113 protein-coding genes, 1 tRNA gene and 1 pseudogene (2 of these 115 running past the window's edge) are annotated in these 112,472 nt (G+C 69.7%); 31 read left to right on the top strand and 84 right to left on the bottom strand.

Features of this window, described 5'->3' with window-relative positions:
* The 4 genes from ASG91_RS17450 to ASG91_RS17465 form a co-directional block, all read left to right on the top strand.
* Positions 1-73, top strand: the end of a protein-coding gene (locus ASG91_RS17450; RefSeq protein WP_056923931.1) for a 4a-hydroxytetrahydrobiopterin dehydratase. The gene continues 236 nt to the left of window position 1, outside the view; the window shows 73 of its 309 coding nt (coding positions 237-309); its start codon lies off the left edge, out of view; the stop codon is at positions 71-73.
* Entirely contained in the window at positions 66-791 is a 726-nt protein-coding gene (locus ASG91_RS17455) for a VIT family protein (protein WP_056923932.1), read from the top strand. The genes ASG91_RS17450 and ASG91_RS17455 overlap by 8 nt, the downstream gene beginning before the upstream one ends.
* Before the next feature lie 146 nt (positions 792-937).
* Positions 938-2,287 (top strand): hemolysin family protein, encoded by a 1,350-nt coding sequence (locus ASG91_RS17460; RefSeq protein WP_056923933.1) that lies wholly within the window; start codon positions 938-940, stop codon positions 2,285-2,287.
* 75 nt (positions 2,288-2,362) lie between these two features.
* Entirely contained in the window at positions 2,363-3,217 is an 855-nt protein-coding gene (locus ASG91_RS17465; protein ID WP_082594288.1) for a trypsin-like serine protease, read from the top strand.
* Positions 3,218-3,450: 233 nt separating this feature from the next.
* Here ASG91_RS17465 and ASG91_RS17470 read toward each other — a convergent pair whose 3' ends face one another.
* The 3 genes from ASG91_RS17470 to ASG91_RS17485 all read right to left on the bottom strand — a co-directional run bounded on the left by ASG91_RS17470 (position 3,451) and on the right by ASG91_RS17485 (position 5,836).
* On the bottom strand, positions 3,451-4,110 hold the full coding sequence (locus ASG91_RS17470; RefSeq protein ID WP_056923934.1) for a TOPRIM nucleotidyl transferase/hydrolase domain-containing protein: 660 nt from the start codon (positions 4,108-4,110) through the stop codon (positions 3,451-3,453).
* 107 nt (positions 4,111-4,217) lie between these two features.
* Complete coding sequence (locus tag ASG91_RS20375; protein WP_082594289.1) at positions 4,218-5,075, bottom strand: HNH endonuclease family protein; 858 nt, start codon at positions 5,073-5,075, stop codon at positions 4,218-4,220.
* A gap of 224 nt (positions 5,076-5,299) precedes the next feature.
* Entirely contained in the window at positions 5,300-5,836 is a 537-nt protein-coding gene (locus tag ASG91_RS17485; protein WP_157606416.1) for a hypothetical protein, read from the bottom strand.
* A 271-nt stretch (positions 5,837-6,107) separates the two neighbouring features.
* Between ASG91_RS17485 and ASG91_RS17490 the strand changes: the two genes are divergently transcribed.
* From ASG91_RS17490 to ASG91_RS17505, 4 genes are all read left to right on the top strand, one after another.
* Entirely contained in the window at positions 6,108-6,659 is a 552-nt protein-coding gene (locus ASG91_RS17490; protein ID WP_056923937.1) for an RNA polymerase sigma factor, read from the top strand.
* Positions 6,660-6,685: 26 nt separating this feature from the next.
* Positions 6,686-7,471, top strand: a complete 786-nt coding sequence (locus ASG91_RS17495) for a hypothetical protein (protein ID WP_056923938.1) — start codon at positions 6,686-6,688, stop codon at positions 7,469-7,471.
* Positions 7,468-8,673 (top strand): pilus assembly protein TadG-related protein, encoded by a 1,206-nt coding sequence (locus ASG91_RS17500; protein ID WP_082594291.1) that lies wholly within the window; start codon positions 7,468-7,470, stop codon positions 8,671-8,673. The genes ASG91_RS17495 and ASG91_RS17500 overlap by 4 nt, the downstream gene beginning before the upstream one ends.
* 100 nt (positions 8,674-8,773) lie before the next feature.
* A complete protein-coding gene (locus ASG91_RS17505; protein WP_056923940.1) occupies positions 8,774-9,334 on the top strand; it encodes an MBL fold metallo-hydrolase in 561 nt (186 codons plus the stop codon).
* Positions 9,335-9,934: 600 nt separating this feature from the next.
* Here the strand turns inward: ASG91_RS17505 and ASG91_RS17510 are convergent.
* Positions 9,935-10,561 carry a hypothetical protein gene (locus tag ASG91_RS17510; protein ID WP_157582181.1) on the bottom strand — a complete coding sequence of 209 codons (627 nt, stop codon included), beginning with the start codon at positions 10,559-10,561 and terminating at the stop codon, positions 9,935-9,937.
* Between the two features lie 231 nt (positions 10,562-10,792).
* Between ASG91_RS17510 and ASG91_RS17515 the strand changes: the two genes are divergently transcribed.
* Positions 10,793-11,203 carry a VOC family protein gene (locus tag ASG91_RS17515; protein WP_056923942.1) on the top strand — a complete coding sequence of 137 codons (411 nt, stop codon included), beginning with the start codon at positions 10,793-10,795 and terminating at the stop codon, positions 11,201-11,203.
* 309 nt (positions 11,204-11,512) lie between these two features.
* Here ASG91_RS17515 and ASG91_RS17520 read toward each other — a convergent pair whose 3' ends face one another.
* Complete coding sequence (locus tag ASG91_RS17520; protein WP_157582184.1) at positions 11,513-12,148, bottom strand: hypothetical protein; 636 nt, start codon at positions 12,146-12,148, stop codon at positions 11,513-11,515.
* Positions 12,149-12,587: 439 nt separating this feature from the next.
* On the opposite strand from ASG91_RS17520, the gene ASG91_RS17525 reads away from it, so the two are divergent.
* Genes ASG91_RS17525 through ASG91_RS17535 form a run of 3 tightly spaced genes read left to right on the top strand, consistent with a single transcriptional unit; the run spans position 12,588 to position 15,463 of the window.
* Positions 12,588-14,156, top strand: coding sequence for a replication initiator (locus ASG91_RS17525; RefSeq protein ID WP_200961352.1), 1,569 nt, complete (start codon positions 12,588-12,590; stop codon positions 14,154-14,156).
* Complete coding sequence (locus tag ASG91_RS21385) at positions 14,125-14,352, top strand: helix-turn-helix domain-containing protein (protein WP_082592705.1); 228 nt, start codon at positions 14,125-14,127, stop codon at positions 14,350-14,352. Before ASG91_RS17525 ends, ASG91_RS21385 begins: the two co-directional genes overlap by 32 nt.
* Before the next feature lies 1 nt (position 14,353).
* Positions 14,354-15,463, top strand: a complete 1,110-nt coding sequence (locus ASG91_RS17535; RefSeq protein ID WP_056923946.1) for a site-specific integrase — start codon at positions 14,354-14,356, stop codon at positions 15,461-15,463.
* Positions 15,464-15,483: 20 nt separating this feature from the next.
* On the opposite strand, the gene ychF is transcribed toward ASG91_RS17535, so the two are convergent.
* The 5 genes from ychF to ASG91_RS21305 form a co-directional block, all read right to left on the bottom strand.
* The gene (gene ychF / locus ASG91_RS17540; RefSeq protein WP_056923947.1) at positions 15,484-16,569 is read right to left on the bottom strand and encodes a redox-regulated ATPase YchF; all 1,086 of its coding nucleotides are present in this window, start codon (positions 16,567-16,569) and stop codon (positions 15,484-15,486) included.
* A 12-nt stretch (positions 16,570-16,581) separates the two neighbouring features.
* Positions 16,582-17,454, bottom strand: coding sequence for a thioesterase family protein (locus tag ASG91_RS17545; RefSeq protein WP_235545744.1), 873 nt, complete (start codon positions 17,452-17,454; stop codon positions 16,582-16,584).
* A gap of 71 nt (positions 17,455-17,525) precedes the next feature.
* Positions 17,526-19,907 (bottom strand): hypothetical protein, encoded by a 2,382-nt coding sequence (locus ASG91_RS17550; protein ID WP_056923949.1) that lies wholly within the window; start codon positions 19,905-19,907, stop codon positions 17,526-17,528.
* A gap of 21 nt (positions 19,908-19,928) precedes the next feature.
* Positions 19,929-20,585 (bottom strand): hypothetical protein, encoded by a 657-nt coding sequence (locus tag ASG91_RS17555; RefSeq protein ID WP_056923950.1) that lies wholly within the window; start codon positions 20,583-20,585, stop codon positions 19,929-19,931.
* 193 nt (positions 20,586-20,778) lie between these two features.
* On the bottom strand, positions 20,779-21,696 hold the full coding sequence (locus tag ASG91_RS21305; protein ID WP_235545752.1) for an NUDIX hydrolase: 918 nt from the start codon (positions 21,694-21,696) through the stop codon (positions 20,779-20,781).
* Between the two features lie 123 nt (positions 21,697-21,819).
* On the opposite strand from ASG91_RS21305, the gene ASG91_RS17565 reads away from it, so the two are divergent.
* Entirely contained in the window at positions 21,820-22,014 is a 195-nt protein-coding gene (locus ASG91_RS17565; protein WP_056923951.1) for a hypothetical protein, read from the top strand.
* 41 nt (positions 22,015-22,055) lie between these two features.
* Here the strand turns inward: ASG91_RS17565 and ASG91_RS17570 are convergent, their stop codons facing one another.
* Positions 22,056-22,916, bottom strand: coding sequence for an aldo/keto reductase (locus ASG91_RS17570; protein WP_056923952.1), 861 nt, complete (start codon positions 22,914-22,916; stop codon positions 22,056-22,058).
* A 144-nt stretch (positions 22,917-23,060) separates the two neighbouring features.
* On the opposite strand from ASG91_RS17570, the gene ASG91_RS17575 reads away from it, so the two are divergent.
* Both ASG91_RS17575 and ASG91_RS17580 read left to right on the top strand, forming a co-directional pair.
* A complete protein-coding gene (locus ASG91_RS17575) occupies positions 23,061-23,942 on the top strand; it encodes a LysR family transcriptional regulator (protein WP_056923953.1) in 882 nt (293 codons plus the stop codon).
* Positions 23,943-24,035: 93 nt separating this feature from the next.
* Entirely contained in the window at positions 24,036-25,232 is a 1,197-nt protein-coding gene (locus ASG91_RS17580; RefSeq protein ID WP_082594294.1) for a DNA recombination protein RmuC, read from the top strand.
* On the opposite strand, the gene ASG91_RS17585 is transcribed toward ASG91_RS17580, so the two are convergent.
* From ASG91_RS17585 to ASG91_RS17595, 3 genes are all read right to left on the bottom strand, one after another.
* On the bottom strand, positions 25,169-26,455 hold the full coding sequence (locus tag ASG91_RS17585; RefSeq protein WP_056923955.1) for a cytochrome P450: 1,287 nt from the start codon (positions 26,453-26,455) through the stop codon (positions 25,169-25,171). The two genes, ASG91_RS17580 and ASG91_RS17585, sit on opposite strands and share 64 nt — an antisense overlap.
* 194 nt (positions 26,456-26,649) lie before the next feature.
* Positions 26,650-27,675: a 4-hydroxy-3-methylbut-2-enyl diphosphate reductase gene (locus tag ASG91_RS17590; protein ID WP_056923956.1), complete on the bottom strand. Its 1,026-nt coding sequence runs from the start codon at positions 27,673-27,675 to the stop codon at positions 26,650-26,652.
* 95 nt (positions 27,676-27,770) lie between these two features.
* Positions 27,771-28,151, bottom strand: coding sequence for a DoxX family protein (locus ASG91_RS17595; protein WP_235545754.1), 381 nt, complete (start codon positions 28,149-28,151; stop codon positions 27,771-27,773).
* Positions 28,152-28,250: 99 nt separating this feature from the next.
* On the opposite strand from ASG91_RS17595, the gene ASG91_RS17600 reads away from it, so the two are divergent.
* From ASG91_RS17600 to ASG91_RS17610, 3 genes are read left to right on the top strand one after another with little or no spacing between them, the layout of a single operon-like run.
* Positions 28,251-28,973, top strand: a complete 723-nt coding sequence (locus ASG91_RS17600; protein WP_056923958.1) for a TetR/AcrR family transcriptional regulator — start codon at positions 28,251-28,253, stop codon at positions 28,971-28,973.
* 9 nt (positions 28,974-28,982) lie between these two features.
* Positions 28,983-30,245, top strand: coding sequence for an exodeoxyribonuclease VII large subunit (xseA, locus tag ASG91_RS17605; protein ID WP_056923959.1), 1,263 nt, complete (start codon positions 28,983-28,985; stop codon positions 30,243-30,245).
* An 11-nt stretch (positions 30,246-30,256) separates the two neighbouring features.
* Entirely contained in the window at positions 30,257-30,523 is a 267-nt protein-coding gene (locus ASG91_RS17610) for an exodeoxyribonuclease VII small subunit (protein WP_056923960.1), read from the top strand.
* Positions 30,524-30,564: 41 nt separating this feature from the next.
* Here the strand turns inward: ASG91_RS17610 and ASG91_RS17615 are convergent, their stop codons facing one another.
* Positions 30,565-31,122, bottom strand: coding sequence for a DUF4245 domain-containing protein (locus tag ASG91_RS17615; RefSeq protein WP_235545756.1), 558 nt, complete (start codon positions 31,120-31,122; stop codon positions 30,565-30,567).
* A 97-nt stretch (positions 31,123-31,219) separates the two neighbouring features.
* Here ASG91_RS17615 and glpX point away from each other — a divergent pair, with 97 nt between their 5' ends.
* From glpX to ASG91_RS17635, 4 genes are read left to right on the top strand one after another with little or no spacing between them, the layout of a single operon-like run.
* Positions 31,220-32,266, top strand: a complete 1,047-nt coding sequence (gene glpX, locus ASG91_RS17620) for a class II fructose-bisphosphatase (protein ID WP_056923962.1) — start codon at positions 31,220-31,222, stop codon at positions 32,264-32,266.
* Complete coding sequence (locus ASG91_RS17625; RefSeq protein ID WP_056923963.1) at positions 32,263-33,177, top strand: carbohydrate kinase; 915 nt, start codon at positions 32,263-32,265, stop codon at positions 33,175-33,177. The genes glpX and ASG91_RS17625 overlap by 4 nt, the downstream gene beginning before the upstream one ends.
* A gap of 50 nt (positions 33,178-33,227) precedes the next feature.
* A complete protein-coding gene (locus ASG91_RS17630; RefSeq protein WP_056923964.1) occupies positions 33,228-34,907 on the top strand; it encodes a fumarate hydratase in 1,680 nt (559 codons plus the stop codon).
* Positions 34,908-34,921: 14 nt separating this feature from the next.
* Positions 34,922-35,440 (top strand): carbonic anhydrase, encoded by a 519-nt coding sequence (locus tag ASG91_RS17635; RefSeq protein ID WP_056923965.1) that lies wholly within the window; start codon positions 34,922-34,924, stop codon positions 35,438-35,440.
* Between the two features lie 94 nt (positions 35,441-35,534).
* Here the strand turns inward: ASG91_RS17635 and ASG91_RS17640 are convergent, their stop codons facing one another.
* The gene (locus tag ASG91_RS17640; protein ID WP_056924248.1) at positions 35,535-35,957 is read right to left on the bottom strand and encodes an Ohr family peroxiredoxin; all 423 of its coding nucleotides are present in this window, start codon (positions 35,955-35,957) and stop codon (positions 35,535-35,537) included.
* Positions 35,958-36,086: 129 nt separating this feature from the next.
* Here ASG91_RS17640 and lhgO point away from each other — a divergent pair, with 129 nt between their 5' ends.
* On the top strand, positions 36,087-37,319 hold the full coding sequence (gene lhgO, locus ASG91_RS17645; protein ID WP_056924249.1) for an L-2-hydroxyglutarate oxidase: 1,233 nt from the start codon (positions 36,087-36,089) through the stop codon (positions 37,317-37,319).
* A 177-nt stretch (positions 37,320-37,496) separates the two neighbouring features.
* On the opposite strand, the gene glmM is transcribed toward lhgO, so the two are convergent.
* The 3 genes from glmM to rplM form a co-directional block, all read right to left on the bottom strand.
* Entirely contained in the window at positions 37,497-38,852 is a 1,356-nt protein-coding gene (glmM, locus tag ASG91_RS17650; protein WP_056923966.1) for a phosphoglucosamine mutase, read from the bottom strand.
* A 150-nt stretch (positions 38,853-39,002) separates the two neighbouring features.
* On the bottom strand, positions 39,003-39,509 hold the full coding sequence (gene rpsI / locus ASG91_RS17655) for a 30S ribosomal protein S9 (protein WP_056923967.1): 507 nt from the start codon (positions 39,507-39,509) through the stop codon (positions 39,003-39,005).
* A gap of 9 nt (positions 39,510-39,518) precedes the next feature.
* Positions 39,519-39,962: a 50S ribosomal protein L13 gene (gene rplM / locus ASG91_RS17660; protein WP_056923968.1), complete on the bottom strand. Its 444-nt coding sequence runs from the start codon at positions 39,960-39,962 to the stop codon at positions 39,519-39,521.
* A 270-nt stretch (positions 39,963-40,232) separates the two neighbouring features.
* Here rplM and ASG91_RS17665 point away from each other — a divergent pair, with 270 nt between their 5' ends.
* Both ASG91_RS17665 and ASG91_RS17670 read left to right on the top strand, forming a co-directional pair.
* Entirely contained in the window at positions 40,233-40,844 is a 612-nt protein-coding gene (locus ASG91_RS17665; RefSeq protein WP_157606417.1) for a helix-turn-helix domain-containing protein, read from the top strand.
* On the top strand, positions 40,841-42,124 hold the full coding sequence (locus ASG91_RS17670) for an MFS transporter (protein ID WP_056923969.1): 1,284 nt from the start codon (positions 40,841-40,843) through the stop codon (positions 42,122-42,124). Before ASG91_RS17665 ends, ASG91_RS17670 begins: the two co-directional genes overlap by 4 nt.
* A 23-nt stretch (positions 42,125-42,147) precedes the next feature.
* Here the strand turns inward: ASG91_RS17670 and ASG91_RS17675 are convergent, their stop codons facing one another.
* Complete coding sequence (locus tag ASG91_RS17675; protein ID WP_056923970.1) at positions 42,148-43,380, bottom strand: MFS transporter; 1,233 nt, start codon at positions 43,378-43,380, stop codon at positions 42,148-42,150.
* 77 nt (positions 43,381-43,457) lie between these two features.
* Here ASG91_RS17675 and ASG91_RS17680 point away from each other — a divergent pair, with 77 nt between their 5' ends.
* Positions 43,458-43,961 (top strand): MarR family winged helix-turn-helix transcriptional regulator, encoded by a 504-nt coding sequence (locus ASG91_RS17680; RefSeq protein ID WP_056923971.1) that lies wholly within the window; start codon positions 43,458-43,460, stop codon positions 43,959-43,961.
* Between the two features lie 31 nt (positions 43,962-43,992).
* Here the strand turns inward: ASG91_RS17680 and pulA are convergent, their stop codons facing one another.
* Both pulA and ASG91_RS17690 read right to left on the bottom strand, forming a co-directional pair.
* Positions 43,993-49,785: a pullulanase-type alpha-1,6-glucosidase gene (pulA, locus tag ASG91_RS17685; protein WP_056923972.1), complete on the bottom strand. Its 5,793-nt coding sequence runs from the start codon at positions 49,783-49,785 to the stop codon at positions 43,993-43,995.
* A gap of 93 nt (positions 49,786-49,878) precedes the next feature.
* On the bottom strand, positions 49,879-51,603 hold the full coding sequence (locus ASG91_RS17690) for an ABC-F family ATP-binding cassette domain-containing protein (RefSeq protein ID WP_056923973.1): 1,725 nt from the start codon (positions 51,601-51,603) through the stop codon (positions 49,879-49,881).
* A gap of 190 nt (positions 51,604-51,793) precedes the next feature.
* Between ASG91_RS17690 and ASG91_RS17695 the strand changes: the two genes are divergently transcribed.
* On the top strand, positions 51,794-52,660 hold the full coding sequence (locus tag ASG91_RS17695) for a hypothetical protein (RefSeq protein WP_157606418.1): 867 nt from the start codon (positions 51,794-51,796) through the stop codon (positions 52,658-52,660).
* Positions 52,661-52,690: 30 nt separating this feature from the next.
* Here the strand turns inward: ASG91_RS17695 and ASG91_RS17700 are convergent, their stop codons facing one another.
* Entirely contained in the window at positions 52,691-53,344 is a 654-nt protein-coding gene (locus ASG91_RS17700; RefSeq protein ID WP_056923975.1) for a TetR/AcrR family transcriptional regulator, read from the bottom strand.
* A gap of 44 nt (positions 53,345-53,388) precedes the next feature.
* On the opposite strand from ASG91_RS17700, the gene ASG91_RS17705 reads away from it, so the two are divergent.
* A complete protein-coding gene (locus ASG91_RS17705; protein WP_056923976.1) occupies positions 53,389-53,988 on the top strand; it encodes a cupin domain-containing protein in 600 nt (199 codons plus the stop codon).
* On the opposite strand, the gene truA is transcribed toward ASG91_RS17705, so the two are convergent.
* A complete protein-coding gene (gene truA / locus ASG91_RS17710) occupies positions 53,985-54,866 on the bottom strand; it encodes a tRNA pseudouridine(38-40) synthase TruA (RefSeq protein ID WP_082594297.1) in 882 nt (293 codons plus the stop codon). The two genes, ASG91_RS17705 and truA, sit on opposite strands and share 4 nt — an antisense overlap.
* Positions 54,867-54,930: 64 nt before the next feature.
* Here truA and ASG91_RS17715 point away from each other — a divergent pair, with 64 nt between their 5' ends.
* Positions 54,931-56,124, top strand: a complete 1,194-nt coding sequence (locus ASG91_RS17715; RefSeq protein ID WP_235545758.1) for an MFS transporter — start codon at positions 54,931-54,933, stop codon at positions 56,122-56,124.
* Between the two features lie 134 nt (positions 56,125-56,258).
* Here ASG91_RS17715 and ASG91_RS17720 read toward each other — a convergent pair whose 3' ends face one another.
* The 33 genes and pseudogenes from ASG91_RS17720 to ASG91_RS17880 form a co-directional block, all read right to left on the bottom strand.
* The gene (locus tag ASG91_RS17720; RefSeq protein WP_235545760.1) at positions 56,259-58,325 is read right to left on the bottom strand and encodes an acyltransferase family protein; all 2,067 of its coding nucleotides are present in this window, start codon (positions 58,323-58,325) and stop codon (positions 56,259-56,261) included.
* 184 nt (positions 58,326-58,509) lie between these two features.
* Entirely contained in the window at positions 58,510-59,247 is a 738-nt protein-coding gene (gene rplQ, locus ASG91_RS17725) for a 50S ribosomal protein L17 (RefSeq protein WP_056923977.1), read from the bottom strand.
* 69 nt (positions 59,248-59,316) lie between these two features.
* Positions 59,317-60,351: a DNA-directed RNA polymerase subunit alpha gene (locus ASG91_RS17730; protein ID WP_056923978.1), complete on the bottom strand. Its 1,035-nt coding sequence runs from the start codon at positions 60,349-60,351 to the stop codon at positions 59,317-59,319.
* Positions 60,352-60,502: 151 nt separating this feature from the next.
* Entirely contained in the window at positions 60,503-61,111 is a 609-nt protein-coding gene (gene rpsD / locus ASG91_RS17735; RefSeq protein ID WP_056923979.1) for a 30S ribosomal protein S4, read from the bottom strand.
* 35 nt (positions 61,112-61,146) lie between these two features.
* Entirely contained in the window at positions 61,147-61,551 is a 405-nt protein-coding gene (gene rpsK, locus ASG91_RS17740) for a 30S ribosomal protein S11 (protein ID WP_056923980.1), read from the bottom strand.
* Positions 61,551-61,928: a 30S ribosomal protein S13 gene (gene rpsM, locus ASG91_RS17745; protein ID WP_056923981.1), complete on the bottom strand. Its 378-nt coding sequence runs from the start codon at positions 61,926-61,928 to the stop codon at positions 61,551-61,553. The genes rpsK and rpsM overlap by 1 nt, the downstream gene beginning before the upstream one ends.
* Before the next feature lie 236 nt (positions 61,929-62,164).
* A complete protein-coding gene (rpmJ, locus tag ASG91_RS17750) occupies positions 62,165-62,278 on the bottom strand; it encodes a 50S ribosomal protein L36 (RefSeq protein WP_010148647.1) in 114 nt (37 codons plus the stop codon).
* A 76-nt stretch (positions 62,279-62,354) separates the two neighbouring features.
* On the bottom strand, positions 62,355-62,576 hold the full coding sequence (gene infA, locus ASG91_RS17755; RefSeq protein ID WP_006946284.1) for a translation initiation factor IF-1: 222 nt from the start codon (positions 62,574-62,576) through the stop codon (positions 62,355-62,357).
* A 235-nt stretch (positions 62,577-62,811) separates the two neighbouring features.
* Positions 62,812-63,654: a type I methionyl aminopeptidase gene (map, locus tag ASG91_RS17760; RefSeq protein ID WP_056923982.1), complete on the bottom strand. Its 843-nt coding sequence runs from the start codon at positions 63,652-63,654 to the stop codon at positions 62,812-62,814.
* Entirely contained in the window at positions 63,654-64,229 is a 576-nt protein-coding gene (locus ASG91_RS17765) for an adenylate kinase (protein ID WP_056923983.1), read from the bottom strand. The genes map and ASG91_RS17765 overlap by 1 nt, the downstream gene beginning before the upstream one ends.
* Complete coding sequence (secY, locus tag ASG91_RS17770; protein WP_056923984.1) at positions 64,229-65,542, bottom strand: preprotein translocase subunit SecY; 1,314 nt, start codon at positions 65,540-65,542, stop codon at positions 64,229-64,231. Before secY ends, ASG91_RS17765 begins: the two co-directional genes overlap by 1 nt.
* 159 nt (positions 65,543-65,701) lie before the next feature.
* Positions 65,702-66,187: a 50S ribosomal protein L15 gene (gene rplO / locus ASG91_RS17775; protein WP_056923985.1), complete on the bottom strand. Its 486-nt coding sequence runs from the start codon at positions 66,185-66,187 to the stop codon at positions 65,702-65,704.
* A gap of 2 nt (positions 66,188-66,189) precedes the next feature.
* Positions 66,190-66,372, bottom strand: a complete 183-nt coding sequence (rpmD, locus tag ASG91_RS17780; protein WP_056924254.1) for a 50S ribosomal protein L30 — start codon at positions 66,370-66,372, stop codon at positions 66,190-66,192.
* Positions 66,369-67,025 (bottom strand): 30S ribosomal protein S5, encoded by a 657-nt coding sequence (gene rpsE, locus ASG91_RS17785; protein ID WP_056923986.1) that lies wholly within the window; start codon positions 67,023-67,025, stop codon positions 66,369-66,371. The genes rpmD and rpsE overlap by 4 nt, the downstream gene beginning before the upstream one ends.
* Before the next feature lie 40 nt (positions 67,026-67,065).
* On the bottom strand, positions 67,066-67,440 hold the full coding sequence (gene rplR, locus ASG91_RS17790) for a 50S ribosomal protein L18 (RefSeq protein WP_056923987.1): 375 nt from the start codon (positions 67,438-67,440) through the stop codon (positions 67,066-67,068).
* Between the two features lie 3 nt (positions 67,441-67,443).
* The gene (gene rplF, locus ASG91_RS17795) at positions 67,444-67,980 is read right to left on the bottom strand and encodes a 50S ribosomal protein L6 (protein ID WP_056923988.1); all 537 of its coding nucleotides are present in this window, start codon (positions 67,978-67,980) and stop codon (positions 67,444-67,446) included.
* Positions 67,981-67,991: 11 nt separating this feature from the next.
* Positions 67,992-68,390 carry a 30S ribosomal protein S8 gene (gene rpsH, locus ASG91_RS17800; protein WP_056923989.1) on the bottom strand — a complete coding sequence of 133 codons (399 nt, stop codon included), beginning with the start codon at positions 68,388-68,390 and terminating at the stop codon, positions 67,992-67,994.
* Between the two features lie 78 nt (positions 68,391-68,468).
* Positions 68,469-68,654, bottom strand: a complete 186-nt coding sequence (locus ASG91_RS17805) for a type Z 30S ribosomal protein S14 (protein WP_035902511.1) — start codon at positions 68,652-68,654, stop codon at positions 68,469-68,471.
* Position 68,655: 1 nt separating this feature from the next.
* Positions 68,656-69,255 (bottom strand): 50S ribosomal protein L5, encoded by a 600-nt coding sequence (gene rplE / locus ASG91_RS17810; RefSeq protein WP_056923990.1) that lies wholly within the window; start codon positions 69,253-69,255, stop codon positions 68,656-68,658.
* A gap of 5 nt (positions 69,256-69,260) precedes the next feature.
* Positions 69,261-69,620: a 50S ribosomal protein L24 gene (gene rplX / locus ASG91_RS17815; protein WP_056923991.1), complete on the bottom strand. Its 360-nt coding sequence runs from the start codon at positions 69,618-69,620 to the stop codon at positions 69,261-69,263.
* A 3-nt stretch (positions 69,621-69,623) separates the two neighbouring features.
* Positions 69,624-69,992, bottom strand: coding sequence for a 50S ribosomal protein L14 (gene rplN, locus ASG91_RS17820; RefSeq protein ID WP_056923992.1), 369 nt, complete (start codon positions 69,990-69,992; stop codon positions 69,624-69,626).
* Positions 69,993-70,092: 100 nt separating this feature from the next.
* Positions 70,093-70,383: a 30S ribosomal protein S17 gene (rpsQ, locus tag ASG91_RS17825; protein WP_056923993.1), complete on the bottom strand. Its 291-nt coding sequence runs from the start codon at positions 70,381-70,383 to the stop codon at positions 70,093-70,095.
* Complete coding sequence (rpmC, locus tag ASG91_RS17830; RefSeq protein ID WP_056923994.1) at positions 70,380-70,634, bottom strand: 50S ribosomal protein L29; 255 nt, start codon at positions 70,632-70,634, stop codon at positions 70,380-70,382. The genes rpsQ and rpmC overlap by 4 nt, the downstream gene beginning before the upstream one ends.
* Entirely contained in the window at positions 70,634-71,053 is a 420-nt protein-coding gene (gene rplP, locus ASG91_RS17835) for a 50S ribosomal protein L16 (RefSeq protein WP_056883301.1), read from the bottom strand. The genes rpmC and rplP overlap by 1 nt, the downstream gene beginning before the upstream one ends.
* 1 nt (position 71,054) lies before the next feature.
* Entirely contained in the window at positions 71,055-71,873 is an 819-nt protein-coding gene (gene rpsC, locus ASG91_RS17840) for a 30S ribosomal protein S3 (RefSeq protein WP_056923995.1), read from the bottom strand.
* Positions 71,873-72,241 (bottom strand): 50S ribosomal protein L22, encoded by a 369-nt coding sequence (rplV, locus tag ASG91_RS17845; protein WP_056924255.1) that lies wholly within the window; start codon positions 72,239-72,241, stop codon positions 71,873-71,875. Before rplV ends, rpsC begins: the two co-directional genes overlap by 1 nt.
* A gap of 32 nt (positions 72,242-72,273) precedes the next feature.
* Entirely contained in the window at positions 72,274-72,555 is a 282-nt protein-coding gene (gene rpsS / locus ASG91_RS17850) for a 30S ribosomal protein S19 (protein ID WP_056923996.1), read from the bottom strand.
* Between the two features lie 18 nt (positions 72,556-72,573).
* Positions 72,574-73,410, bottom strand: a complete 837-nt coding sequence (gene rplB, locus ASG91_RS17855; RefSeq protein ID WP_056923997.1) for a 50S ribosomal protein L2 — start codon at positions 73,408-73,410, stop codon at positions 72,574-72,576.
* Positions 73,411-73,445: 35 nt separating this feature from the next.
* A complete protein-coding gene (rplW, locus tag ASG91_RS17860) occupies positions 73,446-73,751 on the bottom strand; it encodes a 50S ribosomal protein L23 (RefSeq protein WP_056923998.1) in 306 nt (101 codons plus the stop codon).
* Positions 73,752-73,939: 188 nt separating this feature from the next.
* Positions 73,940-74,575: pseudogene (gene rplD / locus ASG91_RS17865) on the bottom strand (50S ribosomal protein L4); the annotation flags it as partial.
* Positions 74,576-74,580: 5 nt separating this feature from the next.
* Positions 74,581-75,237, bottom strand: a complete 657-nt coding sequence (rplC, locus tag ASG91_RS17870) for a 50S ribosomal protein L3 (RefSeq protein ID WP_056924000.1) — start codon at positions 75,235-75,237, stop codon at positions 74,581-74,583.
* 10 nt (positions 75,238-75,247) lie between these two features.
* Positions 75,248-75,556, bottom strand: coding sequence for a 30S ribosomal protein S10 (rpsJ, locus tag ASG91_RS17875; RefSeq protein WP_009775966.1), 309 nt, complete (start codon positions 75,554-75,556; stop codon positions 75,248-75,250).
* Between the two features lie 497 nt (positions 75,557-76,053).
* The gene (locus ASG91_RS17880) at positions 76,054-76,620 is read right to left on the bottom strand and encodes a hypothetical protein (RefSeq protein WP_056924001.1); all 567 of its coding nucleotides are present in this window, start codon (positions 76,618-76,620) and stop codon (positions 76,054-76,056) included.
* A 163-nt stretch (positions 76,621-76,783) separates the two neighbouring features.
* On the opposite strand from ASG91_RS17880, the gene ASG91_RS17885 reads away from it, so the two are divergent.
* Together ASG91_RS17885 and ASG91_RS17890 are read left to right on the top strand one after the other, a co-directional pair.
* Positions 76,784-78,094 (top strand): lactate 2-monooxygenase, encoded by a 1,311-nt coding sequence (locus tag ASG91_RS17885; protein WP_056924002.1) that lies wholly within the window; start codon positions 76,784-76,786, stop codon positions 78,092-78,094.
* Positions 78,094-78,693: a GNAT family N-acetyltransferase gene (locus ASG91_RS17890; protein WP_056924003.1), complete on the top strand. Its 600-nt coding sequence runs from the start codon at positions 78,094-78,096 to the stop codon at positions 78,691-78,693. The genes ASG91_RS17885 and ASG91_RS17890 overlap by 1 nt, the downstream gene beginning before the upstream one ends.
* Here the strand turns inward: ASG91_RS17890 and ASG91_RS17895 are convergent.
* From ASG91_RS17895 to ASG91_RS18025, 27 genes are all read right to left on the bottom strand, one after another.
* Complete coding sequence (locus ASG91_RS17895; protein WP_056924004.1) at positions 78,671-80,848, bottom strand: PKD domain-containing protein; 2,178 nt, start codon at positions 80,846-80,848, stop codon at positions 78,671-78,673. The genes ASG91_RS17890 and ASG91_RS17895 overlap by 23 nt on opposite strands.
* A 177-nt stretch (positions 80,849-81,025) precedes the next feature.
* A complete protein-coding gene (gene tuf, locus ASG91_RS17900; protein WP_056924005.1) occupies positions 81,026-82,222 on the bottom strand; it encodes an elongation factor Tu in 1,197 nt (398 codons plus the stop codon).
* A gap of 116 nt (positions 82,223-82,338) precedes the next feature.
* A complete protein-coding gene (fusA, locus tag ASG91_RS17905; RefSeq protein WP_056924006.1) occupies positions 82,339-84,456 on the bottom strand; it encodes an elongation factor G in 2,118 nt (705 codons plus the stop codon).
* A 120-nt stretch (positions 84,457-84,576) separates the two neighbouring features.
* Complete coding sequence (gene rpsG, locus ASG91_RS17910; protein WP_056915473.1) at positions 84,577-85,047, bottom strand: 30S ribosomal protein S7; 471 nt, start codon at positions 85,045-85,047, stop codon at positions 84,577-84,579.
* The gene (gene rpsL, locus ASG91_RS17915; protein ID WP_056883290.1) at positions 85,047-85,421 is read right to left on the bottom strand and encodes a 30S ribosomal protein S12; all 375 of its coding nucleotides are present in this window, start codon (positions 85,419-85,421) and stop codon (positions 85,047-85,049) included. The genes rpsG and rpsL overlap by 1 nt, the downstream gene beginning before the upstream one ends.
* Positions 85,422-85,962: 541 nt before the next feature.
* Positions 85,963-89,841 carry a DNA-directed RNA polymerase subunit beta' gene (locus ASG91_RS17920; RefSeq protein ID WP_056924007.1) on the bottom strand — a complete coding sequence of 1,293 codons (3,879 nt, stop codon included), beginning with the start codon at positions 89,839-89,841 and terminating at the stop codon, positions 85,963-85,965.
* A 99-nt stretch (positions 89,842-89,940) separates the two neighbouring features.
* Positions 89,941-93,417, bottom strand: coding sequence for a DNA-directed RNA polymerase subunit beta (gene rpoB, locus ASG91_RS17925; protein WP_056924008.1), 3,477 nt, complete (start codon positions 93,415-93,417; stop codon positions 89,941-89,943).
* Between the two features lie 387 nt (positions 93,418-93,804).
* Entirely contained in the window at positions 93,805-94,485 is a 681-nt protein-coding gene (locus tag ASG91_RS17930) for a hypothetical protein (RefSeq protein ID WP_157582193.1), read from the bottom strand.
* On the bottom strand, positions 94,469-95,023 hold the full coding sequence (locus ASG91_RS17935) for a hypothetical protein (protein ID WP_056924010.1): 555 nt from the start codon (positions 95,021-95,023) through the stop codon (positions 94,469-94,471). The genes ASG91_RS17930 and ASG91_RS17935 overlap by 17 nt, the downstream gene beginning before the upstream one ends.
* Positions 95,020-96,291, bottom strand: a complete 1,272-nt coding sequence (locus tag ASG91_RS17940; protein WP_056924011.1) for an MlaD family protein — start codon at positions 96,289-96,291, stop codon at positions 95,020-95,022. Before ASG91_RS17940 ends, ASG91_RS17935 begins: the two co-directional genes overlap by 4 nt.
* A complete protein-coding gene (locus tag ASG91_RS17945; RefSeq protein WP_235545762.1) occupies positions 96,288-97,583 on the bottom strand; it encodes an MCE family protein in 1,296 nt (431 codons plus the stop codon). The genes ASG91_RS17940 and ASG91_RS17945 overlap by 4 nt, the downstream gene beginning before the upstream one ends.
* The gene (locus ASG91_RS17950) at positions 97,580-98,857 is read right to left on the bottom strand and encodes an MCE family protein (protein ID WP_082592726.1); all 1,278 of its coding nucleotides are present in this window, start codon (positions 98,855-98,857) and stop codon (positions 97,580-97,582) included. Before ASG91_RS17950 ends, ASG91_RS17945 begins: the two co-directional genes overlap by 4 nt.
* Complete coding sequence (locus ASG91_RS17955; RefSeq protein ID WP_056924012.1) at positions 98,857-99,828, bottom strand: MCE family protein; 972 nt, start codon at positions 99,826-99,828, stop codon at positions 98,857-98,859. Before ASG91_RS17955 ends, ASG91_RS17950 begins: the two co-directional genes overlap by 1 nt.
* Positions 99,825-100,874 (bottom strand): MCE family protein, encoded by a 1,050-nt coding sequence (locus ASG91_RS17960; RefSeq protein WP_056924013.1) that lies wholly within the window; start codon positions 100,872-100,874, stop codon positions 99,825-99,827. The genes ASG91_RS17955 and ASG91_RS17960 overlap by 4 nt, the downstream gene beginning before the upstream one ends.
* Positions 100,871-102,181, bottom strand: coding sequence for an MCE family protein (locus ASG91_RS17965; protein ID WP_056924014.1), 1,311 nt, complete (start codon positions 102,179-102,181; stop codon positions 100,871-100,873). Before ASG91_RS17965 ends, ASG91_RS17960 begins: the two co-directional genes overlap by 4 nt.
* Positions 102,182-102,184: 3 nt before the next feature.
* On the bottom strand, positions 102,185-103,012 hold the full coding sequence (locus tag ASG91_RS17970) for an ABC transporter permease (RefSeq protein ID WP_056924015.1): 828 nt from the start codon (positions 103,010-103,012) through the stop codon (positions 102,185-102,187).
* Between the two features lie 16 nt (positions 103,013-103,028).
* Positions 103,029-103,799 (bottom strand): ABC transporter permease, encoded by a 771-nt coding sequence (locus ASG91_RS17975; RefSeq protein WP_056924016.1) that lies wholly within the window; start codon positions 103,797-103,799, stop codon positions 103,029-103,031.
* 76 nt (positions 103,800-103,875) lie between these two features.
* The gene (locus ASG91_RS17980) at positions 103,876-104,943 is read right to left on the bottom strand and encodes an ABC transporter ATP-binding protein (RefSeq protein ID WP_235545764.1); all 1,068 of its coding nucleotides are present in this window, start codon (positions 104,941-104,943) and stop codon (positions 103,876-103,878) included.
* A 285-nt stretch (positions 104,944-105,228) separates the two neighbouring features.
* A complete protein-coding gene (gene rplL, locus ASG91_RS17985) occupies positions 105,229-105,615 on the bottom strand; it encodes a 50S ribosomal protein L7/L12 (protein ID WP_056924017.1) in 387 nt (128 codons plus the stop codon).
* 72 nt (positions 105,616-105,687) lie between these two features.
* Positions 105,688-106,347, bottom strand: coding sequence for a 50S ribosomal protein L10 (gene rplJ / locus ASG91_RS17990; RefSeq protein WP_056924018.1), 660 nt, complete (start codon positions 106,345-106,347; stop codon positions 105,688-105,690).
* A 283-nt stretch (positions 106,348-106,630) separates the two neighbouring features.
* Positions 106,631-107,395 (bottom strand): hypothetical protein, encoded by a 765-nt coding sequence (locus ASG91_RS17995; RefSeq protein ID WP_056924019.1) that lies wholly within the window; start codon positions 107,393-107,395, stop codon positions 106,631-106,633.
* Between the two features lie 146 nt (positions 107,396-107,541).
* The gene (gene rplA / locus ASG91_RS18000; protein WP_056924020.1) at positions 107,542-108,261 is read right to left on the bottom strand and encodes a 50S ribosomal protein L1; all 720 of its coding nucleotides are present in this window, start codon (positions 108,259-108,261) and stop codon (positions 107,542-107,544) included.
* A gap of 107 nt (positions 108,262-108,368) precedes the next feature.
* Positions 108,369-108,803: a 50S ribosomal protein L11 gene (rplK, locus tag ASG91_RS18005; RefSeq protein ID WP_056924021.1), complete on the bottom strand. Its 435-nt coding sequence runs from the start codon at positions 108,801-108,803 to the stop codon at positions 108,369-108,371.
* A 91-nt stretch (positions 108,804-108,894) separates the two neighbouring features.
* On the bottom strand, positions 108,895-109,875 hold the full coding sequence (gene nusG, locus ASG91_RS18010; protein ID WP_082594298.1) for a transcription termination/antitermination protein NusG: 981 nt from the start codon (positions 109,873-109,875) through the stop codon (positions 108,895-108,897).
* A 65-nt stretch (positions 109,876-109,940) separates the two neighbouring features.
* A complete protein-coding gene (secE, locus tag ASG91_RS18015; protein WP_056924022.1) occupies positions 109,941-110,210 on the bottom strand; it encodes a preprotein translocase subunit SecE in 270 nt (89 codons plus the stop codon).
* Positions 110,211-110,269: 59 nt separating this feature from the next.
* Positions 110,270-110,342, bottom strand: a tRNA-Trp gene (locus ASG91_RS18020).
* Between the two features lie 140 nt (positions 110,343-110,482).
* On the bottom strand, positions 110,483-112,472 hold the 3' portion of the coding sequence (locus ASG91_RS18025) for a LuxR family transcriptional regulator (RefSeq protein WP_056924023.1). 674 nt of this gene lie beyond the right edge of the window; only the last 1,990 of its 2,664 coding nucleotides appear in the window; its start codon lies off the right edge, out of view — the gene reads right to left on this strand; its stop codon occupies positions 110,483-110,485.

A 112,472-nucleotide genomic window follows, 5' to 3' on the forward strand; every position in this document is an offset into this window, starting at 1 on the left:
CCAGCTCGATGTCGAGCTGGCCCACCGGGTCGCCCAGTCGGCCGCTCGTCTGGGGGCGACCGCCAGTGGCTGAGGCAGCGACGCAGGTCGAACCCCACGACGGCGAACAGCACGAGCAGGGCATCGGGGCCAAGCTGAACTGGCTGCGCGCCGGCGTGCTCGGCGCCAACGACGGCATCGTCTCCACGGCCGGCATCGTCATCGGCGTGGCGGCGGCGACCGTCGAGCGGTCGACCATCGCGACCGCGGGCATCGCGGGTCTCGCCGCCGGGGCGATGAGCATGGCCGCCGGCGAGTACGTGTCGGTGAGCACCCAGCGCGACACCGAGAGGGCGTTGCTGGCCAAGGAGAAGCGTGAGCTCCGCGAGATGCCCGACGAGGAGCTGGAGGAGCTGGCCCAGATCTACCAGGACAAGGGGCTGACCCCAGACCTCGCGGCCGAGGTCGCCCGCCAGCTGACCGAGCACGATGCACTGGGCGCGCACGCCGAGGCCGAGCTGGGCATCGACCCCGAGGAGCTCACCAACCCGTGGCACGCCGCCTGGGCCTCGATGTCGGCCTTCACGCTCGGTGCCCTCCTGCCGCTGCTCGCCATCCTGCTGTCCCCGGCCGGCGACCGGATCTGGGTCACCGCGGTGGCCGTGGTCGTCGCGCTCGCGTTCACCGGGTGGGGCAGCGCCCGCCTGGGGCAGGCGCCCGTACGGCCCGCGGTGCTGCGCAACATCGCGGGCGGCCTGGTCGCGATGCTGGTGACCTATGCGATCGGCGCCCTGGTCGGCACCCAGGTCTGACGCGTCCCGGACCCGTCGCGCGCCGCCGCGGCCGGGCCCGCCCCCCAGTCGGGGTCGCCCACGGCCGTGCTCGGGGAACTCGGTCCCGCGCCGGGACGTTCACCGGTCTCTCCCCCCATCTGCAAGGACCGGTGATCCACCCAGCCATGTCTGGCTATTGGCTCGACATCGCCCTCGTCGGAGCACTCGTGCTCCTCAACGCCGTCTTCGCGGGGAGTGAGATGGCCTTGGTCTCCCTGCGTGAGGGGCAGCTGCGCCAGCTGGAACGCAGCGGCGGTGCCCGTGGGGAGCGCCTCGTGCGCCTCGCCCGCGACCCCAACCGGTTCCTCGCGACGATCCAGATCGGCATCACGCTGGCCGGCTTCCTGGCCTCGGCCACGGCGGCGCTGTCGCTGGCCGAACCGCTCGTGCCCCACGTGACCTTCCTCGGCACGCTGGCCGAGCCCGTGGTCGTGGCCGGCGTGACGCTGGCGCTGGCGTTCGTCACCCTGGTGCTCGGCGAGCTCGCCCCGAAGCGGCTCGCGATGCAGCTGGCCCTCCCGTGGGCGCTCGTGGTGGCCCGGCCGCTCGACGTGCTCTCGACGCTGTCACGACCGGCGGTCGCCGTGCTGAGCGCTTCCACCGACCTCGTCGTCCGGCTGTTCGGCGGGCGGTCCGAGACGACCGCGGAAGAGATCTCGGCCGAGGAGCTGCGCGACCTGGTCACCAGCAACCCCGGGCTCGACGCCGAGCAGCGCGTCATCATCAGCGGGGCGCTCGACCTGCACGAGCGGCTGGTGCGCCACGTCCTGGTGCCCCGCGGCTCGGTGCTCTCGCTCGCCAGCGACCTGACCGTCGCGCAGGCCCGCGAGGCGATGGCTGCCGCGGGCCACTCCCGTGTCCCGGTGACGCTCGGCCACCACCTCGACCGGGTCCTCGGCATCGTCCACTGGGGCTCGGTCGTCGACGGCGACGACGACCTCGTCGGCTCCCGCGTGCAGCCCGCCCTGACGCTCCCCGACACGGTGCGCCTGTCGGACGCCCTGCGCCGGTTCCGTGAAGAGCGCCAACAGATGGCGATCGTCGTCGACGAGCACGGCTCCGTCGACGGCATCGTCACCCTGGAGGACCTGCTCGAGGAGGTGGTCGGCGAGATCTGGGACGAGAACGACCCTGACCTCGCCGCGGCCGACCGTGGCCCCGACGGGGTGCTGACCCTGCCGGGCACCTTCCCGGTCCACGACCTGCCCGACCTCGGTGTCGAGCTCGGCCTGCCTGCCTCCGCGGACTACTCGACCGTCGCCGGGCTCGTGCTCAAGGTGCTCGGGCGGGTGCCCGAGCGTCCCGGTGACGTCGTCGCCGTGGCCGACTGGACGGTGGAGGTCACCGGTGTCGCGCGGCGCGCGGTCACCGAGGTGCGGCTGCGCCCCGCCGAGACGACCCCGGGCAGCGACGGAACGGACTGGTCCGGAGCCCCGGCGAGCACGAGGCATACCGGCAGAAGATCCCCCCGATGACACTGGACAGGTGACACGCCAAGGGTTTGAATGCGCTGGTCGCCCACGGGGGTGACCAGACTGTAGGGAGTCCGCATGAAACTTCGTCGCGCGCTGGCCGTCTTCGGCATCAGCACCGCCATGGTCGGGGGCACCACCCTCGCCGCATCGGCCATCACCGGGGGCGACCTCGACGGCAACGGCCACCCGAACGTGGGCATGATCGCGTTCTACGACGGCACCGGCCGGTTCCGCTGCAGCGCCACCCTGGTGTCGCCGACCGTCCTGGTCACCGCAGCGCACTGCACCGACGGCACGGTCGGCAAGACCGCCGTGACCTTCAAGTCCGTGGTGGCGGAGGCCCCGCCGTCGCCACTGCCGGCGGCCGCCAACCCTGCCGCGGGCTACACGTCGGCAGAGCTGACCGCGGCCGGCTTCCTCAGCGGCACCGCGCACACCCACCCGGGCTACTCGGACTTCACCGACCTGCGGAACTGGAACGACGTGGGCGTCATCGTCCTCGACGCCCCGGTCACCACCATCGCCCCGGCGACCATCGCCCCGACGAACTACCTCGACAAGTACACGCCCAACGTCCTGAACAAGACGCTGTTCACGGCGGTCGGCTACGGCACCGAGGTGCGCCAGGCCGAGAGTGGTCCCCAGAAGCCCACGCCGATGTCCTACCCGATCGTGCGCCGGGTCACCGACGAGGTGGGGCAGAAGCTCACGCCGCAGATCCTCCAGGTCAACGGCAACGAGAACGACCCGCGCGGTGGCGGTGGCACCTGCTTCGGCGACTCCGGTGGCCCGTCGTTCAACGGTGGCTACCAGGTGACCGTGACGAGCTACGGCTACACGTCCAACTGCCGTTACCTCGGTGGTCTGCAGCGGATCGACATCCCGGTCGTCCAGAGCTGGCTCGCAGGGTTCGGCGTGGGCCACGCCTGACCCGGTCCGACTCGACGTGGCGGCGCCCCTCGTGGGCGTCGCCACGTTCGTCGACCGCGACGCTGGAACGGCGCGGGGCGGGCGGCGAGCGGAGCAGGACGGGTGGCGAGGGCGGCGGTGTTCATGGCTCCACCGTGCTGGGTCGCCGTCAAGCAGGGGTATGCGGTGCCTGTGGCCTCCCTGTGCGCGTCAGCCTCGCGGGTGGGCGCCCTCGCGGGTGGGCGCCCTCGGGGTCAGCCGCGCCCCTCGGCGGTGCGATCCGGTCCTGGAGCCGCGCCACGGAGCTCCTCGAAGGTCGGCCCGGACCGGGAGATCGCGTCGAGCAGCCCGGTCAGCGGCCGCGGCAGGGCGTCCAGGTCGAGCGCCCCGGCCAGCGCGCCGGCCATCAGCTCCTTGCGCCCCGACGCCGCCCCCGCGAACCGGTGGACCCGGTCGTGGAAGGAGCCCGAAACCCACGCCGGCTGCTGGGTCAGCATCGCGAACCGCTGGGTGAGTCCGAGCTCCTCCAGCACCGTCCGGGTGCCCGCCTCGCCCAGATGGCGCACCAGCTCGTCCTCAAGGTCCCGGTCGCAGACCTGGAAGCCCCACCAGGGCAGGTCGCCCGGCCCGTCCACGGCACAGCCGACCCGACGCAGGGCGCGGACGAAGAACGGCGCCTCCGGGGCGTCGCACATCCCCAGCACCCGCGGGCTGTCGGTCGCCTCCGTCGCGGCGAACAGGTGCCGACGGATGTTGGTGGCGCCGTGCATGTCGACCAGCTCGACCCCGCGCGCCTCCAGGGAGACCCCGGCGCGCTGCGCGACCACCCGCACGGCAGCGACGTCAGAGGCTCCCTCCAGCAGCACCCACACGGGCGCCGCTGGTCCGACCTGCGCGGGCACGGACACGGTCATACCGGTCAATCTGCCAGATCGACCCGCCCGGGCGCCGGGGCATTTCCGGCCGCAGTGGTCCCGCGACCGTGGCGTGGTCGGGCCGCCTCAGCGGGGTCGTCGCGGGGTCAGCGGGGCAGGGACTGCCCGGGGCAGGCGGTGAGCACCCGGACCATGGCGTCGCGCTCGGCGGCGGTGACGGCCAGCGCGTAGCGGTGCTTGACCGCGATCTGCCGTGCGACGTAGGCGCACCGGACCGCCTTGCGCGGCGGCAGCCAGGTGGCGGCGTCGCCGTCTCCCTTGCGCTGGTTGGTGGGCCCGTCGACGGCCAGGAGGTTGAGCGGGTCGTTGGCGAACGCCGTGCGGGTCTTCGTGGTCCACCGCTGGGCACCCTTCTGCCACGCGTCCGACAGGGCGACGACGTGGTCGACCTGGACGGCGTTGGACGTGCCCGGGCCACGGACGAACGCGATGCGCGTGCCCGTGTACGGGTCGGTCAAGGTGCCGGTGAGCACCAGGCAGCCGTGGGCGCCTGCCTTGAGGGTGGTGCCGGTGAGGTCGCGCCGCAGGATGTCGTTGCGGGTGTCGCAGCCGTTGCGGTCGACGTCGGCCCAGGCCTGCCCGAACAGGTCACGGTCGTAGCCGGTCCGCGGCGCCCGACCCTTCACCGTCAAGGTCGCCAAGGTCGTGACGGCCGTGCCCGGCCGCACCGTTGCCGTCTGGGCGGGCGCGGGCTGGTCCTGCGACGAGGTATGCCGCGTGCTCGGCGCTGCGACGGCGCTCGAGGTCGTGGCCGGGAGACCCGCCGTGACGACCGCGGCCGTGATGGAGGGCGACGCCGGGTTGGTGGTCCCGCTGCTCGACCCGGCGCGAGAGGTTGCGGACGCCGCCGAGTCGGCGCTGGCAGGCGCGCAGGCCGCGAGCGCGAGGACTGCGAGGATCGACCCAGCCAGAGCTGGCCGGTGGCGGTCGGATCGACGGATCATGAGGAGGGACAAGCACTTCCGGGCGTAGCAGGAAATGAGGAACGTTCACTCGGTGGCGGCCACGCTAGGCCGGCGCCGACCACGCCTGCGCCGAAACCGGACAACCCTGCCCGAACGGACGAGCAGCCACTCGTCCGAGCTGCCCGAGCCGGCAGCAGGCGGCTCCGGCGCGGAGCCCAATCGCGGGCCCCGCGCCGGAGCGGTCAACCATCTGGCGAGCCAGCTCAGAGGGTCGTGGTCGCCACGGTGAGGGTGAGCAGTCGGCTCTGACCGCCCCACAGCGCATAGAGGCCACCGGTGCCGGTGCCCGTCTGCGTCACGGAGGTGATGGCGCCCAGCCCGCTGTTACCCGGGCAACCGTCTCCGACAGCCGGGATGTTCGTGCCGGTCGAGGTGACCGTGCCGAAGCCGGTGAGGTACCAGCCCGTCATCGGCCCCTGCTTGCCGCTGCTGTTGGTGCGGGAGTCGCTGCCCACGGTCGCGTTGACCGAGGAGCGCTTGGTGTTCGTGATGACGTGGTGCCCGCCGGGGTTGTCGAACTCGCAGACGACCTCGTAGGTGGCGGTGCTGTCATAGGCGAACGTCACGCCTGCGACGTTGTCCTGCATGGCCTTGTTGTTCCAGCCGTAGGCGCTCTGGACCTCCCCCTTGCCGACCCAGCCCACACCGCCTGCATCCATCGTGTACGCAGACGCCGACCCGGCTGCTGCCAGCAGCAGCCCGGCCCCCAGCGCGGCCACAGCCACAGTCTTCCTGAACATGAGCAAGTCCCCTCGATCACGGGCGACCCCTGCGGTCTCCCTGGGGCGAAGGATGGCCCAGCCGGACCAAGGTAGGTATGGATTTGGTCAAGTAGCGGTCAAGGCAAGGCCAAGTTGCACCCGTTCAGGTGAGGACATCCGCGACCTACCGGACAATTGCCCACCCGAGGCACCGGGATGGGCGCCTGCCTCCAGCATCCGACCTCGTCCGAACGGGCGACGGGTTCGGCGAACCGCCACCGGACCCGAGCCGGCTCCAGATACTGGCCCTGTGGCGCGCGAGGACTTCGCGGAGCTCCTCTCCAAGGCACAGGCCGGCGACGAGGAGGCTTTCTCGCGCCTGTGGCTGGACCTCAACCCCCGTCTCGTGCGCTACCTCTCGTTGGAGCCTGGCGGTCATGCCGAGGACCTGGCAGCCGAGACGTGGATCTCGGTGATCAAGGGCCTTCGTCGGTTTCGTGGCAACGAGGTCGAGTGGCGCGCCTGGGTGTTCACCACGGCCAGGCGGCGAGCCCTGGATGCCGCCCGGCGCCGCTCCCGGCGACCACGGGAGGTGCTCGGCGACCCCAGCGAGCAGGCGTGGGCGGTTCCCGACCCGAGCCTCGGCGTGCTGGAGGACCTGAGCCCGGGATCGGTGGTCGCCCTGTTGTCGACCCTGCCTGCGGTGCAGGCCGAGGTGTTGGCCCTTCGAGTCATCGCTGGACTGCCGGTGGAGACCGTGGCCGCGATGGTGGGCAAGAGCCCGGGAGCCGTCCGGGTGTCGGCCCATCGCGGACTGCGGACCCTCGCAGCGACCCTGCGGAGCCAAGGTGTAACGCAGTAACCGCTGGCGGCGCTTCATCCAGTGCCATGACTGATTTCACCGACCCCACCGGCAGCGGCGCCGAGCCCGTGATCTCGGACGCCGATCTGGACTCGATGCTCAAGGGCCACCGTCCCCTCGAGGGCGCCCCCGAGGTCCAGCGGGTTGCCGACGCCATGAACGCACTGACCTCGCCGCCCGAGCGCAGCGAGCTGGCCGGCTATGCGAAGGCCATGACCGCCTATGGCAGCACCTTCGCCCAGCCCCGATCCCGAAGGGTCGCCATGATCCCCTCAGCAACTGGTCTCAGGGCCCTCGCATCCGCGGCGGGCGCCGCGGTCGCACTGGGCGGTGTGGCGACGATCGTCTTCGCCTCGGGTGCGATGGGCCCGGCTCATCCGACTCCGGTCGCGCCGGTGGCCACCAGCGCGACGACCGATGCCGCGAAGCCGACGCCGAAGCCTGACAAGACCGGCACACCCGTGGGCCCCGACGCGTCCGGTCCGGCCGCGTTCGGACTCTGCAACGCCTGGACCCACCACCAGGCCCAGGACAAGGACAAGCCCGGCAGCTCGGTGGCCTTCCGCAACCTGGCCAAGGCCGCAGGAGGCGAGGCAAAGATCGCCGCCTACTGCGCGAAGATCCCCCACCCCGGCTCTTCTGGTGCCACCAAGACGCCGAAGGGCACCTCGACCTCCAGGACACCGAAGGGGACCTCGACGTCCAAGAGCAAGGCACCAGCGACGCCGCCGGGCCAGTCCAAGACCACCCTGCCCACGCCGACGCTGACCACACCCGGGCCCGTGACCACCCTCCCCACGAACGCCCCATGAGCCGGTTTGACGCCTGGAGGACGGGCACCCTACGGCGCCGCCTGGGGAGTGAGCGGTCGGACCGCGGCGCGGTCGCGGTGACCGTCGCAGTGATGATGGTGGTCCTGGTGGGCATCGGAGCCTTCACCCTCGACTTCGGCGTGTCCTACGCCAGCACCCGACGGCTCCAGGCCGCCTCGGATGCCGCGGCGCTGGCGGCCGCGAACGTCTTCGCGGACAAGACCGGCAGCTGCGCGACGATCCTCGCCACCCCGGCGTGGACCGCCGCCGCAGCCAGCGCTGCCTCCGCCATCCGCGAGGACAACCGACCGGGCAGCACCGAGGCCAGCTACAGCGCCACCTGCACCACCAAGGGGTCCATCCAGGTCCGGTACGTGTCGGGGGGCTCCACGCCCACCCTGCTCGGCGGGATCTTCGGTCACAACGGCCCGTACTCCACCACCCGACCCGCCACCGCCATCGTCTCCGCGCCCTCCGAGGCGATCGGCGTCCGGCCCTACGCGGTCTGCGGGAGCCAGCTGCCCACGGTGCTGCCCTCCACGGTCTTCCAGATGACGCTCCCCTCGACCGGGAACACCATGTGCCCCGGCGCCAGCAGCAGCGGCAACTGGTGGTCCATCGACTGCCCCGAGGCCGGCAGCAACAGCACCACCTACCTGGGCACGGCGACCCAGAACGGCTGCACCGACCCGATCACGATCGTCCCCAACCAGACCCCGCGCACCGGCTCCGCCCTGCGCACCTACCTGGAGGGCAGCTGCCCGGCGAAGTCCAGCTCCTGCCTGGCAGCCAACAGCGGCAACCTGGGTGGCACACCGATCCTGCAGGCCTGGGACTCCTTGGTGAGCACGCACAAGCAGATCCTGCTGCCGGTGTTCTGCGGGGTGCCACCCTGCGACCAGTCGGCGGTGGTCAACGCCGGCGGCAACAACGCCATCTACCCGGTCCAGGCGCTGATCGGTGTGGTCGTCTGTGGCTACCACTTCGGAGGCCAGGACAGCTCGGGGCTGAGCATGACCGGCGAGTGTGCCGGACCCACCAACAACCCCTCGTCGTTGACCCCAGCGACGGGAGACAACCAGACCAACTACCTCTTGCTCAAGGCCGTGAAGCTACGGCTGTCCGGCTCGAGCCACGAGAGCGACTGCGCCCTCGGCACGTCCTGCGACCTCCAGGTGCGGCAGGTCTACCTCATCGAGTAGCACTGCGAGTGGGCGACCAAGGCTCGGCGTTGGTTCACCAGCGGCTCGAGTCGCTGCCTCCGTTCGCACACGCCGCACGGACGCCGTGTCACCATGACGCATGACTGCAGAGCTGGACGTCCTCTCGGTGGGGTACGCCGACGAACGCGTGGCCAGCACCGTGGTCCTCATCCGGGACGGGTCGCACGCGGTGGTGGTGGATCCCGGGATGGTGTCCCACCGCGGCAAGATCCTCGACCCGCTCGAGGCGCTCGGGCTGCAGGCCTCAGACGTCCGCGACGTGGTCTTCAGCCACCACCACCCCGACCACACGCTGAACGCAGCATTGTTCGAGCGAGCGCGGTTCCACGACTTCTGGGCCGTCTACGAGGGCGACACGTGGACCGACCGTCCGGCGGACGGGTTCGAGGTCTCCCCCTCGGTGCGGCTGATGGCGACGCCCGGACACACGGCCCAGGACATCACGACCCTGGTTGACACCGCAGAGGGCCTGGTCGCCTGCACCCACCTGTGGTGGTCCGAGGACGGTCCAGACGAAGACCCCCTCGCGGAGGACCAGGCCACCCTGGAACGGTCTCGGGCTGCGCTGCTGGCGCTGGAGCCGGTGCTCATCGTGCCCGGCCACGGCACACCGTTCCGGCCCGACCAAGTCAGACGTTGAAGCGGAACTGCGACCCCGGGCTTTGGGCCTGTGTTGCGGCGGTATTTGCGCTGGTCAGCGCTCCGACTGGCTTCGGTTGTGTGACGGTGGCTGCCGCAGGGCGTGAATCTCGTGTGCCCCAAATGTGCCCCAGAAGGGCTGGGCAGGGAGAGCCACCGACCCGATCGCGGAGCAGTGGAGGGCGGCGCTCGAGTCGGTCAAGGCCGCCCTGACATGAACGCCGATGTGGCGGTACACGGAGTGTGCACCGTGACCTGGCTGGGAGCTCGGCCTTGACGGGCTCGTGAGTGCCGGCCGGAGGCTGCGGAGTCGGGTCGGCGGCTCGGTGGTGAGGAGTGCCTCGGACAAGATCCGGGGCACTTCGTCTGTTCGCGGGGTGCGTTGGGGTGCGCGAGGACGGCGCGCCAGCGCCGCCCGCAGCGCGGGGCCCCATCGCGGGGCCCCGCGTCGCGGCGAAGCCGCGCTTGAGCCATGTGAAGAAAGTCCTCACCGATTCGCACACGTCACGGATGCGTGCTCGCTGTGCTTCGTCGTCTGATGCGTGCCACCTGGACGCGGCTCGCGGCGTGCCCGGTTGTCAGTCCGGGGGCCACGCGCGGTTCACGGCTCTACGACGCAGTTGCACAGAAGGCTCCCGTCTCTCGCTGAGCCTGCATGGACAGCCGGACGCGTGTCGCCATATCGGGCCAAGGCTGTCGAGTAGCGATCGTGGAACACAATCCGAGTCACGTCCTCGAAGCGCCACTGGCCGGGCTCGCGGGACCAATGGCCCTCGGGCCCGATGAGGTGGATGTCGAACTCCTCCGCGCCGAGCCGACAGAGGTGGCCGATGAGCAACGCGTCCTCGTCGGTCGCCTCGGTGTGCACGACGATCAGCTGTGCGCTGTCGGCGGCGGCGTGTAGGACCGCTGGTGTCGTCGCACTGGGCGGCAATCGAAAGCCCACGGCCGGTCGGCCCAGGCCCGCAATCGCCCGCTCGGTGTAGGCAGCCTTGTCATCGTCATCGTGATCGAGCTCGGTGACGTCCTGAAGGCGCACGATGTCATAGCCGTCGATGTAGGCGGTATCCATCAACCGGTGTAGCGCGACCCAGTCGCCGGAGATACCGACCACGAATCCGCGGACTTCTTCAGCCCACCAATCGTGCTCGCGAACGATGCGAACCGGCCGCTGTGATTCCAGTGCTTCAGCCAGGGCGTCTGCAACCGCTGCTTGGGATTGGGGCATGGGCGAAGCATGTCAGGCTGGTGGGTGCAGCGCGCGGGAACAACCCAGCCGGCGGATCTGCCGTGAACCACCTGCCGACGAGGGCGAGCGCACGCTGCGCGGCATGATCGGGCGGTTCGTGCAGTCCTCGCGTGCCGGGTCGTCGAACCGGACGGCTGGTGCCGTTGAGACCGGCGGCTTCAGACCCCCCACCTACACCCTCGATTGGGATGAGCCCTCTATCGTCGGTCCATGACCACTCGACTGAACCCCTACCTGAGCTTCGCGGGTGATGCCTCGGCCGCTCTGGCGTTCTACCAGGACGTGTTCGGCGGCGATCTCACGATCAACCACTTCGGCGACTTCGGCACCGACGACCACGGCATTGGCGACCAGGTCATGCACGGCCAGCTGGAAACGGCGTCTGGCCTCACGCTGATGGCCGCCGACATGCTGCCGGGCGAGACGTTGCGGCCCGGGAACAACCTCGCGGTCAGCCTCGGCGGGGACGACACCGAGGGACTGCGCGGCTACTGGCAGGCGCTGTCGGACGGAGGGACCGTGACGGTCGAGCTGGCCACCCAGCCGTGGGGCGACGAGTTCGGGATGTGCGTCGACCGGTTCGGGACCTCGTGGCTGGTCAACATCGCCGGGGGCGGCTGACGTATCCAATCCGCGCTGCGCCCGATCGGTCAGGCTGTCCGTCGGGACCGCAGGTCGGCGATGCCGCGGCCGGCGGCAGTCCCCTTGCGCTCGAACCTCGTCACCGGCCGCTCGGCCCAGCGATCGACCACGCTAAGACGGCCCCGCAGGTGTGCCGTCATAGGCACGACCGGCGGCAGTAGCGTGCGCCTGATCGCGCGCAGAGCGGCATGATCGGATGTTTTCGGCACGATCGCGACCACGTACGTCGAGCAGTTCAGCGAGTGGGTGACTGAAGCCCGACGACCTCGGTGAGCCGTCTGACCGCCGTCATCGCTCGACGTCCGGCCCGCCCATGAACGTCTCGAGCGCGAGATCGAGCTCCGATCGAAACGTCGAGGCGCCGCCAACCAAAGCCTCCGGCGACACGACGAACGAGTTGGGCACCCTTGGCTCACCGAACAGCCTGCTGAAGGGACGCCGCACGACCACCCCTTCGTGGGAGCCGACAAGCACACGCAGAGTGAACGACGGTCCGTCCTCAAGCCCTTCGAACGCGTGCCACGGCAGGAAGAACGACTCGAAGGGGTGACGCACCGCGAGACCCTCTGCGGAGAACACGGCCGAGTACCGCAACGCCAAGCCCATCCCCGCCAACGACGCGAACATGAGGATCACCCAGAGACAAGTCATTAAGGGGGCGTATGGCGGCGCCGCCGATGCTGTAGCCCAGTCAACCAGGGCGAGCACCCCTCCACCGATGGCCCATGCTCCCGCGACGTAGGCCGCGCGGTGGAAGTCTCCCGGTATTGTTACCGTCCCGTCGGCGGCGTGCCGCGGCTGAGCCGTTTGACTCTCGCGACCGATCCAGAGCAACACACAACCGAATGCGGCCAAGCCACCCGCCGCGACGAGCCAATTCATGTGGGGTAGGGGGGCCAGCCACTCCGGCTGCTGAACGGTCACCGTGGCAACTATGGCGGCCACGACACACGTGTGCACGCACATCGGCATGAGCGGACGTTCCATCCCCGCCTAGTTGGGTAAGGAGTTGGTCAAGGATGGCCGGTGGTCGGGGGTAAAGGTGGATTGCTGTCCGTGGTGGGTGTCATCCTCGAAGCAGCGGACAATTCCATACAAAACAAACACACAAATTTGACGGGTATATCCCTGGGGGTCGGCTCCCCACCCTTGGCCAGAGGCCGCACACAAACTGACAGCCGCTCAAACACACACAGACAAAACTCTTCGTCCGCACCTCCCTGATTCTTCTGTGTCCGGCGTTTGAGCGACCCCCAGCGTCGGTGAGCACCACCCTTAGTGGCCGCCCCAGTACCGGGTGTGTCGTGTGGAACGGGTCGCACTAGCTCCACGCGGCACACCCTTGGGAAAGGGCGTGGTGGTCGTGACCTCGACGACCCGCAACCAGGTGTGGACGGCGCTGCCCCCGATCGGCGATCGGGACGACCGCCCGCTGGACTTGCCGCAGCTGGACGCCGCGACGCAGGCGCAGGTGGTGGCCCGGTTGCTGTCGCCGGACTTCGACGCCTGGTCGGTGGCCGCATCCCGGGTCGGGTTCTGCGCCAAGCCAATCCGCCTGGTCGGCCAGTCCCGCACCTTCGACAAGACGACTGGTGAATTGGTCCGGTGTTACGCGTCGGCGGATGAGCCGACCGGGGTGACGTTCGTGCGCTGCGGCAACCGGCGCGCCTCCGAGTGCGAGTCTTGCTCGCGGCTGTACGCGGCGGACACGTTCCACCTGATCCGCTCAGGGGTGACCGGCGGAAAGGGCGTCCCGGCGACCGTTGGCGAGAACCCGCTGGTGTTCGCGACCCTGACCGCCCCGTCGTTCGGGCCGGTCCACGGCGTCCGCCCCAACAACGGCAGGTGCCGGCCACGACGCGATACCGGAGCCCGCTGCCCGCACGGAAGACCGTTGTCCTGCATGGCGATTCACGCCGATGAGGACATAGCCGTGGGGCAGCCGTTGTGTCCGGACTGCTACGACTACGCCTCCCAGGTGGTGTGGCAGTGGTGGGCGCCCGAGCTGTGGCGACGCTTCACGATCACCCTGCGACGGATGCTGGCCCACCACGTGGGCGTGCTGCCCGCCCACCTCGGCGATGTGGCGAGCGTGCAGTACGCGAAGGTCGCCGAGTACCAGCTGCGCGGCGCGGTGCACTTCCACGCCCTTGTCCGCCTCGACGGCCCCCAAACCACTGACGGCTTCGCTCACGCCCCCACCCAGGTGACCGCCCGAGTGCTGTCCGCGCTCGTCGAGCAGGCCGTCCGCGCGGTCCGGGTCACCGCCGACCCGGTCCACGACGGCGATGTCCCGCGCGTGCTGGCGTTGGGAGTCCAGGTCGACACCCGCCCGGTGCGGACCTCGTCACGCACCGACGACCCCGACCGCGAGCTCACCCCCGAGCAGGTCGCCGGGTACCTGGCTAAGTACGCCACCAAGTCCGCCTCCGACACCGAGGCCAAGGACTCCACCCACCTGCGCCGCCTACACGCCACCGCCCGCAGCATGGCCGCGCGTGCCGTCAGCGCCGAGGAGGACCCGACGGCCCCTTATGGGTTGCTCGGCAAATGGGCACACACGCTCGGCTTCCGGGGCCACTTCGCGACCAAGTCCCGCCGCTACTCCGTCACCCTCGGCGCCCTCCGCCGGGCCCGGCAACGCGCTCAGGCCCGGATCGTCGAGGCCAACCGCACAGGCACCCCTATCGACCTCCGCGCCATCGAGGCAGAGCTCCTCGCCGACGTCGAAGACGAGGCCACCGTCGTGATCGGATCCTGGGCCTACGCCGGCACCGGATGGGCCAACGACGGCGAAACCGCCCTCGCCACCGCAGCCGCCTCCCGAGCCCGCGAGTACGCCCAGGAGCGAGCCCGAATTCGAAGTGAGCACAACAGAAACCGCTTGAGAGGAAACACTGATGACAGTTCGAAGATCTTCACCGGCAGGTGAAGCAACCACGTCGCGACCGCCGAGCTGCGCTCGGTTGTGGACCCTCCAGGACGTCTCGGACTTCCTGAACGTGCCGATGGGGACGCTCTACCAGTGGCGGGTCCGCGGCGAGGGTCCACCAGCGTTCAAGGTTGGCCGCCACATCCGCTTCGATCCCGACCGGGTCAGGGCCTGGCTCTCCGAGTCTGGGGCATGACATGGCCAGCATCGACAAGCGCGAACGCGGTGGCGCAGTCACGTGGCTGGCGCGATGGCGTGACGACACCGGTCGTCAGCGCAAGAGGTCGTTCAGGCGCAAGATCGACGCCCAGCGCTTCGTCACGCAGATCGAGGCGGACATGCTGCGAGGTCAGTACGTCGATCCGTCGGACACCACAACGGTGCTGGAGTATGCCCGTCGCTGGGCCGCGGCGAGGATCCACCGACCGACGACGGCTCGGCGGGTGGAGAGCATGATCTCTACTCATGTTGCTGGGACCAGCTTGGGGGCGCGACGACTTGCGGCGGTCACGCCGTCGGAGGTGCAGGCCTGGGCATCGGACCGAGCGCAGATCTTGGCACCGACGACGTTGCGCAACCTGGTGAGCCTGCTGCGCTCGGTATATGCCTCGGCAGTGCTTGATCGGTTGGTGGCGACGTCGCCCGTGGTTCGGCTGTCGCTTCCCCCGACACATCGGGAGCGAGTCGTGCCCCTATCGATCGAGCAGGTCCTGGCTCTGTCCGAAGCGATGCCCAGGCGTAACCGGGCGATGGTCATCACCCAAGCCGGCCTCGGCCTTCGGATCGGCGAGCTCTTGAGCCTGCGGGTCCAAGACGTCGACTTCATGCGCAGGTCGGTGCGCATCGAGTGGCAACTGGCCCCCGGGCAGAAGACGCGCAGCGCCCCGAAGACGCGGCGCTCAACGAGGACCCTTCCGCTCCCCCAAGTGGTGGCCGAAGCGCTGTCGGTGCATCTCGAGGAGTTCGCGCCGGGCTACGACGGCACCCTGTTCACCACTCGGTTCGGGGCGCCATACCGGCACGACTACTACGGGACACGGATCTTCGCCGAGGCGGTCGCCAGGAGCGGCCTGCCCAAGTCGACCACGTCCCACGACCTGCGGCACCACTACGCCTCGGTGCTCCTGGCACAAGGCGAGTCGGTCATCGCGGTGGCCGAGCGCCTGGGCCACCACAACGCGAGCCTGGTGCTGTCCACGTATGGCCACCTGATGCCCGATTCCGAGGACCGAACCCGCCGAGCGATCGAAAGTGCTTGGGCCTCGTGTGCCCCGTCCGTGCCCCACGAGGAGGTCGCAGGTCGCTGACCTGCGGAAATGGCCGTGTTTCAAACGTTGAAGCGGAACTCCACGACGTCGCCGTCGGACATGACGTAGTCCTTGCCCTCCATGCGGACCTTGCCCGCGGCCTTGGCCGCAGCCATCGAGCCCATGGCGTCGAGGTCCTCGTAGGACACGATCTCGGCCTTGATGAACCCACGCTGGAAGTCGGTGTGGATGACCCCGGCGGCCTGCGGCGCGGTCCAGCCCTGACCGATGGTCCACGCGCGCGACTCCTTGGGGCCGGCCGTGAGGTAGGTCTGCAGGCCGAGCGTGTGGAACCCGGTGCGGGCGAGCTGGTCGAGCCCGGACTCCTCGGCGCCGAACGACTCGAGCAGCTCCATGGCCTCCTCCGGCTCCATCTCCATGAGGTCCATCTCGAGCTTGGCGTTGAGGAACACCGAGTCGGCGGGCGACACCAGCGCGCGCAGGGAGTCCTGCAGCGCGGCGTCGGACAGCTGGTCCTCGTCGAGGTTGAACACGTAGATGAACGGCTTGGTCGTCAGCAGGCCCAGGCCCCGCGCCTCGGCGAGGTCGACCCCGGCAGCCGCGCCCGCGGCATACAGGGTGTGGCCCTCCTCGAGCACCTTCTGCGCCGCCACGGCGTTGTCGAGGATGGCCTTCTTCTCCTTCTGGATCCGCGACTCCTTCTCCAGCCGCGGCACGGCCTTCTCGAGGGTCTGCAGGTCGGCGAGGATCAGCTCGGTGTGGATCGTCTCGATGTCCGACTCGGGCGAGACCTTGCCGTCGACGTGGACGACGTCGCCGTCCTCGAACGCGCGCACCACCTGGCAGATCGCGTCGGCCTCACGGATGTTGGCGAGGAACTTGTTGCCCAGGCCCTCACCCTCCGAGGCCCCGCGGACGATGCCGGCGATGTCGACGAACGACACCGTCGCGGGCAGGATGCGCTCGGAGCCGAAGATCTCGGCCAGCCGCTTGAGGCGGGCGTCCGGCAGCGGGACCACCCCGACGTTCGGCTCGATCGTCGCGAACGGGTAGTTCGCGGCGAGCACGTTGTTCTTGGTCAGGGCGTTGAACATCGTGGACTTGCCCACGTTGGGCAGGCCGACGATTCCGATAGTGAGAGCCACAAGGCCGAGAGTCTACCGGCGGTCAGCGGCAGGCACGGACGCCCGGGCGAGCTGCCGAGACAGCGCGACGAGCCGTCCCTCGCTGTCCCAGACCTCGGCGTCCTCCTCGAGGAAGCCACCGGCCAGCGTGCGGTTCGTGAGGTTCACCCGCAGCCAGCCCGGGGCCGGACGGGCGCGGACGTGCGCCGTGAGCTCGAGGGTGGGCGTCCAGCCGGGCAGCCCGAGCTCGAACGCGACCGGCGGCAGGGCGTCGACGGCCAGGAGCAGCAGGAGCGGGTCGGGCTCGCGGCCGTCGGCCATCCGCAGCCACCCGCGGATGACGCCGTTGCCCGACGGCTTGCCCATCGCCCAGCCGGTGGTCGCCGGGTCGAGGCGCATGTCGAGGCGCTGGAGGAGGGAGGCGTGCTTGAGGAAGTCCGGCGGCGCCTGGGCCGCCGACACGCAGCGGTCGGGGGGCGGCAGCTCGGGCGGCTGGGCGGACGTCGTGAGGTCGCCGTCGACCGAGGCGAGGTCGCCGTAGGTCGCGAGGAAACGGACCCGCTCCACCTCGCCGCCCTGCCCGTCGTCCTGCAGCAGCGAGGCCTGTCCGGTCGACACGGCCCGGCCCCGGCGGATCACCGAGGTGCGCACGGTCGCGGGTCCGGGGGCACCCGGCGTCAGGTAGTAGGCGCTGATCGCCAACGGGTCCGGGTGGGCCGGACGGTCACCGTCCGCAGTGCCGAACTCCGCGGCGAGCGCCCGACCGGCGATGGCCAGCAGCACCCCGCCGTTGACTCCGCCGCCGATCCGCCACCCCTCGCCCAGGGCCGCGTCGTAGACGCCCCCCTCGCCGTCGCGTGCGGAAACCGCTGAACCCGTGTCGAACTCACTCGCCCCACTGACCACTTGGCTGCTCCCATCCTGCGCTGCGCGCGGCATACCTGACGTCACTGGAGGGTATGCCGCGCAACGGCCGGTCAGGGCGTGGCCGTGGCCTCCGCCACGTCCTCGGCGGTGGCCGTCGTCGGCTGGGTCGGGGAGGTAGTGGGGTCAGTGGTGCTCGCCGGATCCGAGGTGCTGCTCGCGCTCGACGACGACCCGGGGGCGGTCGATGAGGAGCTGGCCGAGGGCGAACCCCCGGTCGAGGACCCGGTGGCACCAGTCGTGGGCGACGTCGAGCCAGTCGGCCCGGTGGTCGTGGGCGCGGTCGGCGTGCTACCCGTGGCCGGTTTCACCCAGGCAGGGTCCTGCTGCACGATGGCCAGGATCTGGCGCTCGAACTCGGTCAGCCGCTCCTGGAGCTCGCTGAGGGGGACATCCTGGATGGAGTCCCCGAAGGCGGAGATCTCCTTCCACAGCTCCGCGAGCTCGGCACTGCTCTGGGCGCTGAGAGGGCCGGACAACGTCACCACCAGCTGGGTCGCGAGGGCCTGGGTGACGCACTGCACGCAGCCGTAGTTGACGGCCGCGGCGACGTTCTCGGGGACGACGACGTTGGCGTTTCCCAGAACGAGGACGACCTGGAAGGCCACTGCGACGGTCTGGCACCCGGTGCAGGACGCCAGCGCGTAGGCCTCGTTGCTGTTCGACACCGTGTCACCATCGGCCCAGACCAGGGCGAAGGCCACGTCGTAGAGCGAGGACCCGTCCTTGGTGTTGACGGCCATGGCCTGGTTGCCACCCTCGCCCGGAGGGAGCGGGCGGTTGAACGGGAAGACCCAGGTCGGCAGCTGCTGGTCCCCGTCCGCCGCCCGGCCCCCTCGGGGCACCATGACGACCGCCAGCTCCGGCGACTCCGCAGTCGGCAGCGCCGCATCGCGGGGCCACACGGCTCGCCCCGCACCCTGCCGACCCTGCTGCAGCGTGGTCGGGGTCCCTGAGCGCAGGGTGCTGGCGACGCCGTCTGCCAGCGTCCCGCGCTCGTAGGCCTGGATGGGCCGGTACGTGCCCGGCTGGGGCCACCAGGACCAGGCCAGCCCGGCCACGACTGCGAGCGCCAGCACGCCGGCCAGCGCGCGCCGCATCGGTCGGTCCTCGGTGGCCCGCCAGGTGCCGGTCGCGACCTGCTTGGTGACACGCGTGACGATGAAGACGACGCCCAGCACCGGAAGGGCGATGGCGACGATCGACAGCACCCGCACCACGACGGCGAGCACGTCACCGTCGGCGAGCTGCGTCTCGAGCCGCGCCCACTGCCTGCCGACGGAGGCCCACGCGGTCCCCGCGACGCGGGGGAGGCTCAGGACCATCATCACGAGGGAGAACAGCAGGACGGGCACGACGACGACCACCCAGACGGTGACCACGGCCCGGGCCCAGGGCTTGAGCACCGTGGCCTCCGGGTCGTTCCAGTGCCGGGGAAGCAAGCCCACGAGGGTCGGCTTGATCCGGTGGTAGAGGTCGGGCACCCCGGTGACGTCGGCCAGGACGTGGTAGCCGTCGAACCGCACGAGAGGAGCCAGTTGGCGCACCATCTGGAGCACTTGGGTCGCGATGATCAGCAGGATCGCGTCCCAGCCCGTGCCCCACCAGACGCCGAACATCGCCACGGCCACGATGGCGTTGAAGTAGAGACCACCGAGGTCGGTGCGCACTCGTCCGGCGCGGCCGAGCCGGTAGCTGTCGGTGACATCCGTGTAGAAGGCCGGCCACACGAGGTAGAAACCGGTGCCCATGGCCCCGGGTGTCGAGCCTCCGTAGCGCGCGGCCGCTGCGTGCCCGAACTCGTGGAAGCCGGCCGAGACGACCGTCAACGCGAACACGGCCAGCAGCAGGGCCGGCTGGTCGAAGGCCTGATGGGTGGCCGACGCCAGCCCCTTGTCGAGCAGCACCCAGGCGCAGACTGCGAGGAACGCGCCGACCAGCACCACCACGACGACCGGTGCGAAGAGCAGGGCGAAGGGGGCGGTGATCCGCCTGGTCGATTCCGGATCGGACACGACGTACTTGAACCGCAACGCCAGCAACGGGTTCGAGCGCCGGACCTCGGGTTCCGAACCGTCCGCCTTCGTGAGGACCCCGAGGGTGCGCAGCTTGTCGCACAGCGTCTCCACGTCTGCCCCGGACACCTGGCGTCCCAGGGCTGCCCCCATGGCCTCGGCCACCTCGGCGTGGGACCGCTGCCCGTCCACGTGCTCCAGCACGGAGTAGAGCAGAGGGGTCAGCTGGATCGCCTGGCCGTCACCCCGGCGCACCAGGGCGGGGGCGACGCGGTAGCCGGAACCGGGCACCTCGCCGAGGAGCTGCACCCCGTCGGCCCGCACGGGTGCCGCACCCCCACCACTCGGTGGGGGTGCGGTCGCCTCGTCGTGGACGACTGCGGGCGCGTCGGGGGCACCCGGCCCCTCGAAGGGAGTCACGTCAGCGAGAGCTCGCGCCGACTACTGGGAGATGTCGGACGACTGGTCGGTCGTCGCGTTCGCGTCGGCGTCGATGTCCTGGACGATGATCGCGTCCTGCTGGGCCAGCGCCACGGCATCGGAGTCGATCGACCCGATGTTCGCGGCGACCGCCGCGTCGATCGGGGCAGCCACGTTGGCGTTGGCCGCCACCGCACCCGCGATCGGCGCGGCGAGGTCGAGGTCGGCGGCCAGGTCGACATCGACGTTGAGCAGGTTGCCGTCCAGCGCGCCGTTGCTGGTGACCGCGTCGGTCGCGCCGTCGGTCGGGGACGTCGTCGCGTCGGCGGGAGCGTCCGTGGTGGCGGGCGTCTCGGCGGCCTGGTCGATCGTGGAGTCCTGGCCGGCATCGGCCACGGCCTCACCCGTGATGCCCTGGTCGATGATGACGCCCTGGTCTGCCATGGCCTCGGCCTCGGAGCCGACGGACAGGATGTTCGCGCCGACCGCAGCGTCGATCGGCGCCGCCACGTTGGCGTTCGCGGCCACGGCGAGGTCGATCGGCGCAGCGGCGTCGAGGCCGATGTCCAGGTCCGCGTTCAGGTCGAGGAGGCTGATGACCTCCTTGTCGGGCAGGGCGGTGCCGGCCTCGGCGGCCAGCTCGTCCGCGGTCAGTGGCGGCATGCTCGAGTCAGTCATGGTGCACTCCGTGTCGACGGTTTCCCCCGGCCCAATGACACGGCGACAGTACCCCTCGCTGCCTCACGATGCACATCGGGGCAAGGCCCTGACCTGCGACGATGCCCCTGCGAGCACTCAGCCAGGCGGCTGACCACTGCAACCGGTGTGGGCGACGAACGGCCGCCGCGCGGCATACCTGGTCGACCTCACCTCACAGCGCCGGGAGTCCGTCCTCGAGGTATGCCGTGGGGCCGGCATGGGCGGCGAGGAAGGCGAGCAGGCGCTGGTTGTAGGGCGCCACGCGCTCCTCCCACTCCTCCTCGGCGGCGAAGTGCAGCGAGCGGATCTCCCTGCGCTCCAAGGTGGTCCGCGCGATGAGCTCCTCGTCGGCGACCCCGAGGTCGAAGACGAAGACCGTGGCGTCGCTCCACCCTCGCCACGGTGGCAGCCAGTTGACCGCGAGCAGGGCGCGGACCTCGACGTCGATCGCGAGCTCCTCCCTGACCTCGCGAACCACGCACTCGGCCGGCGACTCCGAGGGGTCGACCACGCCACCGGGCAGGTCCCACTCGGCCTTGTAGGTGAGCTCGCACAGCAGCACGCGCCCCGCAGGGTCGCGCAGCACGCCCTGGGCGATGGCGCGCTTGGTGGGCAGTGACGAGTTGAGCAGGGCGATGAAGCCGTCGCGGCTGTCGGGCTCCGCGTCGTCGCGCAGCCGGGCGAGCACCATCGTGTCGACCCGCTCACCGGGACCCGCGAGCGCCCCGCGGGCGACCCCCTCCTTGCGCATCCCGGCGCGCAGCGCGGCCCGCACCCCCGATCGGTCGGCGTCGGGCACCCGGGCCTCGATGCGGTGCACCTCGAGCGCGTCGAAGGTCCAGGCGACGGCCAGTCGCAGGGCGCGCTCGACGATGCCGACCTCGCGGTACTCGGCGACGACCGCCCAGATCAGGTCGGCGTCACCGGACCCGTCGTCGATCACCTCGACGCGCCCCACCTGTTCGCCCTGCCACTCGACGGAGAACGCGTGGTCACCCAGCTCACCGGTCGGGTCGGGGTCGCCGCCGTCGCCGTCGACGGCCCGCAGGGTCAGGTCGCCGTCGACCAGCGCCATCCCGGGTTCAGCCACGCGCCAACCCTAGACGAGCCGCCCCAGCCTCATCCGTTCGGCTGAATTGTCACCGGGGTGCGGAACGGTGCGACCCAGCGCTCGTTGTCCCCGTAACCGTCCCGTCAGGCAAAGGAGTGCCCCGTGACCTCCACCGGTCCCGAAGAGGAGCTCAACGATGCCGCACTCCTCGAGGAGATCGACCTCCTCGCCGACCTGGTGGTGGCGGCAGGCAGTGCGGACCGGCCCCTGACCGACCCCGAGGTGGACCTGGCCCTGGGCCTGCATCCTCAGCCCGTGCGGCCACCAGGCGCCGAGGACGTCGCGGCTGCCTCGTAGCGTCCGCTGGTCGACGCGAGCTGGGCTCGGGGCTTCGCGGTTCAGGACTGGTCGAGTCGGCTGACCTGTGCGGGGGTGAGCGCGATGTCGGTCGCGGCGGCGGAGGCCCGGACCGTCTCGGGGCGGCTGGATCCGGGGATGGGGATGACCACTGGGGACTTGGCCAGCATCCACGCGAGCGTCACCTGCTGTGCGGTGGCGCCGACCTCGGCGGCGACCTCGGCGAAGGGCTGGTAGGTGGTGGCGAGGTCGGCGGCGTTCTTGATGCCTCCGAGTGGGCTCCACGGCAGGAACGCGATGCCGAGTGCGTCGCACAGCTCGAGCTCTGGCTCACTCGACCGGAAAGCGGGCGAGAACTGGTTCTGCACGGACACCAGTCGCCCGCCGAGGATCTGCTGGGCGCTGCGGATCTGGTCCGGGTTGGCGTTGGAGATGCCGGCCATGCGGATCTTGCCTGCGTCGAGCAGGTCCGCGATGGCGCCGACCGAGTCCTCGTAGGGGACGGTGGGGTCGGGGCGGTGGAACTGGTAGAGCCCGATGGCGTCGACTCCCAGGCGCTGCAGGGACGCCTCACACGCGGCCTTGATGTGGGCGGGGGTGCCGTCCAGGGTCCAGGCGCCGCCACCAGGGCGCAGGTGCCCGCCCTTGGTGGCGACGAGCACGCCGGAGGTGTCACCGCCGTAGGAGGCCAGCGCTTCGGCGATGAGGGTCTCGTTGTGACCGACGTCGCTCGCATCGAGGTGGTACGCATCGGCGGTGTCGATCAGGGTGATGCCGGCGTCGAGGGCGGCGTGGATCGTGGCGAGGGAGCGAGACCGGACGGGACGCCCCTCGATGGACATCGGCATCCCGCCGAGTCCGATGGCGCTGACCTTGGTGTCGCCGATCTGGCGCAGCTGCATGGGGTGGCTCCTTGCGGTGGGCGGGTGGCCGGTGGGTCCGGCCCTGAGGTGGAGCGGGTTGGTGATGTCGTCAAGGATCCCTGTCAACGATTGACAAGTCCAACAGTAGAAAGTGCTGGCAGTATCCACTTACACTTCTGGATCATGGACCTGCGGCAGCTCGAGCACTTCGTCACCGTGGCCGAGGAGCGGCACTTCACCCGCGCCTCGGAACGGCTGTTCATCTCCCAGTCCGGGCTGTCCGCGTCGATCAGGGCACTCGAGAAGGAGCTCGACGCGGAGCTGTTCGACCGCAACACCCGCCGGGTCGAGCTGACCGACGCGGGACAGGCGCTGCTCGAGGAGTCGCGACGGACCCTCGCGAGCGTGGTGGCTGCGCGGGATGCCGTCGCCGCAGTCCAGGGCCTGCGACGGGGCCGACTGCGGGTCGGGACCGAGCAGTGCCTGGGTGCGGTCGACGTGCCCAAGGAGCTCGCCACCTTCCATTCCGCGCACCCCGGCGTCGAGCTGGTGGTCCAGCAGGCGGGGTCGGCCCGGTTGGTCGACGAGGTGCACACCGGACGGCTTGACATCGCCTTCGTCGCAGGGTCGGCCGGCGCTCCTGACGACGTGAGGTTCGAGCGGCTCGAGAGCGAACCCATGACCGTGGTCTGCCGACCCGAGCACGGCTTGACCCGCGCCAAGCGGCTGGGGTGGAAGGCGCTGGGCGGTGAGACGTTCGTCGACTTCAACACCGACTGGGGCTCCCGGCAGGTGGCCGACCGGGCCTTTGCTGCGGCAGGAGTCGCCCGGCGGATCGCCTCGGAGGTCAATGACGTCCACACCTTGCTCGACCTCGTCGAGCACGGCCTGGGCATCGCCGTCGTGCCCAAGCACATCGCCGCCAAGAAGGCTGGGAAGCTGATCGCCGTGCCGCTGCCCGCGGATGCGCCGACCTGGGACGTCACCATCGCGCTGCCGGCCAGCGCCACCACCGCTGCCGGCGAGATCTTCCTGGCACCCATCCGCCAACGGTTCGACACCTGAGGGACGGGCTGACCGAAGATCCAGCGGGGCACTCACGCGGCTGAGCCCGTGTCGCGCCGTGCCGTGTCGGTGGCTGATGGGATGGTCCTGTCCATGGAACTCGTGGGCATCCTCATCCTCGGCCTGGTCGTCGGCGCAGCCGCCGGCTGGTGGAGCGCGCGCGGGTCCGCCTCCGCCGCCCTGGCGTCGGCGCGCACCGAGGCCGACCTCCTGCGTGAGCGCGTGGTCGACCTCGAGGCCGCGGTCTCCGACGACGCCCAGACCGCAGCGGCCCTCCTGCCCCTCCGCGACGCCCTCGTGCGGGTCGAGCAGCAGGTCGGCACGCTCGAGCGTGACCGCACCAGCCAGTTCGCGGCGCTCGAGACGACGATGGCGGCGGTGCACGAGTCGACCACCGCCCTGGGTCGCCAGACCCAGTCGCTGGCCGGTTCGCTCAACTCCTCGACCGTGCGGGGGGCCTGGGGTGAGGTCCAGCTGCGACGGGTGCTCGAGCACGCCGGCATGCTCGCGCGGTGCGACTTCGACGAGCAGGTATGCCGCGTGAGCCGGCACCAGCGCCAGGTGCGCCCCGACGTCGTGGTGCGCCTGCCCGGCGACAAGTACCTCGTCATCGACGCCAAGGCCCCGATGGGTGCCTTCCTCGGCGCCCAGGCCGACGACGTCCCGGCCGGTGAGCGCAAGGAGCTCCTCCGGTCGCACGCCGCGTCGCTCAAGTCGCACGTGACGTCGCTGGCCGCCAAGGACTACTGGGCTGCCTTCGACAACTCTCCCGAGATGGTGGTCTGTTTCGTCCCCAGCGATGCCATGCTCGCTGCGGCCCTGTCGGCCGACCCGGCCCTGCACGAGGACGCCATGTCCCGCCGCGTGGTGCTCGTCGGTCCGGGCTCGCTGCTCGCGCTGCTGCGGACCGTGGCGTTCACGTGGCAGCAGGACGCCCTGACGGCGCACGCCCGCGAGGTGATGACCCTCGGGCGCGACCTCTACGACCGGCTGGGCACGCTGGGCAGCCACACGATGCGGATGGGCACCGCCCTGCAGCGCTCGGTGGAGGCCTACAACCAGATGGTCGGGGCCCTCGAGTCGCGGGTGCTGGTGTCAGCGCGGCGGATGCACGAGGCGGGGATCGTCGAGCGGCCGCTGCCCACCCCGCTGCCGCTCGAGACCGGCCCCCGGGTGCTGACGGCGATGGAGCTGATCGAGGCCGCCACGGCCGACGCCGAGCGACCTCAGCTGGACTTCGACGACGTCGAGATCCCGCCGAGGTGGACCGGCAGGGAGTCGACCGCATAGACGATCGACTGGTCGCGGAACTGCAGGCTTTCCGGGGCTGCGGCGAGCGCCAGCTCCGGGAAGCGGCGGACCAGTCGGGGGAAGGCGATCCGCAGCTCGAGCCGGGCCAGCTCGGCCCCGACGCAGCGGTGGAAGCCGTACCCGAATGCCACGTGCGGTGACGGCGGGCGGTTGGGGTCGAAGGTGCCCAGGTCGGGACCGATCCGGTGGTCGCGATCCGCCCGGCTCAGGGCTGCGATGACCACATCGCCCTTGTGGATCGTCTTGCCGAAGAGGTCGAGGTCTTCCTTGGCGAACCGCGGGAACGCGATCTGCACGACGCTGAGGTAGCGCAGCATCTCCTCCACGACCCGGTCGATGGAGCTGTCGTCGTCGCGGACGAGCTCGAAGTGCTTGCGGTCGCGCAGCAGCACCAGCGACCCCAGGGCCAGCATGCTGGCGGTCGTCTCGTAGCCGCCGGTGAAGACGCCGTCGGCGAGCCCGGCGACCTCCTCGTCGCTGACCTCGTCGCCCACCGCAGCGAGGATCCGGCCCAGGAGCCCGTCGCCCGGGTCGACCCGCTGCTTGCGGGTGGCGTCGAGCAGGAACAGCTGGCTCTGCGAGATGGCGCCGAAGGCACCCGCACCCCCGGCCGTGACGTCGAAGCGGGCGTGGCTCAGCGTGCGGAAGCGCTCACGGTCCTCCACGGGGAGACCGAGCAGCTCACAGATGACGAGGAACGGGATGGGGAAGGCGAAGTCCTCGACGAGGTCGACGACCGGGCCGTTCGCCTCCATCCGGTCAAGCTGGTCATCGACGATGGCCTCGATCCTCGGAGCCAGCCGGTTGATGCGGCGCATGGTGAACTCGGGCGTGAGCAGCGCGCGCAGTCGGGTGTGCTCGGGCGGGTCGGTGAAACCCAGCCCGCCCACGCTGGCTCCTGCCGCGCCGACGTACGGCCGGATGTCGTTGCTGAACCTGCGCTGGTCGGCCAGGACGGCTTTGGCCTCCTCGTGGCCCGACACCAGCCAGATGTTCATGCCGAACATGTGCGCGAGCCGGTGGACCGGCTCCGGGGCGGTCGTCCCGATCCGGTGCACCGGGTCGAGGCCGGAGCGCCGCAGCGGGCGGAGCAGGCGGCGGGGCACCGCGTCAAGGCTCGAGAGGTCGACCGGGCCGCCGCCCGTGGCACGGGCGATGAGCCGCTGCGTGAGGCGCGCCCGCGCAGAGGTCAAGCCGATCATGGGTCAGACGGTACCCGCGTGGCGTCGTCGCGACGGACAGGCTCCCTAGTTCCGGGTGCGCGTCGCGACCGACGCCTCCCGCACCAACCCCCGACTCCTGGCCACCCATCCCGCACCAACGCCCGAAATGCGCTACCTGGAGACGCACTGGTGGCCCGAAGTCGGAGGCCTCCGCGACCTCACGAAACCCACCGTCAGTGGAGTGAGCCGGCCTCTTCGAACGCTCCGTCGTGGCGCATCTTGTCGCTCAGCCCACGGGCCTTGAGGTCCCTGCGGATCTCGTTGGGCAGCGAGAAGAGCAGGCTCTCCTCGGCAGCCACGACGGGCTTCACGTCGGCGTAGCCCCGCTCGCCGAGGTACGTGAGCACGTCCCGGACCAGCAGCTCGGGGACCGACGCCCCGGAGGTCACCCCCACCGTGGAGACGCCCTCGAGCCACGCCTCGTCGATCTCGTCGGCGTAGTCGACGAGGTGGCCGGCGCGGGAGCCGTGCTCGATTGCGACCTCGACGAGCCGCACCGAGTTGGACGAGTTGCGCGAGCCCACGACGATCATCAGGTCGCACTCCGGCGCCATCTGCTTCACGGCCAGCTGACGGTTCTGGGTGGCGTAGCAGATGTCGTCGCTGGGCGGGTCCTGCAGGGACGGGAACCGCTCGCGCAGCCGCCGCACCGTCTCCATCGTCTCGTCGACCGACAGCGTCGTCTGCGAGAGCCAGACGACCTTCTCCGGGTCGCGGACGGTGACGTTGGCGACGTCGTCGGGGCCGTCGACCAGGGTGATGTGCTCAGGAGCCTCGCCCGAGGTGCCGACGACCTCTTCGTGCCCCTCGTGGCCGATCAGCAGGATGTCGAAGTCGTCGTTGGCGAACCGGACCGCCTCGCGGTGCACCTTGGTGACCAGCGGGCAGGTCGCGTCGATCGTCTTCAGGCTGAGGGCCTTGGCCTCCTCGTGGACGACCGGGGCGACCCCGTGGGCGGAGAAGATGACGGTCGCGCCCTCGGGCACCTCGTCGGTCTCCTCGACGAAGATCGCGCCACGCTTCTCGAGCGTGGTGACGACGTGCTTGTTGTGCACGATCTCCTTGCGCACGTAGACCGGGGGCCCATAGAGCTCGAGGGCCTTCTCGACGGTCACGACGGCCCGGTCGACGCCCGCGCAGTACCCCCGCGGGGCGGCCAGCAGCACGCGCTTGGTGGCCTGGTCAGTCGTCTGGGTCATGGCTCCATCGTAGGTGGCCGTCGCCGGCCACCCCAATCCGCGGGCGGGGTGTGCCGCGTGGTCACCACGCGGCATACCCCGCCCCGGGCGCCAGCTCAGAGGGAGTGCGGCCCGAAGCGCTGCCAGGCCACGAACGCCGCGAGCAGCCCCAGGACGACGTTGACCGGCACCACCTGCGGCTCCTTGCGGCGCAGGTGGGTGACCACCGCCAGCACCTGCACCACGACGAGCCCCGTCGCGGCCAGCGGCGTCAGCCAGGCCGCGATCCCCGTGGCGGCGGGGAGGACCAGCCCGATCGCGCCGAGCAGCTCCATCACGCCGATGAACCGCACGGTGCGGTCGGAGAAATCCTCGACCCACGGCATCGTGCCTTCCAGCGCGCGACCCCGGGTCGACTTCAGCACGCCGGCCACTCCGAAGGCGACGGCCAGGATGATCTGCACGATCCACAGCACGGTGTTCATGGTTTCCCTCACGGTCCCGGAAGTGGAGGCCATCCTCCACTCTCTCCGTGCGGGAAACCATCGATGTGGAGGATGTATTCCACTTACCTCGAGCCCACCTATGCTGGGGCGATGCCGAGCACACCGGAGTGCGAGTCGCGACACCTGCGCGCGGACGCCGAGCTCAACCGGAGCCGGATCCTCGCCGCCGCCCAGCAGGTCTTCGGTGAGCAGGGGGTGTCCGCGCCGCTGAGTGAGGTCGCCGCCCGCGCCGGCGTCGGGATCGCGACGCTCTACCGCCGCTTCCCCGACCGTGCCGCCCTGGTCAGCGAGGCCTTCGAGGACGCCTTCGACCGCTACGACGCCAGCGCCGACCAGGCCCTCGCGGAGGACGACCCGTGGGAGGGGTTCGCGGGGCTCGCGGAGCGGATGGGCGCCCTGCAGGCGGAGAACCTCGGGTTCGCCCACCTCATCCAGTCGTCGATGCCGATGGGTCGGACCGGGACCAGCGCCCGCGAGCGCAGCTACCGCAAGGTGCTCGAGGTGATCCGGCGCGCGAAGGAGGCCGGGGTGCTGCGCGACGACTTCAGCCCCGAGGACCTGCCGATCCTTTCGTTCGCCCTCGCGGGGGTGATCGAGACGACCCGCGACGACCTGCCCGACGCCTGGCGACGCCACGTGGCGCTGTTCCTCGACGGCTGCCGCCCTGCCGGCGGCAGGCCCGACGGCCGGCGCCACATACCGTCCGCGCTGCCGCCGGCAGCGGAGCCGGCCGGTCTCCAGCGCGCCATGCTGCGCTCGTCCCGTCGGCGGCAAGGTCGTGGGTCGCGCTCCGGTGACGGGCCCACCTCCTAGAGTGGACGCGTGAGCGGCCCAGACCAGCGCCCGGCGCTGCCCGAGAAGGCCGCCGACACCTCGGCGGAGTCGCCGTGGCCGGTGCGGCTGCTGAGCATGCGCATCGCCGAGTACGTCGAGAAGATGTCGGTGCTCTGGGTCGAGGGGCAGGTCGTCCAGCTCACCCGCCGCCCCGGCCAGCGCACCGCCTACCTCACCCTGCGCGACCCCGATGTCGACATGTCCCTCTCGGTCGCGATCCAGGTCAACGCCCTCGACGCGATGGCGACGCCCCTGGCCCAGGGAGCGCGGGTCGTCCTCCAGGCCAAGCCGGTCTTCTGGACCCAGCGTGGCTCGTTGATGCTCGACGCCCGCCAGATCCGGCCCGTGGGCGTGGGCGAGCTCCTCGCGCGGGTCGAGCACCTCAAGCGGACCCTTGCCGCAGAGGGCCTGTTCGACCCCGAGCGCAAGAAGCCGTTGCCGTTCCTGCCCCGCACCGTCGGGCTGGTCTGTGGGCGGGCGGGGGCCGCGGAGAAGGACGTCGTCGAGAACGCCCGTCGCCGCTGGCCCACGGTCCGCTTCGAGATCCGTGAGGTCGCCGTGCAGGGCGGCAACGCGGTGCAGGAGGTGATGGCCGCGCTCCAGGAGCTCGACGGGCGGCCCGACGTCGACGTCATCGTGATCGCCCGTGGGGGCGGCTCGGTCGAGGACCTCCTGCCGTTCAGCAACGAGGCACTGGTGCGCGCGGTCGCCGCCACCCGCACCCCCGTCGTCTCGGCGATCGGCCACGACGTCGACACTCCCCTCCTCGACCACGTGGCTGACTGGCGGGCCTCCACGCCCACCGACGCAGGCAAGCGGGTGGTGCCCGACGCGCAGGCCGAGCGGCACGGCATACGCCACTCGCGCGACCGAGGGCGGCGCGCGCTGCACGCGCGGATCGCCAGCGAGCGCCGGCACCTCATCGCCCTGCGCTCGCGCCCGGTGATGGCCCGCCCGGCGGCGATGATCGAGGCCCGTCGCCAGGAGCTCGACGCCCTGACCGACCGGGCCCACCGCCGCGTCCTCGCCTCGGTCCACCGGGCGGCCGACCAGGTCGCCCACCTGCGTGCGCAGGTCAGCACCCTCTCGCCGTTGTCCACCCTCGAGCGTGGGTATGCCGTCGTGCAGCACCGCGACGGGCGGGTCGTCATGGACCGGGCCGACGTGACGGTCGACGAGGTGCTCCGCGTGCGCGTGGCGCGTGGCGACTTCGCCGCGAGCGTCGTCGGCCTGCCCGGCAGCTCCGGTTAGGCTCCTCCACCATGGCCAAGGGAGCAGAGAAGGCGACACCCGCCGTCGAGACCGACCGCACCGTCGAGACGGACGGCGCGTTCGACGACATCGCGGAACTGTCCTACGAGCAGGCCCGCGACGAGCTGATCAGCGTGGTCGCCCAGCTCGAGGGTGGCCAGCTCGGGCTCGAGGAGAGCATGCGCCTGTGGCAGCGGGGCGAGGCGCTGGCGGCCCACTGCAGCACATGGCTCGACGGCGCCGAGGCCGCCCTCGCCCAGGACGACCCCGAGGACTGAGGCCCGGCCAGGGCTGCCCGACCCGGGTGGTCCTGCGCAGGTCAGCTGGTCGGGACGGGACGGAGCGTCTCGGCGAAGGCCGTCAGCTCGTCGAACGTGCCGGTGCCGGTCACGATCGTCGTGAGCTCGGAAGCGGTCTCCGCGCGGTGGACGAGGCTGTTCTGCACCTTGCCGCTGCGGACGTAGGTGCCCCACGTCTGGCCCTCCACCTGCACCTCACCGGTCTTGGCGGCGCGGTTGGTCTGCGCCGACACCCACTCGTCGGTGGCGTCCTTGGTCTGCTCGATCGCGACGTAGTTGCCGGTCGGCGACTGGTAGCCGGCGTGCCAGGTCATCAGGCCACCGGTGGAGCGGACGTAGCGCACGCTCGTGGCCTTCCACCCGTCCGGCAGCGCCTCGGGCCGGTCGATCGGCCAGCCGCTCGTCCGCGCCACCTCGACCGAGGTCCCGGCCACGTCGACGGGCGGCTGCGAGACGCTGTTGACCCGGGGCACGATGGCGATGAGGGCGGCCACGATCACGCCGATCACCACGAGCGACCGGACCATGTTGGCCACGGAGCCGTTGGCGTAGGAACTGCGGGGGGCGGGCGTGCTCACGCTCCCATCGTCCACGACCGGGGCACCCCGGCGCCAACCGCCCCCACCACCGATAGGCTGCGGGCGCTCACCCGCCGTCGCGTGAAGGATCCATCGCATGTCCGAGCAGCACCTCCCCTCGTCCTTGCGCGTCGGCGTCGAGGCGCCCGACCGCAACCTCGCCCTCGAGCTGGTGCGGGTGACCGAGGCGGCCGCGATGGCCGGCGGTCGCTGGGTCGGCCGGGGCGACAAGAACGGCGCCGACGGGGCCGCGGTCGAGGCCATGCGCGCCCTGATCAGCACGGTCTCGATGAAGGGTGTCGTCGTCATCGGCGAGGGCGAGAAGGACGACGCCCCGATGCTCTACAACGGCGAGGAGGTCGGCGACGGCAACGGTCCGGAGTGCGACGTCGCCGTCGACCCGATCGACGGCACGACCCTGACCGCGAAGGGACAGTCCAACGCCGTGTCGGTGCTCGCGGTGTCCGATCGCGGCAGCATGTACGACCCGTCGGCAGTCTTCTATATGGACAAGCTCGTGACCGGTCCGGAAGCGGCCGACGTCGTCGACATCCGCCTGCCCGTCGCCGAGAACATCAAGCGGATCGCCAGGGCCAAGAAGGAGACCGTCGAGGACGTCACGGTCGTCATGCTCGACCGCCCGCGGCACCAGAAGCTCGCCGACGAGGTGCGCGACGCCGGGGCGCGGCTGCGGTTCATCTCCGACGGTGACGTCGCCGGCGCGATCATGGCGGCCCGCGACGACACCGGCATCGACCTGCTGCTGGGGATCGGCGGCACCCCCGAGGGCATCATCACCGCCTGCGCCATCAAGTGCCTCGGCGGGGTCATCCAGGGTCGGCTGTGGCCGCAGGACGACGACGAGCGCCAGCGCGCCCTCGACGCCGGGCACGACCTGGACCGCGTGCTGTCGACCGACGACCTCGTCACCGGCGAGAACTGCTTCTTCGTGGCCACCGGCATCACCGACGGCGAGCTGCTCAAGGGTGTCCGCTACCGCGCGGGAGGGGCCACGACGCACTCCCTGGTGATGCGCTCCAAGTCGGGCACGATCCGGCTCATCGAGAGCCACCACCAGCTGGCCAAGCTGCGTGCCTACTCCTCCGTGGACTTCGACCACGCCGGCCCGGGCGGTGCCTCGTGACCCGCCTGCTCGTCGTCGGCGAGGCTCTGGTCGACATCGTCGCCGAGCCGTCCGGGGAGCGCACCGAGCACGTCGGCGGCAGCCCGGCCAACGTGGCCATGGGCCTGGCGCGACTGGGGCACGACGTCGACTTCGCGGGCTGGCTCGGCCGCGACGAGCGGGGCGAGCGGATCTCCGCCCACCTCGCGGACCACGGCGTCCACGTCCTGCCGGAGAGCTTCGGTGACGACCCGACGTCGACCGCCGTGGCGACCCTCGACGACACCGGCGCCGCGTCCTACGACTTCGACCTGCACTGGAACCTGCCGACGATCGCGCTGCCCGAGGGCACCGGGCACGTCCACACCGGGTCGATCGCCACGGTCCTGCTCCCCGGTGCGGCCAGCGTCACCGCGGCCCTCGAGGCCGTGCGGTCGCAGGGCACGGTCTCCTACGACCCCAACATCCGCCCCAGCATCATGGGCGACCTCGACCCGGTGCGAGCCCGGGTCGAGGAGCTGGTGGCCCTCAGCGACGTGGTCAAGGCGAGCGAGGACGACCTCGCGCTCCTGTACGCCGGTCAGTCACCCGAGCAGGTCATGGCGGCGTGGGTGGGTCTCGGGGCCGGCATCGCCGTGGTGACCCTCGGCGCCGACGGTGTCGCCTACCGGGTGTCCGGCGACGACACGGTCGCCCGCGCCGACACCCGGGCCGAGCAGGTCGTCGACACCGTGGGGGCGGGTGACTCGTTCATGGCCGGGCTGGTCTCCGGACTCGTGGCCGCCGGACTGCTGGGTGACCCGGGTGCGCGCGAGCGGCTGCGCACCGCGACACTGGAGGAGGTCCGGCCCGCCGTCGAGCGCGGCCTGGCCACCAGTGCTGTGACCGTCGGCCGGGCCGGCGCGTACGCCCCCGCACTGGACGAGCTGTAGAGCTCGAGCTGTAAGAGCAGTAGCCCCGAAGACAGGAGCACGACGACCCGATGGCCGAGTTCGAGTACGAAGACCTGCTGCCGACCGGTCCGGACCAGACCGAGTACCGGCTGCTGACCACCGAGGGCGTCTCCACGGTCGAGGGTCCCGGCGGCCGCACCTTCCTCCAGGTCGAGCCCGAGGCACTGCGCACGCTGACCGAGACGGCGATGCACGACATCGCGCACTACCTGCGTCCGGCACACCTGGCCCAGCTCCGCCGGATCATCGACGACCCGGAGGCCAGCAACAACGACAAGTTCGTGGCTCTCGACCTGCTCAAGAACGCCAACATCGCGGCGGGCGGCGTGCTGCCCATGTGCCAGGACACCGGCACCGCGATCATCATGGGCAAGCGTGGCCAGCAGGTCCTGACCTCGGGCTCCGACGAGCGGGCCCTCGCCGAGGGCGTCTACGACGCGTACACCCGGCTCAACCTGCGCTACTCGCAGATGGCCCCCATCACGACCTGGGAGGAGAAGAACACCGGCTCCAACCTCCCGGCCCAGATCGAGCTCTACGCCGACACCGCCGAGGGGCACGAGACGGCCTACAAGTTCCTCTTCATGGCCAAGGGCGGCGGCAGCGCCAACAAGTCGTTCCTCTACCAGGAGACCAAGGCGGTCCTGAACCCCGAGCGCATGCTGGCCTTCCTCGACGAGAAGCTGCGCAGCCTCGGCACCTCGGCCTGCCCGCCCTACCACCTGGCCATCGTCATCGGCGGCACCAGCGCCGAGTTCGCCCTGAAGACGGCGAAGTACGCGTCGGCCAAGTACCTCGACGAGCTGCCCCGCCAGGGGTCGATCACCGCACACGGCTTCCGCGACACCGAGCTGGAGGAGCAGGTCCTCGAGCTGACCCGCAACTTCGGGATCGGGGCGCAGTTCGGCGGCAAGTACTTCTGCCACGACGTGCGGGTGGTCCGTCTCCCCCGGCACGGTGCCTCGCTGCCGATCGCGATCGCGGTCTCGTGCTCGGCCGACCGGCAGGCGCTCGGCAAGATCACTCCCGAGGGCGTGTTCATCGAGGTGCTCGAGAAGGACCCGGCGCGGTTCCTGCCCGAAACCACCGACGAGCACCTCGAGGACGAGGGCGACGACGTCGTGCGCATCGACCTCAACCGGCCGATGGACGAGATCCGCGCCGAGCTCACCAAGTACCCGGTGAAGACCCGGCTGTCGCTGTCCGGACCGCTGGTGGTCGCCCGCGACATCGCGCACGCCAAGATCAAGGAGCGGCTCGACGCCGGCGACGGCATGCCGCAGTACCTCAAGGACCACGCCGTCTACTACGCCGGTCCGGCCAAGACGCCCGAGGGCTACGCGAGCGGGTCGTTCGGCCCGACCACGGCCGGTCGGATGGACTCGTACGTCGACCAGTTCCAGGCCGCCGGCGGCTCGATGGTGATGCTCGCCAAGGGCAACCGCTCCAAGCAGGTCACCGACGCCTGCGACACCCACGGCGGCTTCTACCTCGGGTCGATCGGCGGTCCGGCCGCCCGGCTCGCGCAGGACTGCATCAAGTCGGTCGAGGTGCTCGAGTACCCCGAGCTCGGCATGGAGGCGGTCTGGAAGATCGAGGTCGAGGACTTCCCGGCGTTCATCGTCGTCGACGACAAGGGCAACGACTTCTTCGCCTCGACGATCAAGCCGATGGCCATGTCCATCCCCAAGCGCCCCGGACTATTGTGAGCGAGGACCACGCTGTGAGCGAGAACCCAACGACCGCAGGCGATTTCGACGACCTGCTCGACGCCAACCGCACCTATGCGTCGACCGACTTCGCGACGGGCGGCTTCGACGGCATCGCGCACGCCGGCGTCGCCATCGTCACCTGCATGGACTCGCGGATCGACCCGCTGCGGCTGCTCGGGCTCAAGCCCGGCGATGCCAAGATCTTCCGCAACCCCGGTGGCCGCGTGACCGCCAACGCCCTCGAGGCGCTGGTCCTCGGCGTGCACCTGCTCGGGGTCGAGCGGATCCTCATCGTGCCCCACACCCGCTGCGCCATGGCGAGCAACACCGAGGCCGAGCTGCGCGAGCGGGTCGGCGCCTCGGCCGGCCAGGACGCGTCGTGGCAGGGGTTCCACGTCATCGACAACCAGCGCGAGGCCCTGATGGCCGACGTGCGAGCCGTGCGCTCGCACCCACTGATCGGCGACCAGGTCCCGGTCGGCGGGTTCATCTACGACGTCGACACGGGACTGCTCGAGCAGCTGGTCTGAGCGGCCGCGCGCCGACGCAGACGCGGGGTATGCCGGGTGGTGACCACCCGGCATACCCCGCGTCGCGTCGTGGGCGCGTCGGCGGCCTACGCCGTCAGGCGAGGGCGACGGTGACGTCGATGTTGCCGCGGGTCGCCTTGGAGTAGGGGCACCGCTCGTGCGCCGCGTCGACCAGCTGCTGGGCGGTGCCGCGGTCGAGGCCGGGCACCTCCGCGACCAGCGCGACCGCGAGACCGACACCCGTGTCGGTCTTCCCGAGGGTCACCGTGGCGGTGACGGTGGAGTCGGAGGTGTCCAGCCCCATCGCCGTGGCCACCGAGTTGAGGGCGTTGCCGAAGCAGGCGGCATACCCGGCCGCGAAGAGGGTCTCGGGGTTGGCCTTGGGGTTGGCCTTGCTGCCGGGCTTGCCGAGCTTGAGGTGGACGACGCCGTCCGCGCTCGTGACGTGCCCGGCCCGGCCACCCTGGGCGGTGGCGGCGATCGAGTAGAGCGGTTCGGTCAGGGACTCGTGGGGCATCAGCGGGGCTCGCATTCGGTGGGGCGACGGATGAGGACATCCTCGGGGCGGATGCCGCTCAGGACAACGGGGGCGGTGCATCCGTGATTCCAGAACGGCCCCATCACCCGCTCGTCCTAGGCTGTGACGATGCCGACACCGGTGCGCCACCTCGTCATCGGCGGCGGGATCATCGGGCTCACGGTGGCCGAACGGCTGTGCCGCGAGCATCCCGGTGCCGACGTCACCGTGGTCGAGAAGGAGTCGACCTGGGCCACCCACCAGACCGGCCGCAACAGCGGGGTCATCCACTCGGGCCTCTACTACCCGCCGGGCTCGCTCAAGGCAGCATTCTGCCGCGCCGGGGCGGCCTCGCTCACCGCCTTCGCCCGGGAGGAGGGCATCACCCACGAGATCTGCGGCAAGCTCGTCGTGGCGACCAGGGCCGACGAGCTGCCCGGACTCGACCGGTTGCACCAGCGCGGCCTGGCCCACGGACTCGCCGTCACCCGGCTCACCCGCGACGAGGCCCGCGCGCACGAACCCCACGTCAACGCCCTCGCCGCACTGCACGTCCCCGAGACCGGCATCATCGACTACCCCGCCGTGTGCGCGGCCCTGGTGCGCCGACTCGAGCGAGCCGGGGCCACCCTGCTGCTGGACACCGAGGTCCTCGGCCTGGGCAGCGGCGCGGGTCGGGGCGGTGTCGTGGGCGCTCGGGGAGCCGGGGGCATCGTCGTGCGGACCAGCCGCGGCGACCTCCGGGCCGACCTGGTCGTCTCGTGCCCGGGCCTGCAGGCCGACCTGGTGGCGCGACGGCTCGGCCACCGGCCCTCGGCGCGCATCGTCCCCTTCCGGGGCGAGTACTTCGAGCTGCGTCCCGAGGCGACCCATCTGGTCAGGCACCTGGTCTACCCCGTGCCCGACCCCGACTTCCCGTTCCTCGGCGTCCACCTCACCCGCGACACCGACGGGCACGTCCACGCCGGCCCCAACGCGGTGCTCGCCCTGGCCCGCGAGGGGTACGACTGGCGCACCGTGCGCTGGCCGGACCTGCGCGAGACCCTGACCCACCCGGGCTTCTGGCGACTCGTGGCCCGGCACCACCGGGCCGGGGCCGCCGAGGTGGCGCGCTCCCTGTCCCGACACCGCTTCGGGGCGAGCCTGCGCCGGCTGGTGCCAGAGCTGCGTGACGACGACCTCGTGCCGGCCGCGGCCGGGGTGCGCGCCCAGGCCCTGCGGGCCGACGGTTCGTTGGTCGACGACTTCCTGATCGAGCGCGCCGGGTCGGTGGTCCACGTCCTCAACGCGCCGTCCCCGGCCGCCACGAGTGCCTTCGAGATCGCCCGCCACATCGTGCACCTGCTCGACGAATCCGCCTGAGCCGCAACAACTTCCTCTCCGCCCAACTTTATCGGGTCAAGCAAGAAGCTTGACCTTCACCCCAGAACCGAAGTCGAGCGAAGGTCAACGTTCCCCCATGACCCGATAAAGCTGTGGCAGGTGAGGTATGCCGGGTGGTGACCACGCGGCATACCCCGCCTCTGCGTGGCGGGGCGGTCAGAGCGAGAGGCGCGCCTTGACGACGTCGACCAGGCGGTCGGCGACGGCCTGGGCCTGCTCCTGCTCGGCGGCCTCGACCATGACGCGGACGACCGGCTCGGTGCCGGACTTGCGCAGCAGCACGCGGCCGCTGCCGGCGAGCGCCTCCTCCTCGGCCTTGACGGCCGCCTTGAGCTCGTCGTCCGTCTCGACCCGGGCCTTGTCCACGCCCTTGACGTTGATGAGGACCTGGGGCAGTCGGCGCATCACGGTGGCCAGCTCCGCCAGGGGCTTTCCGGTCTCGGCGACGCGGGCGGCGAGCATCAGGCCGGTGAGCACGCCGTCGCCGGTGGTGCCGTGGTCGAGGAAGATCACGTGCCCGCTCTGCTCGCCGCCGAGCGAGTAGGAGGACGCGCGCATGTCCTCGAGGACGTAACGGTCACCGACCGCGGTCTGTCGCACCGCGACGCCCTCTCGCTCCATCGCCTGCAGCAGGCCGAGGTTGCTCATGACCGTCGCCACGAGGGTGTCCTGGGCCAGCGCGCCGCGGGACTTCAGCGACACGGCGAGGATCGCCATGATCTGGTCGCCGTCGACCTCGGTGCCGGTGTGGTCGATCGCGAGGCAGCGGTCGGCGTCACCGTCGTGGGCGATGCCGAGGTCGGCGCCGCGGGCCACGACGGCAGCCTTGAGGTGGTCGAGGTGCGTCGAGCCGTAGCCGTCGTTGATGTTGAGGCCGTCGGGCTCGGTGCCGATCTCGTAGACCTCGGCGCCGGCCAGCCGGAACACCTCCGGCGAGACCTGGCTGGCTGCACCGTGGGCGCCGTCGATGACGACCTTGATGCCGTTGAGACGGTTGGGCAGGACGGTGAGCAGGTGGGAGATGTAGCGCGTGTGGCCGTCGGGCATCGTCACGACCCGGCCCACGTCGGGGCCGGTCGGGCGCTCCCAGTCCTGGTCGAGGCGGGCGGCGATCTCGTCCTCGATCCGGTCGTCGAGCTTGTGCCCACCGGCGGCGAAGAACTTGATCCCGTTGTCCGGCATGGCGTTGTGCGACGCCGAGAGCATCACGCCGAAGTCCGCGTGGGTGTCATCGGTGAGGAAGGCGATCGCCGGGGTCGGGAGGACGTTGGCGTGGTAGACGTCGACACCCGCCGAGGCCAGGCCGGCGATCACGGCGGCCGAGAGGAACTCTCCCGAGGCGCGGGGGTCCCGACCGACGACGGCCTTCGGGCGGCGCCCGGCTCGACGCGCGTCGTCACCGAGGACGTGGGCGGCAGCCACGCTGAGCCGCAGCGCCAGCTCGGCCGTGATGTCGACGTTCGCGAGCCCGCGAACCCCGTCGGTACCGAAGAGTCGTGCCGTGGTGGGCATGAAGAGGAAGCCTTTCGATCAGGTGCGCGGACGGCCGCGCCGCGTGGGCAGGGCCGGGCGCACGGGCATCTGGCGTGAACCTACCCCCAAAGACGCCGGAGGCGGCACCCGAGTTGGGCGCCGCCTCCGGACGGGTACTGCAGGGGCAGATCAGCGCTTGCTGTACTGCGGAGCCTTGCGGGCCTTCTTGAGACCAGCCTTCTTGCGCTCCGGGACGCGGGCGTCACGGGTGAGGAAGCCGGCCTTCTTGAGGGCCGGACGGTTCAGCTCCTCGTCGATCCCGTTGAGCGAGCGGGCGACGCCGAGGCGGACCGCACCGGCCTGGCCGGAGGGGCCACCACCGTGGACGCGCACGAGCACGTCGTAGGCACCGTCGAGCTCGAGCAGCGTGAACGGCTCGTTGACGATCTGCTGGTGGACCTTGTTCGGGAAGTACTGCTCGAGGGTGCGCCCGTTGATCTTCCACTCGCCGTTGCCGGGGACGATGCGCACGCGGGCGATGGCCTGCTTGCGTCGACCGGTCGCGGCGCCGGGCACGGTGGCACTGGCGCGACGCGCGGGCTCGTCGGAGGAGACAGGGCCCTCGGACTCGGAGGTGTACTCGGTCAGCTCGACCTCGTCACCCTCGACAGGGGTCTCAGTGTTGATGTCAGTCACAAGAAATCCTTACTGGGAGACCTGGGTGATCTCGAACGGGACGGGCTTCTGGGCGCTGTGCGGGTGCTCGGAGCCGGCGTAGACCTTGAGGTGGGTCAGCTGCTCACGACCGAGCGTGGTGTGCGGGAGCATGCCGCGAACGGCCTTCTCCACGGCCTTGGCCGGGCTCTTGGCGAGCAGCTCGGTGTAGGAGGTGCTCTTGAGGCCGCCCGGGAAACCGGAGTGGCGGTAGGCCTTCTTCTGCTCGAGCTTGGCGCCGGTGAGGGCGACCTTCTCGGCATTGATGATGATGACGAAGTCGCCACCGTCGACGTGCGGGGCGAACGTGGTCTTGTGCTTGCCGCGCAGGAGGATCGCGGTCTGGCTCGCCAGGCGACCCAGGACAACGTCCGTGGCGTCGATGACGTGCCAGGTGCGAGTGACCTCGGCCGGCTTCGGGGTGAAGGTGCGCAAAGTTCTGAACCTTTACATCGGAATTACATGAGGAAATGCGATGGTTCGGTATGCCGCGTGCGCCCGAGGCGCACGATCCGCCGGGCGGATCGGTGGTGTCGCCTTACGAGGGCGCACGGCACAACAGTGCTCAAGTTTACGGGCAACGCGCTGTGCACCCAAATCGCCGTTGAGGCCGCCGCAAACAGGCCCTGACCTGCGGTGATGCACGTGCACATTTCCTGTGCAAAATACTTGTGCAAACGAAGTGTGCAAAGGTATTGTGCACGCATGGCCACTTCTCGTACCCAGATCGGCGACATGACGGGCCTGCGCCTCGACGCCGCCGCCCTCAAGGTCCTGGCCCACCCCCTGCGCTCGCGGCTGCTCAGTGCCCTGCGCGTCGACGGGCCCGCGACCGCCACCGCACTGGCCGCACGGCTCTCGACCAACTCCGGGGCGACCTCCTACCACCTGCGCAAGCTCGAGTCGGTGGGGCTGGTCTCGGACAACGGCGAGGGCGAGGGCAAGCGCCGGCTCTGGCAGGCGGCCACCGACTTCCACACCTGGGAGGCCAGCGACTTCGCCGGCGATGAGGACTCCGAGACGGCGCTCAACTGGCTGGTCCGCGACTACGCCCGCCACTTCTCCGAGAAGTTCGAGCAGTGGCTCGACGTGCAGGAGACCTGGCCGGTGGAGTGGCGCGACGCCGCCGGCATGAGCGACAACTTCGTGGTCGCCACCCCGGAGCAGGTCGAGCAGCTCAAGGCCAAGCTCGACGAGCTCCTCCTGAGGTACCGACGGGTCGGGCAGGGCAACCCGAAGGCACGCCGCCTCGCCGTCTACTACGCGGCATACCCACTCGACCTCGACCGGGTCCCGACCGGCAAGGACGTGTCATGAGCAGCCTCTCCCCCACCGCGGCCAAGCGGGTCTTCCTCATCCTGAGCACGACCCGCTGGCTCCCGGTCGGCTTCGTCGTCGGCATCTTCACCCTCGTGGCCCGCGAGCGCGGCCTCACGATCCAGCAGATCACCCTCTACATGACCGCGCAGGGGATCATGGTCTTCCTGCTCGAGCTGCCGACCAGCGGGTTCGCCGACGCGCTGGGGCGGCGTCCGCTGTTGCTGCTCGCCGGGGTGGTCAACATCGGGGCGGGCGTGGCCTTCCTCTTCGCCCAGTCGTTCTGGCAGTTCGCCCTGTCCGCGGGCCTGATGGGGGTCTACCGGGCGCTGGACTCCGGCCCCCTGGAGGCGTGGTACGTCGACACCGTGCACGAGCGCGAGCCCGGCGCTGACGTCCACCGCGCCATGTCGGCGCAGGGCGTGCTGGTCGGCGTCGGCATGGGTGGGGGCGCCCTGGTGTCCGGTGGGCTCGTGGCCTGGCACCCGTTCCGTGACTCGAGCGCCCTGCTCCTGCCGATCCAGGTCTTCGTGGCGCTGTGCGTCGTGCACCTCGTCGCGACCATCGCGCTCCTGCGCGAGACCCCGCGCAGTGACGGCCGGATGCGGGCCCGGCTGGCCGACTCCGTGCGCGAGACCCCGGTGGTGGTGCGCGACGGGATCCGCCTCGTGACGCGCAACCGCGTGCTGGCCGGGTTGGTCGCCGTCGAGCTGTTCTGGGTCATCGGGATGATGGCCTACGAGACGCTGATGCCCCTGCGCCTGTCCGACCTGCTCGGCTCGGAGGCCGAGGCCGGCGCCTGGATGGGCCCGGCTGCGGCCGGCGGCTGGGCGCTGTTCTCGGTCGGCTCGTGGCTCGGTGGCCGCGCCGCCGACCGTTTCGGGCTGGTGCAGGCCGCTGTGCTGGGTCGGGTGCTCAACGGCCTCGGCGTCGTGGCGATGGGCCTGGTCCTCGGACCCGCCGCGCTCATCGCGGCCTACCTCGTGACCTACTCGCTGCACGGCGCCGCGAGCCCTGCCTACATGGGCCTGATGCACCGCGAGGCGAGTGCGCGGAACCGCGCGACGATCCTCTCGCTGGGCTCCCTGGTCATGCAGGCCGGTGGCGCGGTGGCCGGCCCCCTCCTGGGTCTGCTGGCGGCCCACACCTCGATCGCGACCGCGATGGTCGTCGCCGGTGCCGTCAGCACCGTGGGCTTCGTCTGCTTCCTCCCAGCCTGGCGCCGTGGCCGGCTCGAGCCGGTCGACGAGCTCGAGGTCGAGGACGCCACCACCGCCTAGCTCCGTCGCGTGGGTGGACGGCCTCAACCGAGGGTCGCGAGGGCCGGCTCGGGCGCGGGGACACTCGTCGTCCGGCGCAGCTCGCGCGACCCGCGGACCAGCATCGGTGCGAACGACGCGAGCGCCATCACGACGGCGGCCACCAGGATCACCCGACCGGTCCCGTAGGTGTGCGCCAGCGGTCCGGCGAGGGCGTTGCCGGCCGGGATCGCGACGAACGACGTCAGGATGTCCCACGACGACACCCGTGCCAGCACCGAGTGCGGTACACCGTCCTGCAGCGCGGTGTCCCAGCAGACCGAGAAGTACATCAGCCCACCGAAGGCGACCACCGCCGCGCCGATGACCGCGGCCAGGTGGCCCGGCCACGCGAACGCCGCCGCGAACAGCGACATCAGCGCCACGCAGGGCCAGCCGACGAAGAGCGGGCGACTCGGCGGCATACGCAGCGCCAGCAGGCCACCCACCAGCCCCCCGGCGCCGGAGGCCGCGGAGATCCACCCGAGGGCGGTGGGGCCGCCCAGGTCGCGCACCGCGATGACGTCGACCAGCACGGTCACCGCCCCAAAGGCTGCGTGGTATGCCGTGGCGGCCAGCAGGCCGGCCAGCAACCAGCTGCGGCTGGTGACCTCGTGCCACCCCTCCCGGAGCTCCGCGAGCAGGCCCACGCGCGCGGCGCGCGGGGCGTCGACGCGGATGGCTGCCACCGTGCCCGCCGACACGAGGAAGGAGGCGGCGTTGACCACGAAGGCCCAGGGGGCGCCGGCCCACGCGACGAACACGCCGGCCGCGGCGGGGCCGAGGATGAAGGCGGAGTTCTGGAGGATGTTGAGGGTGGCGTTCGCCGCGTGCCGCCGGTCCGCCGCCACCAGCAGCGGGCGTAGCGAGACGAAGGCCGGCCCGAAGAAGGCGGCGGCACCACCGGTCACGGCCGCCAGCCCGCAGAGCAGCGGCACGCTGTCCTGGCCGGTCGCGAAGTAGCCGGCGGTGCCGAGGGCGCTCAGGGCCCGCACGACGTCGCTGGCGACCATGATCCGTCCCGGCGACACCCGGTCGGCCCAGACGCCGCCCACGAGCGTGCCCGCCAGGCGGGCCGCCATGGTGGCTGCGAGGACGAGACCGAGCTCGCTGGCGCTGCCCCCGCCGGCGAGGACGGCGACGGCCAGGGCGATCGGCGCGAACGCGTCGCCGAACCACGACAGGCCCTGGCCGACGGCCAGGAGGCGGAATCCGCTGGGGGCTGGACTGGAGGTCATGCGAGAAATATTAGTACACCATCTAACTATCTGTCATCTAACTCTCAGACGGTATCCAGATCTGCCACACTGGTTCCATGGCCAAGCAGCAGGAGCAGGACTGGGTGGACCAGCACGTCGAGCGCTGGCGGCGGACCTTCCGGGGGTTCGACCCCGAGGTCGAGGGCGCCCTCGTGCGGATCGGGGCGATCAACCGGCACGTGAAGCGCGCCAACGCCACGGCCTTCGGTGAGCTCGGGCTGGGGCCGGCCGAGTACGACACCCTCCACACCCTGCTCATCCAGCCCGAGCCCAACGAGACGACCCCCGCCCAGCTCGCCGAGGCGTGCCACGTCACTCGCGCTGCGATGACCTCGCGGCTTGACCGGCTGGTCGAGCTGGCCTACGTCACCCGCGAGAGCGACCCCCTCGACCGGCGACGGATCATCGTCCGGCCCACCCAAGCCGGACGGGCCGTGTGGAAGCAGGCCCTCGAGCTGGCCGTCGTCCGCGAGAAGCAGACCCTGGCGGTGCTGAGCGAGGCCGAGAAGGTCCAGCTCAACGCCCTCCTGCGCCGCATCGTCCTCGGCCTCGAGACCTGACCCCGGCGAGTCGGGGCCAGGTCCCGAGTCGTCAGGGCTGGAGGAAGACCGCCACGGTCCTCGGCGGCACGGTCGCGGTGCCTGCGGCCGCATTCCACGTCGACGTCTTGACGACGGCGTCCGAGCCCTGCTGCTGCACCGGCGACAGAGCCAGGGTGGCGCCGGCCAGGCCGGGCACCTTCTGCGTCACGGCCGTCGGCGACGCGTTGAAGACCACGACCAGGCCCTTGAGCTGCGGGTCGACGTCCGCGCCCTTGGTGTCGTCGATCCGCATGGCGATCACCCCGGGGTGGGCGTCGGCCGTGCCGCTGGCTGGGAAGGAGACCTTGGCGTTGATCGCCGAGGCACTGCCCAGCCGGAACAGCCGGGTCGAGAACCGCAGCCGCAGCAGGTCCTGGGCCTGCGCCGTGGCGCTCTGCACGTCTGCTGCTGCCGGCTTGAGCGCCGGGTTGGCCAGCAACGGCTTCTGGAACGACCACTTCGACTCGTTGTCGCCCTTGAGCGGCAGCCCGTGGCCGAAGCCGTTGTCCGCGCCGGTCCAGTCGAGCGTGTTGAACCAGTCCGAGCTGTCATAGCTGTTGCGGTCCAGCGACTTCGACCGGAGCAGGTCTGCGCCGGCGTGCCAGAACGACGGAGTCTGGGCGAGGGCGGTCGTCGAGAGCGAGAGCGTGTTCATCCGCACTCGGTCGCTCATCGAGGTCGCCACCGGCAGCTTGTAGGTCAGGCTGTCGAACAGCGCCTCGTTGTCGTGGGCATCGACGTAGGTGATCACCTCGTCCGGCTGGTCGGCATAGCCCGCCGGCTGGCCGTTGTAGTCCACGTCCTTGCCGGTCACCACGGAGCCATTCTCGTTGAGCCGCAACGAGAATGACCTCAGGTTGCCGGCCAGACCGAGCTCGACGAGATCGGTGTCGTGCTTGAGCCGGGTCGCCGCATCCGGGTTCGCCCCGAGGTCGCCGTTGGGGTCGGTGGCCTCACCGCTGCCGAACCCCTGGACCCGCGGGTTGTCGTCGAACGGTCCGCCACCCCGCACGGCGTCACGCAACCGGTCCGAGAACGTCCCGATCCCGGTGCCGCCGAGCTGGCCCTGGGTGGCCTGCACGAACCGCGCGTTGTTCGCGACCTCGCCGAAGTTCCAGCCCTCGCCGTAGACGTAGACGGACTTGCCGTCGACGCCGTCCTTGCTCAGCGTGAGCTGGTCGAGGGCAGCCCGGACGGCCAGCATGTTGGCCTTGCTGTGGTGCCCCATCAGGTCGAACCGGAAGCCGTCGACCTTGTAGTCCCGGGCCCACAGCACGACCGCGTCGACCATCGCCTTCTGGGCCATGGCGTGCTCGGTCGCGACGTTCTGGCAGCAGGTCGACGTCTCGACGGCACCACTGGCGTTGAGGCGCTGGTAGTAGCCCGGCACGACCTTGTCGAGCACGCTGGTCTGCGCCTGCCCCGAGGTGGGGGTGTGGTTGAACACCTGGTCGAGGACGACGCGCAGCCCGTCCTGGTGGAGCGCCCCGACCATGGTCCGGAACTCCGCGACCCGCGCTCCCCCGTCGGCCTTGGCTGCCGTGGAGGCGTAGGAGCCCTCGGGTGCCATCCAGTGCCACGGGTCGTAACCCCAGTTGAAGGCGTCCTTGGCGCGGATGGCGTCGAGGCAGGCCTGCTGCTGGTCGCTGTCCGGCGGGTAGGACTCGAGGTCACAGCCCGGGGTCTGCTGGTTGGCCGGGTCCTCGGGGATCGACGCGATGTCGAAGGTCGGCAGCAGGTGCACCGTGTTGAGCCCCGCGGCCGCGAGCGCCTTGAGGTGCTTGGTGCCGTTGCCGTTCTCCGCGAAGGCCAGGTAGGAGCCGCGGTTCTCCGCGCTCACCGTCGGGTCGTTGACCGAGAAGTCACGGACGTGCAGCTCGTAGATGGTCGAGTCGACGTCCTTGGCCAGCGCCGGCGCCTTGGCCGTGCGCCACGACGAGGGTTGGTATGCCGCGTCGCTGAGGTCGACGGCCACCGACCGGGTCGAGTCGAGGGTCAGGGCGACCGAGTAGGGATCGGTCACCTGCGTCGTCTCGACCTTTCCGGTGCTGGGGACGTAGACGGTCACCTCGTAGAGGTAGCGCGCGTTGCGCACCCCTGCAGACCCCGACCACGAGCCGTCGGACCCGCGCGCCAGGTGGGTTCGGGTCGCGGCGCTGGCCGGCGCATCGGCGGCCGCGCCAGGGGCCCAGGTGAGCAGGTCCACCCGCTGCGCCGTGGGCGCCCAGATCCGGTAGGCGGGCGAGCGCCCGGCGAAGGTGACGCCGTAGGCGCGCTTGCCCGCGTCCGCGGCATACAGGTCGTCGAGGACGTAGGCGATCTGCACACCCGTGGCGTCGATGACCCGGTTGAGGGAGTCGAAGACCCCGACCGCGACCTGGCCCTTGAGGATCTCGGGCACCTGCTTGGCGGTCTTGTCATCGAGCCGCAGCGCGAGGTAGCCGGCGAGCTCTGGATGGGCGGCGACCACCGTGGCCGACAGTCCCCGCGGGTCCCACGTCAGCGGGGCCGACGAGCCGCCGACGATGTCCTCCGCGTCGACACTGAGCCCACCGGTCGCCGACCAGGCCAGCCGCCAGCGCAGCAGCGCGGGGTTGGCGCCTTCGGGGACCATGCCGGCAGGCGCGGCGATGAGGTCCTTGCCGACCCAGACCGCCCGCTGCTTGGTCAGGTCGGGGGCAGCCCCGGCCCTGGCGGCCTTGGCCGTCGCGACGTGCGTGCTGATGTCGTAGGAGATCGAGACCACCATGCCGTCGGCCGGTACGGTCAGCGAGATGTTGCCACCACCCGGCGCGCCACCGGCGCCGAAGTTCACGTCCCAGCTCAGGCCGTGGGTGATCTTGAACTCGTAGGTGCCGGCCGGCACCTGGTCACTCGACCAGGTGAAGATGCCGTCGCCGTTGGGGTCCTGCAGCCACGGTCGCATGCAGTCCGGGCTCCAGTCGGCCGGGCAGCCCAGCTCGGACTGGAACGACCCGGGCGCGGTGACGATCGGACCCTGGGCGTTCGAGGTCACGTAGTGCGTGCCGTGGTCGTAGTAGAACGTCACGCCGGTGGCGGGCGGCGTGTAGCCGATGTTGTCACCCCCCGGCACTCCTCCGGCCCCGTAGTTCTCGTCCCAGGACTTGTTGATCGCGACCTTGTAGGCATAGGTCTTGACCGGGAGCGTGGTGTAGGTGCCCTTCCAGATCTGGTCCTTGGGGTCGAGCGCGAGCTGGGCCTGCGGGCAGTCCGGCGACCAGTCCGCGGCACACCCCATCTCGGAGTTGTGGTCACCGGGGACGCTGGCTGCATCCGGCTGGGTGACCGGCCCGACGTTGCCACCGCCGCCAGCGGCCTTCGGGTCGCCCACGATGCCGTAGCTCGACGACGCCGAGAGGTGGCCCACCGAGTCCTTGGCCACCGCGCGGTACTCCACCAGCGTGCCCTTGGGCCAGGCCGTCGTGTCGCTGACGTCGTGGAAGACGCGGTAGGGCGCGTTGTCGTCGGTGCCCAGCTCCTGCCACGCCGTCGTCCCCACGGGGCGGGCGAGGAAGGAGACCTGGGCGAACGTGTTGTCCGCGATGCCCGCGCCGATCTCGGCACGGCCGCCGACGACGTCACCGGCACCGGGCGAGGTCAGGTAGACCGCGGGCGCCGACTTGGGCTTGTCCATCGGGCTCGTGGCCTTCCACACGGAGACCGACTGCGCCGGGAGGGTGACGGCGAGGCGGCCGTCCTTGGCCGAGCGCACCGACGACGTGGTGCCGTAGACGGGCGCGAACGTCTGGTTGTGGCCGTACGTCGCGAAGGTCGCGGACTTGGCCGTCGTCGCGTTGTTCAGGGCGACGACGTACTCGACGCGCTGGTCCTTGTCGATGCGGGAGAAGGCGAACAGGCCTGCGTTGCTGCTGGCGTAGCGGTGCACCTGCGCACCGTCGGCGAGGGCGGGGTTGGCCGCCCGGACCGCGGACAGCTCCTTGATGTGCTGGTAGAGCGGCGCGCTGGTGTCGAACCGCTCCTTGGCGCCCGGCTCCCCGCCCAGCACCTGCTCGCTCGCGTAGCTGGGGACCTGGGTGGCGAACATGTCCTGCCGGGCGGCCTTGTCGCCGCCGGAGCCCATGAAGCCCTGCTCGTCGCCGTAGTAGGTGATCGGCTGGCCCCGGGTGAGGAACATCAACGAGTCGACCAGCTTGACGCGACGCATGAGGTCTGCGGCGTCCGCGCTGGGACCCTTGAGGAGCATGGCGACCCGACCCATGTCGTGGTTGCCCGTGAAGGTCGGCAGCTCGTAGGCGTTGGAGTCGGTGTCGGTGTAGTAGTCGTCGTCGGCATAGAGGTCGCGCAGGTCGGTCCCCGACTTGCCCTGCACCCAGTTGACCGACTGCGCCTGGAAGCCGAAGTCGAGCGTGGCCGGGAGCTTGCCGGTGGTCGTGAAGGTCGACATGTAGGACGGCCGCGAGTCGAAGACCTCGCCGAACATGAAGAAGTCGTCGTTGCCGTCCTTCCTGGCCTGCTCCAGCATCGCCGGGCTGAACTTCTGCCAGAACTCCATGTTGACGTGCTTCACGGTGTCGATCCGGAAGCCGTCGACGCCGAAGTCCACCCACGCCTTGTAGATGTCCTCCATGCCCTGCTCGACGTCGGCCTGCTCGGTGAACAGGTCGTCGAGCCCCACGAAGTCGCCGTACTCCGAGGACTCACCGGCGAAGGTGGAGTCGCCCCGGTTGTGGTAGTTGGTCCGGTCGTTCAGCCACGCCGGCACCTTCACCGTCGCGTCGGCGGGGGTGTTGAAGACCGGGTGGTACGGGAACGAGGTGTTCGGGTCCAGGGCCGGGAAGCCGGGTTTGCCGGCATACGCCTTGTCGTCGAAGACGTTCCCGTCGGCGTCCTTGTAGGGAGAGGTCGCCTTGTCGATGTAGGAGTACTGGCCCTCGGAGTAGTTGATGACGTCCGCCGTGTGGTTGGTGATGATGTCGAAGAAGACCTTCATCCCCTTCGCATGGGCTGCCGAGATCAGGGCCGTGAGGTCGGCGTTGGTGCCGAGGTGCGGGTCGACCTGGGTGAAGTCGGTGATCCAGTACCCGTGGTAGCCGGCACTGTCGTTCGGCGGGGCACCCTGCACCGGACGGTTCTTGAACGACGGCGTGAGCCAGATGGCCGTGGTGCCCAGACCCTTGATGTAGTCGAGCTTCGACTGGATCCCCTTCAGGTCACCACCGTGGTAGTACCCGCTGTTGGTCGGGTCGTAGCCGGTCTGGAACTTGTCGCCGGTCAGCCCACCCTTGTCGTTGGTCGGGTCCCCGTTCGCGAACCGGTCCGCCATGACGAAGTAGTAGCGCTCCTTGGTGAGCGGCTCGCGCAACGAGTCCGCGGCATACGCCTGGTCGGCACTGGTGGCCGGCCCCGACAGCTGGACCGGTCGCATGCCCACCTGGTGGCTGACGTCGTCGTAGGAGAACTCGATGCGCGCCGGACCCTTGAGGACCAGCGGGATGTTGCCGCCGTTCTTCGCCCCACCCGCACCGTAGTTCTCGTCCCAGGAGTGGTTGATGACCACCTTGAACTCGTACGAGCCCGCGGGCACGTCGAAGACCTTCGCGTATGCCGTGGTGTTGCCCACCTGCGTCAGGTCCGTCGTCGTGCAGTCCGGAGCCCAGTCACCGGGGCAGCCGAGCTCGCTCTGCAACGAGCCGGCCAGCGTGGCCGTCCGGGGCACCGGGTCCGCGGCGGACGCGGGACCGGCCGCCAAAGGCACCCCCACCCCGGCGAAGATGACGGCAGCGCTGCTGAGGGCAGCAAGAAGGGTCTTGGTACGCGCCATGACAGCACCGTCCTGGTCAACGGGAGTTCGGGGGAACCAAGGCAATGTATTCCCGCCCGGCCCGCAGCGCTCGCCGAGAACGACGGGTCCGGCTCAGCGGGCGCGGGCCACCCGGCCCTCGTCCCAGACCGGCTCGTCCGACTCGTAGACCCGGCCGTCCGACCCGAACACCAGGAACCGGTCGAAGCCCCGCGCGAACCACCGGTCGTGGGTCACTGCGATGACGGTGCCCTCGAACGCCTCGAGGCCCTCCTCGAGCGCCTCGGCCGAGTGCAGGTCGAGGTTGTCGGTGGGTTCGTCGAGCAGCAGGCAGGTCGCACCCGACAGCTCGAGCAGCAGGATCTGGAACCGCGCCTGCTGGCCACCGGAGAGCGAGTCGAAGGTCTGCTCGCTGGCTCGCGCCAGGCCGTAGCGGTCCAAGACCCGGGCGGCCTCCTCGCGGGGCCGTCCGGCGCGGTGCTCGTCGCCCCGGTGCAGGATCTCGAGGAGCGTGCGGTCGACGAGGGCGGGCTGCTCGTGCGTCTGGGCGAACCAGCCCGGCCGCACCCTCGACCCCAGGCGCAGCCGACCGGTGTGGGTCACCGAGACCGGCTGGAGGTCGCCGACCGGGCGGTGCTCGGCGTCGGGGTCGCTCCCACCGGCCGCCACGAGGCGCAGGAAGTGCGACTTGCCCGAGCCGTTGCTGCCGAGGACCGCGACTCGCTCCCCGAACCAGATCTCGAGGTCGAACGGCTTCATCAGTCCCCCCATGGCGGGAGAAAGCGTGCCATCGGGAGGTGACCCCGCCTTCAGCTCAAGCCGCTCGGCGATGACGGCGCGCTTGGCGGTGCGACCACCCTTGAGCCGCATGTTCACGTTCTGCCGCAACGGCGTCTCCTGCGGTGGGCCGGCCTCCTCGAACTTGCGCAGGCGGGTCTGGGCGGCGTGGTAGCGGGGCGCCATGCCGTCGTTGTACTTGGCCTTGACCTTGAGCATCTGTACCAGGTCCTTGATCTTCTGGTGCTCCTCGTCCCAGCGCCGGCGCAGCTCCTCGAGGCGGGAGTTCCGGTCCTCCCGGGCCTGGTGGTAGGTCACGAACCGCCCCGGGTGGACCCACAGGGTCGAGCCGGCACCCCCGGGTTCGAGGGTGGCGACCCGCGTCGCGACCCGGTTGAGCAGCTCCCGGTCGTGGCTGACGAACAGCACCGTCTTCGGCGAGGCGATGAGCTGCTCCTCGAGCCACCGCTTGGCCGGCACGTCGAGGTAGTTGTCCGGCTCGTCGAGCAGCAGCACCTCCTCGGGCCCGCGCAGCAACGCCTCGAGGACGACCCGCTTCTGCTCCCCGCCCGACAGGGTGGTGACCTTGCGCCACTGGGCCTTGTCGAACGGCATACCGAGGGCTGCCACGGTGCAGACGTCCCACAGGGTCTCGTAGTCGTAGCCACCCACGTCGCCCCACGCGACGAGGGCGTGCGCGTAGGCCATCTGGTCGGCCTCGCTGTCGCGCTCCATCATCAGCATCTCGGTGCGGTCGATCTCGGCGGCGGCCTCGCGCACCGGCTCCGGCGCGACCGACAGCAGCAGGTCGCGCACGGTCGAGTCGTCGCGCACCGAGCCCACGAACTGCCGCATCACCCCGAGGCCGCCCGAGCGCGTCACCGCGCCCTCGTGGGCCACGAGGTCACCGGCGATGATCCGGCCCAGCGTCGTCTTACCCGTGCCGTTGGGACCGATGAGGGCCACCTTGGCGCCCTCACCCACGCGGAGGGAGACCTCGCTCAGCAGGGGCCGGCCGTCCGGCAGCACGAAGCTCACGGTGTTGATGTCGAGGTGTCCCACGGGGTCAAGGGTGCTGCACGCGACCCCCGCCCGTCATCTCAGTTGTCTGGCGGCCAACGCCGGACGAAGGGACTAGACGAAGGTAAAGGCTTGTCAAAGTTGGCAGGGAGCACCGGTCCAGACCCCCGACCATGGAAACCTCACCCCGAAAGGACATCCCGTGCCCCGCTCTGCCTCCCCCCTGCGCCTCATGGCTATGGTCGCCCTCGTGGCGATCGTCGGTGCCGTCGGCGTGACGGTGGCAGGCCAGGCGATGGCTGCCCCGGAGGTGGACCGCACCGGTCGGCCGGCCGCTGCGCGAGCCATGTGGGTCTGGGACACGTCCGACCCGCAGGCGGTCGTCAGCCTCGCCACGGCTCGGGGCATCGGTCAGCTGTATGCCGCCGTCCCCCCGCACGTGGACGGCTCACCGAAGCTCGCCGAGCTCCAGCAGCTCGTCGCCCTGGCCGACGCCGCGGGGCTGCGGGTCGACGCGCTCGGCGGCGACCCGGGCTGGGTCGACAACCCCACGTGGGTGGTCACCAACTGGCTCCAGCCGGCGCTCGCCACCGGGCTGTTCACCGGGGTCCACGTCGACATCGAGCCCTACACGACCCCCGCGTGGACGAAGAACCGCAAGGCCGTCATCAAGAAGTACCTCACGACCCTCGACACGCTCGGCGCCGCCGCCGCAGCAACCCCGATCGAGGCGGACATCCCGTTCTGGTTCGACGAGATCGCCGCGAACGGCTCCACGCTGGACCGCGAGATCATGCGTCGCACCGACGCGGTCACCGTGATGGCCTACCGCAACACCGCCGACGGGACCGACGGCACGATCGCCCTCGCCTCGGCCGAGCTGGCCGCGGGCGCACTGCTCGGCCGCCCGGTGCGGGTCGGTCAGGAGACGAACTTCCTCGGCGCCGACCCGACGGAGGTCAAGCAGACCTTCCACGGCATGACGCTGGCGCAGATGGACGCCCAGCTCGCGCTCGTGCGGGACGCGTTCTCGGGCTCCCCCGCGTTCGCGGGGCTGGCGATCCACGACTCGGTCGGCTACGCGGCCGTCACCGGCTGACCGGTCCCCCCGGACTTCCTCCGCTGGGGCTCAGGGCCTCTCGGGCTCCAGGAGCAGGCGGCACCACAGGTCCTCGAGCAGGTCGGCGTAGCGCTGGGCCGACCAGCCGCGCGAGCGGAGCAGCAGCCAGTAGTCGGGTGAGTTGGTCGACCAGATCAGGTCGGCCACCTCGTGGTCGGTGAGGTCTGCCCGCAGGTCGCCCGTCGCGCGCAGGTCGGCGGCCAGCAGCAGCATGTTGGCGGCCCGGCGGTCCATCACCATCGCCCAGGCCGAGGCCGAGGCGGGGTCGGACTCCCCCGCCCTGCGCAGAGCCTCGAGCAGCGGGGCGGTGCGCGGCACGAGCGTCCGCAACGCCGCGGCATACACCGCGAGCTTGTCCCGGCCGGTGCGGGCGGCCTGCACGGCCCGCACGTAGTCGCGCTCCTGGGCGGGCACCGGCTCGTCGCTGGAACCCAGCACCATGTCGACCACGGCGACCGCCAGCTCGGGCTTGCGCCCCACGCTGGTGTAGACGGTGTCGACCGAGACGCCGGCCGCAGCCGCGACCATCGCCACGGTCGTCGCCTCGTAGCCGTGCTCGGTCAACAGGTCCTTGGCTGCGCGCAGGACGGCGAGCCGGGTGCGCTGTGCCTGCTCGGCGCGCAGCGTCGACCGGTAGGTGCGGGTCTTGACGGGCTTGGTCATCGGGCCTACCTTAGCAATATTCGTCCGAAGATGATTCGGATGAAATGGCTGGGCCCGACGACGGGTCGGGAGCCGTGGCCCGGATGCAGCACGAGGAGCGTCAGATGAGCGAGCTCGGGACGACCGCCATGACTCCCACCACCGACCATGGCCCCGGGGTGGTCCACCGGCCGGCGGGCACGGGACGGGGGACGTGGGCGATGGGCTCGTTGTTCGAGCACCTCCTCACTGCTGACGAGTCGGGCGGGCGACTCGGCGTCGCGATCGTGACCCAGCCCCCCGGCATCGCCACCCCGCTGCACCGGCACACCCGTGAGGCAGAGGCCTTCTACCTCCTCGACGGCGCCATGACCTACCGCGCCGGGGACGAGGTCTTCCACCTCACGGCCGGTGACTTCATCTGGCTGCCGGCGATGCTGCCCCACGCCTTCCGGGTGACCGGCGACCGGCCGGTCCGGTTCCTGGGCCTCACCGACCCCGGGCACCTGTTCGACCTCTACGACGAGGTCGGGCTGCCTGCGCTCGAGCACCGGCTGCCGGGAGCGGATGGTCGCCCGATGCCCGAGGAGATCGCCCGGTGGAACGTCGTGGGCCCGCGGTACGGGCTCGAGGTGGTCGGACCGCCCCTGCCCGAGGGCTCCTAGCCCCTCCGCTCGCCCAGGGTGCGCACGGCCCGCGCCTCGTCCGCACGGGAGGCCAGCCCGGTGTCGTCGGGGTAGGTGACCTCCTCCAGCGACAGGCCGTGGGGTGGCATGACGGTGACGCCGGTGTCTCTGACGGCGGCGCGCATCACCTCGGCGGGCCACTCGACCGAATGGCGCCCCTCGCCGACCGGCAGCACCGCCCCGACCAGCGACCGCACCATCGAGTGGCAGAACGCGTCGGCCACGACGGTCGCCTCGAGGGTGCCGTCCGCGGCCCTGCGCCACGAGTAGTCGAGCAGCGTGCGCACCGTGGTGGCGCCGTCCCGCTTCTTGCAGAACGCGCCGAAGTCGTTCAGCCCCAACAGTTTCTGCGCCGCGGAGTGCATGGCCTCGACGTCCAGCTCACGCTTGGTGAGGACCGTGTCACGTCGCCGGAGCGGGTCGGCCGTCGCGGGTCGGTCGCACAGTCGGTAGAGGTAGCGGCGCTGCAGCGCCGAGAACCGCGCGTCGAAGCCCGCGGGGGCGACGCCCACCGCCCGCACGCCGATGTCTGCGGGGAGTATGCCGCGCAGTCGCGACAGCGCCGCTGCCTCGGCGGAGCGCTCCGACCGACCGCGCAGGGCCGCCCAGGCCGACGGGTCTGCGTCGAGGTGAGCCACCTGTCCGCGGGCGTGCACGCCGGCGTCGGTGCGCCCCGCCACGGTGAGGCGCACCGGTTCGCTGGAGCGCAGCAGGGTGGTCAGGGCGGCCGAGAGCTCCCCCTCGACGGTGCGCAGACCCGGTTGGGCCGCCCAGCCGGAGAAGTCGGTGCCGTCGTAGCCGAGGTCGAGGCGGATCCGCAGGGGCGCGGTCGGCTCCACGCCCTGCTCGTCGTCCATCCCGCCAGCCTAGCCACGGGCACGGCTCCGACGATGCCGGCCGGCGGTCTGCCAGAGTGGGCGGGTGAGGATCGCCACCACCGCGGCGCCGACCGCTGCCGGGCTGGCCCGGCACCGCGCGGCCGTCGCCGCCGCCTTCGCCGTCCAGGGCCTGCTGTTCATCTCCCTGACCACCCGGCTGCCGAGGTTGCAGGACCGGTGGGACCTGTCGGAGCTGTTCGTCTCCGGGCTCCTGCTGATGGTCGTGCTGCTGGCCGGCGCCGGGTCGGCCCTGGCCGAGCTGGCCGCCACCCGCCGGGGCAGTGCCACGACGTTGCGGGTCGGGTTCGTCCTGCAGGCCTTCGGGTTGGCCGCGGTCGCCGGGGCGCCACAGCGGGGTGTCTTCGTGGGCGGGCTCGCCGTCTACGGCCTGGGCCTCGGCGTGGTGGACGCCGCCTCCAACATGCAGGCGGTGGCGGTCGAGCACCGCTACGGCCGCACCATCCTGCCGTCGTTCCACGGCGCCTGGACGGCGGGCGGGATCGTCGCGACCGTCGTCACGATCGCGGTGACGCAGGTCGGCCTGCTCGCCGGTTTGCTGCCGTTGTGCGCCGTGGCGCTCATCCTGCTGGCCGCCCCCCTCCTGCCCGCGAGCGCCGACCCGCCGGTGACGACCGCGCCCGGCCTGGACGTCCCGTGGCGCAAGATCCTCCTGCTCGGTGCCGCGATGGTGCTCTTCTACATGGTCGACACCGCCGCGACGACCTGGGGGCCGGTCTTCCTCAAGTCGGTCCACGACGCCCCCGACTGGCTGCTTCCCCTCGCCACCCTCCCCTACCTCGTCGCCAGCCTGGCCACCCGGCTCGCCGGTGACGCCGCGGTCGCCAGGGTCGGGGCCGTGTCCCTGCTCCGCGGCGGTGCGGTCGTGGCGTGCGGGGCCCTGGCCGTCATCGTCTTCTCCCCCTCGTGGTGGGTCGCCGTCCTCGGGTTCACCATCCTCGGTGGCTCGGTGGCCGTGATCGCGCCGTTGTCCTTCTCCGCCGCCGCGGTGGTCGCCGGAGGCGGGCTCGACCCCGAGGCGCGACGGGCGCGGGTGGATGCGGTGATCGCCCGGTTCAACCAGTTCAACTACGTGGGAGGGCTGCTGGGCGCGGTCCTGACCGGCGTGGTCGGGTCGCAGTCACTACGGCCGGGGTTCGCCGTACCCATGGTGCTGATCCTGGCCATCCTCCCCCTCGCCGGCGCCTTCCGCACCGAACCGGCGACCCGGCACACCTGACCGGCGCACCCGCCACCCGCAGGTGTGGCAGACCGCCCCCACTTCTGGCCACCAGCACCTCACCAGACCCTCAGAACCGCCATCCCGTGAGGCACCAGTGGCAACAAGTCGGGGTGGGGCGGGCCGGGGTGGGGTCAGCCCGGCCACCCTCCAGACGCGCGCAACCGGGCGGCGAGCACTGGAGCCAGCGTCGCGGCATACGTCTTCGTGAGGTGGTTGTCGTCGAGGTAGACCCAGACGTTCCCCACCGAGGGTGGGCACTGCTCGTCAGGGCAGATGTGGTCGGTCAGGTCGACGATGGTGAGCCCTCGGACCCCCGCCAGTGCGGCCGCAGGGTCGACGGGAGCGAGCTTGGCGGCGACCGGCGCGCCACAACCGGCCTCGTCCCCCTCGCGGAGCGCGCAGTTCACCACTCCCCCGTGCCAGCGCGGGTTGTCGCGCAGCCCGACGACGGAGATCCCCCGGGTCGTGAGCTCGAGGACGGCTGCCTGGTAGCCGGTCACCAGCCGTTCCGCGGCGGTGGTGGGGTGCGCCGCGGTCGCCACCGTCACCACGCTGTCAGGACGGTGGTCGGTGAGGTATTCCATCGCCTCGCGGTTGAAGGCCGCGCACGCACCCGAGCGGGTCTGGGCGTCGCCGAAGCTGCAGGCGCCCTTGAGCAGCGAGACCAGGCGCCAGTGGTTGCTCCTGGCCAACGGCAGCAGCGTCGCCAACCACTGCTCGGCATGGGAGTCACCGACGACCACGATCGTGCGCCGGGCCGGGCCACTGGGCTCGAACACCCGACAGCTCAGCCCACCGTCGGGCGCCCAGGCACCCCCGCAGGGATCGGGCAGCGACGCGAACTCGCCACGCAGCGCCGTGGACGCCGGCAGTCGGTCCCGCTGCGGGAGCGGGATGACCGCGGCGGCCGCCCCCACAGCCCGGGCACCCGGGTGGCGGGGGTCGAACGCGCCGCTGGCCACCGCATCCGCGCGGGCGGCCTCACCGTGCAGCTGCAGCAGGCCGACCCCGCAGAAGGTCAGAGCCGTGCCGACGATGCAACCCAGCAGCACGGCTGAGCGCCACGGTGCGGTGTCCGGCCAGGACCGCCCGCGCAACGGTCGCTCGACCCCGCGACCGAGCCCGACCGCCAACACGCCGGAGACCATCACCACGCCGAGGCCGTCCACCACGCCCGCCCCGGGCCGACCCGACCACGCGAGCCACAGCACGAGGACCGGCCAGTGCACGAGGTAGAGCGCATAGGCGTAGCCGCCGACCCCCACGAGTGGTCGGCTCGACAGCAGCCGGTCGACACCGAGCGGGTGCCCGGTGCGTCCCGCCGCGATGATGGCGGCTGCGGAGAGCAGCGGCCACAGCGCGAGGTAGCCGGGGAACGCGTGGGTCACCTGCAGCACCAGCCCGCAGCTGACCATGCCCGCCAGCCCGACCCAGCCCAGCGGCACACCCAGCGACCCCGGCACCCGCAGCCGCGCCAGCCCGAGCGCCAGCAGCGTCCCGAAGGCGAACTCCCACAGCCGCGCCCCGCCGTCGAAGTAGGCGAAGGCCTGCCGCTGCGACGTCGTGTGCACCGAGTAGGCCAGCGACAGGACGAAGACCACCCCGAAAAGTGCCGCCACGAGCGGCCGCAGGGCCACGCCGGTGCGACGGGCCACGACCCCCGCACCCACGAACAGCAGCGGCCACAGCACGAAGATCTGACCCTGCAACGACAGCGACCAGAAGTGCTGGAGCGGGCTCGCCACGCCCTGGTCGGCCGCGTAGTAGTCGACGGCCCGATGGGCGAGCAACCAGTTCTGGACGTAGCCGAGCGTGGCCAGGCCCTCCTGCAGGAGGTCGCCCCACCGGGTCGGGGGGAGCACCACGAAGGAGACGGCCAGGGTCGCGACCAGCACCACCACCGCAGCCGGGACCAGGCGTTGGAAGACGTGCAACCAGTGTCGTCCGAGCGAGATCCGCTGCCCGGCCTCGAGCCGGCGCACGAAGCTGCCCGACATGAGGAAGGCCGAGATCAGCAGGAAGATGTCGATCCCGCCGGAGACCCGGCCGAGCCACACGTGGTAGCCGACCACCATGAGGACGGCCAGGGCGCGGAGCCCCTGCACCTCGGGGCGGTAGGGCGAGCCGGTTGACCGGACGGCCGGGGCCTCGACGTCAGGGGCCCGGACGGTGTCCGGGCGTGGTGGGGCAAGGGTCACCCCGTCATCCGACCGCCTCCAGGTGGCGGTGCGGTGACCTCGCCACGGCCAAGGGGTGAACCGCAGCGGTCACCGCCGGACGGGTGCCGCCCGTGCCGCACCGAACCCCGAGGCGCCGGGGACGACGAGGGCCGCTCACCCCATGGGGTGAGCGGCCCTCGTCGGTGCCGGGTGGCTGCCTGGGTCAGGCGCCGGCCTTCTCGAAGCCAGCGGCCTCGGCGTCGGCGGCGGACTTGAACCAGAACTCCGCGTGGGTCTGGTCGTACCACTGGCCGTCGGGCTCGTGGAACTTGCCGGAGTCGGCGTTGCCCTTGACGGTGTACTCCGCGTCGGGGGACGAGCCGTCCTCGTTCGCGGCGATGGCACCGGCCGGGACCTCCTTGGCGGCAGCCTCGGTGGTCTCGGTCTCGGTCGCCTCGGTGGACTCAGTCGCCTCGGTGGTCTCCTCGGCCTTGGCGTCGTCCTCCGCAGCCTTGGTCTCGACCGCAGCCTGCTTGGCCTCGGCCTGCTTGGCGGAACGCTTGGTGGCGGCCTCCGCCTCCTTGACCGTCGCCTTCTTGGCCAGCGGCTCGCGGACGAGCTCGATCACGGCCATGGGGGCGTTGTCACCCTTGCGGGCGCCGATCTTGGTGATGCGGGTGTAGCCGCCGGGGCGCTCGGCCATGTCGGGCGCGATCTCGGTGAAGAGACGGTGCACGACGCCCTTGTCGGAGATGACCGACAGGACGCGACGACGGGCGTGGAGGTCACCGCGCTTGGCGAACGTCACGAGACGCTCGGCCAGCGGGCGCAGGCGCTTGGCCTTGGCCTCGGTGGTGGTGATCGAGTCGTGCTCGAACAGCGAGCTGGCCAGGTTGGCCAGGATCAGGCGCTCGTGAGCCGGACCGCCGCCGAGACGGGGACCCTTGGTGGGGGTAGGCATGGTTCAGGTTCTCCTTGGTGTGTGACCTGCCGGCACCGCGGACGGTGCCGACTGGTCAGCGGCGGTTGGTCAGAGCTGCTCGTCTTCGGCCAGGGCGCGGCCGTCGTCAACGAAGTCGTCGTCGTAGTCGCCGTAGTTGTCGGCGATGGCGGACGGGTCGAACCCGGGCGGGCTGTCCTTGAGGGCCAGGCCCATGCCGACGAGCTTGGCCTTGACCTCGTCGATCGACTTCGCACCGAAGTTGCGGATGTCGAGCAGGTCGGCCTCGCTGCGTCCGACGAGCTCACCCACGGTGTGGATGCCCTCGCGCTTGAGGCAGTTGTAGGACCGGACGGTGAGGTCGAGGTCCTCGATCGGCAGCGCCAGGTCGGCAGCCAGGGCGGCGTCGGTCGGCGACGGGCCCATGTCGATGCCCTCGGCCTCGACGTTGAGCTCGCGGGCCAGGCCGAACAGCTCGACCAGGGTCTTGCCGGCGGAGGCCATGGCGTCGCGGGGGGCCATCGAGTTCTTGGTCTCGACGTCGACGATCAGCTTGTCGAAGTCGGTGCGCTGCTCGACACGGGTCGCCTCGACCTTGTAGGTCACGGCGAGCACCGGCGAGTAGATGGAGTCGACCGGGATGCGGCCGATCTCCTGGTCGCCGGACTTGTTCTGGTTGGCCGAGACGTAGCCGCGACCGCGCTCGACGGTCAGCTCCATCTCGATCTTGCCCTTGCCGTTGAGCGTGGCGATGTGCAGGTCGGGGTTGTGCACCTCGACGCCGGCCGGCGGAGCGATGTCCGCGGCGGTGACGGCGCCCGCACCCTGCTTGCGCAGGTACATGACGACCGGCTCGTCGTGCTCCGAGGAGACGACCAGGCCCTTGATGTTGAGGATGATCTCGGTGACGTCCTCCTTGACCCCGGGGATCGTGGAGAACTCATGCAGCACGCCGTCGATGCGGATGCTGGTCACGGCTGCGCCGGGGATGCTCGAGAGGAGCGTGCGGCGCATGGAGTTGCCGAGCGTGTAGCCGAAGCCGGGCTCGAGGGGCTCGATGACGAAGCGGCTGCGGTTGTCCGCAACGACGTCTTCGCTGAGTGAGGGGCGCTGTGCAATGAGCACGGGTGTTTCCTTTCTCTTCGGCGACCGCTATATGACGCCGATGATGTGCCGGTCCGACCGGCTGTCCATGCCACCTCTGTCTGCGGCGTGGACCACAACGCTTCGGTATGCCGCGCGCACGAGCGCGCCCGCGGCATACCGAAGCTCGTTGTCAGTTCTTCGAGTAGAGCTCGACGATCAGCTGCTCCGTGAGGATCGTGTCGATCTGCGCACGCTCCGGGAGCTGGTGGATCATGATCTGCAGCGTGCCCGGGACGACCTGGAGCCAGGCCGGGGTGGGGCGCTCGCCGAAGGTCTGGCGAGCCAGCTCGATCGGGAAGGTGTTCACGGACTGCTTGCGAACGGTGATGATGTCGTACTGCTCGACGCGGTAGGACGGGACGTCAACGCGCACGCCGTTGACCTCGAAGTGGCCGTGCGTGACGAGCTGGCGAGCCGCACGACGGGTGCGGGCCAGGCCGGCGCGGTAGACCACGTTGTCCAGGCGGGACTCGAGGATCTGCAGCAGGGTCTCACCGGTCTTGCCAGAGCGGCGCGAGGCCTCCTGGTAGTAGCCGCGGAACTGCTTCTCCATGACGCCGTAGGTGAAGCGAGCCTTCTGCTTCTCCTGCAGCTGGGTGAGGTACTCCTTCTCCTGCATCCGGCGACGGCCGTGCTGGCCGGGCGGGAAGGGACGGAGCTCGAAGTTCTTGTCGCCGCCGACGAGGTCGACCTTGAGGCGACGCGACTTCTTGGTGATGGGGCCGGTGTAACGAGCCATGAGTTTTCTCTATCTCCCTGTTCTTTACCGACGGCTCAGACGCGACGGCGCTTGGGCGGACGGACACCGTTGTGCGGCGAGGGGGTGACGTCGCTGATGGCGCCGACCTCCAGGCCGGTCGCGGTCAGGGAACGGATGGCGGTCTCACGACCGGAGCCGGGGCCCTTGACGAAGACGTCGACCTTGCGCATGCCGTGCTCCATCGCGCGACGGGCAGCAGCCTCGGCGGCCATCTGAGCGGCGAACGGGGTGGACTTGCGCGAACCCTTGAAGCCCACCTGGCCGGCAGAGGCCCAGGCGATGACGGCACCAGAGGGGTCCGTGATCGAGATGATCGTGTTGTTGAAGGTGCTCTTGATGTGAGCGTGCCCGTGGGCGATGTTCTTCTTTTCCTTGCGGCGCACCTTCTTGGCGCCGGCCGTACGAGCCTTGGGAGGCATTACTTACCAACCTTCTTCTTGCCGGCGACGGTGCGCTTGGGGCCCTTGCGGGTGCGCGCGTTGGTCTTGGTGCGCTGACCGCGCACAGGCAGGCCACGGCGGTGGCGCAGACCCTCGTAGGAGCCGATCTCGACCTTGCGGCGGATGTCGGCGGCGATCTCGCGACGGAGGTCACCCTCGATCTTGACGTTCGCCTCGAGGTGGTCGCGGAGGGCGACCAGCTCGGTGTCGGTCAGGTCGCGGACGCGCGTGTTCGGGTTGACACCCGTCGCGGCCAGGGCCTGCTGGGAGCGGGTACGACCCACTCCGAAGATGTAGGTGAGAGCGATCTCGACGCGCTTCTCGCGCGGGAGATCCACACCAACAAGACGTGCCATCTTGTGTGTTTCCTTTGTTTCACCGGAGGTCTGGAGCAGTACCGTTCCGGGCTGCTTCCCGAAGCTTTCCTCGGGGCACCGGTCCTCGGCCTCCGGGCCGGGGGTGACGTCCTGGGCTGCGTCGACGACGCTGCTCTCAGGGGCCGGGTACTGCGGTCGATTCACTTGTCTGCGCTTCTCGAAGAGATGCGAGTCGTGCTGGGCGAGTCCCGAACCCGGGCCTCAGGTGGAGCTGGTCAGCCCTGGCGCTGCTTGTGGCGCAGGTTCTCGCAGATCACCATGACCCGGCCGTGACGGCGGATCACCTTGCACTTGTCGCAGATCTTCTTGACGCTCGGCTGGACCTTCATAGCCTCTGCTTCAGTCGATCTGGCACTGTCGCTCCGGGCGGACCGACAGGTCTAACGGGTGGTGCTGGTCGTGCGTCTAGCGGTAGCGGAAGACGATCCGGCCACGGGTCAGGTCGTACGGGCTGAGCTCCACCACCACGCGGTCCTCGGGGAGGATCCGGATGTAGTGCTGACGCATCTTGCCCGAGATGTGAGCGAGAACCTTGTGACCGTTCGTGAGCTCGACCCGGAACATTGCGTTCGGGAGAGCCTCGACGATCGTGCCCTCGATCTCGATGACACCGTCCTTCTTGGCCATATCCTCCACAATCTGTCGTCGTGGCGCCCCCGGCTGGGGCGCACACACGAATACGGCACGCGAGGTCGCGCACCGACAGATCAGTCTACGCCAGGACTGCCTGAGCACGAAATCGCGCTCCAGGACCCCCAATCACGCGACTTCTGGCCACCCATGGCGCACCAGGACGCCGAATGCGGCGTCAGGTGCTGCACCAGTGGCCAGAAGTGCGGGGAAGGAGCGTGCGGAAGGGGGGTCAGGCCAAGGGGGCGTATGCCGCGCCGGCGGCTTCCAGCCGCTCCTTGCCGCCGTCGAGGGCGGTCAGCACCCACAGCCCGGCGTCGGTGACGGCCACGGTGTTCTCCCAGTGGGCCGCCCTGGACTTGTCGTTGGTCACGACGGTCCAGTCGTCCTCGAGCACGGTGGTCTCGGCGCTGCCGAGGGTCACCATCGGCTCGATCGCCACGGTCACCCCGGAACGCACCGTGGGACCGCGGTCTCGGACGCGGTAGTTCGGCACCTGGGGGTCCATGTGCATCTCGGTGCCGATGCCGTGGCCGACGTAGTCCTCGATGATCCCGTAGTCGTGCCCGTCGCGCTCGCCAGAGGCGACGATGCTGTCCTCGACCCCGGCGCCCACGGCATACAGCGACTCCCCCACGGTGAGCGCGGCGATGCCGGCCCACATGGAGTCCTCGGTCGCGTCGATCAGGGCGAGGTCCTCGGGGCGCCCGGCGTCGCGGCCGCCCACGATGACGGAGATCGCGGCGTCGCCGTGCCAGCCGTCCACGATGGCCCCGCAGTCGATCGAGATGAGGTCACCTTCGGCCAGCACCCGCGAGCCGGGGATGCCGTGCACGACCTCGTCGTTGACCGACGTGCACAGCGAGCCGGTGAACCCGTGGTAGCCGAGGAACGACGGTGTCGCCCCACACCCACGGATGTGCTCCTCGGCCAGCTCGTCGAGCTGCTTGGTGGTCATCCCCGGACGGACCGTCTGGGCCATCAGCTGGAGGGTCTGACCGACCACCAGACCAGCCTTGCGCATGCGCAGGATCTGGTCGGGGGTCTTGGTCTCGATGCGGGACCTGCCGAACATCAGGATCGAGCAACCCCTTCGAGGGCTTCGGAGATGCGGGTGAAGACGTCGTCGACCGACCCCATGCCGTCGACCTGCACGAGCAGGCCGCGGGCGGAGTAGACCTCGGTCAGCGGGGCGGTCTCGCGACGGTAGATCGCCTGGCGCTCGCGGATGACCTCTTCGGTGTCGTCCTCGCGTCCCTCGATCTCGGCCCGCTTGAGCAGCCGCTGGACCACGGCCTCTTCGTCCACGGTCAGCTCCAGGACGGCACCGAGCGCGTGGCCGTGCTCGGCCAGGATCGCGTCGAGCGTCTCGACCTGGGCGGCCGTGCGCGGGTAGCCGTCGAGCAGGAAGCCCTGCTCGGCGTCGTCCTCGAACAGCCGGTCGCGCACGATCGCGTTGGTGATCTCGTCGGTGACGTAGCCACCGGACGCGAGCACCTCCTTGACCTGCAGACCGAGGGGGGTCTCGTTCTTGATGTTGGCGCGGAAGATGTCGCCGGTCGAGATCGCCGGGATGCCGAACGTGTCGGCGATCTTGGCCGCCTGCGTGCCCTTACCGGCACCGGGCGGACCCAGGATGATCAGACGCATTACCGAAGGAACCCTTCGTAGTGCCGCTGCTGCAGCTGCGACTCGATCTGCTTCACCGTCTCGAGGCCGACGCCGACGATGATCAGGATGGAGGTGCCACCGAACGGGAAGTTCTGGTTGGCGCCGACGAGCTTCAGTGCGATGAGCGGGATCAGCGAGACGAGGCCGAGGTAGATGGCCCCTGGAACGGTGATGCGGGTGAGCACGTAGTCGAGGTACTCGGCCGTGGGTCGCCCGGCGCGGATACCTGGGATGAAGCCTCCGTAGCGCTTCATGTTGTCGGCCACTTCCACCGGGTTGAACGTGATCGACACGTAGAAGAACGTGAAGAACAGGATCAGCGCGATGTAGGTCGCCATGTAGATCGGGTGGTCGCCGCGCACCAGGTGCGCGTCGATCCAGGTCACCCAGCCGGGCTGGTCGCCGGTGGTGGACCTGTTGAACTGTGACAGCAAAGAGGGCAGCGCGAGCAGCGACGAGGCGAAGATCACGGGGATGACGCCGGCCATGTTGACCTTGAGCGGGATGTAGGTCGAGGTCCCGCCGTACATCTGGCGGCCGACCTGGCGCTTGGCGTACTGCACCGGGATGCGGCGCTGGCTCTGCTCGACGAACACGACCAGGGCGATGATGAGGAAGCCGAGCAGGATGACGCCGATGAAGACGTCCCAGCGGCCGTCCTGCTGCTGGATCGCCCAGAGCGAGCTGGGGAACGAGCTGGCGATCGAGGTGAAGATCAGCAGCGACATGCCGTTGCCGATGCCCTTGTCGGTGACCAGCTCACCGAGCCACATGACGACGCCGGTGCCGGCGGTCATCGTGAGCACCATGATGACCAGGGTCGGGATCGACTCGTCGGGCAGGATGCTCGTGCAGTTCGGGCCGAACAGCGCGGACGGGTTCTGGGCGAACGTGATGAGGGTGGAGGACTGCAGGACCGCCAGGCCGATGGTCAGGTAGCGGGTGTACTGCGTCATCTTCGTCTGGCCCTGCTGGCCCTCCTTCTTGAGGGCCTCGAACCGCGGGATGACCACGGTGAGGAGCTGCACGATGATGCTCGCCGTGATGTACGGCATGATCCCGAGCGCGAAGATCGACAGCTGCAGGAGGGCGCCACCACTGAAGAGGTTGGCCAGGCCCAGCACGCCGGTGGTCGCGTCAGCACCCTTGATGCAGGCCTGCACGGCGGTGTAGCTCACGCCGGGGACGGGCACGTGCGAGCCGAGCCGGAAGACGACGACGATCGCGAGGGTGAACAGCAGCTTCCTGCGCAGGTCCGGCGTCTTGAACGCACGGGTGAAGGCGGTGAGCACAGGTCCTCCTGGTGACGCGGGCCCGTGGGGCCACGCGATGATGATGGTCAGGCAATCCTACGAAGGCTACCCCGGGTGACGGCTGGGGACAGCAAACGGGGTATGCCGCGCGCTCACCTCAGCGGTGAGCCCGCGGCATACCCTGTCGTTCTGGCGTGGTCAGGCGGAGGTGACCGAGCCGCCAGCGGCTTCGATCTTCTCCTTGGCGGTCGCCGAGAACTTGTCAGCGGTCACGTTGACCTTGACGGTGATCTCGCCGGTGCCGAGAACCTTGACCGGGGAGTTGTCGCGGACCGCACCCTTGGCCACGAGGTCGGCGATGGTCACATCGCCACCCTCGGGGAACAGGGCCGACAGCTTGTCCAGGTTGACGACCTGGAACTCCACGCGGAACGGGTTCTTGAAGCCACGGAGCTTCGGGAGACGCATGTGGAGCGGCATGGCGCCACCCTCGAAGCGCTCCGGGACCTGGTAGCGGGCCTTGGTGCCCTTGGTGCCGCGACCGGCGGTCTTGCCCTTGGAGCCCTCACCGCGACCCACGCGGGTCTTGGCGGTCTTGGCACCCGGGGCGGGACGCAGGTGGTGCACCTTGAGGGCCGTGCCCTCAGGAGCGGCAGCGGCCTTCGCGGCCTTCTTCTCTGCCATGGTCAGTCAACCTCCTCGACAGCGACCAGGTGGGTCACTGTCTTGACCATCCCGCGGATCTCGGGACGGTCCTCCTTGACGACGACGTCGCCAATGCGCTTCAGACCGAGGCTGCGCAGCGTGTCACGCTGGTTCTGCTTGCCACCGATCTCGGAACGGGTCTGGGTCACCTTGAGACGCATCAGGCACCTGCCTTCGCAGCTTCGCGACCGGCAGCCTGGGCGCGCAGCATGGCGGCCGGGGCGACCTGGTCGACCGGGAGGCCGCGGCGGGCAGCCACTTCCTCCGGACGCTCGAGACCCCGGAGGGCCGCGACGGTCGCGTGGACGACGTTGATGGCGTTGTCCGAGCCGAGCGACTTGCTCAGCACGTCGTGGATGCCGGCGCACTCGAGCACCGCGCGCACCGGACCACCGGCGATGACACCGGTACCGGGAGCGGCGGGGCGGAGCATGACGACACCGGCAGCGGCCTCACCCTGGACGGGGTGCGGGATGGTGCCCTGGATGCGCGGGACCTTGAAGAACTCCTTCTTGGCCTCCTCGACACCCTTGGCGATCGCCGCGGGAACTTCCTTGGCCTTGCCGTAGCCGACGCCGACGGTTCCGTCGCCGTCGCCCACGACCACGAGGGCGGTGAAGCTGAAGCGACGACCACCCTTGACGACCTTGGACACGCGGTTGATGGTCACGACGCGCTCGACGTAGGCGCTCTTCTCGGCCTGGTCGCGGCCGCCGTCACGACGGTTGTCGCGGCCACCGCGGCGGTCGCCGCGCTCACCACGAGCTGCGTCGCCGCCAGCAGCGGCACCAGTGCCTCGACGCTGGGGTCCGGGCATCAGATGTTCCTCATCTCAATAACAGTTTCGGTCACGGTGCTCACAGGGCCAGTCCACCCTCGCGGGCGCCCTCGGCGATGGCCGCGACGCGGCCGTGGTACTTGTTGCCACCACGGTCGAACACGACGGCCTCGACACCGGCGCTCTTGGCGCGCTCGGCGAGCAGCTCGCCCACCTTGCGGGCCTTGGCGGTCTTGTCACCCTCGAACGAGCGCAGGTCCGCCTCCATGGTGGAGGCCGACGCCACGGTCTTGCCGATGGTGTCGTCGACGATCTGCACGAAGACGTGGCGCGAGGAGCGTGACACGACCAGGCGCGGACGCACGGTCGTACCAGTCACCTTCTTGCGCAGGCGCAGGTGGCGACGGCCGCGTGCAGCGGACTTGCCCTTGGCGCGCTTGACGATCATTGCCATGGCTTACTTACCGGCCTTTCCGACCTTGCGACGGATCTGCTCGCCCGCATAGCGAACGCCCTTGCCCTTGTACGGGTCGGGCTTGCGCAGCTTGCGGATGTTCGCAGCAACCTCGCCAACGAGCTGCTTGTCGATGCCCTGGACCGCGAAGCGGGTCGGGTTCTCGACGGCGAAGGAGATGCCCTCGGGGGCCTTGACGGTGATCGAGTGGCTGTAGCCGAGCGCGAACTCGAGGTCGCCGCCCTTGTTGGCCACGCGGTAACCCGTGCCGTGGATCTCCAGCTTCTTCTCATAGCCCTCGGTCACACCGAGCACCATGTTGTTGATGAGCGAGCGGGTCAGGCCGTGCAGGGCACGGGACTGGCGCTCGTCGTTGGGGCGCTTGACCTCGAGGTCAGCGTCGCCCTTCTCGACCGTGATCGGCTCGGCCACGACGTGGCTGAGCTGGCCCTTGGGGCCCTTCACCGTGACGGACTGGCCGTCGATGGTGACCTCGACACCGCTCGGGATGGCAACTGGGAGTCGTCCGATACGCGACATGTCGAATCCCCTTACCAGACGTAGGCGAGGACTTCCCCGCCCACGCCCTTGGCTTTGGCCTGGCGGTCCGTGAGGAGACCAGACGAGGTGGAAAGGATCGCCACGCCGAGACCGCCGAGAACCTTGGGCAGGTTCGTCGACTTGGCGTAGACACGCAGACCGGGCTTGGAGACACGGCGCACGCCAGCGATGGAACGCTCGCGGTTGGGGCCGTACTTCAGCTCGATGGTCAGCGTCTTGCCGACCTCGGCGTCCTCGACCTTCCAGGAGGCGATGTAGCCCTCGGCCTGGAGGATCTCGGCGATGTGGGACTTCAGCTTGGAAAACGGCATGGAGACTGCGTCGTGGTGCGCCGAGTTGGCGTTCCGGACGCGGGTCAACATGTCCGCAATCGGGTCAGTCATGGTCATGGGCTTCTCCGGCCCTCTCTCACCGTGGTTTCACTGCGTCTGCAGCGACCTGCGATGTAAGGATGAAATCGGTGGGTATTACCAGGAGCTCTTGGTGACGCCGGGCAGCTCGCCGCGGTGTGCCATCTCGCGAAGGCAGATGCGGCAGAGCCCGAACTTGCGGTAGACCGAGTGCGGTCGGCCGCAGCGCTGGCAACGGGTGTAGCCACGCACCTTGAACTTCGGCTTCTTGTTGGCCTTGTTGACCAGGGCGGTCTTCGCCATGTCAGTTCTCCTTGAAGGGGAAGCCGAGCGCCTTGAGCAGTGCGCGGCCCTCGTCGTCGTTGGTGGCGGTCGTCACGACGGTGATGTCCATGCCACGCACGCGGTCGATCCGGTCCTGGTCGATCTCGTGGAACATCGACTGCTCCGTGAGGCCGAAGGTGTAGTTGCCCTTGCCGTCGAACTGCTTGGGCGACAGGCCGCGGAAGTCACGGATACGGGGCAGGCCCACCGACACGAGGCGGTCGAGGAACTCCCACATCCGGTCGCCGCGCAGCGTGGTGTGCGCACCGATCGGCATGCCCTCGCGCAGCTTGAACTGCGCGATGGACTTGCGGGCCTTGGTGACCAGGGGCTTCTGGCCGGTGATGGCCGAGAGGTCCTTGATCGCGCCCTCGATGAGCTTGGCGTCCTTGGCGGCGTCACCAACACCCATGTTGACGACGACCTTGACCACGCCGGGAACCTGCATGACGTTCTCGTAGCCGAACTGCGTGAACAGCTGGCCCTTGATCTCGTCCGCGTAGCGCTGCTTCAGGCGCGGCGTCACCGCTGCGGAAACTTCGGTCTGGGGCTTGCTTGAGGTGATTGCGGTTTCGGTCATGTCTCTCACAGGTCCTTGCCCGAGCGCACCGCGACACGGGTGCGGACGGTCTTGGTGCGGCCGTTGCGCTCGACGGTCTCGACGCGGGTCTTGATCCGGGTGCCGACCTTCTTGTCGTCCGGGTCGACGACCGCGACGTTGCTGACGTGGATCGCAGCTTCCTGGACGACCAGGCCACCGGTGCGGCTGCCGCGAGCGGTCTGGCCGGCCTTGGTGTGGCGGGTCACGCGGTTGACGCCCTCGACGAGCACGCGCTCGGTCTCGGGGTAGACGGCGATGACCTTGCCGATGCTGTTGCGGTCCTTGCCGGTGAGCACCTTGACGGTGTCACCCTTCTTGATCTTCATCTTCTTCTTGTCAGCCATGGGTCAGAGCACCTCCGGCGCCAACGAGATGATCTTCATGAACTTCTTCTCACGCAGCTCGCGGCCCACGGGGCCGAAGATGCGGGTGCCACGGGGGTCCCCGTCGGCCTTGAGGATGACGGCGGCGTTCTCGTCGAACTTGATGTACGACCCGTCACCGCGACGGCGCTCCTTGGTGGTGCGCACGATGACAGCCTTGACGACGTCGCCCTTCTTGACGTTGCCGCCAGGGATGGCGTCCTTGACTGCGGCGACGATGACGTCACCGATGCCGGCGTAACGACGACCCGAGCCACCGAGGACACGGATGCAGAGGATTTCCTTTGCACCAGTGTTGTCGGCGACGCGCAGTCGCGACTCCTGCTGGATCACTTCTAACTCCTACTCGTCGTGCTGGTTCTCACCCTCGCGGGCGAGCCTGGCCGAACTTGACTGTCTGATGACAGATGGGCTTGCCGAGGCGGCAGGTGGCTTACTTGGCCTTCTCGAGGATCTCCACCACGCGCCAGCGCTTGGTGGCCGAGAGGGGACGGGTCTCCATGATCGAGACGCGGTCGCCGATACCGGCAGCGTTGTCCTCGTCGTGGGCCTTGACCTTGCTCGAGCGCCGCAGGACCTTGCCGTAGAGCGCGTGCTTCACGCGGTCCTCGACCTCGACCACGACGGTCTTGTCCATCTTGTCGCTCACCACGTAACCCTGGCGGGTCTTGCGGTAGTTGCGGTCCTGCGCCGTCACGGCCTCATCCTTCACGTTCTTGGTCATGCCGACTCCTCCTTGGCCGAAGCACTCGGGCTCTGCCCGATACCCAGCTCACGCTCACGGAGCTCGGTGTAGATGCGGGCGATGTCCTTGCGGACGGCGCGCAGACGGCCGTGGTTGTCCAGCTGGCCGGTGGCCGACTGGAAGCGGAGGTTGAACAGCTCCTCCTTGGCCTTGCGGAGCTCGTCGACCAGACGGTCGTCGTCGAGACCACGCAGGTTCTCCGACACCAGGTCCTTGGATCCGACTGCCATCAGATGTCACCACCCTCACGCCGAACGAAGCGGCACTTCATGGGGAGCTTGTGCATCGCCAGACGCATGGCCTCACGGGCGACCTCTTCGGACACACCGGACACCTCGAACATCACGCGACCAGGCTTGATGTTGGCGATCCACCACTCGGGGGAGCCCTTACCGGAACCCATGCGGGTCTCGGCAGGCTTCTTGGTCAGCGGGCGGTCGGGGTAGATGTTGATCCACACCTTTCCACCACGCTTCATGTAACGCGTCATCGCAATACGAGCGGACTCGATCTGACGGTTGGTGACGTAGGCGGGCTCGAGGGCCTGGATGCCGTAGTCGCCGAACGCGATCTTGGTGCCACCCTTCGCAGCGCCCGAGCGACCCGGGTGGTGCTGCTTGCGGTGCTTGACTCGACGAGGAATCAACATGTCAGGACTGCTCTCCCTCAGTGCTGGCTGCGGTCGCCTCGACGGCGGGAGCCTCAGCAGCGGTCTCGGTGGCGGCGGCCTCCGGACGCTCGCGACGAGCGCGGGCCGGACGGTCGGCGCCGTCACGACGGGGGCCACGGCTCGGGCGCGGCGCAGCAGCCTGCTGCTGGGCCAGCTCACGAGCGGTGACGTCACCCTTGTAGATCCACACCTTGACGCCGATGCGACCGAAGGTGGTGCGGGCCTCGTAGAAGCCGTAGTCGATCTGCGCACGCAGGGTGTGCAGCGGGACGCGACCCTCGCGGTAGAACTCGGTGCGAGACATCTCGGCGCCGCCGAGGCGACCGGACACCTGGACACGGATGCCCTTGGCGCCGGCGCGGGTGGCGGACTGCATGCCCTTGCGCATCGCGCGACGGAACGAGACGCGAGCAGAGAGCTGCTCGGCGATGCCCTGCGCGACGAGCTGGCTGTCGACCTCGGGGTTCTTGACCTCGAGGATGTTCAGCTGGACCTGCTTGCCGGTGAGCTTCTCGAGCTCGCCGCGGATGCGGTCGGCCTCGGCGCCGCGGCGACCGATCACGATGCCGGGACGCGCGGTGTGGATGTCCACACGGACGCGGTCACGGGTGCGCTCGATCTCGACGCGGGAGATGCCGGCCCGCTCCATGCCCTCGGACATGAGCTTGCGGATGGCGACGTCTTCCTTGACGTAGTCGCGGTACCGCTGACCCTCCTTGGTGGAGTCAGCGAACCAGCGGCTCTTGTGCTCGGTGGTGATTCCGAGGCGGAAGCCGTGCGGGTTGACCTTCTGACCCATTAGCGGGTGCCTCCCTTGGTGGTCTTCGGCGTGACGACCACGGTGATGTGGCTGGTCCGCTTGTTGATGCGCGCCGCGCGGCCCTGGGCCCGCGGACGGAATCGCTTCATGGTCGGACCCTCGTCGACGAAAGCGGCGCTGATGACCAGGTCGCGCTCGTCGAAGGCCTCGGAGGCCTTGTCAGCCTTGACCCGAGCGTTGGCGATGGCGCTCTCGAGCACCTTCTGGACCGGGTCGGACGCGGACTGCGGGGCGAACCGCAGCACGGCAATCGCCTCGACGGCCTGCTTCCCGCGGATCAGGTCCACGATGCGGCGCGCCTTCTGGGGCGTGACGCGGATGTTGCGTCCGCTCGCCTTGGCTTCCATCACGTTGTCCTTGTTGTCGGTGGAGGCAGCCATCAGCGACGCCGCCCCTTCTTGTCATCCTTCACGTGACCCTTGAACGTGCGGGTCGGCGCGAACTCACCGAGCTTGTGGCCGACCATCGACTCGGTGACGAACACCGGGACGTGCTTGCGGCCGTCGTGCACGGCGAGGGTGTGACCCAGCATGTCCGGGCTCACGACCGAACGACGTGACCAGGTCTTGATGACGTTCTTGGTGCCCGCTTCGTTCTGGACGTCGACCTTCTTCTGAAGGTGGCCGTCGATGAAAGGGCCCTTCTTCAAGCTACGAGGCATGGTTTCTCAGGCTCCTTCTCAGCGCTTCTTGCCAGTACGGCGGCGGCGAACGATCATCTTGTCGCTCGGCTTGCCGGGGCGACGGGTGCGGCCCTCGGCCTGACCCCACGGGCTGACGGGGTGACGTCCACCGGACGTCTTGCCCTCACCACCACCGTGCGGGTGGTCGACCGGGTTCATGGCGACACCACGGACGGTCGGGCGCTTGCCCTTCCACCGCATGCGGCCGGCCTTGCCCCAGTTGATGTTGGACTGCTCGGCGTTGCCCACCTCGCCGACCGTGGCGCGGCAGCGCAGGTCGACGTTGCGGATCTCACCGGACGGCATGCGCAGCTGGGCGTAGGGGCCGTCCTTGGCGACGAGCTGCACGCGCACACCAGCCGAACGGGCGATCTTCGCGCCGCCACCGGGCTTGAGCTCGACGGCGTGGATGACCGTACCGGTCGGGATGTTGCGCAGCGGCAGGCTGTTGCCGGGCTTGATGTCGGCCGAGGGGCCGTTCTCGATGTTGGCGCCCTGCTCGAGGCCCTTGGGGGCCAGGATGTAGCGCTTCTCACCGTCGGCGTAGTGCAGCAGCGCGATGCGCGCCGTGCGGTTGGGGTCGTACTCGATGTGAGCGACCTTGGCCGGCACACCGTCCTTGTCATGGCGACGGAAGTCGATGACGCGGTAGGCGCGCTTGTGTCCACCACCGATGTGACGGGTGGTGATGCGGCCGTTGCTGTTGCGGCCACCGGACTTCGTGAGGGGGCGCACCAGCGACTTCTCAGGCGTGGAGCGCGTGACCTCGACGAAGTCGGCGACGCTGGAGCCTCGGCGGCCGGGCGTGGTCGGCTTGTACTTGCGGATACCCATTGTTCGTAATCCCTTACGTCTCTTCAGCGATTCCGTCAGGCGCCGGCACCGAAGATGTCGATCGAGCCCTCGCGGAGGGTGACGATCGCACGCTTGGTGTCCTTGCGCTTGCCGATGCCGAACCGGGTGCGGCGGGTCTTGCCGACACGGTTGAGGGTGTGGACGGAGTCAACCTTGACGTTGAAGACGCGCTCGACGGCGATCTTGATCTCCGTCTTGTTCGCCCGCGGGTCGACGATGAAGGTGTACTTGCCCTGGTCGAGCAGCGAGTACGACTTCTCGGAAACGACCGGTGCGATCAGGATGTCGCGCGGGTCCTTGCCTGCAGCGAGGGTGCTCACTTGGTCTCCTCCTCGTCCGCGCTGGCCTTGGCGGCCTTGGCCGTCTTCGCGGCCTTCGCGGGCTTGTCGGCCTTCTCAGCCTTCTCGGCCTTCTCGGCCTTGGCGGGCTTTTCGGCCTTCGCGGCGGTCTTGGTGGCCTTGGCGGGCTTGTCTGCCTTCGCAGCCTTCTCGGCCGTGGCGGTCTCGTCCGTCTCGTCGACGATCGTGACCTCGACGCCACCCACGGGCTGTGCCTTGGTGACGAAAGCCTCCAGGGCGGCCTTGGTGAAGACGACGTCGTCCGAGCACAGCACGTCGTACGTGTTGAGCTGGTCGGCGGCGAGCACGTGCACGCCCTCGAGGTTGCGCACCGACTTCAGCGACACCAGGTCGCTGCGGTCGAGCACCACGAGCAGGTTGGGACGGTCGGTCAGGCCGGCGAGCAGGGCGAGCGCGTCCTTGGTGGACGGGGCGGAGCCCGTCACCAGCGACTCGACGACGTGCACGCGGTCGTGGCGGGCCCGGTCGGAGAGGGCGCCACGCAGGGCGGCGGCCTTCATCTTCTTGGGGGTCCGCTGGGCGTAGTCACGCGGCTGCGGGCCGTGGACGACGCCACCACCGGCGAACTGCGGGGCGCGGGTCGAGCCCTGACGGGCGCGGCCGGTGCCCTTCTGGCGGTAGGGCTTGCGGCCACCACCGCGGACTTCGCCGCGGGTCTTGGTGGAGTGCGTGCCCTGACGCGCAGCGGCCAGCTGGGCCACGACGACCTGGTGGATCAGCGGGACGTTGACCTGGACGTCGAAGATCTCGGCGGGCAGGTCGGCGACGACAGTCTTGGTAGCCATGTGGGTCAGGCTCCCTTCGCGGCCGTGCGGACGAGGACCGTGCCGTTGCGGGGGCCGGGAACGGCACCCTTCACGAGCAACAGGCCTCGCTCAGCGTCCACGGCGTGGATCGTGAGGTTCTGGGTGGTCTGGCGCTCGCCGCCCATCCGGCCGGCCATCCGCATGCCCTTGAAGACGCGGCCCGGGGTGGCGCAGCCACCGATCGAGCCCGGCTTGCGGTGGTTCTTGTGGGAGCCGTGGGAGGAGCTGACGCCGTGGAAGCCGTGCCGCTTCATGACGCCGGCAAAGCCCTTGCCCTTGGTGGTGCCGGTGACGTCGACGTCCTGGCCGGCCTCGAAGGTCTCGACCGTGACTTCCTGGCCGAGCGTGTACTCGGCGGCGTCAGCGGTACGGAGCTCCACGAGGTGGCGACGCGGGGTCACGCCGGCCTTCTCGAAGTGCCCGGTCAGGGGCTTGGTCACCTTGCGGGGGTCGATGGCGCCGAACGCGATCTGGACGGCGTCGTAGCCATCCGTCGCGGCGTCGCGCACCTGCGTCACGACGCAGGGGCCCGCCTCGATGACGGTGACGGGGATGAGCCGGTTCTCGGCATCCCACACCTGGGTCATGCCGAGCTTCTTGCCCAGCACACCCTTCACGGTCTTGGTAGCAGTGGTGGTCATTTCGCCAGCCTCAGAGCTTGATCTCGATGTTGACGTCAGCCGGCAGGTCGAGACGCATCAGCGAGTCGACGGCCTTCGGCGTCGGGTCGATGATGTCGATCAAGCGCTTGTGGGTGCGCATCTCGAAGTGCTCGCGGCTGTCCTTGTACTTGTGGGGCGAACGGATGACCACGAAGACGTTCTTCTCCGTGGGCAGCGGCACAGGGCCGACCACCGTCGCGCCAGCACGGGTCACCGTGTCGACAATCTTGCGCGCCGAGTTGTCGATGACCTCGTGGTCATACGACTTCAAGCGGATGCGGATCTTCTGTCCCGCCATCTCCGTTACGTCTCTCTCTCGCCGAACATCTAGCTTGGCCGGCTCTTGGCCATCTCCGACCCCCGCGGTCGGGTGTGTCGCACCCGCTTCGCGGCCGGACGACACGCGTTTTCACGCAGTCGTGCGGTTCGGATTGACCGGCAGAGCCGGGGCTTGCGCTTCCCTGGAGTGTCGCCCCGTGCTGAACGCACGGTTCGAGGTGTGTCACCGGGGGTGGCGGCGTCGACATGGGTCAACGGCGCGCGTCAAGCAACCGGTCCAGTGTGCCAGAGCGGGCGGCGACCTACCAAATCGAGGCGGTGGCACCCGGCATACCCGCACCGGTGGCGCGCCGCGCGCCGTCCGCGACGTCCCCACGGGGCCGGCCCCAGTATCCCGCGGGCCCACCTGCGCGGCCGACGCACCCACCGGCCGACCGGGCAGGCCGAACACCCGGCCGGGCCCACCGGGGGTGGACACGGCCGGGGCGGCCGGGGGGGTGCAGTTCGGCCGGTCGGTCAGGGGCGACCGCCGCCGAGGACGCCGGCGTCGACGGCCTTGAGGACCGCGGCCCGGTCCGCGGCGGACAGCGTGCCGGCCTTCACCGCCGCGTCGAGCCGGGTGGTCAGCTCCGTCCTGCGGCTCGCCTCCCGGTCGGCCTTGATCGCGTCGAGGGCGGCCTGGACCTTGACCTGGCTCACCCCGAGCTCCTTGGCCAGCGCGGTGACGCGGGCCTTCTCGCGGGCCTGGCGCTCGGCGTCGGTCGCCTGGCTGCCCTGCGCCGGCGGGCTGCTCGGCTGCTGCGCCGCCCGCAGCTTCTCCAACGCGGCGGTCACCTTGGCCTCGGTGAGGCCGAGCTTGGTGGCCAGCGCTGCGGCGTCCAGCCCGCCGGGGCCGCCGTGGTGGCCACCACCGCCGGGTCCGCCGCGGCCGGGCGACGCCTGGGAGGGGGCCGACGTGGACGTGCCACTGGGCGTCGGCCTGGCGGTGCTGTCGGCCATCGCGGCGCTGGCGCCGATCCCGGCGGCGACCGCAGCCACGCCTCCGGCGGCGGCGAGCTTCATGGACTTGCTGACGGTGGGCATCGGGGGCGCACTTCCTCTCGTTGACGGGGCGCCGCGGTGCGCCCCTCTCCCGCCGAGGCTGCGCCGCCGGGCTGGTAGGAGGCCGTGGCGAACCTGTCACGACGCTGTCAGGTCGGCCCCGCCTTCACAGCCACAGCAGTCGACCGACTGGCAGGATCGAGCCATGTCGGACCCATCAGCAGTGCCGCCCCCGGAAGGGCCCGGCCGCACCCGCCAGGGGCTGGTCTACCGCGCCGGCGTCCTCGGACACCGGCCCACCGTCCCCACTGACGCCGCCGAGCTGGAGCGGCGTGCGCAGGCGGCCATGTCGCCCCGCGCCTGGGCCTACGTCGCGGGCTCGGCCGGCGAGGGCGCGACGGCCCGGGCCAACCGGGCGGCGTTCGACCGGCACCGGATCGTCCCCCGCATGCTGCCCGGCCGGGCCACCCGCGACCTGTCCACCGAGCTGCTGGGCCGCCGGCTCCCGGCGCCGGTGCTGCTCGCACCGGTGGGCGCGGCCGGGCTGGTCCATCGCGACAGCGACATCGAGATCGGCGCGGCCGCGGCCCAGCTGGGGCTGCCGTACATCATCTCGAACCAGGGGTGCTCTCCCATGGAGGACGTCGCCGCGGCCATGGGCTCGGGCCCGCGGTGGTTCCAGCTCTACTGGTCGAAGGACGAGCTGCTGGTCGACAGCCTGCTGGCCCGGGCCGAGGCCAGCGGGGCCGAGGCGGTCGTCGTCACGCTGGACACCACGATGCTCGGCTGGCGACCGCAGGACCTCAACCTCGGGTCGCTGCCGTTCTCGCAGGGGATCGGGATCGCGCAGTACACCTCGGACCCGCGCTTCCAGCAGGTCGTCGCCGAGCGGGTGGCGGCCAAGCAGGAGCAGAAGGGCGCCTCGGACGACGTCAAGGTCACCCTCGGTGCGCTGCGGTCGCTGCTGTCCATCAGCCGGGAGCACCCCGGCGACCTGCGGTCCAACCTGCGCTCCCCCACCCCGCGCGCGGCCGTCGAGACGTTCCTCGACATCTACTCCAACCCCGGCCTCACCTGGGAGCAGCTCGCGACGCTGCGCGACCGCACGTCACTGCCGTTCCTCGTCAAGGGCGTGCTCCACCCGGACGACGCGCGGCGCGCGGTCGAGGTCGGCGCGAGCGGCATCGTCGTGAGCAACCACGGCGGCCGCCAGGTGGACGGCGCCATCGCCTCCCTCGACGCCCTGCCCGCCGTGCGGGCCGCGGTGGGTCCCGAGCTCCCCCTCGTGCTCGACAGCGGGGTGCGCACCGGCAGCGACGTCGTCAAGGCGATCGCTCTCGGCGCCGACGCCGTTGCGATCGGGCGCCCCTACGTCTACGGGCTGGCGCTGGCCGGGCGCGACGGGGTGCGGGACGTCCTGTCCAACATCGTGGCCGAGCTCGACCTGACGATGGGCCTGTCCGGGGTGGGTTCGGTGTCCGAGCTCGGACCGGAGCTGCTGGCGGCGGCGCCCTGATGGCCAGGCCGCTCCTCAGCACGGCCCGACTGGAGCTGCGACCCCTGACTGCCGATGACAGCGACCTGCTCGTCGAGCTCGACGGCGACCGGGCAGTCATGGAGTTCCTCAGCGGTCGCGAGACCCCGCCGGACGAGGTCATCGAGGTGTGGATGCCGCAACGCACCGACCCGGCGCACGACGCACTCGGGCTCGGCTACTGGTCGGGCTTCGAGGACGGTGAGTTCGTCGGGTGGTTCTGCCTGACGCCCACCGGCGACGGCGAGGCCGAGCTGGGGTACCGACTCCGCCAGCGGGCCTGGGGTCGTGGCCTGGCCAGCGAGGGAGCCCTGCGCCTGCTCGAGCACGGGTTCGTGACCGCGCGGCTGCGGCGCATCTGGGCCGAGACGATGGCGGTGAACGTGCGCTCGCGAGCCGTCCTCGAGCGGCTCGGCCTGCGGCACGTCAGCACCGACGTGCGGCAGTGGGACGACCCCCTGCCCGGGGCCGAGCTGGGTGAGGTCGTCTACGAGCTGACTGCCCAGGAGTTCGCCAGCCGACGCGCGGCGACGTCCGGAAGGAGCGTCAGGCGGGACGTCAGGGGAACGGAACGGCCTTGAGGTCGTCGAACGACATCGTGATGGGGGCGTTGGTCGCGCTGCCCGACAGGTAGAGGTAGAGGCCGACGCCACCGGCCACCTGGAACCCTGCCGTCGAGTCCGTCGCGGTCTTCTGCCACGTCGTGGGCTCGGTCGTCCCGGACTTCCAGACCCGCGCCCGAATCGTCGTGGGTGAGGTGCCGGTGACCTGGACCCGGGCGAGCAGCTTCTCGCCCGCCGCCATCGTGATCCCCGGGATCTGGGTCTCGGCGGCCAGGACGGTCTCCGCGTTCGCCGCGGTGGCCCGCTGCAGAGACAACCAGACGCCACCGTTCGACGTGTAGTGCACCTTCGCCCGGTAGTCGCCCACGCCGGCCACCCGCCGGCCGTTGAGCGAGGCGTAGGCCCCGCTGCCGCTGGCGACCTTGTCGAGGGCGATGGTGGCGCTGAGGTCGGTGCCCGAGGAGGAGACACCGGCCAGCGCAAGCCACGGACCGGATCCCGCAGCGAGCCGCACCTGGCCGACCCCCGAGCCGACGGACAGGTTCGTGGCGGACCCGCTGAAGGTCCATGCCCCGCCCGTGTCGGCGCTCCCCCAGCCGCTGGCCAGGGTGCGGCCGAACGCATCGGCCGCGAGGACGGTCGGCGGGGGCGGCGCGGTGACCGTGACCGAGGTCGTCGTGGTCCCGGTGGCCCCGTTGTTGTCGGTGACGGTGAGCCGCACCGGGTAGGTGCCGGCCGCGGAGAACGTGTGGCTGGGGGTTGCACCACTGCCGTCGGCGGTCGCGTCACCCCAGTTCCACGCGTACGACGCGATGCTGCCGTCGGGGTCGTTCGAGCCGGTGCCGTTGAAGGTGCAGCCCAGGTCGGTGCAGCTGTTCGTGAAGCTCGCCGTGGGCGGCTGGTTGGGCGTCGGGGCGACCGTCACCGACCGGGTGGTGCTGCCGGTGGCACCGTCGTCGTCGGTCACGGTGAGGGTGATCGTGTAGGTGCCGGCCGCGGCATACGTCCGGCTCGACGTGACGCCGGTGCCGGTGCCACCGTCGCCGAACTGCCAGGCGTAGGAGCTGATCGTGCCGTCGGGGTCGCTGCTGGCCGCGGCGTTCACGGTGCAGGCGAGCTGGGTGCAGCTCGGCGTGAAGTCGGCCACCGGCGGCTGGTTGGGCGGCGCCGCACCACGGGTGATGGTGAACGCGTCGGTGAAGGTGAGGCCCGCAGCCCGGCGGAAGTTCGCGGTGAGGACGTCGGCCGTGACCGAGAAGTCGAGCACGCCGAAGGTGGGGTTGATGTTGAGCCCGGCGTAGGCGGCGAAGTAGCCGGCCTCGGGGTCGGTGGTGTTGACGTCGCGCTGGTTGATGCCGCCGGTGCCGACCGTCGCGAAGACGGTCCCCGCGCCCGCGGCGAGGTCGTTGTCGGAGTCGACGACGCAGGACGCGTTGAACGTGCCGGGCACGAGCTGGGTGCACCCCGCTCGGGTGGTGAGCTGTTTGGTGCGCTGGTAGAGGTGCTCGTGACCACCGAGGACGAGGTCGACCTTCTTGGTGAGCAGCAGGTTGGCCAGGTCGGAGCCCATCTCGCAGGCGTACTGCCCCAGGCTCAGGCACGGTGTGTGGTTGCCGACGACGACCCACGGGATGCCCGCCGCCCGAGCGGAGTCGATCGCCGCGGCGGTCCAGGTGTACTGCGGGGTGCCGACCGCGTAGCTCAGTGTGCCGGCGGTGAACGGGATCCCGGCCGCCACGGCGATGTAGCGCACCAGAGGAGCGTTGGCGGGCACGTCGACGTAGTACTGGCGGCCGTAGGTGCCCTTGAGGCCGGGCAGCTGGTTGGGCAGGCAGGCCGAGAAGTCGTTGATGTTGCCGTTCTGTCCGTTGCTCTCGTGGTTGCCGGAGACCAGCTCGAAGGGATAGCCCTCGCCCACCCCGGCCTTGACCGCGTTGCACCACGCGTCCTCGGCGCCGGTGGTGCCGTAGGACATGTCACCGAGCGCGGCGTGGAAGTCGTTGTCGAGCGATCCGATCAGGTTGAAGACGCTGGTCGCGTTTCCGCCCGCGGAGAAGTCGCCCGCGGCGCTGAACCGCACGGTCGGGTCACCGGGTGCCGACGCCACCGGAGCCGCGAGCACGGTGAGGAGCACCGCAGTCGCCAGCGCCACGCGGCGGAACCGTCCGGTCATGGCCCGAAACTAACCCCGGACCGGCCCGGCCACCTCCCCCACGAGCCGTACCCGGGAACGGGCACACCCGGCATACCGGGCAAAAGCAACAAGGCCCCGCAGCCGTAGCTGCGGGGCCCTGTCGGTGGAGCTGGGTGCGTCAGACCACTGTGGTGCTGGACCGCGGTGTTCCTGTGACTACTTGGTGATCTTGGTGACGCGGCCGGCGCCGACGGTACGGCCGCCCTCGCGGATGGCGAAGCGCAGGCCCTCCTCCATGGCGATCGGCTGGATGAGCTCGACGTTCATCTCCGTGTTGTCACCGGGCATGACCATCTCGGTGCCCTCGGGGAGGTGCACGACGCCGGTCACGTCGGTGGTACGGAAGTAGAACTGCGGGCGGTAGTTGTCGTAGAACGGCGTGTGACGGCCGCCCTCGTCCTTCGAGAGGATGTAGACGTTCGCCTCGAAGTCCGTGTGCGGGGTGATCGAGCCCGGCTTGCAGATGACCTGCCCGCGCTCGACGTCCTCGCGCTTGGTGCCACGCAGCAGCAGGCCGACGTTCTCGCCCGCACGACCCTCGTCGAGCAGCTTGCGGAACATCTCGATGCCGGTGACGGTGGTCTTGGCGGGCGGACCCTCGTGGATGCCGACGATCTCGATCTCCTCGTTGACGTTGAGGATGCCGCGCTCGATACGACCGGTGACGACGGTGCCACGACCGGTGATCGTGAAGACGTCCTCGACGGGCATGAGGAACGGCTTGTCGACCTCGCGCTCCGGCTCCGGGATGGCGCTGTCGACAGCGTCCATCAGCTCCAGGACCGACTTGCCCCACTCGGCGTCGCCCTCGAGCGCCTTCAGCGCCGAGACCTTGACGACCGGCAGGTCGTCGCCCGGGAACTCGTAGTCGGACAGCAGCTCACGGACCTCCATCTCGACGAGCTCGAGGATCTCCTCGTCGTCGACCATGTCGGCCTTGTTGAGCGCCACGACGATGTAGGGGACGCCGACCTGGCGGGCCAGGAGGACGTGCTCCTTCGTCTGCGGCATCGGACCGTCGGTGGCCGCGACAACGAGGATCGCACCGTCCATCTGCGCCGCACCCGTGATCATGTTCTTCACGTAGTCAGCGTGTCCGGGGCAGTCGACGTGGGCGTAGTGACGGCTCTCCGTCTGGTACTCGATGTGCGCGATCGAGATCGTGATACCGCGCTGCTTCTCTTCGGGTGCCTTGTCGATGTCGTCGAACGCGAACTGCGGGTTCAGGTCCGGGTACTTGTCGTGCAGGACCTTGGAAATCGCAGCCGTCAGCGTCGTCTTACCGTGGTCGATGTGACCAATGGTGCCGATGTTGACGTGCGGCTTAGTCCGCTCGAACTTTGCCTTCGCCACTTGATGTCCTCCTCAGGACTCTTCTTTGGTTGAACGCCGTGTTCCCAGGCGGGACGTGGCGCGGATTGGGGGTTGTGGAGCTCTGCAGTCCGTGGTGCGACCGGTAATGCTACCGGTCACTCACCACGGGTCTTCTTGATGATCTCCTCGGCAACAGCCTTGGGGACCTCGGCGTAGGAGTCAAACTCCATCGAGTAGTTCGCCCGACCCTGGGTCTTGGACCGCAGGTCGCCGACATAGCCGAACATCTCCGAGAGGGGGACCAGGCCGCGAACGACCTTGGCACCACTGATGTCCTCCATGGCCTGGATCTGGCCACGGCGGGAGTTGATGTCACCGATGACGTCGCCCATGTAGTCCTCGGGCGTGCGCACCTCGACGGCCATCATCGGCTCGAGGAGCACGGGGTCGGCCTTGCGGACGGCCTCCTTGAGCGCCATCGAGCCGGCGATCTTGAACGCCATCTCGGAGGAGTCGACGTCGTGGTAGGCGCCATCGAGCAGCGTCGCCTTGATGCCGACCAGCGGGTAGCCCGCGAGCACGCCGTACTGCATGGCGTCCTGGATACCGGCGTCGACCGACGGGATGTACTCGCGCGGGACACGGCCACCGGTGACCTTGTTCTCGAACTCGTACAGCTCGCCCGACTCGGTGGTGTCGAGGGGCTCGATGCTGATCTGGATCTTGGCGAACTGGCCGGAGCCACCCGTCTGCTTCTTGTGGGTGTAGTCGAACTTCTCCACCGTGCGACGGATCGTCTCGCGGTAGGCCACCTGCGGCTTGCCGACGTTGGCCTCGACCTTGAACTCGCGCTTCATGCGGTCCACGAGGATGTCGAGGTGGAGCTCGCCCATGCCGGCGATGATCGTCTGGCCGGTCTCCTCGTCGTGGTGGACCTGGAAGGTCGGGTCCTCGGCGGAGAGCTTCTGGATGGCCGTGGAGAGCTTCTCCTGGTCACCCTTGGTCTTCGGCTCGATGGCCACCTGGATGACCGGGTCCGGGAACGTCATCGACTCGAGCACGATCTGCTCGTTCGGGTCGCTCAGGGTGTCACCGGTCGTGGTGTCCTTCAGGCCGATCGCCGCGTAGATGTGACCCGCGAGGGCCTCGTCCACGGGGTTCTCCTTGTTGGCGTGCATCTGGAAGAGCTTGCCGATGCGCTCCTTGCGGCCCTTGGTCGTGTTGACGACCGCGGAGCCGGAGGAGATCTGGCCGGAGTAGACCCGGATGAAGGTCAGCGTGCCGAAGAACGGGTGCGTCGCGACCTTGAAGGCCAGCGCCGAGAACGGCTCGCTGGTGTCGGGCTTGCGCGTCATCTCGACCTCCTCGTGGTTCGGCTTGTGGCCGACCATCGGGGGGACGTCGAGCGGCGACGGCAGGTAGTCGACGACGGCGTCGAGCATCGGCTGCACACCGCGGTTCTTGAACGCGGAGCCACACAGGATCGGGTAGAGCTCGGAGGTGACCGTGAGCTTGCGGATCGCGCCCTTGATCTCCTCCGGGGTGAGGTCCTCGCCACCGAGGTACTTCTCCATGAGGACGTCGTCGGACTCGGCGACGCGCTCGACGAGGGCGTGGCGGTACTCCTCCACCTTCTCGAGCATGTCGGCCGGGATCTCCTGGATCTCGTACTTGGCACCCATGGTGACGTCACCCTTGGCGTCACCGGGCCACACGAGGGCACGACGGTAGATGAGGTCGACGACGCCGACGAACTCGCTCTCGGAGCCGATCGGCAGCTGGAGCACGAGGGGCTCCGCGCCGAGGCGGTCCTTGATGGTCTGGACCGTGAAGTAGAAGTCCGCGCCGAGCTTGTCCATCTTGTTGACGAACGCGATGCGGGGGACGTCGTACTTGTCGGCCTGACGCCACACGGTCTCGGACTGGGGCTCGACGCCCTCCTTGCCGTCGAACACGGCGACGGCACCGTCGAGGACGCGCAGCGAGCGCTCCACCTCGACCGTGAAGTCCACGTGACCGGGGGTGTCGATGATGTTGATCTGGGTGCCCTCCCAGAAGGAGGTCACGGCGGCAGACGTGATCGTGATGCCGCGCTCCTTCTCCTGCTCCATCCAGTCGGTGGTCGACGCACCGTCGTGGGTCTCACCGATCTTGTGGTTGACCCCGGTGTAGAAGAGGATGCGCTCAGTCGTCGTCGTCTTGCCGGCGTCGATGTGCGCCATGATCCCGATGTTGCGGACCTTGGTCAGGTCCGTCAGGACGTCGAGTGCCAATGTGATCGTCTCATCTCGCTCGTTAGAAAAAGTTCGTGGTGGTGCGTGGGGGGCGGGGCCTCGACCACGCACCTCCGGTATGCCGCGTGCGCGCGGTGGCACGCGGCATACCGGTCGCTGTTACCAGCGGTAGTGCGCGAAGGCCTTGTTGGACTCGGCCATCTTGTGGGTGTCCTCGCGACGCTTCACTGCGGCGCCGAGGCCGTTGGACGCGTCGAGGATCTCGTTCATGAGCCGCTCGGTCATGGTCTTCTCACGGCGCTGCCGCGAGTAGCCGACCATCCAGCGCAGGGCCAGCGTGGTCGCGCGGTTGGGCTTGACCTCGATCGGCACCTGGTAGGTGGCGCCACCGACCCGACGCGACTTGACCTCGAGCGTCGGACGGATGTTGTCCAGGGCGCGCTTGAGGGTCACGACGGGGTCGGAGCCGGTCTTCTCCTTGACGCCCTCGAGGGCGCCGTAGACGATCGTCTCGGCGATGGACTTCTTGCCATCGAGGAGGATCTTGTTGACCAGCTGGGTCACCAACGGGGAGTTGTGGACCGGGTCGACGACGAGGGGGCGCTTGGGCGCGGGTCCCTTGCGAGGCATTACTTCTTCTCCATCTTCGCGCCGTAACGGGAGCGGGCCTGCTTGCGGTTCTTGACACCCTGGGTGTCGAGCGAGCCGCGGACGATCTTGTAACGGACACCCGGGAGGTCCTTCACTCGACCGCCACGCACGAGCACGATCGAGTGCTCCTGCAGGTTGTGGCCGACGCCCGGGATGTAGGCCGTGACCTCGATGCCGCTGGTGAGGCGCACACGGGCGACCTTGCGCAGGGCAGAGTTCGGCTTCTTCGGGGTGGTGGTGTACACACGCGTGCACACGCCACGGCGCTGGGGCGAGCCCTTGAGGGCAGGAGTCTTGGTCTTGGTGACCTTGTCCTGACGCCCCTTGCGCACAAGCTGGTTGATCGTAGGCAACCTGTTCTCCGTACGTAGTTGATGTTCTGTGCCGCCGGGCCGCGGCTGCGGTCCTGCTGGCACTCCTTGGTGTGGTGCCTTGCCCGACCCCCGCACTCGGGTGTGTCGTGCTCGGCGCTCTCCCCTGCACCCTCCACGCACGAACCATGGCGGTTCGGTTGCGGAGTGCCCGGCGAGAGGGGTGCTGGTCCAGCGGCCGACATGCTCACGGTGTTGGTCGTGATGTGGTCGGCTCCGACTCCAGCGCATGACTGAGGCAGACCTCAGACACAGTGTTCAAAGATACCGCCTGCGTGGTACCCGACCAAATCGGTTACCCCCGGCCCCACGCGGCACCGGACGGTACAACGCCGCAGGTCGTTCCCGTATGCCGGGCCACCCTCCCCCGCACTTCTGGCCACGGGTGTGGCACGGGTGCCACCCCAGCGGGGTCCGGTGCGGCATCAGTGGCCAGAAGTCGAGGGGGACACACGAGCGGAGGGCGGGTATGCCGCGTGGTGACCACGCGGCATACCCGCCCTCAGCGGGTGGTGCCGGTCGCTCAGTCCAGGCCGAGCTCGGCGTCGTCGAGGCGGATGGCCTCGCCGGAGCCGGGGCCGAACACCGGGTAGTCGTACTCGTAGCTGGGCATCGAGTACATCGCGGCCTTGGCCTCCTCGGTGGCCTCGACCTTGACGTTCCGGTAGCGCGGGAGACCCGTGCCGGCCGGGATCAGCTTTCCGAGGATGACGTTCTCCTTCAGACCCAGCAGCGGGTCCGACTTGGCGTTCATCGCGGCCTCGGTCAGCACGCGGGTCGTCTCCTGGAAGGAGGCGGCCGAGAGCCAGGAGTCCGTGGCCAGCGACGCCTTGGTGATACCCATCAGCTCGGGGCGACCCGAGGCCGGGCGGCCACCTTCGGCGACGACGCGACGGTTCTCGGTCTCGAACCGACCACGCTCGGCCAGCTCACCCGGGAGCAGGTCGGCGTCGGCGGACTCGATGATCGTGATCCGGCGCAGCATCTGGCGGACGATGACCTCGATGTGCTTGTCGTGGATCGACACACCCTGCTGGCGGTAGACGTGCTGCACCTCGTCGACGAGGTGCATCTGCACCGCACGCGGGCCGAGGATGCGAAGGACCTGCTTGGGGTCGATCGAACCCTGCGTCATCCGGTGCCCGACCTCGACGTGGTCGCCGTCGGCGATCAGCAGACGCGCGCGCTTGCTCACCGGGTAGGCGTGCTCCTCGGAGCCGTCGTCCGGGGTGAGCATGATGCGACGGGTCTTGTCGGTGTCCTCGATGGCCACCCGACCGGACGCCTCGGCGATCGGGGCGACACCCTTGGGGGTGCGCGCCTCGAACAGCTCGACGACACGGGGCAGACCCTGCGTGATGTCGTCACCAGCCACACCACCGGTGTGGAAGGTACGCATCGTCAGCTGGGTGCCGGGCTCACCGATCGACTGGGCCGCGATGATGCCGACGGCCTCGCCGATGTCGACCAGCTTGCCGGTCGCGAGCGACCGGCCGTAGCAGAGGGCACAGGTGCCGACGTGCGACTCGCAGGTGAGGACCGAGCGGACCTTGACCTCCTCGACGCCAGCGGCGACGAGGGCGTCGATGACCACGTCACCGAGGTCGATACCGGCCTCGGCGAGGACGGAGCCGTCCTTCTCGACGTCGGCGGCGAGCGTGCGCGCGTAGACCGAGGTCTCCACGTCGTCGTGCTCGACCAGGGCGCCGGCCGCGTTCTTCTGCGCGATCGGCATGGTCAGGCCACGCTCGGTGCCACAGTCGTCCTCGCGGATGATGACGTCCTGCGAGACGTCCACCAGACGACGGGTCAGGTAACCCGAGTCGGCGGTACGCAGCGCGGTGTCGGCAAGACCCTTACGCGAACCGTGCGTCGAGATGAAGAACTCGAGCACGGACAGGCCCTCGCGGAAGTTCGCGCGGATCGGTCGCGGGATGATGTCGCCCTTCGGGTTGGACACCAGACCACGCATACCGGCGATCTGCCGCAGCTGCATCCAGTTACCACGCGCACCCGAGGACACCATCTTGTAGATGGTGTTGGTCTTCGGGAGGTTGGCCTCCATCTCCTTGGCGACCTCGTTGGTGGCCTGGGTCCAGATCTCGATGAGCTCCTGGCGACGCTCGTCGTCGGTGATCAGACCGCGCTCGTACTGGACCTGGACCTTGGTGGCCTTGGTCTCGTAGCCCTCGAGGATCTCGAGCTTGCGCGGCGGGGTCACGACGTCGGAGATGGCGACCGTGGTGCCCGAGCGGGTCGCCCAGTGGAAGCCGTACTCCTTGAGCGCGTCGAGGGACGCAGCCACCTGGACCTTGCTGTAGCGCTCGGCCAGGTCGTTCACGATGGTCGAGAGGCGCTTCTTGTCGACGACCGCGTCCACGAACGGGTAGTCCACCGGCAGGGTCTGGTTGAACAGCGCCCGACCGAGGCTGGTCTCGACGATGAGCGAGGCCACCTGGCCCTGCTCGTTCGTCTCGACACCCTCGCCCAGCTCCGTGCCGGGGATCGGCACGACGTCGAGCAGACGGATCTTGACCTTGCTGCCGAGCTCCAGCTCGCCGGCGTCGAACGCCATCCGGGCCTCGGAGACCGACGAGAACGCGCGGCCGGAGCCCTTGCCGTTCTCCACCTCGGAGGTGAGGTGGTAGAGCCCGATGATCATGTCCTGGGTGGGCATGGTCACCGGACGACCGTCGGCCGGCTTGAGGATGTTGTTGCTCGAGAGCATGAGGATGCGGGCCTCGGCCTGCGCCTCCGTGCTCAGCGGCACGTGCACGGCCATCTGGTCACCGTCGAAGTCGGCGTTGAAGGCCGAGCAGACGAGCGGGTGGATCTGGATGGCCTTGCCCTCGACCAGCTGCGGCTCGAAGGCCTGGATGCCGAGGCGGTGCAGGGTGGGTGCGCGGTTGAGCAGCACGGGGTGCTCGGTGATGACCTCTTCGAGGACGTCCCACACGACCGGGCGGGCTCGCTCCACCATGCGCTTGGCCGACTTGATGTTCTGCGCGTGGTCGAGGTCGACCAGGCGCTTCATCACGAACGGCTTGAAGAGCTCGAGCGCCATCTGCTTGGGCAGACCGCACTGGTGCAGCTTGAGCTGCGGGCCGACGACGATGACCGAACGGCCGGAGTAGTCGACGCGCTTGCCGAGCAGGTTCTGGCGGAACCGGCCCTGCTTGCCCTTGAGCATGTCGGACAGCGACTTGAGCGGACGGTTGCCGGGGCCCGTGACCGGGCGACCGCGACGGCCGTTGTCGAAGAGGCTGTCGACAGCCTCCTGGAGCATCCGCTTCTCGTTGTTGACGATGATCTCCGGCGCACCGAGGTCGAGCAGTCGCTTGAGTCGGTTGTTGCGGTTGATCACACGACGGTAGAGGTCGTTGAGGTCCGAGGTCGCGAACCGGCCACCGTCGAGCTGCACCATCGGGCGCAGGTCCGGCGGGATGACCGGGACGGCGTCGAGGACCATGCCGGACGGCTTGTTGGTCGTCGCCTGGAAGGCGGTCACGACCTTGAGCCGCTTGAGGGCACGGGTCTTCTTCTGGCCCTTGCCGGTGGCGATGATCTCGCGCAGCAGCTCGGCCTCGGCCACCAGGTCGAAGTCCTCGAGGCGCTTCTGGATCGCCGCGGCGCCCATGCCACCCTCGAAGTACAGACCGAAGCGGTCACGCATCTCGCGGTAGAGGATCTCGTCGCCCTCGAGGTCCTGGACCTTGAGGTTCTTGAACCGGTCCCAGACCTGCTCGATGCGCTCGATCTGCATGTCGGCGCGCTTGCGGATCTGGTTCATCTCGCGCTCGGCGGACTCACGGACCTTGCGCCGGGCGTCGGCCTTGGCACCCTCGGCCTCGAGCTCGGCGATGTCGGACTCGAGCCGCTTGGCCCGGGTGTCGACCTCGGAGTCACGCTTGTTCTCGTACTCCTTCTTCTCCACCTCGATCTGCGCCTCGAGCGAGGGCAGGTCCTTGTGACGCTGCTCCTCGTCGACCGACGTGATCATGTAGGCCGCGAAGTAGATGACCTTCTCGAGGTCCTTGGGGGCGAGGTCGAGCAGGTAGCCCAGGCGCGACGGGACGCCCTTGAAGTACCAGATGTGGGTGACGGGGGCGGCGAGCTCGATGTGGCCCATCCGCTCACGACGCACCTTGGCGCGGGTGACCTCGACGCCACAGCGCTCACAGATGATGCCCTTGAAGCGGACCCGCTTGTACTTGCCGCAGTTGCACTCCCAGTCCCGGGTGGGGCCGAAGATGCGCTCGCAGAACAGGCCCTCCTTCTCGGGCTTGAGCGTGCGGTAGTTGATCGTCTCGGGCTTCTTCACCTCGCCGTGGCTCCACTGGCGGATGTCTTCCGCCGTGGCCAGGCCGATGCGCAGTTCGTCAAAGAAGTTGACGTCGAGCACGTGGTTCCTTCTTCCGTGTCTCTTGCTTGAAACTAAGGGGTTGGTCATGAGGGGAGGTGTGCCGCGTGGTCACCGTGGCGGTGACCACGCGGCACACCGTCAGACCTCTTCGACCGAACTGGGCTCGCGCCGGGACAGGTCGATGCCGAGCTCCTCCGCCGCGCGGAAGACGTCCTCGTCGGACTCCTTCAGCTCGATGGAGGTGCCCTCGCTGTTGAGCACCTCGACGTTCAGGCACAGCGACTGCATCTCCTTGATGAGCACCTTGAAGGACTCGGGGATGCCGGGCTCCGGGATGTTGTCGCCCTTGACGATCGCCTCGTAGACCTTCACGCGGCCCTGGACGTCGTCGGACTTGATCGTGAGCAGCTCCTGCAGCGCGTACGCGGCGCCGTAGGCCTCCAGTGCCCACACCTCCATCTCACCGAAGCGCTGGCCACCGAACTGAGCCTTACCACCCAGCGGCTGCTGGGTGATCATGCTGTAGGGGCCGGTGCTGCGGGCGTGGATCTTGTCGTCCACGAGGTGGTGCAGCTTGAGGATGTACATGTAGCCCACGGACACCGGCTCGGGGAACGGCTCGCCGGAGCGACCGTCGAAGAGCCGGGACTTGCCGGAGCCGTCGATGAGCCGGACGTCGTCGCGGGTCTTGGTCGTGGAGTCGAGCAGACCCACGATCTCGTCCTCGCGCACACCGTCGAACACCGGCGAGGCGACTCGCGTGCCGGCCGGGGCCGAGCGGGCGTCCTCGGGGATGAGCTTGGCCCAGTCCGGGTTGCCCGCGATGTCCCAACCACGCGAGGCGGCCCAGCCGAGGTGCAGCTCGAGGATCTGGCCGACGTTCATACGACCGGGGACACCGAGCGGGTTGAGCACGACATCCACCGGGGTGCCGTCCTCGAGGAACGGCATGTCCTCGACGGGCAGGATCTTCGAGATGACGCCCTTGTTGCCGTGCCGGCCGGCGAGCTTGTCACCGTCGGTGATCTTGCGCTTGTTGGCGACGTAGACGCGGACGAGCTGGTTGACGCCCGGGGGCAGGTCGTCGCCCTCGTCCTTGTCGAACACCTTGACGCCGATGACCGTGCCGGTCTCGCCGTGGGGCACCTTGAGCGACGTGTCGCGGACCTCGCGGGCCTTCTCACCGAAGATGGCGCGCAGCAGGCGCTCCTCCGGGGTCAGCTCGGTCTCACCCTTGGGCGTGACCTTGCCGACGAGCAGGTCGCCGTCGCGGACCTCGGCACCGATGCGGATGATGCCGCGCTCGTCGAGGTCGGCCAGGACCTCCTCGGAGACGTTCGGGATGTCCCGGGTGATCTCCTCCGGCCCGAGCTTGGTGTCGCGGGCGTCGACCTCGTGCTCCTCGATGTGGATCGAGGAGAGGACGTCGTCCTGCACCAGACGCTGGCTGAGGATGATCGCGTCCTCGTAGTTGTGGCCCTCCCACGGCATGAACGCCACGAGCAGGTTGCGGCCCAGGGCCATCTCGCCACCGTCGGTCGCGGGACCGTCGGCGATGACGCCGCCGGCCTCGACCCGGTCGCCCTCGTTGACGACGACGACCTGGTTGTAGGACGTGCCCTGGTTGGAGCGCGCGAACTTGGCGATCCGGTAGGTGCGCGTCGAGCCGTCGTCACCGGCGACGGTGACGAGGTCGGCGGACACCTCGGTGACCACACCAGCGGTCTCGGCCCGGACGACGTCGCCCGAGTCGAGGGCGGCGCGGTACTCCATGCCGGTGCCGACCAGCGGAGCCTCGGACTTGACCAGCGGCACCGCCTGGCGCTGCATGTTCGAGCCCATCAGGGCGCGGTTGGCGTCGTCGTGCTCGAGGAACGGGATCAGCGCGGTCGCGGCCGACACCATCTGGCGCGGCGAGACGTCCATGTAGTCGACGTCGGCGCCGGGGATGTAGTCGATCTCGCCGCCCTTGGTGCGGACGAGCACGCGGTCCTCGGTGAACAGGCCCTCGTTGTTGATGACGGCGTTGGCCTGCGCGATGACGTGCCGGTCCTCCTCGTCGGCGGACAGGTAGTCGACCTTGTCGGTGACCTTGCCCTTGACGACCTTGCGGTACGGCGTCTCGATGAAGCCGAAGGCGTTGATCCGCCCGTAGGACGCGAGCGAGCCGATCAGGCCGATGTTCGGGCCTTCAGGGGTCTCGATCGGGCACATCCGGCCGTAGTGCGACGGGTGGACGTCACGGACCTCCATGCCGGCGCGGTCACGGGACAGACCACCCGGGCCGAGGGCCGACAGACGCCGCTTGTGCGTCAGGCCCGCGAGCGGGTTGTTCTGGTCCATGAACTGCGACAGCTGGGAGGTGCCGAAGAACTCCTTGATCGAGGCCACCACGGGGCGGATGTTGATCAGGGTCTGCGGCGTGATCGCCTCGACGTCCTGCGTGGTCATGCGCTCGCGGACGACGCGCTCCATGCGGGACAGGCCGGTGCGGACCTGGTTCTGGATCAGCTCACCCACGTTGCGCAGGCGACGGTTGCCGAAGTGGTCGATGTCGTCGACCTCGACCGGCACCTCGTCGCCGTTCTTGCCGGCGAGGGTGGACTCCCCGGCGTGCAGCGCGACGATGTACTTGATCGTGGCGACGATGTCGTCCACGGACAGCACCGAGGCGCTGAGCTCGGCGGCGACGCCCAGCTTGCGGTCGATCTTGTAGCGACCGACCTTGGCCAGGTCGTAGCGCTTCGGGTTGAAGTAGAGGTTGTCCAGGAGGGTCTGGGCGGCCTCACGGGTCGGCGGTTCGCCCGGGCGCAGCTTGCGGTAGATGTCGAGCAGCGCGTCGTCCTGGCCGGCCGTGTGGTCCTTCTCCAGGGTGAGGCGCATCGACTCGAAGTCGCCGAACTCCTCGAGGATGTCGGCCTCGGACATGCCGAGGGCCTTGAGGAGCACCGTGACCGACTGCTTGCGCTTGCGGTCGACGCGGACGCCGACCATGTCGCGCTTGTCGATCTCGAACTCCAGCCAGGCACCGCGGCTCGGGATGACCTTGGCGGTGTAGATGTCCTTGTCGGACGTCTTGTCGGGCGTGCGCTCGAAGTAGACGCCCGGGCTGCGGACCAGCTGCGAGACGACGACACGCTCGGTGCCGTTGATCACGAAGGTGCCGCGCTCGGTCATGAGCGGGAAGTCGCCCATGAAGACCGTCTGGCTCTTGATCTCGCCAGTCGTGGTGTTCATGAACTCCGCGGTGACGAACAGGGGCGCCGAGTAGGTCTGGTCGCGCTCCTTGCAGTCCTCGATGGAGTACTTGACCTCCTCGAAGCGGTGGTCGCGGAACGACAGCGACATGGAGCCGCTGAAGTCCTCGATGGGAGAGATTTCCTCGAAGATCTCCTCGAGGCCGGAGCGATCCGGCACATCCCCACGGCCAGCGGCCTTGGCCTCTGCGACACGGGCCTGCCAGCGCTCGTTACCGAGCAGCCAGTCGAAGCTTTCCGTTTGCAGCGCCAGGAGGTCGGGGACCTCGAGGGGTTCGCGGATCTTCGCGAACGACAGACGGCCGGAAGCCGTCCGTGCGGTGGACACAGTCTGAGTCGCGTTGCGCGAGGCAGCCAAGGAGGGGTCCTTCCACGGGCCTTGTCTTAAAACTGATGGTTCGAAACCGGTGCAGCGCCAGCCGCCAGCCGGACCACGCAGGAGACTGGGCCACGAATCCGTGCCGCAGGGCACGACGAAGGGCTGAGGTCTGAGGTGAGGTCAGGAAGAGGGCAGCGCAAAGGGTTACCATACACGAAAGAGGGCAGCCTCGTCCAACCGTGTCCAGCGGGCTCGCGCCACGAACTGTCGACGGGGGTCAGGCCCGGGCCACAAGCCGCGGGCTGATCCGACGCAGATGAGGATGACGCGCCAAACCCCCCACGTCAAGACAATCTCCGCGCGCGTCGCCGAACGGACGACGGCGATGCACCCGAGTGGGGTGCATCGCCGCAGGTCAGAGGGGCTCTAGAAGGCCTCGACCTTGCTGATCAGCCAGCGGTCGCCGACCTTCGACATCGTCGCGATGACGCGGTTCTGGTCGATGACAGGCTGCTTCTGGTCGGTGCCGACGCGGGCCTGGTTGACGAAGGCGAGCACCTTGACCGTGGTGTCGGAGGAGCTCATCACGCCGATGTCGGAGACCTTGGCCTGCACGACGGTCTGGTTCTTGACCGCGAGCGGCTTGATGTCCTTGGCCATGGCGGCGCTGAACTCGCCCTTGAACGACCCGGTCAGGAGGCCCTCGATCTGGGCCGCCTGGGCGTCGATGGTCTTGTAGTTGTAGCTGAGCATCTGCTCGATCGAGGTGCGGGCCTGGCTGGCCGCGGCCCGGTCGGTGCGGGCCTGGGCGGCGGGGTCGTGCAGGCTGATGCCGGCGACCGTGCCGAGCAGCGCCAGCACCGCGACGAGCGCGACGACCGGTGCCAGCCAGCGACGGCGGTCGTGGGCCGGCTCGGTGGCCGCCCGCCTCGCCCCCTGGGTGCGCCGCGTGGGCAGCTTGGGCAGTCGTGGCCGGGTCCGCTCGGTGGCCGTGACGGCGACGGGTTCAGGGGCGCGCAGCGGGGCTTGCTGCGGGGCCCGGACGCGGGACCGCTCCCCCGCCACCTTGGGACGGGTCCTGGGCCTGGTCTCAACCGACGAACTCAAGGTTCTCCACCTTCCACTCGTCGCCAACCATCCGCAGGTCGAGCCGCATCCGGTAGGTCTTGGTCTCGCCGTTGGGGACGGCGGTGTTCCTGGTCGGCGCGACGACCCCGACGAGCGCGACCGCCGAGTCCTGGTCACCGGAGACCAGGGCGGCCTCGGTGCGCGCGACGGACGACACGGTCTTGTTGGCGACCAGGACCTTGCTCAGGTCGGCCGCCGAGGTCGAGTAGCTCTTGAGGAACTCCCCCGTCGCCCCCGCCTTGACCCGTGCCACGTCGGCGTCGACCTTGGTGTAGTCGACCGTGACGAAGTTGATGGCCAGCTGCTTCGCGGCGGCCACGGCGGCGGCGTTGGCCGCCTCGGTCTGCCGCGCGGCATACCAGTCGCGACCGCGGGTCGCCCCGAGCGCGAGGCTCGCCACGAGCGCCACGGCCACCACGACCCACAGCATGCGGGGGGTGAGGCGCAGCGCCCGGGCGCGGTCGCCGGGGGTCAGGCGCGCCGGCATCGGGTCGGCGACGGTGGTGATGGTGCTCATCGAGCAGCCTCCTTCATGATCCACAACCACGAGGACTCGCTGCTCTCACCTCCGGACGGAGGCAGGGGCACCGACACCTGTGGTGTTGCCATGCCCAACGAGGCAGCCAGGCCCGGGGATACGGGTTGGTCGCCGAAAGCGAAGGGAACCGTCGAGTTCGTGCTCGACGACGGGCCGGGGGCGTTCTGCGCGCCGCGCACGCTGGTGCCCGACCCGCGGGCCGCGGTGCACCGGGCGGCGGTGTTCGCCTTGGCGTCGGTGGTGACGCTCGGGCTGCGCCGCTTGGTGCCCTGGTAGCCCTGGGTGCAGACCGGCGGGTCGTGCGCGAGGGCCAGCCCGAAGTGGGCCGAACCGTCGCCCGGCACCACCGTGTAGCCACCGGCCACGACGTCGGGGTAGGTGACCAGCAGCTGCTGGATCCCGTCGACCCGCGAGGTGGTCACCTGGCCGATGGTGATCAGGTTGGCGAGCAGGGCCGCGAGGTTGCCCCGGTTGTCCCTGACCAGGGTGTCGAGCTCCTTGGAGGCCACCGCGCCGCGGTCGAGGATCAGCCTCAGGTCGCCGTCAGAGGACTTGAGGGTCTCGGACAGGTCGGCGAAGTTGCTCGCGAACACCTTGACGTCGCCGGCGGTGTCGCGCTGGGTGTCGAGCACGATCCGGCCGTCGTCGATCAGCTTGATCGTCTCGGGGAGCGCCTCGGTGGCCGACTTGGTCAGGGCGTCGCCGCTGTCGATCAGGCGCTGGAGGTCCTCCCCACCATCGGCGAAGCCCTTGCCCAGCTCGTCGACCACGGTGGACAGGTCCTGCTTGTCCACCGAGTTCACCGTCTGGTCCAGGTCCAGGAGGAGCGTGTCCACCCGCAACGGGTATGCCGTGTCCTTGCGCGGGATCGCGTCGCCGTCGGCGAGGTCGGGCCCCGTGTCGCTGCGCGGCTGGAAGTCGAGGTACTGCTCCCCCACGGCGGACCGGTTCTCGACGACGACCTTGGTGTCCTTCGGGATCTTCACCCCGCGCTGGATCTTCGCATCGACGATGACCCCGTCCTTCGACAGCCGCAGGTCGTCGACCCGTCCCACGGTGACCCCGCGGTAGGAGACCTCGGACCCGACGAAGATGCCGCCGGACTGCTCGAAGTCAGCCGTCACGTGGATCTGCCCACCGGCGACCCGGTCGTAGAGGCCGACGTAGCGTGCGGACAGCAGCGAGACCGTGAACAGGGTGATCAGCAGGAACGCGGCCAGCTGCACCTTGACGGACCGGCGGATCATGCCGCACCCCCGTCGTAGAGCGAGCGCCACGACTGGTCGTCGCCCGAGGACCCGGACTGCTGGGCCGGGGCGCCCAGCGGGCAGCCGACGATCGGCGGGCAGCTGGTGCTCGTGGGTGTGGGCCCGCCCGGCAGCACCGGGGGGATGGTCACGCTCGGCACCGGCGGCAGGGTGGGCAGGGGCAGGGTGGGGGTGCCGGTCGGCAGGCCGCCGCCACCGGGCGGCGTGGTCGGGACGCCGAGGTTGCCGGCAAGGTTCTTCAGGTTCAGGTCCATGTCGACCGACATGTTGGTGAAGTCGCCCTTCATCGCGCCGGTCGTCGCATCGGAGAACGGGTAGGTCAGCAGCAGCTGCAGCGACTTCGGCAGGTCGTCGCCGGCCTTGGTCAACTGGGCCAGGATCGGGGCGAGGGCCTTGAGGTTCGCCGCGGTGTCGGCCTTGCTCTGCTGGATGACCTGGGTGCCGATGGCGCCGAGCCGGCTGAGCGCCTGGAGCATCTGGACGAGCTGGGTGCGCTGGTCGGCCAGGACCTTCAGGCCGCCCGGCAGTGCCTCGAGCGCGGCCGCGATGTCGTCCTTCTGGGCGGCCAGCTTGCCGGCGAGCTTGTCGATGTTGTCGATGGCGCGGACGATCTCGGCCTTCTGGTCGTCCAGCCCCCCGACGAAGATGTCGAGCTGCTTGATGACGTCCTTGATCTGGGCCTGGTTGCCCCGCATGGCGTTGTTGAGCTCGCTCTCGATCACCTTGAGCTGGGCCACGCCACCACCGTTGAGCAGCAGCGACAGGGCGCTCAGGACCTCCTCGACCTCGGGGTTGCGACCGGTCCGCGCGAGGGGGATGTTGTCGCCGTCGCCGAGGTGGCCCTCGGGCGCCGCCGAGGAGGGCGCCGAGAGCTGGACGTACTTCTCGCCGAGCAGCGAGGTCTGCTTGAGCTCCGCGACCGCGTTGTCCGGCAGGTCGATGTTCTTGGGCAGTCGCAGCGTCACCCGGGCCGTCCAGCCGTTCAGCTCGATCTTCTCGACCGAGCCGACGGTGACCTGGTCGACCTTGACCGACGACTGGGGCACGAGGTCGAGCACGTCGGCGAACTCCGCGGTGACGCGGAAGATGTCGCCGCGGTTCGCGGCCCCGCCGGGAAGCGGGAGGTCGAACGCGCCCTGGCACCCCGAGACCCCGAGGAGGGTGGCGACGACGACGACGCCGGAGAGCAGGCGCCGGGCCCGCGGCATACCGGTGGTCTCTGGTCCGTGGTTCATCGGGCTGTTCATCGGGCTGTTCATCAGGTTGTTCATCGGGATCCCTCCAGCAGGCCGCCGAGGGTGGGGTCGGCGCCGCGCATCTGCACCGTGTCGGCCCCGGCGTCCGTGGTCGGTCCAGCGGCGCCGGTGGTCTGGGACTGCGGCAGCGCCGACAGCAGGTCGAGCGGCAGCTTCACGCCGAGCTTGTCGGCCTGGTCGAGCAGGTCCTCGATCGGCTTGAGCGCCCCGTTGACCGTCGTGCACAGGGACGCTGGCTGACCGCCCTCGGTGATGAAGCTGCAGAGCAGGTTCTGGAGCTTGAGGTTCTCGTTGACGTTGGCACGGGTGTCGAGGGTGCCGGTGTCGGGGTTGTAGGCGTTCTGCAGGTTGCTGATGGCCACGGGGGCGTTGGTCAGCGTCTCGGCGAGTGCGTCGCGCTGCTCGGCGATCGTGCCGGTGACCGAGGCGAGCTGCTTGAGGTTGGTCGTCAGGCCGGCGCGGTTGTCGTGCACGAACGAGCTGACCTCGCTCAGTGCGACCGCGAGGTTCTTCAAGGCGGCCGCGAGGTCGTCGCGCTCGCCGTCGAGCTGCTCGGAGACGTTGGCGAGGTCGCTGTTGAGTCGGCGCACCTGGTCGTCGTTGGTGGCCAGCATCGTCGTGAAGGCCTGCAGGTTCTTCACCGTGCCGAACAGGTCGTTGCGGCCACCGGAGAGGGTCTCCAGCGCCTTGGACAGGTCGCGGTTGGTGTCGTGCAGCTTCTGGCCCTGGCCGCCGAGGTTCTTGGCACCGGTGTCGAGCACGTCGGCGAAGGCACCGTTCTTGTTGGCGCCGGTCGGGCCGAGCGCGACCAGCAGGTCGTCGAGGCTCGAGGAGATGCGGTCCAGCTCCACCGGGACCGCGGTGCGGTCCAGGCCGATCTGGGCGTTGTCCCGCAGCACCGGACCGGCCGTGTAGGCCGGGAGCAGCTGGACGTAGCGGTCGCTCACCAACGAGGGGGCCACGACGGCGGCCTTGGCGTCCGCGGGCACCTTGTACTTGCGGTCGAACTCGAACTTCACCTCGACCTTGTCACCCATCGGCGTCACCTCGGTGACCTTGCCCACGGCGACGCCGAGGATGCGGACGTCGGAGCCCGGGAAGAGGCCGACGGCGCGGGTGAACTCACCGGTGACGTGGACCTTGTCCTGGCGCGGCCAGAAGGCGTAGGCGCCGGCGACGAGGGCGACCACCACGAGCGCGCCGACGATCCTGGGGATGAGCCCGAGCCGGGGCAGCGCGGGCAGGACGGAACGGCCTTCCCCGGCGGACCGACGGTCGGAGCGCTTCATCAGTTGCCTCCCGGGGAGACGGGGGTGGTGAGGTTCGCGATGTAGGTGTCGAACCAGCGGCCGTTGCCCAGCACGTTGGAGAACAGCCGGGTGAACGGCCCCATCGCGGCGATCGTGGCGCTGAGGTCCTGGTCGTGCTTCTGGAGCACGGCGAGGACCTTGGTGAGCTGGTCGAGCGCCGGCTTGAGCTCGGTGCGGTTGTCGCGCACCAGGCCGGTGATCTGCTGGGCCATCGCCGAGGTGTTCGTGAACAACGTGTGGATGGCGTCGCGACGGGCGTTCAGCTCGACCATCAGCAGGTCCGCGTTCTTGATGATCGACTCGACCGCCTGGTTGCGCTGCGCGATCGTGCCGCTGACGCTGTTGGCCGACGCCAGCAGGTGGCGCAGCTCGTCGTCCCGGGAGGCGATCGTGTTCGAGAGCCGGCTCAGTCCGTCGAGCGCGGCCTTCACGTCGGGCGGGCTGTCCTTGAACTCGGTGGCGAGGACGGTCAGCGACTTCGCGAGCTGGTCGGTGTCGATCCGCTCGGAGGTGGTCGCAAGGTCGGTGAAGGCGTTGACGATGTCGTAGGACGAGACGGTGCGCTCGAGGGGGATCTCGCTGTCCTCCTTGAGCTGCCCGGCGCCGCCCGGCTCGAGCGCCAGGTACTTCGCACCCAGCAGGGTCTTCATCCGCACGCTGGCGCCGGTGCGGGTGCCGAACGCCACGGGCTCGGTGACCCTGAAGTCGACCAGGACGTGGTCGCCGGCGAGGTCGACCTTCTCGACCTTGCCGACCTTGACCCCGGCGATCCGGACGTCGTCACCCTTGATCAGGCCACCGGCCTCGCTGAAGGCCGCGCGGTAGTGGTCGCCGCCGCCCACGAACGGGATGCTCTGGATGTTGAAGGCGAGGAAGAGCACCAGACCGATGGCCAGCAGGCCGGCGGCCCCGATCGGGACCGGGTTGCGCTCGCGGAAGGGGATGCTCATGACGAGCACCTCGCTCCGGACAGGCCCGCGGGCTTGTCGACCGGGATCTTCACGGCCGGCGCACCCTGCACCGGCGACGGGACGACGATGGTGCCGCTGAAGTCGCAGAGGTAGAAGTTGAACCACGAGCCGTAGGTGGCGGTCCGGGTGATCGTGTTGATCTTGCCCGGCGAGTTCGACAGGAACTTCTCGAAGGTCGCGGTGTTCGACGGCTTGTTCAGGTTGGCGCTGAGGTCGTGGAGGTGCGCGATGTCCGCCTTGATCGAGGGCCGGGTGACCTTGAGCAGGTCAGCGGTCTCGGCGGTCAGCGAGTTGATGTTGGTCAGGGAGGCACCGATCGTCGTCCGGTCGGCCGCCAGCCCCGAGATGAACCGCTGGAGCTGGTCGATCAGCTCCTTGAGGGCGGCGTCGTGGGCGTCCACGGTGCCGAGCACGGTGTTGAGGTTGGCGATCGTGCGACCGATGACCTCGTCGCGGTCGGCCAGGGTCGAGGTCAGCGACGCGGTCTTGGACAGCAGCGAGTTGATGTTGCCGCCCTCCCCCTGCAGGACGCTGATGATGTTGGTCGACAGCTCGTTCACGTCCTTGGGCGAGAGCGCCGCGAAGAGCGGCTTGAACCCGTTGAACAGCACCGTCAGGTCGAGGGCCGACTGGGTGTGGTCGAGCCCGAGGGTGGCACCGTCCTTGAGCGGGGTCGCGCCACCGACGTCCTGGGTGAGGGCGATGTAGCGCTCCCCCACGAGGTTCCGGTACTTGATCGTGGCCTTGGTGCCCTGGGTGAGGACGCTGGTCTTCAGCACGTTGAAGTCGACCGTGGCGTGCACCCGGTCGGAGGCCACCGCGATCGACTTCACCTCACCGACCCGCACACCTGCGATCCGGACCTCCTGTCCGGGGGCGAGACCGGTGACGTCCTCGAAGACGGCGCGGTAGGTAGCCTTGTCGCCGAACTGGGTGTTGGCGATGGTGGCCGCCAGGGTGCCCGTGGCGAGGAGGGTCGCCACGACGAAGACGATGAACTTCACGAGGCTGGATCGGGTGCTCATCGTTGGTTCACCACCGTTCCGCGCAGCATGGGGCCGGCCAGGAGCGTGGTGATGGCCGAGCGCTTCCCGTCCGGGGAGAGCAGCGCCGCCACGACGTCCTGCTCGGCCTCCGTGCCGGCCAGGCCGGAGTCGGCGCCGACGATGGCCTGACCCGAGGTGCCCGAGAACATCGACGGCAGGGCACTGCCGGCCGAGCTCGAGTGGTTGGTGCCGTCGTCGAAGTGGTTGCCCCGCCACGGGTGCGCCTGGGTGCCGAAGCGACCCGGCAGTCCCTGGCAGCTGGGGGCGCGGCGCTCGCCCCAGCGCGGCTCCTCACCCGGGTGGTAGCCCTGGCGCTGCTGGGTGACCTCGAGGGTGATGTGGAAGGTCTTGTCGCGCCAGGCCTCGTCGATCCGCGGGATCCAGTTGGTCATGGCGGTCGCGATGCACGGGTACTGCGGTGAGTACTTCGCGAACACCTCGACGGTGGGGCGCTGCACGGCGCCGACGCGGATGATCCGCTGGCCGTTCGCGTCGAGGAAGTCGGCGGTGGTGTTGGCGAAGCCCGCGGTCCCCGCGAGGAAGCCCGACAGGGCGTCCTTCTTCTCCACGATCGTCGTCGAGGTGGTGATCAGCGCCTTGGCCGCGCGCACGAGATCCGGTGCCGCCACGGCATACGTGCTCGCGAGGTCGGCGAGACCACTGATGTCCGCCTTGATGACCGGCAGCTTGGGGTTGATCTGCTTGAAGTAGGAGTCGACGAGGACGAGGTTCTGGCCCAGCCGGGTGCCCCTGCCCTCCAGCGCGGTGGCCAGGGCGTTCAGCGTGGCGGACAGCTTCTCCGGCTGGACGGTGCGCAGCAGCGGCAGGAGGTCCTCGAACACCCGCTCCAGCTCGATCGCCACCGAGGTCCGGTCCTGCCCGATCGTGTCGCCCTTGGCGATGTGGCGGCCACTCGCCTCGGCCGGGGCCACGAGGTCGACGAACCGCTCACCGAACAGCGTCTTGGGCAGCAACCGCGCCGACACGTTGGCCGGGATCAGGTCGACCATCTCCGGCTTCAGGGCCAGCTCCAGCCGTGCGCCGTTGCCAGTGGTCTCGATCGAGCGGACCTCTCCCACGATCAGGCCGCGGATCTTCACGTCGGAGGAGGTCTGCAGCTGTGACCCGATGCGGTCGGTCAGCAGGTTGACCATGACGACGGGGGTGAACCGCTTCTGGAACGACGCCACCGACAGGCCGACCAGCAGCCCGACGACGAGGATGAACCCGACCCCGTAGGCACGGTTGCCCAGGCGTGAGAGTGCTCCGGTGGATGAGTCAGCCATGGTTCAACCCGCGATCCGTACGGTCGTCGTGGCGCCCCACACTGCGAGCGAGAAGAAGAAGTCGACGATGTTGATGGCCACGATCGAGGTCCGCACGGCCTTGCCCACGGCCACGCCCACGCCGGCCGGTCCGCCCGAGGCGTTGTAGCCGTAGTAGCAGTGGATCAGGATGATCACGACGGCGAACACCATCACCTTGAGGAAGGAGAACAGCACGTCGATCGGCGGCAGGAACAGGTGGAAGTAGTGGTCGTAGGTGCCGGCCGACTGCCCGAAGTAGTGCACGACGATGAACCGCGTGGCGCCGTAGGACGACAACAGCCCTAGCACGTAGAGCGGCACGACGGCCACGAAGCCGGCGATCATGCGGGTGGTCACGAGGAACGGCAGCGACGGGACCCCCATCACCTCGAGGGCGTCGACCTCCTCGGAGATCCGCATCGCCCCGAGCTGGGCGGTGAACCCGCAGCCGACGGTGGCCGCGAGGGCCAGACCCGCGACCAGGGGCGCGATCTCACGGGTGTTCAGGTAGGCCGAGACGAAGCCGGTGAACGCGCCGGTGCCGAGCTGGTTGAGCGAGGAGTAGCCCTGCAGGCCGACCTGGCTGCCGGTGAAGAAGGCGAGGAAGGCGATGACGCCGACGGTGCCGCCGATCACCGAGAGGGCGCCGGAGCCGAGGGAGACCTCGGCGAGGAGGCGCAGCACCTCCTTCTTGTAGCGGCGCAGGGTGCGCGGGCTCCAGGCGAGCGAGCGGACGTAGAACCGCAGCTGCTCGCCGAGGCTGTCGAGCGCCTCCACGGGACGACCGGCGAGATCGAGGACCTTGCTCACGGCTTCTGCACCTCCTTCAGATCTTCTGGGGGACGACTTGGAAGTAGACGGCGCTCGCGACGAAGTTCACGACGAACAGGAACATGAAGGTGATGACGACGCTCTGGTTGACCGCGTCGCCAACCCCCTTGGGACCGCCGCCGGCCGTGAGGCCCTTGTAGGACGCGACCACGGCGGCGATGAAGCCGAAGATGACCGCCTTGATCTCGCTGGTCCACAGGTCGGCCAGCTGGGCGAGCGCGGTGAACGAGGCGATGTACGCACCCGGCGTGCCGCCCTGGATGATCACGTTGAAGAAGTAGCCACCCGCGACACCGACGACCGACACCAGCCCGTTGAGGAGCAGCGCGACGAGCATCGCCGCGAGCACCCGGGGCACGACGAGGCGCTGGATCGGGCTGATGCCGAGCACCTCCATCGCGTCGATCTCCTCGCGGATCTTGCGCGAGCCGAGGTCGGCGCAGATCGCCGAGCCACCGGCCCCGGCGATGAGCAGCGCGGTGACGATCGGGGAGGCCTCACGGATGACAGCGAGGACCGAGGCCGCACCCGTGAAGGACTGCGCGCCGAGCTGACGGGTCAGGGTGCCGAGCTGGAGGGCGATGACGGCCCCGAACGGGATCGAGACCAGCGCGGTCGGGACGATCGTGACCGAGGCGATGAACCAGCACTGCTGGATGAACTCCTTGGTCTGGAACGGCCGCTTCGGCAGCGAACGGATGACGTCGAGCACCAGCGCGAAGAGCGACCCGCTCTGGCGCAGCGCACCGATGGCTGGGTTGCTCATGCGACGACATCCTGAGGACACGAGCGACGAAGGAGCGAGGCCCGGAAGGTCGAGGAGCGTGAGCAGAGATTCAGTCTCACGACGATCGCACCGCCTCGGCGGTCGGCGCGGGCTCGGTGGGCGCGGGCTCGGTGGGCGCGGGCTCGGTGGGCGCGGGCTCGGTGGGCGCGGTGGGCTCGGTGTGGCGCACGCCGGGGACGCCGGCGTTGTGCGAGTGGAACGAGCCGGGCGGCGGGGTGATGCCGTTGTCGCGGCACCACTGGCCGGCGGGACGCTCACCGCGGCGGGGCGCACCGTCACTGGTCCCCAGCTGCAGCGGGATCGGCGGCAGGGGCGGCAGCTCCTGGCCGGACCGCGCCTCGGCTGCGAGCTCGTCGGCGTCCTTCTCCTCGGACATGCCGATCGGGCCGATGGTCTGGGCGTTGAGGAACTGGCGCACGACCGGCTCCTCCGAGCTGAGCAGCATCTCGCGCGGCCCGAACATGGCCAGGTGCTTGTGGTAGAGCAGCCCGATGTTGTCCGGCACGGTGCGGGTCGAGTTGATGTCGTGCGTGACGATGAGGAAGGTCGCGTCGATCTGGGCGTTCAGGTCGATGAAGAGCTGGTTGATGTAGGACGTGCGCACCGGGTCGAGGCCGGAGTCCGGCTCGTCGATCAGCAGGATCTCGGGGTCGAGCACCAGGGCGCGGGCGAGCCCGGCGCGCTTGCGCATCCCACCGGAGATCTCGCCGGGCAGCTTCGACTCGGCGCCGGTGAGGCCGACCAGGTCCATCTTCTCCATCACGATGGTGCGGACCTCGGACTCGGACTTCCGGGTGTGCTCGCGCAGCGGGAAGGCGACGTTGTCGTAGAGGTTCATCGAGCCGAAGAGCGCGCCGTCCTGGAACAGCACCCCGAACAGCTTGCGGATCTCGTAGAGGTCGTGCTCGCGCAGCCGGGTCAGGTCGCGGCCCTCGATCATGATCGAGCCGGCATCCGGCTTGAGCAGCCCGACCAGGGTCTTGAGGAAGACCGACTTGCCGGTGCCCGAGGGGCCCAGCATCACCGAGATCTCACCTGCAGGGAGGGTGAGGGAGACGTCGTTCCAGATGACCTGCGACCCAAATCGCTTGGTCAGGCCTTCGACCTTGATCTCAACGCCCACAGCTCACCTCGTCGTGAAGTCCACGCCCGTCACTGCTGACAGGCCCCGGTTCGCATGGCTCAACGAGGCAGGGGGGACGAAGTTACGGCTGGGTACGCCACGGCACCGGGCCCGCCCCGCCGAGATCCCAGCTTTCGGGCTTCCCGACCTGGATGAAGCCCGAAAGCTGGGATTTCGGCGTGGGTGGTCAGCATCAACCTCGTCGGTCAGGGGACGCGGAAGCGGGCCCGACCGTGAGGTCGGGCCCGCTTCGCAGCAGTGCTGGTGCTCCCGAGGGAGCTCAGATCACTTGAGGGTGACGGTGGCCCCGGCGCCCTCGAGGGCCTCCTTGGCCTTGTCGGCCGCAGCCTTGTCAACCTTCTCGAGGACGGGCTTGGGGGCGCCGTCGACGAGGTCCTTGGCCTCCTTGAGGCCGAGGGAGGTCAGCGCGCGGACCTCCTTGATGACCTGGATCTTCTTGTCACCAGCGGACTCGAGGACGACGTCGAACTCGTCCTGCTCCTCGACCTCGGCGGCGCCGCCGCCAGCCGGGGCGCCGGCCGCAGCAACGGCCACGGGGGCAGCAGCGGTGACGTTGAAGGTGTCCTCGAACTGCTTCACGAACTCAGAGAGCTCGATGAGGGTCATTTCCTTGAAAGCCTCAAGGAGCTCGTCGGTGGAGAGCTTCGCCATGATGGGCGTCCTTTCTATTTCTTCGTATGCCGTGAGTGGCGGTTTGGTGTGCGAGCTGGGGTCCCGGAGGACTCAGCTCTCGTCGCCACCCTCGGCGACGTCTGCGGTTGCCTCGGCCGCGGGGGCCTCGGCGGGGGTCTCCTCAGCAGCTACCTCGGCCGGAGCCTCGGCAACCTCGGCCTCGGCGGCGGGAGCGGCGGCAGCTGCCACCGGGCGCTCGGCCTCGACCTTGGCGCGCAGTGCGTCGACGACCCGAGCGGTCTGCGACAGCGGTGCGGCGAAGAGGTAGACAGCCTGGCTGAGCGACGCCTGAAGGGCACCGGCCAGCTTGGCCAGGAGAACCTCGCGGGACTCGAGGTCCGCGAGCTTCGTGATCTCCGCGGGAGTCAGGGCCTTGCCGTCGAGGACGCCGCCCTTGATCACGAGGAGGGGGTTCGCCTTGGCGAAGTCACGCAGGCCCTTTGCGGCCTCGACCGGGTCACCATCGACGAACGCGATGGCGGACGGTCCGACGAGCTGGCCGTCGAACGCCGTGACTCCGGCGTCCTTGGCAGCAAGCTCGGTGAGCGTGTTCTTCACGACGGCGAAGGTGGCGTTTCCGCGCAGCGAGTTGCGGAGATCGGTGATCTGCTTCACCGACAGCCCGCGGTACTCGGTCAGCACGGCCGCGCCGGAGTTGCGGAACTTGTCCGACAGCTCGGCGATGGCGGCAGCCTTGTCAGCCTTGGCCATGGGGCCTCCCTTCCGTGTGTTCGACCGGCCGGAGGTGAGGGCCCCACATGGAAGAAGCCCCGTGCACAGGGCACGGGGCTCGCACGCGGGCAGGCTCTGGGAGCCGGCACTGCGGGTGAATCGTGGCCTGCGCTGGACGTCCACCACAGTGGAACCTTCGGTCACGTGCTGCCTCTTGCGGTGGCACGTGACAACCGAGCGGTCTTTGGTCAGGGTCCAGCGTACGGGTCCGCGGCGTCCCCACCAAATCGGTGCGGAAGCCGCGGGGAGCCGGCGGTGCCGCTCAGCCGGTGGGGAGCTGGAAGGTGCCGACCTGGTCAGCCGGCGGGGCCGTGATGGTGACCGGCTTGCCCCAGTCGCCGAAGGTGATCGTGATGCTCTGCCCCTGGACCTCGACCGTCATCACGGTGGGCCGGTCCTCGGCGTCGAGGGTGTACCGGGCCTTGACCGGCTCGGTCGACGGCACCGACGACGCTGCTCCCCCGAGGAGCGCCTTGGGGTCGATCGTCACGTCGTAGGTGCTGGAGTCGGCGGTCGAGCTCACCACGGTGGCCTTCGAGCCCTCGAGCGCCTTGGCGAGCTGGCGCGGGTCGCCCATGTCACCGGCCATCCCGGCGAGCATCTGGCTCACCGGGTCGTCGGCCCTGGGGTCGATCTTGACCCACGGCTTCTTCGACCCCGGCAGGCCCTTCAGGTAGATCACCCCGCCGGTCGAGACGATCTCCATGCTCTGTCCCTCGATCGGCATGGTCATCTGCTGCTCCATGACCCCGCCCTTCATCGAGAACGAGCCGGTGGCCTTGCCCTCGGTGCCAAGGTCCAGCGCGATGGTGCCCGAGCCGGCCTTGACCATCGCCGCGGTCATCTTCGTGGCGAGCTCACCACCGTCGACGGTGGCGCCGGGCTGGAGACCGGAGGGAGTGGAGCTGGACGAGCTCGAGGGGCTGGCGGGGGTCTTGCCGGTGGAGTCGCCGCCGGCGTCGCCGCAGGCACTCAGGCCGAGAGCGGCGGCCAGCGCCAACGCGGCGAACGACTTGGTGGTCTTCACGAGAACTCCCCCATCGACGGCACACCGCGCGCGTGCTGCGCCATGCGGTCCTGCGATCGTAACCCGGCGACCTGAGGGCAACGGCGAGAGCCCGCCACCCCGAGGGGTGACGGGCTCCACGCGAATGCGTACCGGTTGGTCCGGACTCAGGCGGTGGCCTCGTCCTCGACCAGCAGGTTGCGGGTGCGGGTGTAGTCCAGCGGGATGCCGGGGCCCATCGACGTCGACAGGGTGGCCTTCTCGATGTAGCGGCCCTTGGACGAGGACGGCTTCAGGCGAAGGATCTCGTCGAGCGCGGTGGCGTAGTTCTCGACGAGCGACTTCTCGTCGAAGGATGCCTTGCCGATGATGAAGTGGAGGTTCGCGTGCTTGTCGACGCGGAACTCGATCTTGCCGCCCTTGATGTCGGTCACGGCCTTGGCCGTGTCCATCGTGACCGTGCCGGTCTTCGGGTTGGGCATGAGACCACGCGGGCCCAGGACCTTGCCGAGCCGACCGACCTTGCCCATCATGTCCGGCGTCGCGACGACGGCGTCGAAGTCGAGCCAGCCGCCGGCCACCTTCTCGAGCAGCTCGTCGGACCCGACGTGGTCGGCGCCGGCCTCACGGGCGGCCTCGGCCTTGTCGCCGTTGGCGAACACCAGGACGCGGGACACCTTGCCCGTGCCGTGCGGGAGGTTGACGGTGCCACGGACCATCTGGTCGGCCTTGCGGGGGTCGACGCCGAGTCGCATGGCGACCTCGACGGTCTCGTCGTACTTGGCCTTCGCCGACGCCTTCGCGAGGCGGACGGCCTCGAGGGGGGCGTAGCTCTTGGTCACATCGATCTTGTCCGCGGCCTCGCGGTAAGCCTTGCTGCGCTTCATTTCTGCTCCTGTGCTGGGTGTTTCGGTGGAGTTGTGGTCGGTACGGACCAGCGCGGTCCTGCCACGTGCCCCGGTATGCCGCGTGGGCGGCATACCGGGAACCCTCGTCAGAGGGTGGTGTCGATGCCCATCGAGCGGGCGGTGCCGGCGATGATCTTCATCGCCTGGTCGATGTCGTTGGCGTTCAGGTCTTCCATCTTCTGCTCGGCGATGGCGCGGACCTGGTCGGCCGACAGCTTGGCGACCTTGGTCTTGTGCGGCTCACCGGAGCCCTTGGGCACCCCGGCGGCCTTCTTGATCAGCTCGGCGGCCGGCGGCGTCTTGGTGATGAAGGTGAAGGACCGGTCTTCGTAGACCGTGATCTCCACGGGGATGACGTTGCCGCGCTGGGACTCGGTCGCAGCGTTGTACGCCTTGACGAACTCCATGATGTTGACGCCGTGCTGACCGAGGGCGGGGCCCACGGGCGGGGCGGGCGTGGCCGCACCGGCCTGGATCTGCAGCTTGATGAAGCCGGAGATCTTCTTGCTCTTGGGAGGCATTGCTGTGTTCCTTTGGTTGTGTGGGCCTACGCCGTGGGCGATGACCCGGTTGCATGCTCCCGGGGTGCCGGGAACAGGTGCTGCCGTGCCCTCAGATCTTGGCGACCTGGTTGAACGACAGCTCGACCGGGGTCTCCCGGCCGAAGATGGAGACGAGCACCTTGAGCTTCTGGGTGTCGGGGTTGATCTCGGAGATCGTGGCGGGCAGGGTCTCGAAGGGCCCTTCCATGACGGTGACGGACTCGCCCACCTCGAAGTCGACGACCGCGACCTCCTTGGGCTTGCCCGAGGAGCCACCGGCGGCGCCGGACGTGGCCGGGCTCTCGAGGTCGGCGGGGGCCAGCATCGTGAAGACCTCGTCGAGGCTCAGCGGCACCGGCTGGTGGGCGTTGCCGACGAAGCCGGTGACCCCCGGCGTGTGGCGCACGGCGCCCCACGACTCGTCGGTGAGGTCCATCCGGACGAGCACGTATCCGGGCATCCGGACGCGGCGCACGAGCTTCTTCTGGCCGTTCTTGATCTCGGTGACCTCTTCCATGGGCACCTCGGCCTCGAAGATGAAGTCCTCCATGTTGAGCGAGGTCGTGCGGTTCTCGAGGTTGGCCTTCACGCGGTTCTCGTAGCCGGCGTAGGAGTGCACGACGTACCAGTCGCCGTACTTGGCGGCCAGCGCGTCCTTGAACTCCTGGACCGGGTCACCGGGAGCGGCGTCGACGTCGGCGGCCGCGTCAGCGTCCTCGTCGTCGGACTCGACCACGGGGGTCTCGTCGTCGGAGAAGGTCAGCGTCGAGACCTGCGGCTGGTGGACCTGCTCGTCGTCGAGGTCCTCGCTGTCATCCCGCTCGACCTCGTCGACGATGACCTCCTCCGCGGCGGCCTCGTCGGTGTCGGCGTCGGTGTCGGTGACATCGGCGTCGGTGTCATCGGCGTCGGTGTCATCGGCGTCGTCAGCGACGGCCTCGACGTCCGTGTCGGCCTGGATGTCGCTGGTCTCGAGCTCGGCGGCAGCACCGTCGACCGTGACCTCTTCGGTCCCGGGCTCGGCGTTGTCGGTGGTCCTCTGGTCGGACACGCTGATGACCTACTTCCTTCTGGTATTCGCCGGGTGACCCCGGGATGACTGCGGCAGGGCGGCGGTCAGCCGCCGAAGACCCACAGGACGAGCTTGGTGAAGCCGAAGTCCACGGTCGAGACGAGAGCCATCACGAAGGTCACGAACACGATCACGACGATCGTGTAGTTGACCAGCTCGGAGCGAGTCGGCCGCACGACCTTGCGCAGCTCGTCGAGGATCTGGCTGACGAAGAGGGACATCGAGCGGAACATCCGCGAGATGGGGTTGCCGCCCTTGTCACTCTTGCGGCCGGTACGACCAGAGCCGCGGGTGTCCGCGCTCACGTCCGTCACGATGCCTCTGCTTTCACTCATCTGTGCCGCGACCGGGTCCGGTCACAGGTCCTGCTACGCAGGGCAGGAGGGACTCGAACCCCCAACCGCCGGTTTTGGAGACCGGAGCTCTACCAATTGAGCCACTGCCCTACGGAACTCACCGCGGGGGCGGAGGGTTCCGGGAGGCTGAGCCGACCTGCGCCCGGGCACGCCGAAAGCATGGTCAAGTCAACCGAGGAAGAAGCATACGTGAGGCACCGGGCCGAACGCGAACTCGCTGGTGCCACCGTCTAGACGAGTCCGAGCTCGGATGCTCGACGCACCACCTCGCGCCGCGTCCCGAGGCCCAGCTTGGTGAGCACGGCGGACACGTGGTGGTCGGCGGTGCGCGGCGAGATGTACAGCTTCTGGGCCAGCTCGGCGTTGGTCAGCCCCAGGGCCACCAGGCGGGCCACGTCGAGCTGCCGGGAGGTGAGGCCGGACGGGTTGGCGACCGTGGTCGTGCGGCGCCGAGCGGGCACCCGCGACAGGCCGCGCTCACGCAGCACCCCCCGCGCGCGGTCGGCAGCCGCCCAGGCGCCCATCGCCTCGAGGTCGGCGAGCGCGGCGACGGCCACCTGCTCGTCCGACGACCCGACCCGTGCCAGCGCCGCCTCGTAGGGCGCCCCCAGGGCACGCCAGCGCTGCGCCGCCTCGTCGGACCGACCTTCGAGCTCGAGCGCACTGGGTTCGGCGACCGTCAGCGACGGCCCGTCGTGCGCGGACGTGCCGTTGAGGTGTCCCACCCCGTCCACGTGGTCGGTCTCCAGCCTCCGCAACCAGACCGCGAGCCGCCCCGTGGACCACTGCACCCCGGGCAGCCCACCCACCTCGCGAAGCAAGGCCGCTGCCCCGGCCAGCCGCGGGTCGCGGAGGTCGAGCAACCAGGCTCGCTCGGCGAACGCCGCCATGACCGCCAGCCGCGCCAAGGGCTCCCCCATCTGCTCGGCGAGCCGCCACGCGTGCTCGAGGTGGTCGTCGGCACCCCCGGGCGCGGGCTCGCCCCGTCGCAGGGCCACGAGTCCCGCCACCAGGTGCGGCCACAGGCTGGCGATCGGCGCCCCGCCGTCGAGGACGGTCTGGGCGTCCTCGAGTCCCGCCTCCCACCGACCCCGCTCGAACTGGAGCCGCGAGCGCACCCCGGTCTGCCACTGCTCGCAGATCGGGATGTCCCGGTCGACGGTGAAGGGCAGTGACTGCTCCAGCAGGCTCTCGGCGTCACGGAACCGGCGCTGCTCCACGTCGATGGCGGCCAGCTGGGACCACCCGGTCGAGGCCGTCTCGTCGAACAGCCGGGCCGCCGCGTCGTGCACCAGGATGAGCAGCCGGTCGCGCGCGGCGAGGTCGTCGCCCATCAGCACGTCGCCGGCCGTGCCGAGGATCTCCGAGCGCACGAGGAGCTCGTCGTCCGACCGCTCCTGGGCCAGCGAACGAGTCACCTTCCGCGCCTCCGACGTGGCGTCGGCGTCGTTGCGGCGGAAGGCCAGCAGCATCTCCAGGGACTTCGCCGCGCCATAGGCAGGGGCGTCGCGGTGAGCCAGGGCCAGCGCGATGTGCCGCTCGGACGCCGCTCGCCGGGCCGAGTAGTACTCGATCAGGGCCCGCCTGCTGTGCGCCGCCGCCAGGCCGTCGTCGTCCCGGGCCTCGGCCCAGAGCCGAGTCGCCTCCGAGATCGACTCCACCGCCTCGGGCAGTCGGCTCACCATGTACTGCTGGAAGCTCAGCCGCTCGAGCAGCGCGGCCCGGTGGACCGGCTCACCCCCGGGGGCGGCCAGCGCCAGCTCGAGGAAGGCGACCGCCTCGCGGTGCGACCCGGCTTGGGTGGCCTCCGCGGCGGCCCGGTCGGCGTACGCCCGCGTGCGCGCGTCGTCGCCGGCCGCGTGGGCGTGGTGGGCCAGGACCGCCGGGTCTGCGCCAACCCCCTCGAGGGCCAGAAGGATCCGGGCGTGCAGGCGGGGAGTCACACCCGGAGGGATGGAGTCCTCGACCGCCCTGCGGGCCAGCTCGTGGCGGTAGCCGACCCCGCGACGCGAGCGTCGGAGCAGACCGGTGGCCTCGAGCCTGCGCAGCTGCGGCACGTCGATGGCCAGCGCCGGCAGCAGGCGGTCGTCGAGGGAGTCGGGCGCCGTGGCGATGACCTGCAGCACCTCGAGGTCGGCGGCGCCGACGGCACTCGTGCTGGCCAGGACGGCGTCGCGGACCGAGGCCGGCAGTGCCTCGGCGGGGTGCCGGGCGATCTCG

Source organism: Phycicoccus sp. Soil802 (assembly GCF_001429605.1).
Lineage (GTDB): Bacteria > Actinomycetota > Actinomycetes > Actinomycetales > Dermatophilaceae > Pedococcus.

What these genes read in the sequence shown, in the direction of transcription:
- ASG91_RS17460 (WP_056923933.1), top strand. Translation starts at nt 938, where the DNA reads ATGTCTGGCTATTGGCTCGACATCGCCCTCGTCGGAGCACTCGTGCTC.
- ASG91_RS17465 (WP_082594288.1), top strand. Translation starts at nt 2,363, where the DNA reads ATGAAACTTCGTCGCGCGCTGGCCGTCTTCGGCATCAGCACCGCCATG.
- ASG91_RS17470 (WP_056923934.1), bottom strand. Translation starts at nt 4,110, where the DNA reads ATGACCGTGTCCGTGCCCGCGCAGGTCGGACCAGCGGCGCCCGTGTGG.
- ASG91_RS20375 (WP_082594289.1), bottom strand. Translation starts at nt 5,075, where the DNA reads ATGATCCGTCGATCCGACCGCCACCGGCCAGCTCTGGCTGGGTCGATC.
- ASG91_RS17485 (WP_157606416.1), bottom strand. Translation starts at nt 5,836, where the DNA reads ATGTTCAGGAAGACTGTGGCTGTGGCCGCGCTGGGGGCCGGGCTGCTG.
- ASG91_RS17495 (WP_056923938.1), top strand. Translation starts at nt 6,686, where the DNA reads ATGACTGATTTCACCGACCCCACCGGCAGCGGCGCCGAGCCCGTGATC.
- ASG91_RS17500 (WP_082594291.1), top strand. Translation starts at nt 7,468, where the DNA reads ATGAGCCGGTTTGACGCCTGGAGGACGGGCACCCTACGGCGCCGCCTG.
- ASG91_RS17505 (WP_056923940.1), top strand. Translation starts at nt 8,774, where the DNA reads ATGACTGCAGAGCTGGACGTCCTCTCGGTGGGGTACGCCGACGAACGC.
- ASG91_RS17510 (WP_157582181.1), bottom strand. Translation starts at nt 10,561, where the DNA reads ATGCCCCAATCCCAAGCAGCGGTTGCAGACGCCCTGGCTGAAGCACTG.
- ASG91_RS17515 (WP_056923942.1), top strand. Translation starts at nt 10,793, where the DNA reads ATGACCACTCGACTGAACCCCTACCTGAGCTTCGCGGGTGATGCCTCG.
- ASG91_RS21385 (WP_082592705.1), top strand. Translation starts at nt 14,125, where the DNA reads ATGACAGTTCGAAGATCTTCACCGGCAGGTGAAGCAACCACGTCGCGA.
- ASG91_RS17535 (WP_056923946.1), top strand. Translation starts at nt 14,354, where the DNA reads ATGGCCAGCATCGACAAGCGCGAACGCGGTGGCGCAGTCACGTGGCTG.
- ASG91_RS17555 (WP_056923950.1), bottom strand. Translation starts at nt 20,585, where the DNA reads ATGACTGACTCGAGCATGCCGCCACTGACCGCGGACGAGCTGGCCGCC.
- ASG91_RS17570 (WP_056923952.1), bottom strand. Translation starts at nt 22,916, where the DNA reads ATGCAGCTGCGCCAGATCGGCGACACCAAGGTCAGCGCCATCGGACTC.
- ASG91_RS17575 (WP_056923953.1), top strand. Translation starts at nt 23,061, where the DNA reads ATGGACCTGCGGCAGCTCGAGCACTTCGTCACCGTGGCCGAGGAGCGG.
- ASG91_RS17580 (WP_082594294.1), top strand. Translation starts at nt 24,036, where the DNA reads ATGGAACTCGTGGGCATCCTCATCCTCGGCCTGGTCGTCGGCGCAGCC.
- ASG91_RS17585 (WP_056923955.1), bottom strand. Translation starts at nt 26,455, where the DNA reads ATGATCGGCTTGACCTCTGCGCGGGCGCGCCTCACGCAGCGGCTCATC.
- ASG91_RS17590 (WP_056923956.1), bottom strand. Translation starts at nt 27,675, where the DNA reads ATGACCCAGACGACTGACCAGGCCACCAAGCGCGTGCTGCTGGCCGCC.
- ASG91_RS17600 (WP_056923958.1), top strand. Translation starts at nt 28,251, where the DNA reads ATGCCGAGCACACCGGAGTGCGAGTCGCGACACCTGCGCGCGGACGCC.
- ASG91_RS17610 (WP_056923960.1), top strand. Translation starts at nt 30,257, where the DNA reads ATGGCCAAGGGAGCAGAGAAGGCGACACCCGCCGTCGAGACCGACCGC.
- glpX (WP_056923962.1), top strand. Translation starts at nt 31,220, where the DNA reads ATGTCCGAGCAGCACCTCCCCTCGTCCTTGCGCGTCGGCGTCGAGGCG.
- ASG91_RS17630 (WP_056923964.1), top strand. Translation starts at nt 33,228, where the DNA reads ATGGCCGAGTTCGAGTACGAAGACCTGCTGCCGACCGGTCCGGACCAG.
- ASG91_RS17640 (WP_056924248.1), bottom strand. Translation starts at nt 35,957, where the DNA reads ATGCCCCACGAGTCCCTGACCGAACCGCTCTACTCGATCGCCGCCACC.
- lhgO (WP_056924249.1), top strand. Translation starts at nt 36,087, where the DNA reads ATGCCGACACCGGTGCGCCACCTCGTCATCGGCGGCGGGATCATCGGG.
- glmM (WP_056923966.1), bottom strand. Translation starts at nt 38,852, where the DNA reads ATGCCCACCACGGCACGACTCTTCGGTACCGACGGGGTTCGCGGGCTC.
- ASG91_RS17665 (WP_157606417.1), top strand. Translation starts at nt 40,233, where the DNA reads ATGGCCACTTCTCGTACCCAGATCGGCGACATGACGGGCCTGCGCCTC.
- ASG91_RS17670 (WP_056923969.1), top strand. Translation starts at nt 40,841, where the DNA reads ATGAGCAGCCTCTCCCCCACCGCGGCCAAGCGGGTCTTCCTCATCCTG.
- ASG91_RS17675 (WP_056923970.1), bottom strand. Translation starts at nt 43,380, where the DNA reads ATGACCTCCAGTCCAGCCCCCAGCGGATTCCGCCTCCTGGCCGTCGGC.
- ASG91_RS17680 (WP_056923971.1), top strand. Translation starts at nt 43,458, where the DNA reads ATGGCCAAGCAGCAGGAGCAGGACTGGGTGGACCAGCACGTCGAGCGC.
- pulA (WP_056923972.1), bottom strand. Translation starts at nt 49,785, where the DNA reads ATGGCGCGTACCAAGACCCTTCTTGCTGCCCTCAGCAGCGCTGCCGTC.
- ASG91_RS17695 (WP_157606418.1), top strand. Translation starts at nt 51,794, where the DNA reads ATGGCTATGGTCGCCCTCGTGGCGATCGTCGGTGCCGTCGGCGTGACG.
- ASG91_RS17700 (WP_056923975.1), bottom strand. Translation starts at nt 53,344, where the DNA reads ATGACCAAGCCCGTCAAGACCCGCACCTACCGGTCGACGCTGCGCGCC.
- ASG91_RS17705 (WP_056923976.1), top strand. Translation starts at nt 53,389, where the DNA reads ATGGCTGGGCCCGACGACGGGTCGGGAGCCGTGGCCCGGATGCAGCAC.
- truA (WP_082594297.1), bottom strand. Translation starts at nt 54,866, where the DNA reads ATGGACGACGAGCAGGGCGTGGAGCCGACCGCGCCCCTGCGGATCCGC.
- rplQ (WP_056923977.1), bottom strand. Translation starts at nt 59,247, where the DNA reads ATGCCTACCCCCACCAAGGGTCCCCGTCTCGGCGGCGGTCCGGCTCAC.
- rpsD (WP_056923979.1), bottom strand. Translation starts at nt 61,111, where the DNA reads ATGGCTCGTTACACCGGCCCCATCACCAAGAAGTCGCGTCGCCTCAAG.
- rpsK (WP_056923980.1), bottom strand. Translation starts at nt 61,551, where the DNA reads ATGCCTCCCAAGGCTCGTACGGCCGGCGCCAAGAAGGTGCGCCGCAAG.
- rpsM (WP_056923981.1), bottom strand. Translation starts at nt 61,928, where the DNA reads ATGGCACGTCTTGTTGGTGTGGATCTCCCGCGCGAGAAGCGCGTCGAG.
- rpmJ (WP_010148647.1), bottom strand. Translation starts at nt 62,278, where the DNA reads ATGAAGGTCCAGCCGAGCGTCAAGAAGATCTGCGACAAGTGCAAGGTG.
- infA (WP_006946284.1), bottom strand. Translation starts at nt 62,576, where the DNA reads ATGGCCAAGAAGGACGGTGTCATCGAGATCGAGGGCACGATCGTCGAG.
- map (WP_056923982.1), bottom strand. Translation starts at nt 63,654, where the DNA reads ATGTTCGGCAGGTCCCGCATCGAGACCAAGACCCCCGACCAGATCCTG.
- ASG91_RS17765 (WP_056923983.1), bottom strand. Translation starts at nt 64,229, where the DNA reads ATGCGTCTGATCATCCTGGGTCCGCCCGGTGCCGGTAAGGGCACGCAG.
- rplO (WP_056923985.1), bottom strand. Translation starts at nt 66,187, where the DNA reads ATGGCAGAGAAGAAGGCCGCGAAGGCCGCTGCCGCTCCTGAGGGCACG.
- rpsE (WP_056923986.1), bottom strand. Translation starts at nt 67,025, where the DNA reads ATGCCCGGACCCCAGCGTCGAGGCACTGGTGCCGCTGCTGGCGGCGAC.
- rplR (WP_056923987.1), bottom strand. Translation starts at nt 67,440, where the DNA reads ATGGCAATGATCGTCAAGCGCGCCAAGGGCAAGTCCGCTGCACGCGGC.
- rplF (WP_056923988.1), bottom strand. Translation starts at nt 67,980, where the DNA reads ATGTCGCGTATCGGACGACTCCCAGTTGCCATCCCGAGCGGTGTCGAG.
- rpsH (WP_056923989.1), bottom strand. Translation starts at nt 68,390, where the DNA reads ATGACCATGACTGACCCGATTGCGGACATGTTGACCCGCGTCCGGAAC.
- ASG91_RS17805 (WP_035902511.1), bottom strand. Translation starts at nt 68,654, where the DNA reads ATGGCGAAGACCGCCCTGGTCAACAAGGCCAACAAGAAGCCGAAGTTC.
- rplE (WP_056923990.1), bottom strand. Translation starts at nt 69,255, where the DNA reads ATGACCGAAACCGCAATCACCTCAAGCAAGCCCCAGACCGAAGTTTCC.
- rplX (WP_056923991.1), bottom strand. Translation starts at nt 69,620, where the DNA reads ATGGCTGACAAGAAGAAGATGAAGATCAAGAAGGGTGACACCGTCAAG.
- rpsQ (WP_056923993.1), bottom strand. Translation starts at nt 70,383, where the DNA reads ATGACCAAGAACGTGAAGGATGAGGCCGTGACGGCGCAGGACCGCAAC.
- rpmC (WP_056923994.1), bottom strand. Translation starts at nt 70,634, where the DNA reads ATGGCAGTCGGATCCAAGGACCTGGTGTCGGAGAACCTGCGTGGTCTC.
- rplP (WP_056883301.1), bottom strand. Translation starts at nt 71,053, where the DNA reads ATGTTGATTCCTCGTCGAGTCAAGCACCGCAAGCAGCACCACCCGGGT.
- rpsC (WP_056923995.1), bottom strand. Translation starts at nt 71,873, where the DNA reads ATGGGTCAGAAGGTCAACCCGCACGGCTTCCGCCTCGGAATCACCACC.
- rplV (WP_056924255.1), bottom strand. Translation starts at nt 72,241, where the DNA reads ATGGAAGCCAAGGCGAGCGGACGCAACATCCGCGTCACGCCCCAGAAG.
- rpsS (WP_056923996.1), bottom strand. Translation starts at nt 72,555, where the DNA reads ATGCCTCGTAGCTTGAAGAAGGGCCCTTTCATCGACGGCCACCTTCAG.
- rplB (WP_056923997.1), bottom strand. Translation starts at nt 73,410, where the DNA reads ATGGGTATCCGCAAGTACAAGCCGACCACGCCCGGCCGCCGAGGCTCC.
- rplC (WP_056924000.1), bottom strand. Translation starts at nt 75,237, where the DNA reads ATGACCACCACTGCTACCAAGACCGTGAAGGGTGTGCTGGGCAAGAAG.
- rpsJ (WP_009775966.1), bottom strand. Translation starts at nt 75,556, where the DNA reads ATGGCGGGACAGAAGATCCGCATCCGCTTGAAGTCGTATGACCACGAG.
- ASG91_RS17880 (WP_056924001.1), bottom strand. Translation starts at nt 76,620, where the DNA reads ATGCCCACCGTCAGCAAGTCCATGAAGCTCGCCGCCGCCGGAGGCGTG.
- ASG91_RS17885 (WP_056924002.1), top strand. Translation starts at nt 76,784, where the DNA reads ATGTCGGACCCATCAGCAGTGCCGCCCCCGGAAGGGCCCGGCCGCACC.
- ASG91_RS17890 (WP_056924003.1), top strand. Translation starts at nt 78,094, where the DNA reads ATGGCCAGGCCGCTCCTCAGCACGGCCCGACTGGAGCTGCGACCCCTG.
- ASG91_RS17895 (WP_056924004.1), bottom strand. Translation starts at nt 80,848, where the DNA reads ATGACCGGACGGTTCCGCCGCGTGGCGCTGGCGACTGCGGTGCTCCTC.
- rpsG (WP_056915473.1), bottom strand. Translation starts at nt 85,047, where the DNA reads ATGCCTCGCAAGGGACCCGCGCCCAAGCGCCCCCTCGTCGTCGACCCG.
- ASG91_RS17935 (WP_056924010.1), bottom strand. Translation starts at nt 95,023, where the DNA reads ATGAGCACCATCACCACCGTCGCCGACCCGATGCCGGCGCGCCTGACC.
- ASG91_RS17940 (WP_056924011.1), bottom strand. Translation starts at nt 96,291, where the DNA reads ATGATCCGCCGGTCCGTCAAGGTGCAGCTGGCCGCGTTCCTGCTGATC.
- ASG91_RS17945 (WP_235545762.1), bottom strand. Translation starts at nt 97,583, where the DNA reads ATGAACAACCTGATGAACAGCCCGATGAACAGCCCGATGAACCACGGA.
- ASG91_RS17950 (WP_082592726.1), bottom strand. Translation starts at nt 98,857, where the DNA reads ATGAAGCGCTCCGACCGTCGGTCCGCCGGGGAAGGCCGTTCCGTCCTG.
- ASG91_RS17955 (WP_056924012.1), bottom strand. Translation starts at nt 99,828, where the DNA reads ATGAGCATCCCCTTCCGCGAGCGCAACCCGGTCCCGATCGGGGCCGCC.
- ASG91_RS17960 (WP_056924013.1), bottom strand. Translation starts at nt 100,874, where the DNA reads ATGAGCACCCGATCCAGCCTCGTGAAGTTCATCGTCTTCGTCGTGGCG.
- ASG91_RS17965 (WP_056924014.1), bottom strand. Translation starts at nt 102,181, where the DNA reads ATGGCTGACTCATCCACCGGAGCACTCTCACGCCTGGGCAACCGTGCC.
- ASG91_RS17975 (WP_056924016.1), bottom strand. Translation starts at nt 103,799, where the DNA reads ATGAGCAACCCAGCCATCGGTGCGCTGCGCCAGAGCGGGTCGCTCTTC.
- rplL (WP_056924017.1), bottom strand. Translation starts at nt 105,615, where the DNA reads ATGGCGAAGCTCTCCACCGACGAGCTCCTTGAGGCTTTCAAGGAAATG.
- rplJ (WP_056924018.1), bottom strand. Translation starts at nt 106,347, where the DNA reads ATGGCCAAGGCTGACAAGGCTGCCGCCATCGCCGAGCTGTCGGACAAG.
- rplA (WP_056924020.1), bottom strand. Translation starts at nt 108,261, where the DNA reads ATGAAGCGCAGCAAGGCTTACCGCGAGGCCGCGGACAAGATCGATGTG.
- rplK (WP_056924021.1), bottom strand. Translation starts at nt 108,803, where the DNA reads ATGCCTCCCAAGAGCAAGAAGATCTCCGGCTTCATCAAGCTGCAGATC.